The 112,943-nt window shown below is 73.4% G+C and carries 105 protein-coding genes, 1 tRNA gene and 1 pseudogene (2 of these 107 running past the window's edge); 64 read left to right on the top strand and 43 right to left on the bottom strand.

The window, feature by feature from the left end; genetic code table 11:
- On the bottom strand, positions 1-518 hold the beginning of the coding sequence (locus tag ITJ55_RS13600; RefSeq protein WP_194595875.1) for a SulP family inorganic anion transporter. The gene continues 1,129 nt to the left of window position 1, outside the view; 518 of the gene's 1,647 nt are visible here — the first part of the coding sequence; it begins with the start codon at positions 516-518; its stop codon lies beyond the left edge, outside the window.
- Between the two features lie 97 nt (positions 519-615).
- On the opposite strand from ITJ55_RS13600, the gene ITJ55_RS13595 reads away from it, so the two are divergent.
- On the top strand, positions 616-1,014 hold the full coding sequence (locus tag ITJ55_RS13595; RefSeq protein WP_194595874.1) for a MerR family transcriptional regulator: 399 nt from the start codon (positions 616-618) through the stop codon (positions 1,012-1,014).
- A 43-nt stretch (positions 1,015-1,057) separates the two neighbouring features.
- Here ITJ55_RS13595 and ITJ55_RS13590 read toward each other — a convergent pair whose 3' ends face one another.
- A complete protein-coding gene (locus ITJ55_RS13590) occupies positions 1,058-2,128 on the bottom strand; it encodes a glycoside hydrolase family 6 protein (RefSeq protein WP_194595873.1) in 1,071 nt (356 codons plus the stop codon).
- A 306-nt stretch (positions 2,129-2,434) separates the two neighbouring features.
- Between ITJ55_RS13590 and ITJ55_RS13585 the strand changes: the two genes are divergently transcribed.
- Positions 2,435-3,754: a M23 family metallopeptidase gene (locus ITJ55_RS13585; RefSeq protein ID WP_194595872.1), complete on the top strand. Its 1,320-nt coding sequence runs from the start codon at positions 2,435-2,437 to the stop codon at positions 3,752-3,754.
- A 10-nt stretch (positions 3,755-3,764) separates the two neighbouring features.
- On the opposite strand, the pseudogene ITJ55_RS13580 reads toward ITJ55_RS13585, so the two are convergent.
- Positions 3,765-4,010, bottom strand: a pseudogene (locus ITJ55_RS13580) (Txe/YoeB family addiction module toxin); the annotation flags it as partial.
- Between the two features lie 9 nt (positions 4,011-4,019).
- On the bottom strand, positions 4,020-4,922 hold the full coding sequence (locus tag ITJ55_RS13575) for a LysR family transcriptional regulator (RefSeq protein WP_194595871.1): 903 nt from the start codon (positions 4,920-4,922) through the stop codon (positions 4,020-4,022).
- 71 nt (positions 4,923-4,993) lie between these two features.
- Here ITJ55_RS13575 and ITJ55_RS13570 point away from each other — a divergent pair, with 71 nt between their 5' ends.
- Both ITJ55_RS13570 and ITJ55_RS13565 read left to right on the top strand, forming a co-directional pair.
- Positions 4,994-5,959 (top strand): EamA family transporter, encoded by a 966-nt coding sequence (locus ITJ55_RS13570; protein ID WP_194595870.1) that lies wholly within the window; start codon positions 4,994-4,996, stop codon positions 5,957-5,959.
- A 244-nt stretch (positions 5,960-6,203) separates the two neighbouring features.
- A complete protein-coding gene (locus ITJ55_RS13565; protein ID WP_194595869.1) occupies positions 6,204-6,881 on the top strand; it encodes a ScbR family autoregulator-binding transcription factor in 678 nt (225 codons plus the stop codon).
- 48 nt (positions 6,882-6,929) lie between these two features.
- Here the strand turns inward: ITJ55_RS13565 and ITJ55_RS13560 are convergent, their stop codons facing one another.
- The 4 genes from ITJ55_RS13560 to ITJ55_RS13545 all read right to left on the bottom strand — a co-directional run bounded on the left by ITJ55_RS13560 (position 6,930) and on the right by ITJ55_RS13545 (position 10,601).
- Complete coding sequence (locus ITJ55_RS13560; RefSeq protein WP_194595868.1) at positions 6,930-7,880, bottom strand: hypothetical protein; 951 nt, start codon at positions 7,878-7,880, stop codon at positions 6,930-6,932.
- Positions 7,877-8,614, bottom strand: a complete 738-nt coding sequence (locus tag ITJ55_RS13555; protein ID WP_228498526.1) for a response regulator transcription factor — start codon at positions 8,612-8,614, stop codon at positions 7,877-7,879. The genes ITJ55_RS13560 and ITJ55_RS13555 overlap by 4 nt, the downstream gene beginning before the upstream one ends.
- On the bottom strand, positions 8,611-9,870 hold the full coding sequence (locus ITJ55_RS13550) for a sensor histidine kinase (protein ID WP_194595867.1): 1,260 nt from the start codon (positions 9,868-9,870) through the stop codon (positions 8,611-8,613). Before ITJ55_RS13550 ends, ITJ55_RS13555 begins: the two co-directional genes overlap by 4 nt.
- A gap of 110 nt (positions 9,871-9,980) precedes the next feature.
- Positions 9,981-10,601, bottom strand: a complete 621-nt coding sequence (locus ITJ55_RS13545) for a superoxide dismutase (RefSeq protein WP_055976080.1) — start codon at positions 10,599-10,601, stop codon at positions 9,981-9,983.
- Positions 10,602-10,755: 154 nt separating this feature from the next.
- Here ITJ55_RS13545 and ITJ55_RS13540 point away from each other — a divergent pair, with 154 nt between their 5' ends.
- Positions 10,756-11,334, top strand: a complete 579-nt coding sequence (locus ITJ55_RS13540; RefSeq protein WP_056260369.1) for a molybdopterin-dependent oxidoreductase — start codon at positions 10,756-10,758, stop codon at positions 11,332-11,334.
- Positions 11,331-12,371 (top strand): oxidoreductase, encoded by a 1,041-nt coding sequence (locus tag ITJ55_RS13535; protein WP_370544172.1) that lies wholly within the window; start codon positions 11,331-11,333, stop codon positions 12,369-12,371. The genes ITJ55_RS13540 and ITJ55_RS13535 overlap by 4 nt, the downstream gene beginning before the upstream one ends.
- A gap of 155 nt (positions 12,372-12,526) precedes the next feature.
- Here ITJ55_RS13535 and ITJ55_RS13530 read toward each other — a convergent pair whose 3' ends face one another.
- Positions 12,527-13,204 (bottom strand): SDR family NAD(P)-dependent oxidoreductase, encoded by a 678-nt coding sequence (locus tag ITJ55_RS13530; RefSeq protein WP_194595866.1) that lies wholly within the window; start codon positions 13,202-13,204, stop codon positions 12,527-12,529.
- A 179-nt stretch (positions 13,205-13,383) separates the two neighbouring features.
- Between ITJ55_RS13530 and ITJ55_RS13525 the strand changes: the two genes are divergently transcribed.
- Together ITJ55_RS13525 and ITJ55_RS13520 are read left to right on the top strand one after the other, a co-directional pair.
- Entirely contained in the window at positions 13,384-13,845 is a 462-nt protein-coding gene (locus ITJ55_RS13525) for a DUF3817 domain-containing protein (RefSeq protein ID WP_194595865.1), read from the top strand.
- A gap of 143 nt (positions 13,846-13,988) precedes the next feature.
- A complete protein-coding gene (locus ITJ55_RS13520; RefSeq protein WP_194595864.1) occupies positions 13,989-14,834 on the top strand; it encodes a tryptophan-rich sensory protein in 846 nt (281 codons plus the stop codon).
- A gap of 525 nt (positions 14,835-15,359) precedes the next feature.
- Here ITJ55_RS13520 and ITJ55_RS13515 read toward each other — a convergent pair.
- A complete protein-coding gene (locus tag ITJ55_RS13515) occupies positions 15,360-16,397 on the bottom strand; it encodes an aldo/keto reductase (RefSeq protein WP_194595863.1) in 1,038 nt (345 codons plus the stop codon).
- A gap of 178 nt (positions 16,398-16,575) precedes the next feature.
- Here ITJ55_RS13515 and ITJ55_RS16550 point away from each other — a divergent pair, with 178 nt between their 5' ends.
- A complete protein-coding gene (locus ITJ55_RS16550) occupies positions 16,576-17,622 on the top strand; it encodes an AraC family transcriptional regulator (protein ID WP_194595862.1) in 1,047 nt (348 codons plus the stop codon).
- 320 nt (positions 17,623-17,942) lie between these two features.
- Here the strand turns inward: ITJ55_RS16550 and dcd are convergent, their stop codons facing one another.
- Entirely contained in the window at positions 17,943-18,530 is a 588-nt protein-coding gene (gene dcd / locus ITJ55_RS13505; RefSeq protein ID WP_194595861.1) for a dCTP deaminase, read from the bottom strand.
- A gap of 49 nt (positions 18,531-18,579) precedes the next feature.
- Here dcd and ITJ55_RS13500 point away from each other — a divergent pair, with 49 nt between their 5' ends.
- The 5 genes from ITJ55_RS13500 (at position 18,580) to ITJ55_RS13480 (ending at position 21,925) form a co-directional block, all read left to right on the top strand.
- On the top strand, positions 18,580-19,560 hold the full coding sequence (locus tag ITJ55_RS13500; RefSeq protein WP_194595860.1) for an NAD(P)H-quinone oxidoreductase: 981 nt from the start codon (positions 18,580-18,582) through the stop codon (positions 19,558-19,560).
- A 223-nt stretch (positions 19,561-19,783) separates the two neighbouring features.
- Entirely contained in the window at positions 19,784-20,338 is a 555-nt protein-coding gene (locus tag ITJ55_RS13495; RefSeq protein ID WP_194595859.1) for an RNA polymerase sigma factor, read from the top strand.
- Complete coding sequence (locus ITJ55_RS13490; protein WP_194595858.1) at positions 20,335-21,135, top strand: Asp23/Gls24 family envelope stress response protein; 801 nt, start codon at positions 20,335-20,337, stop codon at positions 21,133-21,135. The genes ITJ55_RS13495 and ITJ55_RS13490 overlap by 4 nt, the downstream gene beginning before the upstream one ends.
- Complete coding sequence (locus ITJ55_RS13485) at positions 21,132-21,677, top strand: hypothetical protein (protein WP_194595857.1); 546 nt, start codon at positions 21,132-21,134, stop codon at positions 21,675-21,677. Before ITJ55_RS13490 ends, ITJ55_RS13485 begins: the two co-directional genes overlap by 4 nt.
- A gap of 177 nt (positions 21,678-21,854) precedes the next feature.
- Positions 21,855-21,925 (top strand) — tRNA-Gly (locus ITJ55_RS13480).
- Here the strand turns inward: ITJ55_RS13480 and ITJ55_RS13475 are convergent.
- On the bottom strand, positions 21,917-22,648 hold the full coding sequence (locus tag ITJ55_RS13475; RefSeq protein ID WP_194595856.1) for a phosphatase PAP2 family protein: 732 nt from the start codon (positions 22,646-22,648) through the stop codon (positions 21,917-21,919). The two genes, ITJ55_RS13480 and ITJ55_RS13475, sit on opposite strands and share 9 nt — an antisense overlap.
- A 116-nt stretch (positions 22,649-22,764) precedes the next feature.
- Here ITJ55_RS13475 and ITJ55_RS13470 point away from each other — a divergent pair, with 116 nt between their 5' ends.
- From ITJ55_RS13470 to ITJ55_RS13410, 13 genes are all read left to right on the top strand, one after another.
- Complete coding sequence (locus tag ITJ55_RS13470) at positions 22,765-23,883, top strand: DUF6177 family protein (RefSeq protein ID WP_194595855.1); 1,119 nt, start codon at positions 22,765-22,767, stop codon at positions 23,881-23,883.
- Positions 23,873-24,274, top strand: a complete 402-nt coding sequence (locus ITJ55_RS13465) for a hypothetical protein (protein WP_194595854.1) — start codon at positions 23,873-23,875, stop codon at positions 24,272-24,274. Before ITJ55_RS13470 ends, ITJ55_RS13465 begins: the two co-directional genes overlap by 11 nt.
- Entirely contained in the window at positions 24,271-24,663 is a 393-nt protein-coding gene (locus tag ITJ55_RS13460; RefSeq protein ID WP_194595853.1) for a DUF6507 family protein, read from the top strand. Before ITJ55_RS13465 ends, ITJ55_RS13460 begins: the two co-directional genes overlap by 4 nt.
- Positions 24,660-26,825, top strand: a complete 2,166-nt coding sequence (locus ITJ55_RS13455; RefSeq protein WP_194595852.1) for a TNT domain-containing protein — start codon at positions 24,660-24,662, stop codon at positions 26,823-26,825. Before ITJ55_RS13460 ends, ITJ55_RS13455 begins: the two co-directional genes overlap by 4 nt.
- Complete coding sequence (locus ITJ55_RS13450) at positions 26,822-27,121, top strand: hypothetical protein (protein WP_194595851.1); 300 nt, start codon at positions 26,822-26,824, stop codon at positions 27,119-27,121. Before ITJ55_RS13455 ends, ITJ55_RS13450 begins: the two co-directional genes overlap by 4 nt.
- A gap of 12 nt (positions 27,122-27,133) precedes the next feature.
- Entirely contained in the window at positions 27,134-27,511 is a 378-nt protein-coding gene (locus tag ITJ55_RS13445; protein ID WP_194595850.1) for a hypothetical protein, read from the top strand.
- Between the two features lie 20 nt (positions 27,512-27,531).
- Positions 27,532-27,867, top strand: coding sequence for a hypothetical protein (locus ITJ55_RS13440; RefSeq protein WP_194595849.1), 336 nt, complete (start codon positions 27,532-27,534; stop codon positions 27,865-27,867).
- Position 27,868: 1 nt separating this feature from the next.
- On the top strand, positions 27,869-28,183 hold the full coding sequence (locus ITJ55_RS13435; RefSeq protein ID WP_194595848.1) for a hypothetical protein: 315 nt from the start codon (positions 27,869-27,871) through the stop codon (positions 28,181-28,183).
- 132 nt (positions 28,184-28,315) lie between these two features.
- On the top strand, positions 28,316-29,611 hold the full coding sequence (locus ITJ55_RS13430; protein ID WP_194595847.1) for an ABC transporter substrate-binding protein: 1,296 nt from the start codon (positions 28,316-28,318) through the stop codon (positions 29,609-29,611).
- A gap of 116 nt (positions 29,612-29,727) precedes the next feature.
- On the top strand, positions 29,728-30,567 hold the full coding sequence (locus ITJ55_RS13425; RefSeq protein ID WP_056260854.1) for a carbohydrate ABC transporter permease: 840 nt from the start codon (positions 29,728-29,730) through the stop codon (positions 30,565-30,567).
- 10 nt (positions 30,568-30,577) lie between these two features.
- Positions 30,578-31,486, top strand: a complete 909-nt coding sequence (locus ITJ55_RS13420; RefSeq protein WP_370544171.1) for a carbohydrate ABC transporter permease — start codon at positions 30,578-30,580, stop codon at positions 31,484-31,486.
- 210 nt (positions 31,487-31,696) lie between these two features.
- On the top strand, positions 31,697-32,152 hold the full coding sequence (locus ITJ55_RS13415; protein WP_056260395.1) for an SRPBCC family protein: 456 nt from the start codon (positions 31,697-31,699) through the stop codon (positions 32,150-32,152).
- A gap of 195 nt (positions 32,153-32,347) precedes the next feature.
- Entirely contained in the window at positions 32,348-32,632 is a 285-nt protein-coding gene (locus ITJ55_RS13410) for a hypothetical protein (RefSeq protein WP_194595846.1), read from the top strand.
- 153 nt (positions 32,633-32,785) lie between these two features.
- Here ITJ55_RS13410 and ITJ55_RS13405 read toward each other — a convergent pair whose 3' ends face one another.
- The 6 genes from ITJ55_RS13405 to bla all read right to left on the bottom strand — a co-directional run bounded on the left by ITJ55_RS13405 (position 32,786) and on the right by bla (position 38,516).
- Positions 32,786-33,103, bottom strand: coding sequence for a hypothetical protein (locus ITJ55_RS13405; RefSeq protein WP_194595845.1), 318 nt, complete (start codon positions 33,101-33,103; stop codon positions 32,786-32,788).
- 123 nt (positions 33,104-33,226) lie between these two features.
- Positions 33,227-34,312: an ABC transporter ATP-binding protein gene (locus ITJ55_RS13400; RefSeq protein WP_370544170.1), complete on the bottom strand. Its 1,086-nt coding sequence runs from the start codon at positions 34,310-34,312 to the stop codon at positions 33,227-33,229.
- Entirely contained in the window at positions 34,309-35,190 is an 882-nt protein-coding gene (locus ITJ55_RS13395; protein WP_194595844.1) for an ABC transporter permease subunit, read from the bottom strand. The genes ITJ55_RS13400 and ITJ55_RS13395 overlap by 4 nt, the downstream gene beginning before the upstream one ends.
- Entirely contained in the window at positions 35,187-36,161 is a 975-nt protein-coding gene (locus ITJ55_RS13390; protein ID WP_194595843.1) for an ABC transporter permease subunit, read from the bottom strand. Before ITJ55_RS13390 ends, ITJ55_RS13395 begins: the two co-directional genes overlap by 4 nt.
- Positions 36,161-37,291 (bottom strand): ABC transporter substrate-binding protein, encoded by a 1,131-nt coding sequence (locus tag ITJ55_RS13385; protein ID WP_194595842.1) that lies wholly within the window; start codon positions 37,289-37,291, stop codon positions 36,161-36,163. Before ITJ55_RS13385 ends, ITJ55_RS13390 begins: the two co-directional genes overlap by 1 nt.
- A gap of 265 nt (positions 37,292-37,556) precedes the next feature.
- Complete coding sequence (gene bla, locus ITJ55_RS13380) at positions 37,557-38,516, bottom strand: class A beta-lactamase (RefSeq protein WP_194595841.1); 960 nt, start codon at positions 38,514-38,516, stop codon at positions 37,557-37,559.
- 386 nt (positions 38,517-38,902) lie between these two features.
- Between bla and ITJ55_RS13375 the strand changes: the two genes are divergently transcribed.
- From ITJ55_RS13375 to ITJ55_RS13360, 4 genes are all read left to right on the top strand, one after another.
- Positions 38,903-39,862, top strand: a complete 960-nt coding sequence (locus ITJ55_RS13375; RefSeq protein ID WP_194595840.1) for an ABC transporter ATP-binding protein — start codon at positions 38,903-38,905, stop codon at positions 39,860-39,862.
- A gap of 119 nt (positions 39,863-39,981) precedes the next feature.
- Complete coding sequence (locus tag ITJ55_RS13370) at positions 39,982-40,956, top strand: iron-siderophore ABC transporter substrate-binding protein (RefSeq protein WP_228498630.1); 975 nt, start codon at positions 39,982-39,984, stop codon at positions 40,954-40,956.
- 8 nt (positions 40,957-40,964) lie between these two features.
- Positions 40,965-43,121 carry an iron ABC transporter permease gene (locus ITJ55_RS13365; RefSeq protein WP_194595838.1) on the top strand — a complete coding sequence of 719 codons (2,157 nt, stop codon included), beginning with the start codon at positions 40,965-40,967 and terminating at the stop codon, positions 43,119-43,121.
- A gap of 307 nt (positions 43,122-43,428) precedes the next feature.
- The gene (locus ITJ55_RS13360) at positions 43,429-44,244 is read left to right on the top strand and encodes a polysaccharide deacetylase family protein (protein WP_194595837.1); all 816 of its coding nucleotides are present in this window, start codon (positions 43,429-43,431) and stop codon (positions 44,242-44,244) included.
- Between the two features lie 109 nt (positions 44,245-44,353).
- On the opposite strand, the gene ITJ55_RS13355 is transcribed toward ITJ55_RS13360, so the two are convergent.
- The 3 genes from ITJ55_RS13355 to ITJ55_RS13345 form a co-directional block, all read right to left on the bottom strand.
- Positions 44,354-44,776 (bottom strand): DUF2809 domain-containing protein, encoded by a 423-nt coding sequence (locus ITJ55_RS13355; RefSeq protein WP_194595836.1) that lies wholly within the window; start codon positions 44,774-44,776, stop codon positions 44,354-44,356.
- 453 nt (positions 44,777-45,229) lie between these two features.
- Positions 45,230-46,843, bottom strand: coding sequence for a GMC family oxidoreductase (locus ITJ55_RS13350; protein WP_194595835.1), 1,614 nt, complete (start codon positions 46,841-46,843; stop codon positions 45,230-45,232).
- The gene (locus ITJ55_RS13345; protein ID WP_194595834.1) at positions 46,840-48,330 is read right to left on the bottom strand and encodes an alpha/beta hydrolase; all 1,491 of its coding nucleotides are present in this window, start codon (positions 48,328-48,330) and stop codon (positions 46,840-46,842) included. Before ITJ55_RS13345 ends, ITJ55_RS13350 begins: the two co-directional genes overlap by 4 nt.
- Positions 48,331-48,675: 345 nt before the next feature.
- Between ITJ55_RS13345 and ITJ55_RS13340 the strand changes: the two genes are divergently transcribed.
- Positions 48,676-48,828 (top strand): hypothetical protein, encoded by a 153-nt coding sequence (locus ITJ55_RS13340; protein ID WP_194595833.1) that lies wholly within the window; start codon positions 48,676-48,678, stop codon positions 48,826-48,828.
- An 18-nt stretch (positions 48,829-48,846) separates the two neighbouring features.
- Positions 48,847-49,977 (top strand): ribonuclease E inhibitor RraB, encoded by a 1,131-nt coding sequence (locus tag ITJ55_RS13335; RefSeq protein WP_194595832.1) that lies wholly within the window; start codon positions 48,847-48,849, stop codon positions 49,975-49,977.
- 168 nt (positions 49,978-50,145) lie between these two features.
- On the opposite strand, the gene ITJ55_RS13330 is transcribed toward ITJ55_RS13335, so the two are convergent.
- The 3 genes from ITJ55_RS13330 to ITJ55_RS13320 form a co-directional block, all read right to left on the bottom strand.
- A complete protein-coding gene (locus ITJ55_RS13330; RefSeq protein WP_228498622.1) occupies positions 50,146-50,913 on the bottom strand; it encodes an ABC transporter ATP-binding protein in 768 nt (255 codons plus the stop codon).
- Between the two features lie 140 nt (positions 50,914-51,053).
- The gene (locus ITJ55_RS13325) at positions 51,054-52,175 is read right to left on the bottom strand and encodes an iron chelate uptake ABC transporter family permease subunit (RefSeq protein WP_194595830.1); all 1,122 of its coding nucleotides are present in this window, start codon (positions 52,173-52,175) and stop codon (positions 51,054-51,056) included.
- Positions 52,172-53,233, bottom strand: a complete 1,062-nt coding sequence (locus ITJ55_RS13320) for an iron ABC transporter permease (RefSeq protein ID WP_194595829.1) — start codon at positions 53,231-53,233, stop codon at positions 52,172-52,174. Before ITJ55_RS13320 ends, ITJ55_RS13325 begins: the two co-directional genes overlap by 4 nt.
- A gap of 120 nt (positions 53,234-53,353) precedes the next feature.
- Between ITJ55_RS13320 and ITJ55_RS13315 the strand changes: the two genes are divergently transcribed.
- The 4 genes from ITJ55_RS13315 (at position 53,354) to ITJ55_RS13300 (ending at position 57,150) form a co-directional block, all read left to right on the top strand.
- A complete protein-coding gene (locus ITJ55_RS13315; RefSeq protein WP_056260417.1) occupies positions 53,354-54,355 on the top strand; it encodes an iron-siderophore ABC transporter substrate-binding protein in 1,002 nt (333 codons plus the stop codon).
- 64 nt (positions 54,356-54,419) lie between these two features.
- Positions 54,420-54,779, top strand: coding sequence for a hypothetical protein (locus tag ITJ55_RS13310; RefSeq protein ID WP_157490182.1), 360 nt, complete (start codon positions 54,420-54,422; stop codon positions 54,777-54,779).
- Positions 54,780-54,854: 75 nt separating this feature from the next.
- Entirely contained in the window at positions 54,855-56,207 is a 1,353-nt protein-coding gene (locus ITJ55_RS13305) for an alpha-amylase family glycosyl hydrolase (RefSeq protein WP_194595828.1), read from the top strand.
- 97 nt (positions 56,208-56,304) lie between these two features.
- The gene (locus ITJ55_RS13300) at positions 56,305-57,150 is read left to right on the top strand and encodes a hypothetical protein (RefSeq protein WP_194595827.1); all 846 of its coding nucleotides are present in this window, start codon (positions 56,305-56,307) and stop codon (positions 57,148-57,150) included.
- 125 nt (positions 57,151-57,275) lie between these two features.
- Here ITJ55_RS13300 and rlmC read toward each other — a convergent pair whose 3' ends face one another.
- Positions 57,276-58,484 carry a 23S rRNA (uracil(747)-C(5))-methyltransferase RlmC gene (gene rlmC, locus ITJ55_RS13295; protein ID WP_194595826.1) on the bottom strand — a complete coding sequence of 403 codons (1,209 nt, stop codon included), beginning with the start codon at positions 58,482-58,484 and terminating at the stop codon, positions 57,276-57,278.
- 148 nt (positions 58,485-58,632) lie between these two features.
- On the bottom strand, positions 58,633-59,358 hold the full coding sequence (locus ITJ55_RS13290; RefSeq protein WP_194595825.1) for a sulfite exporter TauE/SafE family protein: 726 nt from the start codon (positions 59,356-59,358) through the stop codon (positions 58,633-58,635).
- A gap of 529 nt (positions 59,359-59,887) precedes the next feature.
- On the opposite strand from ITJ55_RS13290, the gene ITJ55_RS13285 reads away from it, so the two are divergent.
- On the top strand, positions 59,888-60,199 hold the full coding sequence (locus tag ITJ55_RS13285) for a hypothetical protein (protein ID WP_056260423.1): 312 nt from the start codon (positions 59,888-59,890) through the stop codon (positions 60,197-60,199).
- Between the two features lie 587 nt (positions 60,200-60,786).
- On the opposite strand, the gene ITJ55_RS13280 is transcribed toward ITJ55_RS13285, so the two are convergent.
- From ITJ55_RS13280 to ITJ55_RS16070, 3 genes are all read right to left on the bottom strand, one after another.
- Positions 60,787-61,512 (bottom strand): response regulator transcription factor, encoded by a 726-nt coding sequence (locus tag ITJ55_RS13280; RefSeq protein WP_194595824.1) that lies wholly within the window; start codon positions 61,510-61,512, stop codon positions 60,787-60,789.
- Positions 61,509-62,843, bottom strand: coding sequence for a histidine kinase (locus ITJ55_RS13275; protein ID WP_194595823.1), 1,335 nt, complete (start codon positions 62,841-62,843; stop codon positions 61,509-61,511). The genes ITJ55_RS13280 and ITJ55_RS13275 overlap by 4 nt, the downstream gene beginning before the upstream one ends.
- A 263-nt stretch (positions 62,844-63,106) precedes the next feature.
- Complete coding sequence (locus ITJ55_RS16070; RefSeq protein WP_228498523.1) at positions 63,107-65,443, bottom strand: serine hydrolase; 2,337 nt, start codon at positions 65,441-65,443, stop codon at positions 63,107-63,109.
- A 153-nt stretch (positions 65,444-65,596) separates the two neighbouring features.
- Between ITJ55_RS16070 and ITJ55_RS13265 the strand changes: the two genes are divergently transcribed.
- Complete coding sequence (locus tag ITJ55_RS13265; RefSeq protein ID WP_194595822.1) at positions 65,597-65,968, top strand: hypothetical protein; 372 nt, start codon at positions 65,597-65,599, stop codon at positions 65,966-65,968.
- Positions 65,969-66,296: 328 nt separating this feature from the next.
- Here the strand turns inward: ITJ55_RS13265 and ITJ55_RS13260 are convergent, their stop codons facing one another.
- Both ITJ55_RS13260 and ITJ55_RS13255 read right to left on the bottom strand, forming a co-directional pair.
- A complete protein-coding gene (locus ITJ55_RS13260; protein ID WP_194595821.1) occupies positions 66,297-67,007 on the bottom strand; it encodes a hypothetical protein in 711 nt (236 codons plus the stop codon).
- 228 nt (positions 67,008-67,235) lie between these two features.
- Entirely contained in the window at positions 67,236-68,072 is an 837-nt protein-coding gene (locus ITJ55_RS13255; RefSeq protein WP_194595820.1) for an alpha/beta fold hydrolase, read from the bottom strand.
- A 174-nt stretch (positions 68,073-68,246) separates the two neighbouring features.
- Between ITJ55_RS13255 and ITJ55_RS13250 the strand changes: the two genes are divergently transcribed.
- The 3 genes from ITJ55_RS13250 (at position 68,247) to ITJ55_RS13240 (ending at position 71,437) form a co-directional block, all read left to right on the top strand.
- A complete protein-coding gene (locus ITJ55_RS13250; protein ID WP_194595819.1) occupies positions 68,247-68,474 on the top strand; it encodes a heavy-metal-associated domain-containing protein in 228 nt (75 codons plus the stop codon).
- Positions 68,475-68,614: 140 nt separating this feature from the next.
- Entirely contained in the window at positions 68,615-70,957 is a 2,343-nt protein-coding gene (locus ITJ55_RS13245; protein ID WP_370544190.1) for a heavy metal translocating P-type ATPase, read from the top strand.
- 204 nt (positions 70,958-71,161) lie between these two features.
- Positions 71,162-71,437 (top strand): zinc-ribbon domain-containing protein, encoded by a 276-nt coding sequence (locus tag ITJ55_RS13240; protein ID WP_194595817.1) that lies wholly within the window; start codon positions 71,162-71,164, stop codon positions 71,435-71,437.
- A gap of 167 nt (positions 71,438-71,604) precedes the next feature.
- Here the strand turns inward: ITJ55_RS13240 and ITJ55_RS13235 are convergent, their stop codons facing one another.
- Positions 71,605-71,847 (bottom strand): hypothetical protein, encoded by a 243-nt coding sequence (locus ITJ55_RS13235; RefSeq protein ID WP_194595816.1) that lies wholly within the window; start codon positions 71,845-71,847, stop codon positions 71,605-71,607.
- A gap of 145 nt (positions 71,848-71,992) precedes the next feature.
- Here ITJ55_RS13235 and ITJ55_RS13230 point away from each other — a divergent pair, with 145 nt between their 5' ends.
- Entirely contained in the window at positions 71,993-73,222 is a 1,230-nt protein-coding gene (locus ITJ55_RS13230; protein WP_194595815.1) for an ROK family transcriptional regulator, read from the top strand.
- Positions 73,223-73,453: 231 nt separating this feature from the next.
- Here ITJ55_RS13230 and ITJ55_RS13225 read toward each other — a convergent pair whose 3' ends face one another.
- The 4 genes from ITJ55_RS13225 to ITJ55_RS13210 all read right to left on the bottom strand — a co-directional run bounded on the left by ITJ55_RS13225 (position 73,454) and on the right by ITJ55_RS13210 (position 79,031).
- Positions 73,454-75,778, bottom strand: coding sequence for an alpha-galactosidase (locus ITJ55_RS13225; protein WP_370544169.1), 2,325 nt, complete (start codon positions 75,776-75,778; stop codon positions 73,454-73,456).
- Positions 75,779-75,856: 78 nt separating this feature from the next.
- Entirely contained in the window at positions 75,857-76,330 is a 474-nt protein-coding gene (locus tag ITJ55_RS13220) for a BLUF domain-containing protein (protein ID WP_194595814.1), read from the bottom strand.
- A gap of 120 nt (positions 76,331-76,450) precedes the next feature.
- A complete protein-coding gene (locus tag ITJ55_RS13215; protein ID WP_194595813.1) occupies positions 76,451-77,797 on the bottom strand; it encodes an MFS transporter in 1,347 nt (448 codons plus the stop codon).
- A 16-nt stretch (positions 77,798-77,813) separates the two neighbouring features.
- On the bottom strand, positions 77,814-79,031 hold the full coding sequence (locus ITJ55_RS13210) for an MFS transporter (protein ID WP_194595812.1): 1,218 nt from the start codon (positions 79,029-79,031) through the stop codon (positions 77,814-77,816).
- Between the two features lie 157 nt (positions 79,032-79,188).
- Between ITJ55_RS13210 and ITJ55_RS13205 the strand changes: the two genes are divergently transcribed.
- From ITJ55_RS13205 to ITJ55_RS13190, 4 genes are all read left to right on the top strand, one after another.
- Positions 79,189-79,722, top strand: coding sequence for a sugar O-acetyltransferase (locus ITJ55_RS13205; RefSeq protein ID WP_228498606.1), 534 nt, complete (start codon positions 79,189-79,191; stop codon positions 79,720-79,722).
- 2 nt (positions 79,723-79,724) lie between these two features.
- A complete protein-coding gene (locus ITJ55_RS13200; RefSeq protein ID WP_194595810.1) occupies positions 79,725-80,279 on the top strand; it encodes a TetR family transcriptional regulator in 555 nt (184 codons plus the stop codon).
- Positions 80,280-80,533: 254 nt separating this feature from the next.
- On the top strand, positions 80,534-80,986 hold the full coding sequence (locus ITJ55_RS13195) for a hypothetical protein (RefSeq protein ID WP_194595809.1): 453 nt from the start codon (positions 80,534-80,536) through the stop codon (positions 80,984-80,986).
- 85 nt (positions 80,987-81,071) lie between these two features.
- Positions 81,072-82,031, top strand: a complete 960-nt coding sequence (locus ITJ55_RS13190) for a helix-turn-helix transcriptional regulator (protein ID WP_194595808.1) — start codon at positions 81,072-81,074, stop codon at positions 82,029-82,031.
- A 657-nt stretch (positions 82,032-82,688) separates the two neighbouring features.
- Here the strand turns inward: ITJ55_RS13190 and ITJ55_RS13185 are convergent.
- The gene (locus ITJ55_RS13185; protein WP_194595807.1) at positions 82,689-84,035 is read right to left on the bottom strand and encodes a polysaccharide pyruvyl transferase family protein; all 1,347 of its coding nucleotides are present in this window, start codon (positions 84,033-84,035) and stop codon (positions 82,689-82,691) included.
- A 442-nt stretch (positions 84,036-84,477) separates the two neighbouring features.
- Here ITJ55_RS13185 and ITJ55_RS13180 point away from each other — a divergent pair, with 442 nt between their 5' ends.
- Both ITJ55_RS13180 and ITJ55_RS16065 read left to right on the top strand, forming a co-directional pair.
- Positions 84,478-86,895, top strand: coding sequence for a glycosyltransferase (locus tag ITJ55_RS13180; protein ID WP_194595806.1), 2,418 nt, complete (start codon positions 84,478-84,480; stop codon positions 86,893-86,895).
- Positions 86,892-88,550 (top strand): glycosyltransferase, encoded by a 1,659-nt coding sequence (locus ITJ55_RS16065; protein ID WP_228498521.1) that lies wholly within the window; start codon positions 86,892-86,894, stop codon positions 88,548-88,550. Before ITJ55_RS13180 ends, ITJ55_RS16065 begins: the two co-directional genes overlap by 4 nt.
- Before the next feature lie 181 nt (positions 88,551-88,731).
- On the opposite strand, the gene ITJ55_RS13165 is transcribed toward ITJ55_RS16065, so the two are convergent.
- Both ITJ55_RS13165 and ITJ55_RS13160 read right to left on the bottom strand, forming a co-directional pair.
- Positions 88,732-89,388 carry a hypothetical protein gene (locus ITJ55_RS13165; RefSeq protein WP_194595805.1) on the bottom strand — a complete coding sequence of 219 codons (657 nt, stop codon included), beginning with the start codon at positions 89,386-89,388 and terminating at the stop codon, positions 88,732-88,734.
- Between the two features lie 217 nt (positions 89,389-89,605).
- Positions 89,606-90,883: an ROK family protein gene (locus ITJ55_RS13160; protein ID WP_194595804.1), complete on the bottom strand. Its 1,278-nt coding sequence runs from the start codon at positions 90,881-90,883 to the stop codon at positions 89,606-89,608.
- A 163-nt stretch (positions 90,884-91,046) separates the two neighbouring features.
- Between ITJ55_RS13160 and ITJ55_RS13155 the strand changes: the two genes are divergently transcribed.
- From ITJ55_RS13155 to ITJ55_RS13140, 4 genes are all read left to right on the top strand, one after another.
- On the top strand, positions 91,047-92,333 hold the full coding sequence (locus ITJ55_RS13155) for an ABC transporter substrate-binding protein (RefSeq protein WP_235491465.1): 1,287 nt from the start codon (positions 91,047-91,049) through the stop codon (positions 92,331-92,333).
- A gap of 83 nt (positions 92,334-92,416) precedes the next feature.
- Positions 92,417-93,358: a carbohydrate ABC transporter permease gene (locus ITJ55_RS13150; RefSeq protein WP_194595802.1), complete on the top strand. Its 942-nt coding sequence runs from the start codon at positions 92,417-92,419 to the stop codon at positions 93,356-93,358.
- On the top strand, positions 93,358-94,284 hold the full coding sequence (locus tag ITJ55_RS13145) for a carbohydrate ABC transporter permease (protein ID WP_194595801.1): 927 nt from the start codon (positions 93,358-93,360) through the stop codon (positions 94,282-94,284). The genes ITJ55_RS13150 and ITJ55_RS13145 overlap by 1 nt, the downstream gene beginning before the upstream one ends.
- 76 nt (positions 94,285-94,360) lie before the next feature.
- A complete protein-coding gene (locus ITJ55_RS13140; RefSeq protein ID WP_194595800.1) occupies positions 94,361-96,112 on the top strand; it encodes a glycoside hydrolase family 13 protein in 1,752 nt (583 codons plus the stop codon).
- A gap of 170 nt (positions 96,113-96,282) precedes the next feature.
- On the opposite strand, the gene ITJ55_RS13135 is transcribed toward ITJ55_RS13140, so the two are convergent.
- On the bottom strand, positions 96,283-96,669 hold the full coding sequence (locus tag ITJ55_RS13135) for a PLD nuclease N-terminal domain-containing protein (protein WP_370544168.1): 387 nt from the start codon (positions 96,667-96,669) through the stop codon (positions 96,283-96,285).
- 733 nt (positions 96,670-97,402) lie between these two features.
- Between ITJ55_RS13135 and ITJ55_RS16545 the strand changes: the two genes are divergently transcribed.
- On the top strand, positions 97,403-98,131 hold the full coding sequence (locus ITJ55_RS16545; RefSeq protein ID WP_194595798.1) for a M23 family metallopeptidase: 729 nt from the start codon (positions 97,403-97,405) through the stop codon (positions 98,129-98,131).
- A gap of 268 nt (positions 98,132-98,399) precedes the next feature.
- Here the strand turns inward: ITJ55_RS16545 and ITJ55_RS13125 are convergent, their stop codons facing one another.
- Together ITJ55_RS13125 and ITJ55_RS13120 are read right to left on the bottom strand one after the other, a co-directional pair.
- Entirely contained in the window at positions 98,400-99,524 is a 1,125-nt protein-coding gene (locus tag ITJ55_RS13125; RefSeq protein WP_194595797.1) for an adenosine deaminase, read from the bottom strand.
- Between the two features lie 169 nt (positions 99,525-99,693).
- Positions 99,694-100,374, bottom strand: a complete 681-nt coding sequence (locus tag ITJ55_RS13120; protein ID WP_194595796.1) for a hypothetical protein — start codon at positions 100,372-100,374, stop codon at positions 99,694-99,696.
- A 199-nt stretch (positions 100,375-100,573) separates the two neighbouring features.
- Between ITJ55_RS13120 and ITJ55_RS13115 the strand changes: the two genes are divergently transcribed.
- The 10 genes from ITJ55_RS13115 (at position 100,574) to ITJ55_RS13070 (ending at position 112,757) form a co-directional block, all read left to right on the top strand.
- On the top strand, positions 100,574-101,617 hold the full coding sequence (locus ITJ55_RS13115; protein ID WP_194595795.1) for an NAD(P)-dependent alcohol dehydrogenase: 1,044 nt from the start codon (positions 100,574-100,576) through the stop codon (positions 101,615-101,617).
- A 109-nt stretch (positions 101,618-101,726) separates the two neighbouring features.
- On the top strand, positions 101,727-102,833 hold the full coding sequence (locus ITJ55_RS13110) for a VanZ family protein (RefSeq protein WP_194595794.1): 1,107 nt from the start codon (positions 101,727-101,729) through the stop codon (positions 102,831-102,833).
- A gap of 39 nt (positions 102,834-102,872) precedes the next feature.
- Positions 102,873-104,774 (top strand): ABC transporter ATP-binding protein, encoded by a 1,902-nt coding sequence (locus tag ITJ55_RS13105; protein WP_056260458.1) that lies wholly within the window; start codon positions 102,873-102,875, stop codon positions 104,772-104,774.
- Positions 104,775-104,897: 123 nt separating this feature from the next.
- The gene (iolC, locus tag ITJ55_RS13100) at positions 104,898-105,881 is read left to right on the top strand and encodes a 5-dehydro-2-deoxygluconokinase (protein ID WP_194595793.1); all 984 of its coding nucleotides are present in this window, start codon (positions 104,898-104,900) and stop codon (positions 105,879-105,881) included.
- Positions 105,868-106,782 carry a deoxyribose-phosphate aldolase gene (locus tag ITJ55_RS13095; RefSeq protein ID WP_370544167.1) on the top strand — a complete coding sequence of 305 codons (915 nt, stop codon included), beginning with the start codon at positions 105,868-105,870 and terminating at the stop codon, positions 106,780-106,782. Before iolC ends, ITJ55_RS13095 begins: the two co-directional genes overlap by 14 nt.
- A 25-nt stretch (positions 106,783-106,807) precedes the next feature.
- The gene (locus tag ITJ55_RS13090) at positions 106,808-108,331 is read left to right on the top strand and encodes a CoA-acylating methylmalonate-semialdehyde dehydrogenase (RefSeq protein WP_305038573.1); all 1,524 of its coding nucleotides are present in this window, start codon (positions 106,808-106,810) and stop codon (positions 108,329-108,331) included.
- A 41-nt stretch (positions 108,332-108,372) separates the two neighbouring features.
- The gene (gene iolB / locus ITJ55_RS13085) at positions 108,373-109,275 is read left to right on the top strand and encodes a 5-deoxy-glucuronate isomerase (RefSeq protein ID WP_194595792.1); all 903 of its coding nucleotides are present in this window, start codon (positions 108,373-108,375) and stop codon (positions 109,273-109,275) included.
- Positions 109,276-109,366: 91 nt separating this feature from the next.
- Positions 109,367-111,244 (top strand): 3D-(3,5/4)-trihydroxycyclohexane-1,2-dione acylhydrolase (decyclizing), encoded by a 1,878-nt coding sequence (iolD, locus tag ITJ55_RS13080; protein WP_194595791.1) that lies wholly within the window; start codon positions 109,367-109,369, stop codon positions 111,242-111,244.
- 120 nt (positions 111,245-111,364) lie between these two features.
- Positions 111,365-111,976 (top strand): TetR/AcrR family transcriptional regulator, encoded by a 612-nt coding sequence (locus tag ITJ55_RS13075; RefSeq protein WP_194595790.1) that lies wholly within the window; start codon positions 111,365-111,367, stop codon positions 111,974-111,976.
- Positions 111,969-112,757 (top strand): NADPH-dependent F420 reductase, encoded by a 789-nt coding sequence (locus ITJ55_RS13070; protein WP_370544166.1) that lies wholly within the window; start codon positions 111,969-111,971, stop codon positions 112,755-112,757. Before ITJ55_RS13075 ends, ITJ55_RS13070 begins: the two co-directional genes overlap by 8 nt.
- A gap of 60 nt (positions 112,758-112,817) precedes the next feature.
- Here ITJ55_RS13070 and ITJ55_RS13065 read toward each other — a convergent pair whose 3' ends face one another.
- Positions 112,818-112,943, bottom strand: the end of a protein-coding gene (locus ITJ55_RS13065) for a GntR family transcriptional regulator (RefSeq protein WP_194595788.1). It continues 636 nt past the right edge of the window; the window shows 126 of its 762 coding nt (coding positions 637-762); its start codon lies off the right edge, out of view — the gene reads right to left on this strand; it ends in the stop codon at positions 112,818-112,820.

The raw sequence follows: 112,943 nt of genomic DNA, 5'->3' as shown, positions 1-112,943 counted from the left end.
GCGAAGAGCGGGTAGACGACCCACGGCTGGTCGATGATGTGCGGCACCTGCGCCACGAAGATCAGCACGCCCAGGGCGTTGACGAAGCCGATCATGACCGACCGCGGGATGAACCGCATGAGGCGGGCGAGGCCCGCCAGCCCGAACGCGAGCTGCACGAGCCCGGCCAGGACGACCGTCGGCAGCACGTAGTCGGTGCCGTGCTCGCGCACCAGCGGCGCGATGACGAGGGCGACCGACCCGGCCGCGGCCGTGACCATCGCCGGCCGGCCTCCGAGCACCGACATGACGAGCGCCAGCACGATCGACGCGACGAGGCTGACCATCGGGTCGACCCCGGCGATCACCGAGAACGAGATGACCTCGGGCACGAGCGCCAGCGTCGTGACGACGCCGGCCAGGGCCTCGCGGGTCAGGAGGCGCGGGTCGCGCAACACGGACAGCACGGTGTCGGCGGGGCGGGCCGACCGCGCGGCGGGTTCAGGGCGCGCGCGGTCGGAGTCGGGGGCAGCGGTCACGGAGGACTCCAGGGGTGTGCGGAAGAATGGGGACCGGCGACACTGCCGTACGATGCGACCCTACCGTCACGTGAGGGTAGAGATGAAACGAGAGCCCATGCCCGATGAGATCGCCATGATGCAGATCGGCGAGCTCGCCGAGCGCACCGACATGTCTCTGCGCACGATCCGGCACTACGACGAGGTGGGGCTGCTCACTCCCTCCGGCCGCAGCGAGGGCGGGTTCCGGCTCTACACGCACGACGACTACCTGAGGCTCATGGTGATCCGGCGGATGAAGCCGCTGGGGTTCAGCCTCGACGAGATGGCCGAGCTGCTGCGGGTCGTCGGCGCGCTCGACGGTGGTGCCGACGACGAGGGTGACGGGCCCGCTCAGGCGACCCGCGCCTCCTTGGCCGCGTTCGTCGACGAGACCGTCGAGCGCCGCGCGAAGCTCGAGCGGCAGCTCGCGATGGCCGACGAGTTCCTCGAGCTGCTGCGCGCCCGCCTGCGCTGAGCGCCGCGGGTCTCGGCCCGTCGCCTGGCGGGCCGGCCGCGGGTCAGCTGCGGGCCCACTCCGGCCGTCGGTCGACGAGCATCTCGGCGTACGACGGGTACCACTCGCCCGCCGCCGGGCCGCCGTTGCAGGTGCCGTCGCTGATGCCGGGGGTCTTGACCCAGAGCAGGGCGTCGAGGCGTCCGTCGTCCTCGACGACGCGGGGGTCCTGGCCGAGGCCGACGTCGTCCGGGTTGCACCAGGTGCCCTTCCAGCCGCGCCCGTTGCGCGACACGTCGATCACGTAGCGGCTGCCGCCCGTCATCGCGGCGAGCTCCTCGGCGTAGGGCCGCTCGTCGCCCACAGGGTAGAACCCCGCCACGTTGGTGAAGAAGCCGCGTGCCCGGTCGACGCCCGCCGCCTCGAGTCGTTCGGCCATCACCTCAGGCGCCACCCAGTGCGAGTTGCCGCCGTCGAGGTACGCGGGCACGCCGACCGCCGCGAAGTCGGCGACCGCCTGCTTCAGCAGCGGGAGGCGCGTCTCGGCCAGCTGCGGGCACCGGCTCAGCATGCCGAGCGAGTCGGGTTCGACGATGACGACGGCCCGGTGCCCGGCGAGGGTGGCCGCGATGGTGGCGTTCCAGGCGGGGTAGCGCTCGGCCGACAGCCCGCCGGCCGAGTAGTTGCCGCAGTCCCGGTCGGGGATCGCGTAGGTGACGAAGACGGGCGTCGCGCCCTGGCGTTCGGCGGCGGCGAGGTAGTCGGTGATCACCGACACGAGTCGGGCGTCGTCGTACCCGTCGCCGATCCACATCGCGACCGGACGCTTGGCGATGAGGGCGGCGGCGCGGGCGGCGTCCGTCTCGCCGTCGGCACCCAGCGTCGCCTCGGCCCGCACGGCCAGCGAGTTCGGCTCGAGCGCGATGCCGCCGCGGAACACCGCCTCGGTCGGAGCCGTCCGGATCGTGTCGGGCGTCACCCGCGTCGCCTGCGAGGTCGGGGTCGGACTCGGTGTGGACGGCCCGTCGGTCGGCCTGGGGCGGGTGCTGTCGCCCGACGAGCACGCCGTCAGCGCGAGGACGACCGCCGCGGCCAGCAAGCCGAGGGTGGCCGGGGTGGGGCGGGACGATGCCATCGGCGCCTCTCTCGGCGCAGTCGGGGTGCTGCCCCGACGGTGGTGGAAGGGCCAGTCGACCACGGATGCCCCCTCGCCCACAGGGGCCGAAAGGGGGACACCGCCGTACCTCGCCGGGTTCCCGTCGACGTCTCGTCCCCAGCCCGACGCCACCCCCGAGGAGGCGCGGTGACCGTCGCCCGCGTCCGTCGCCTCCCGCCCCCCCTCGGTAGGGTGGAACATCCGCGAGCCCGAGCGCGGACCCCCTGCACCGCCGCCGACGCGCGTCCACATCGGACCGAGTCCGCACCAGACAGACAGAGAGCCATGCCCCCCTCGGACATCCCCTCCCGCCACACCTCCCCCCTGCCCCGCCGGGCGCGCGCCGCGTCCCTGCCCCGCCGGGCGTGGGCCGCGTCCGTCGTCCTGGCGCTGGCCCTGCTGGCGACGGTGTTCGTCCCCGACCCTGCCGTCGCGGCCGTCCCCACCTGGCAGGCCGTCGTCGCGGCGCGTGACGACGAGACCGCGAAGAAGAAGGCGCTCGCCGACATCCAGACCGCGCTCGACGACGCCTCGGCCCGCGCCGACGCCGCACGGGCGTCGGCCGACGAGGCCGGCCGCGTCCTGGGCGACGCGCAGGCGGCCGTCGACGAGGCCACGGCGCGGCACGAACAGCTCGAGACGCGCCGGGCCGAGGCCCGCGAGACCGCCGACTCGGCGCGCCGGGTCGTCGGCCAGGCCGCCGCCCTGATGGCCCGACCCGGCAGCGGGGGGATGGTGGGCGACCTGCTCTCGGCGGGCGACGGCGCCCGAGACGTCCTGCGGGGCCTCAGCCTGTCGAGCAAGCTCGGCGAGAACGTCGGCCGGTTGCGCGAGCGCGCCCAGGCCTCCGACAACCTGGCGACCTCGTTGGCCGAACAGGCCGCCGTCGCGCTCGCCGAGCGCGACAGGCTCGCGGGCGACGCGCAGGCCGCCCTCGACGAGGCGGCGGCTGCGAGCGTGTCCGCCGAGGCCGACCTCGCCGCCGTCGACGACGAGCGGGCCACCCTCGCGGCCCAGGCGGCCCTGCTCGAAGACGACCGTCTGACGCTCGAGCAGGCCTACGCCCAGGCGCAGGCGGCTGCCGCGGCCGCCGCTGCGGCGGCCGCCCGACCGGCACCGGTCGCCGGTGGGGGCACGGGCCCCGTGGCTCCCGGCACCGGCGGGCCCGGCCCCGGTGTCGTCGTGCCCGACCCGGGCACCGGCTGGGTCACGGCCATCCGGTCGTACGGCTCGTACCAGGCCTACGGCTACCGCACGCACCCGATCACGGGCGAGTACAAGCTGCACGCCGGTGCCGACTTCGGTGCGACCTGCGGCACCCCGATCTACGCCGTCTCGGCCGGCCGCGTCAGCTACGCCGGGCCGTCGAGCGGCTACGGCAACCTGATCGTGGTCGACCACGGCGGCGGCGTCAGCAGCGCCTACGCCCACATGGAGCGCAGCGGCGTGTACGTCTCGGTGGGCCAGCAGGTCGAGGCCGGTCAGAACATCGCGGGGGTCGGCACCTCGGGCGGCTCGACCGGCTGCCACCTGCACCTCGAGGTGCGCCTGGGCGGCGTCGCCACCGACCCCGTGGCCTTCCTCGCGACCAAGGGCGTGCGCTGAGCGGCCGGCCTCAGTCCGAGTGGTGGTACCGGCACTGAGCGATCAGGACGTCCGTCTCGGTCACCTCGTAGACGAGCCTGTGCTCGTCCGTGACGCGTCGAGACCAGAAGCCGTGGAATCCGTGCTCGAGTGCCTCTGGCTTCCCGATGCCTTCGTTCCCGTTGCGTTCGATGTCGCGGATCAGGCCGTCGATGCGCTTCAGGACCTTCCGGTCCTGCGTGTGCCAGTACAGGTAGTCGTCCCATGCGTCCTCGTCGGGCTCGTGTCACGAGATCGACGACGCCTCGGCCCGGATCTCGTCGACGACGGTGCGGACGGCCCGGCGGGCGGCGCGGTCGGGTCGCAGCAGGGCCTCGAGGTGGCGGCCGGCCCGGACGTTCTCGAGCGTCGCCAGGTGGAACCTGCCGGGAGCCCGCGACGCCGAGGTGTGGCGGGGGACGAGGGCGACCCCGTGGCCGGCGGCCACGAGGTCCTCGATGAGGGGCAGGTGCACGGTGCGGTGCACGACGTGCGGCGTGACGCCCGACTGCAGGGCCATCGACACCAGCACGCGGTCGATCGGGTAGCCCTCGGGCACGCCGATCCAGGGTTCGCCGACGACGTCGTCGATCGCCACCCGCGAGCGGTCCGCCAGCGGATGGTCGAGCGGCAGGGCCACCTCGAGCGGTTCGCGCAGCAGCGATACGACCGTGAGGGCCTCGCGGCCCGGGGGTAGCACGCCGTCGGAGCGGTGGGCGAGGACGACGTCGAAGTCGGCCGTCAGGGGTGCGAATTCGTCCTCGGACACGTCGCGGTCGGCGACCTCGAGCTCGATGCCGGCGTGGGCCCGCATGCGGTGCAGGAGCCCCGGCAGCAGCAGCTCGGCCGCCGACGCGAACATCGACACCCGCACGACGCCCCCGGTGCCGCCGCGAACCGCCTCGAACGCGGCCTCGGCCTCGGCGACCGCCGTCGCGACGCCCACCGAGGCTCGGGCCAGGGCCCGGCCGGCCTCGGTCAACTCGACGCCGCGTCCGACCCGACGCACGAGTTCGACGCCCAGCTGACGCTGCAGCGTCTTGAGCTGCTGCGACACGGCACTGGGCGACCGGTGGGTCGCCTCGGCGACCGCGGTGACGCTGCTTCGGTCGGCCAGCTCGCGCAGCAGGTCGAGGTGGGTGAGGTCCATGAAGGCAGCCTACAAAGACGACGCGGTGATCTGGTCTGGTCCTGAACGGTGCGGTGCACGACGATGGTCAGGTGACCGTCCGCGACCGCCTCCTCGCCCTCGTCGTCGCCGTCTGCTGGGGCCTGAACTTCCCCGTGACGGCGATCGCCCTCGAGCACTTCCCGCCGTTCTTGCTCGTGGCCCTCCGCTTCACGTTGCTCGCGGTGCCGACCGTGCTGCTCGTGCCGCGTCCGGCGATCCCGTGGTCGCGCCTCCTGCTGGTGGGGGCCACCCTGGGCATGCTGCAGTTCGCCTTCCTGTACCTGGGCATCGCGGCGGGCATGCCCTCGGGGCTCGCCTCGCTCGTGCTGCAGGCGTCCGCGCCCTTCACGGTCGTGATCGCCGGCGTCTGGCTGCGCGAGCGCATCACGCGCCGGCAGGCCGTCGGCATCGGCATCGCCGTCGTGGGGCTCGTCGTCATCGCCGGCCACCGATCGCAGGTCGCCGCGTTGCTGCCCGTCGTGCTGACGCTCTGCGGGGCCCTCGGGTGGGCGATCGGCAACGTCGCGGTGCGACGGGCCGCGCCGCCGAACCCGCTGCACCTGACGCTCTGGATGTCGATCGTCGCGCCCGTCCCGATGCTCGCCCTGTCGTTCGTCGTCGAAGGGCCGACGCGCATCGGCGAGAGCCTCGGCACCGTCTTCACGCTCGAGGCCCTGCCGTCGGTGCTCTGCCTGCTCTACCTCGTGCTGATCGCGTCGCTCGTCGGCTACGGCATCTGGACCCGCCTGCTCTCGGTCTACCCGTCGGCCACCGTCGCACCGTTCTCGATGCTGGTGCCGGTCGTCGGCGTGCTGGCGTCGTGGCTGGCGTTCGGCGAGGTGCCCGACACGGTCGAGCTCGTCGCCGGGGTCGCGGTGGTCGGCGGCGTGCTCTACGCCAGCCGCGTGCCCCGCGCGGTGGTCGACGACCCCGAGGAGGCGCGGGTCGACCCGCCCGGGTCGGTGGCCGTCGCCGAGACCGGCACCGCGCCTCCCGGGCCGGCCGTCAGGCGCTGACGGGCTTCTTCATCTGCACCGCGGTGGTCTCGTGGCCGAGCGGACGGCCGCACGCCAGCGCGGGGCGGGGCTGGACGTCCGCCCGGGTGGACCGGTCGGTCGTACCCCGAAACGCTTCGCCACGCGTACCCCGGCCGCGTCCGGAGGGCGCAGGTCGCCCCGGTAACGTGAGCAGCGGCCGACGGGGGGAGGCCGTGCGGTGCCCCGCAGGGCATCGTGTCGACCCGCAGGAGAAACCCACCCGATGCCCCAGCAGAAACGCGCCCTGGCCACCCGTGCCGCCATCATCCGCGGGGCCGCCGTGGTCTTCGACGAGCACGGCTACAGCGAGGCCTCGCTCGACCTCGTCGCCGAGACCGCCGCCGTGACCAAGGGCGCGCTGTACTTCCACTTCCGGTCGAAGGCCGACCTGGCGAACGCGGTGATCACCGAGCAGCACACCCTCTCTCGGGCGTACGCCGACCAGGTGTCCGCCACCGCCGGCAGCGGTGCCGAGGCGCTCATGCTCTCGTGCGCGTCGCTCGCGACGCAGCTGACCACCGAGGTGCTCGTCACGGCGGGCATCCGCCTGACCACCCAGTCGCCCAGTCGCGACCTGCAGGTCGAGCACCCCTACCTCGACTGGCAGGCCCAGATCTCGGATCTCGTCGACCGGGCCGTCGCCGAGGGGGACTTCCGCGCCGACACCGACGTCGAGAGCGTCGCCCGCTTCGTCGTCGGGTCGTACGCCGGCGTGCACATCGTGTCGCAGGCCCTCACCGGCCGCGCCGACCTCTTCGACCGGCTGCGCGACATGTGGGCGTTCGTGCTGCCGACCGTGGTGTCCCCCGGTCGCGAGGGCCTGACCAGCTCGTTGCCCCCGCTGATCAGGCCGTCGGACGTTCCCCCGTCCCCCGACGTGTCCTCTGCGGACCCAGAATAGATACTGGGCGTCCGGTTTTCCAGTCCCCCGAGAGGGGTGCGCCCCCGGTCACGACGTCGGTCGGGCCGGCGTGAGCTCGGCGAGCACGCGTCGCACCTCGGCGTCGTCCGCGGCCAGGGCGGCGGTGTCGATCTGCGCCAGCAGTTCGCCGTCGTCGTGCGGCACCGTGAGCTGACGCTGCCACTCGGCCTCGTAGAGGGCGTCACGGTAGCCCGAGGACTCGCGGCACCGGGCGTCGGCCGTCGCGATCTCGAGCTCGTCGTCGGAGGGGGGCGTGCTCGAGTCGAGCGTCTCGAAGCGGTCGACCATATCGAGGGTCGGCATGCCCGAGGGGTCGTCCGCGACGTCGCCGACCCGGGCGGCCTGCATGCACGAGCGCCAGTCGGCCCAGGTGGCGGTCACCGACGGGTCGTGGCGCGCGCCCTCGAACGCCGCGTTGTTGAGGCGGACGAGCGACTGGGTCCGGTTGTAGTAGTCGTCCAACGACGGCACCGTCTTGTGAGCACGCTGCACGCAGGTGTCGAGCTGGTCGGACTTCTCGGCGGTCCAGGACTGCATCGCGAACTCGTACCAGTCGGCGGCCCCGGGGTCGACCACCGAGGCGGCGTGGTAGCCGCGGGTCTCGGCCGTCGCGAGGTCGAAGGCCCGGAGGCGCAGCGAACCGTTCATCGACAGTTCGTCCGCCCGGTCGGCTGCCGCCACGTCACGCCACGGCAGCACGTACTCGTCGTAGCCCGCATCGAGCATGCACGGCTGCACGACGAGCAGCTCGGCGTAGTTCGACGAGCTCTGACCGATCGGCACGTACCGGTCGAGCGGCATCGTCCACGCCTCGACGTCCTTCTCGGGCAGGTCGGGCAGGGCGTACGCCGCGTTCGCGGGGATGCCGTACGCGACGACGCCCACGACGACCGCCACCACGGCGCCGAGGGTCACGCGCTTCGCGCGGCGTTGCCGCGTCGAGACGGCGTGGTCCGCCACGCGTTGCCGGTCGCTCATCGGGTGCCCCCTTCGTCGGTGGGCGCCGGGCCCACCAGGTCGTTCTCGTAGGCGAAGACGACGATCTGCACCCGGTTGCGCATGCCCAGCTTCTGCAGCACCGCACGCACGTGGCTCTTGACGGTCGCCTCGCTCAGCCACGCGCTCTCGGCGATCTCGGCGTTGCTCAGGCCCCGCGCCACGAGCAGGAAGATCTCGCGTTCGCGCGGCGACAACACCTCGAGGGGCGCGGTGCGCCTCGTCGGCGAGGGGGTCGGCACGGCGAACGCGTGCACCACGTCGAGCGCCGCGGCCGCCGTCGGCACCGGCTCGCCGGCCGCCGCGGCCCGGATGGTCGTCAGCACCTCGTCGGGCGTGGCGTCCTTGGTCAAGAACGCGTAGGCGCCGGCCTTCAGCGCGCTGAACACGGCCTCGTCGCGCTGGATCGTCGTCAGGGCGACGACGCGCGGGGTCGCGTCGGGGTCGCTGTCCGCCGCGGCCACGATGCGGGTCGTCGCCTCGAGGCCGTTCATCACGGGCATGCGCAGGTCCATCAGCACGACGTCGGGCCGTTCGCGCTCGACCAGGGCCACGCCGGCGGCCCCGTCGACGGCGGTGCCCACGCAGACCAGGTCGGGCTGCGCCTCGATCAGCATCTGCAGCCCGGAGGCGAACAGCGGCTGGTCGTCGACGACGACCACCCGCACCAGGGCAGGAGGCGCGGTGCGCGTCACCGAACTCGTCACGTCGGTCATGCGGGTTGCTCCGTCCAGGACTGCAGAACGCCGATCGGTTCGGGCGTGGGCACGAACGCGGTGACGACGAACACGCCGTCGTCGCCGAGCTCGGCGGTCAACCAGCCGCCCGCCAACCGGGCGCGCTCGCTCATGCCGGCGATGCCGGTGCCCCGGTCGGTGCCCCGACGGGCGGCCACGAGCGGAGCGTCGCCGGACGAGGTCACGAGCAGGGCGAGGCCGGGGCCGCGCCAGTCGAGCGCGACGTCGACCGTGCTCGACGAGCCGGAGTGCTTGAGGGCGTTGGTCAGGCTCTCTTGAACGATGCGGAAGACCGCGAGCTCTTGCGACGGCAGCAGCTCGGCGGCGTCGCCGAGGTGCCGCAGTGTCACCGTCATGCCCACGTCGCGCATGGTCGTCGCCAACCGTTCGAGGTCGGCGATCGTCTCGCGGGGCGAGGTGTCGTCGGCGTCCTGCTGGATGCGCTCGACCAGGTGGCGCACATCGACCAGCGACGTGCGGCCGACGTCGGCGATGGTGCGCAGCGCCTGGTCGACGACCTCGGGGCGCGTGGCCGAGAGGGCGAGCGCGCCCTGCGCCTGGGACACGACGACGGCGAGCGAGTGGGCGAGCGCGTCGTGCACGTCGCGTGAGATGCGGGCCCGGTCGTGGGCGAGCCGCAGTTCGACGTCGGTCTCGTGGAACCGCGTCTCGGTGCGCTCGAGCACCTGCCCGATGCGGCGCACCCGCAGCACGCTCGACAGGAAGATGCCGACGGCCCAGGCCGCGGCGGCGGCGCCGAACAGCGAGGCCGCCAGGGTGATGACGTCGGTGCGCGTGCCCTGCCCGCCGCCGACCCACGACGACCAGACGTACGGTCGGGCGAGGGTGGGCACGGCCATCGCGATGGCGGCGAGCCCCGAGGCGAGGCCGGCGGCGGCGAGGGCGACGAGGCGGACGGCGACCGACCGGGCGAAGGCCGCGAAGAAGGCCACGAACGCGATGGCGAGGTAGGTGGGCCAGGTCGTCGACTCGGGCGGCTCGACCCACCCGGCCAGTTGCAGGACCGGCACGACCGTCAGCACCCCGATCGCCGTCCAGGGCATCCACACGGCGAGGCCGATCGCGATGCCGAAGAGCGCGAACACGACGACGTTCTCGGCGAGGTCGCCCCGGCCGGCCTCGGCGATCGTCCACAGCAGCACGAAGACCGCGGCGGCGACGGGGGCCGCGAGACGCGGCACCCAGGTGCGCAGGTCGTCGGGGATGGTGTCCATGTCGACGACCGTAAGGCGTCGTCGGCGGGCCGCGCGCGCCTCCTCGGGGTTTTCATCCTTGAGGACGAACGTGCCGGGGGTGGGGACGAGACGTGGTGCGGAGGGTGGGACTAGAGCGTGATCAGACCGTCGGTCTTGGTCGTCGCGGCGGCGAGGCGGGCCTCGACGTTGCTCCAGTTCACGATGTTCCAGAAGGCCTTGACGTAGTCGGCGCGCACGTTCTGGTAGTCGAGGTAGTAGGCGTGCTCCCAGACGTCGAGCATCAGCAGCGGGACCAGGCCGAACGGCACGTTGCCCTGCTGGTCGAAGAGCTGGAAGACGCTGAGGCGCTGGCCGAGCACGTCATAGGCGAGCACCGACCAGCCCGAGCCCTGCACGCCGAGCGCGGTGGCGGTGAAGTGGGCCTTGAACTTCTCGAGGTCGCCGAAGTCGCGGCCGATGGCCTCGAGCAGGTCGCCGGTGGGCTCGCTGGTCTCGGGGGTGAGGTTCGTCCAGAAGATCGAGTGGTTGACGTGGCCGCCGAGGTTGAAGGCCAGGTCTTTCTCGAGCTTGTTGACGTTCGCCAGGTCACCCGTCGAGCGGGCCTCGGCGAGGGCGGCGTTGGCCGTGTTCGCACCGGTGACGTAGGTGTTGTGGTGCTTGGAGTGGTGCAGCTCCATGATCTTCGCGCTGATGTGCGGCGCCAGAGCGGAGTAGTCGTAAGGCAGATCGGGCAGGGTGTACTCAGCCATGTGGGGTCCTTTCGAATTGACCTGCATCCACCGTACGACCTCCACCCATGCCGGTGTCGAGGTTCTCCCAGCGCGGACGCAGCCTCACGGCCCCGCGACGTCGGTGCCCGTGCGTAGGCTGACGGGCGCACGACCCACCCCGAGGAGGCGCACCATGGCAGGATTCACCGGCTTCGGCAAGCGGCGCGCGGCCGACCCGCGACTTCCCCCGGGGCAGTACCTCGAGAGCGGGTTCCCGGTGCTGTCGGCCGGCCCGACGCCGAACATCAAGCGGTGGGAGCTCCAGGTCGCGACCGAGACCGGGCAGCGGTCGCTCAGCTGGGCCGACTTCCAGGCCCTGCCGCACGAGGCGATCGAGACCGACATCCACTGCGTCACGAGCTGGACGAAGCTCGGCACGCACTGGCGCGGTGTCTCGCTCGACACCCTCTTCGACGGTCTCGAGACGACGCACCGGTTCGCCATGGCCACGAGCCACGGCGGCTACACGACCAACCTGCCGCTCGACGAGCTGCTCGGCGGCAAGGCGTGGGTCGTCGACACCTACGAGGGCCAGCCGCTGCACGCCGAGCACGGCGGACCCGCCCGTCTCTTCGTGCCCGGGCTCTACTTCTGGAAGAGCGCGAAGTGGCTGCAGGGCATCCAGACCATGGCCACCGACCGTCGCGGCTTCTGGGAGAGCATGGGCTACCACCCCCACGGTGACCCGTGGAAAGAAGAACGGTACGCGTGAACGGGTCCGACGCCGGGGCCGGAGCTGACGCCGGGGCTGACGCCGGGGCTGACGCCGGGGGTCGTGCCGAGGCGGAGGGCGGTGCCGAGGCAGACCTCGCCGGTGACGCGTTCGCCTGGTTGCCCGCCACGATCGTGTCGTCGGTCGCGCAGTCCCCGCGTGCCCGGTCGCTGACGCTGGCCGTGCCGGGGCTGCGGCCCGCCCGTGCCGGTCAGCACGTCGACCTGCGCCTGACCGCCGACGACGGTTACACGGCGGTGCGGTCGTACTCGCTGAGCGACGTCCGGGCCTCGGGGGCCGCGGTGGACGTGGCCGATGCGGCGCACGCAGGAGGCGCGGCGGACGCGGGAGGCGCGGCGCTCGCAGGAGGCGCGGCGCACGCAGGAGGCGCGGGCCGGGTCCCCCAGGTCGAGGTCACCGTCGAGCGGCTCGACGACGGCGAGGTGTCTCCGTACCTCGTCGACGCGGCCGAGCCGGGCGACCCGGTCGAAGTGCGCGGCCCGATCGGCGGCTGGTTCGTCTGGCCGCCGACCGAGTTCGAGCCCGACTCGGCCGTGCACGCCGTGCTGCCCGAGCCCGAGGGGGCGACCCCGCCGACGTCGGCCCCCGTGCAGTTGATCGGCGGTGGGTCAGGAGTCGCACCCCTCATGGCGATGGTGCGGGCGCGAGGCCGCGGCGCACCCACGATGCGGCTGCTCGCCTCGGTGCGCGACCCGGGTTCGCGGTGGTTCGTGGCGGAGCTCGACGAGGCCGCGCGCGCCTCCTCGGCCGACGTCGCACGCAGGGCAGGAGGCGGTGAGCAGCCCGCCGGCCTCGCGGTCGACTGGGTCTACAGCCGCGTCGCTCCCGAGGGGCACGGTCGGGCGGCGGGCCGACTCACGCGCAACGAGCTCGAGCGGCTCGTGCTGCCCGCGTCCGAGCACCCGTTGGTCTACGTCTGCGGGGCGAACTCGTTCGTGGCCGTCGTCGCGGCCTGGCTGGTCGAGCTCGGGCACGCGCCGACCCGAGTCCGCACCGAGCGCTTCGGCGGCGTCTGATCCGGTCCGTACCGGATCAGCGGAGAACCCGGCTTCGAACGATGAACCCGAAAGCTATCGGGTTCCTCGTTCGAAACCGGGTTCTTGGCCGAGGTGCCGAGCCGGGGCCGGCTACAACGCGCAGCCGGGCTGGGTCAGGCGACACGCATCAGGCGTCAGGCGGGCGAGCCCTTCTCGGGCGCGGTGGTGCGGAACTCGCCCCGGGTGACGTGCTGCTGCCAGAGCAGCTCGGCCAGCGCCTCCGGGCTCTTGTCGCCGCTCTCGGGCTCGATGCCGCCGGGGATGATCAGTTGTCCGACGTGGATGCCCTCGTCGGCGAGTTCGTCGTGCAGCAGCTGCGCGTAGGCGGTCAGTCCCGCGAAGGCGATCGACGTGCCGGTGACCTTCGCCCCCGGGGTGACGGCCGAGCCGCCGTTGACGAAGAGGATGGTGCCTCCGCCGTCGGGCAGGAAGCGCATGCCGGGCAGCACCTGGTGGACGGCCGCGACGGGTCCGTAGATCGAGAACTCGACCGGTCCGACCAGGTCGGCGGGCATGGTCTCGAGCACGGGGCGCATGAAGTCCTTCTGCGGCAGCGGGCTGTACTGCATGACCTGGATCGGCCCGAGCTGTTCGGTCGCCTGCTCGAGCGCGGAGGCGATGCTCGCCGGGTCGCGCACGTCCGCCGTGAAGCCCTGGGCGGTGATGCCGTCGGCGCCGAGTTCTGCGGCCAGGGCGTCGAGCCGGCCCTGGTGCCGCGAGATCAAGGCGACGCTGAAGCCCTCCGCGCCGAACCGTCGGGCCACGGCAGCGCCGAGCCCCTTGCCTGCACCGATGATCGCGAGTGTCGTCATGCGTCCCATCAAAACGAGGAGGCGCGAGTCGACACCCAGCAAGAGGGGTACGCGACGTGCGCGGTCGCGTCGCCCCGCGCCTCCTCGATCTCGTCGGCCGCGGCCCGGACGGCCACCGTCCAGGCGCGGGCTGCGACCATGGGGTCGTACCCCGTCGGCCCCCTCACCAGGAGCAGCTCGTGTCGCCTCGCACCCTCTTCCGTTCGTTCGCCGTCGCCGAGGTGGTGACCTGGTCGCTGCTGATCGTGGGCATGGTCCTCAAGTACGTGGTGCGGGTCGGTGACTGGCCGGTGAGCGTGGCGGGGCCGATCCACGGGTTCGTCTTCTTGGCCTACCTGGTCGCGGGCGTGGTCGTCGCGGTCAACCAGCGGTGGTCGGCCGGCGTGACGGTGGCCGCCCTCGCGAGCGCCGTCGTGCCCTTCGCCTCGCTGCCCGTCGAGCGGTGGATCGACCGCCGCGGCCTGCTCGTCGGCGACTGGCGCCGCACGGCCACCGACGACCCGCGCGACCGTCGCCCGCTCGACCGGCTGTTGCGCTGGATGCTCGGGCACCTCGGGCTGGCCCTCGTGCTGCTCGTCGTGGCCGTCGTCGTCGTGTTCGCCGTGCTGCTCGCTGCGGGGCCGCCGGTGCAGGTGGGCTGACCGGCCGCACCGCGCCTCCGCACGCCGCCGCACCCGGCTGCACCGCGCCTCCGCACGCCGCCGCACCAGCTGGCACCGCGCCTCCCTGGCAATCCTCTTAGCAACTAAGAGATCGGGCCGGAGGCGCGACTAGCGTCCACAGCATGACCACGAACGCGAGCACCCACGCCCCCGCCGAAGCAGCGACGTCACGTGACGTCGTGCGCCAGATCGTGGTGGTCGTCACCGCGGTGCTCGCCATCGTGCTGGCCGCCGTCGGTTCGGGCGCGTTCGGGGGAGTCTCGGTGGCGGACGCCGCGGGCGGAGCACTGAGCGCGACGGCCACGACCGTCGCCCCCGCGACCACCGCGTTCGGCATCTGGAGCGTGATCTACCTCGGCCTCGTCGCCTACGCGATCTACCAGGCACTGCCCGGTCAGCGGGCCGTCACCCGGCACCGCCGCCTGGGCTACTGGGTCGCGGCGTCGCTGCTGCTCAACGCGGCCTGGCTGTTCGCCGCCGTGCAGCTCGGCAGCGTGTGGCTCGGGGCCGTCGTGATCGTCGCCCTGCTGCTCGTGCTCGCGCGCATCTTCGTCATCCTGTTCCACACCGCGTCGTCGGGCTGGGTCGACGCCGTCGTCACCGACGGGACGCTCGGCCTCTACCTCGGCTGGGTCAGCGTCGCGACCGTCGCCAACGTCGCCGCCGGCCTGGTCGACGCCGGGTTCGACGGGTTCGGCTTCGCCGCCGGGTTCTGGTCGTCGGTGGTGCTCGGCGTGGCCGCCCTCGTCGGGGTGGTGCTGGCCTTCGCCGGTCGGGGCCGCATCGCTCCGGCCCTGTCGCTGTCGTGGGGGCTCGCCTGGATCGCCGTCGGCCGCCTGACGGGCGAACCCGAGAACGTGGTCGCGGGGGTGGCGGCGATCGTCGCGGCCGTCTTCGTCCTGGTCGTGACGATCGGCGTGCGGGTGGCGCGTGGTCGCGTCGGCGCCACCGCCTCGCTGCAGCGCTGACCCGCCCCGCGCCGCCCCGCGCCGCACCGCCCCGCGCCGTGCCGCCCCGCCACGAAGTAAACGGTCCGCCACGCAAGGTCGTGGCGGACCGTTTACTTCGTGGCGTGGTGCCCGGTCGGCGGTTTCGCCGAAGGCCACACATCGCACCACGCCACGAGATGGGCACGACACCAGGTAAAAACCTGGCGCGGTGCCCATCTCGTGGCGTCGTGCGGGAGGCGCGGTGCGGGCCCTCACCAGAAGAGTGTGTGGACGATGGCGATCACGGCGACGATCACGACCACGAACTCCGCGAGTTGTCGGCATCTGCGGTTCACGCCGCCACGAAGTAAACGGCCCGCCACGCAATCTCGTGGCGGACCGTTTACCTCGTGGCGGGATACCCGGTCGGCGCTGTCGCCGCACCCTCGCGCCGCACAGCACCACGAGATGGGCACGACGCCAGGCAAAAAGCTGGCGCGGTGCCCATCTCGTGGCGTCGTGCGAGAGGCGCGGTGCGTGCAGGAGGCGCGCCGCGCCTCCTCGTCAGCGGCCGCCGGTGATCTTGCGGTCGCGCTGGGCGACGCCGGCGGTGCCGTAGGGGTAGTCGTCGACGCGGGGTGCGCTCGCCGCGGTGAGGCGGGCGACCTCGTCGTCGGTGAGGGCCGCGGCCAGGTCGGACGAGCCCAGGTTGTCGTCGAGCTGCTCGACCGAGCGGGCGCCGAGGATCACCGAGGTGACCGCGGGCTGGCGCAGCAGCCAGGCGAGGGCGACCTGCGAGGCCGACGCGTCGTGGGCGGAGGCGATCGAGGTGACCGCGTCGAGGACGGTCCAGGTGCGCTCGTCCGCGTTGCGCGCCTCCCAGGCCTCCATGCCGCGCTTCGGGTCCTCGCCGAGGCGGGTCGCGCCGGTGGGGGCCTGGTCGCGGACGTACTTGCCGCTCAGCCAGCCGCCGGCGAGCGGCGACCAGGGCAGCAGGCCGATGCCCGCGTCGAGCGAGGCCGGCACGACCTCGTGCTCGATGTCGCGGACGAGCAGGTTGTATTGGGGCTGCAGCGTGACCGGCGGGGCGAAGCCCAGGGCCTCGGCACGGCCGACGGCCTTCGTCACCTGCCAGCCGAGGTAGTTCGAGAAGCCGTAGTAGCCGATCTTGCCCGCGCTGATCGCGTCGTCGAGGAAGCGGAGGGTCTCGTCGATCGGGGTGAGGTGGTCCCAGGCGTGCATCTGGTAGAGGTCGACGTGCTCGACGCCGAGCCGCGTGAGGGAGGCGTCGAGGGCCTTGGCGAGGTGGCGGCGCGACAGGCCGACGTCGTTGGGGCCGTCTCCCATCGGGAAGCGCCCCTTCGTCGCGAGGACGACCTGGTCGGCGTCGGTGGGGTGGCTCGCCAGCCAGCGGCCGATGATGGTCTCGCTCGTGCCCGCGCTATAGACGTCGGCGGTGTCGACGAGCGTGCCGCCGCCTGCCACGAAGGCGTCGAGGATCGCGTGCGAGGTCGGTTCGTCGGCTTCGGCGCCGAACGTCATGGTGCCGAGGGTCAGCTCCGACACCGAGGCACCGCTGTTTCCGAGGGTTCTGTAGTCCATGACCCGACGCTACGCGTGTGGAACCACAGCCGTGGGTCCTTGACAACCCCCGTGGATGCTGCGTGCCCGCGGTTCGTCAGGTGGATAATCTCCACATGGTCGTCCGACGCCGACGTCGGGCCCGACCGAACCCGGGACCAACCACCCCGGGTCACCGTCCCACCCGAGGGGAACGACCGTGTCATCACCACCCAGGGCGGCCGCACCGGCCGCCGGATCAGCAACCGACCGACCCACCCGCTCCACGACGACGCCGCTGGCGGCGCAGGTCGACCCGCGCGTCCGCAGCGTGTCGACGAGCGACCGCGAGGTCGCGCACGCCCTGATCCGCAAGAACTACCGCATCACCCGACTCGAGGGCGAGGGGCCAGCCCCCTTCACTTACAGCCGTGCCGTGTCGGGAGAGACCCGGTTCGCCCTGTGCCGCTTCGAGTACCGGAGGGGCCGGCTGCTGACCGAGAGCGACCCGGCGGGCTTCCTCGTCGCGGGCGGCGTGATGGCGGGCCGCCTGTCGCTCACGACGCGGGGCCACGAACTGCGGTTCGCCCCGGGCACCCCCTTCGCGTTCCCCTCGCACGACGCGAAGACGATGGAGTCGTTCGACCTCGTCCTCGGGCAGGTGCTGCTCGATCGGGCCGCGGTCGAACGCGAGCTCGGTGCGATGCGGCTCGCCGCGCCCGGAGGCCTGCGCTCGACGGCGACCGAGGCGGTCTCGACCGCGTTGGGCCGCTACTGGTCGGACCTCGTCCTGCACGTCCACCAGAACGTCGTCGGCAACGACGCGGCGATGGCGAGCCCGCTCGTCCGAGGCTCCGCGTTCCGGTCGCTGGTGGCCGCCTACCTCGAGACCTTCGAGACGAACGTCGTCGCCCTGGGGGGTGCCGACGGGCAGGCACCCCTGCCGTCGACGGTGCGCCGGGCACGCGAGTTCATCGAGCAGCACGCCCACGACGACATCGGCGTCGTCGAGATCGCCGAGGCGGCCCGGGTCACGCCCCGTGCGCTCCAGCTGGCCTTCCGGCGCCACCTCGACTCGACGCCGATGGCCGAACTTCGACGGGCCCGACTGCGCGGGGCGCACGGCGACCTCGTCATGGCCGACCCGACCCTCGGTCACACGGTCGCCGGCATCGCGCTGAGTTGGGGCTTCGCGCACCCCGGACGTTTCGCGGCCCAGTACACCGTCGAGTTCGGACGCTCACCCCGGGACACCCTCGAAGCCTGACGGGTGAGTTTCGGTCGAGGCTTCGCACCCAGGGCCTTCGTTTCGTTTTCCGGACAGAGCGGGGTTTGCCTGATGGGCACGTCATCGCAGAATGAGAAAGCCTCGCGGTGAAAGGTTCAGGACCGCGAGTCACAGCGCACGAGATCGACGTCGGGTTTCTCTCGTGTCGCCGGGGTGCGGAGGGAGTCGGGTTCCTTCCGCACCCCCTTCTCGTTCAAGCGGCCGGCGCCCGGCGGCCGGCGCCCGGCGCCCGGCGGCCGGCGCCCGTCGCCCGGCGGCCGGCGCCCGTCGCCCGGCGGCCGGCGCGCGGCGCCCGGCACTCAGTCGCGGGCGGAGACGTCCGTGTGCACGAAGCCCCGCGACGACCGGCTGGCGGTCGGGCCGCGCTGGCCCTGGTACCGCGAGCCGTACTCGGCCGAGCCGTAGGGGTGGTCGGCCGGCGAGCTGAGGCGGAAGAAGCAGAGCTGGCCGATCTTCATGCCGGGCCAGAGCTTGATCGGCAGGGTGGCCACGTTCGACAGTTCGAGCGTGACGTGCCCGCCGAAGCCCGGGTCGATGAAGCCGGCCGTCGAGTGCGTGAGCAGGCCGAGGCGGCCGAGCGAGCTCTTGCCCTCGAGGCGGGCCGCGACGTCGTCGGGCAGTCGGACGAACTCGTAGGTGCTGCCCAGCACGAACTCGCCCGGGTGCAGGATGAACGGCTCGTCGGCCCCGGTCTCGACCAGTCGGGTCAGCTCGGGCTGGTCTTCCGCCGGGTCGATGAACGGGTACTTGTGGTTGTCAAAAAGGCGGAAGAGCCGGTCGAGTCGCACGTCGATGCTCGACGGCTGGATCAGCGTCGGGTCGTAGGGGTCGAGGCCGATTCGTCCGGCGTCGAGTTCGAGCTTGATGTCGCGGTCGGAGAGCAGCACGGGCCAAGCCTAGTCAGCGGGTGTCGGCCCCGAGGGGGAGGATGGTCGCATGCGTGCCATCACCGTCCCCGTGCCCGGAGGGCCCTCGGCCCTCGTCGTCTCCGAGGTGGCCGAGCCGGTGCCCGGCCCGCGTGAGGTGGTCATCGACGTGGCGGCCGCGGGCGTCAACCGCGCCGACGTGAACCAGCGCGAGGGGCACTACCCGTCACCCGCCGGGGCCCCCGCCTGGCCCGGGCTCGAGGTCAGCGGCACCGTCGTCCGGGTCGGCGAGCAGGTCACCGCGGTGTCCGTCGGCGACTACGTGGTCGCCCTGCTCTCGGGCGGCGGCTACGCCGACCGGGTGCAGGTCGACGAGGGGCTCGTGCTGCCCCTGCCCCGCGGCGTCGACCTCGTCGAGGCGGCGGGCCTGCCCGAGGCCGTCGCCACCGTCTGGTCGAACGTGTTCATGAGCGCCGGGCTGAAGCCGGGCGAGACCCTGCTCGTGCACGGCGGGTCGAGCGGCGTCGGGTCGATCGCGATCCAGATGGCGGTGGCCCTGGGCTCGACGGTCTACGCCACGGCCGGCACGCACGACAAGACCTCGTTCTGCGAGCAGCTCGGCGCCGCCCGCGGCATCGACTACAAGTCCGAGGACTTCGTCGCGGTCGTCGACGAGCTGACCGAGGGGCGCGGCGTCGACGTCGTGCTCGACCTGGTCGGCGGCGACTACGTCGCGCGTGACGTCGAGGCACTCGCCCCGAACGGACGGATCATGGTGATCGCGGTGCCGGGCGGCGCGTCGGCCACGGTCGACCTGTCGCGCCTGATGGCCAAGCGCGGCCGGGTCTGGGGCACCACCCTGCGGGCGCGTCCCCTCGACGAGCGTCGCGCGATCATGGCCGAGGTGGGCGAGCACGTCTGGCCGCTGGTCGAGGCGGGGTCGGTCCGCCCCGTGCTCGACAGCGTCTACCCGCTCGAGTTCGTCGCCACGGCCCACAAGCGCATGGAGTCCGGCGGCCACAGCGGCAAGATCCTGCTCGCGGTGCGCTGACCGCACCCAGAGGGCGCGGCGCACCCGAGGGCAGAGGAGGCGCGGGTACCGCGAGGCGCGGAGGCCTCCGCCCCGGCGGGGCCGGTTCTGGTGTATCCAAGAGGGTGACGGGTCCGGCGATGCGGACGTCGCGGAATCCGTCGGCACTTTTCCACGGGTCCCGACCCGCGCCTCCTCGTCTCGAGGGTGGCGGGCGAGGGACGCACCACCAGAGGGGGCGGGCATGTCGGCAGACCTGACCGACGCCACCGACGCGGTGCTCGCGTCGCGCGCCGCCGAGGGCGACGAGCGGGCGTTCGAGGTGCTGCTGCGGCGCCACCTGGGCTTGATGACCGCGTACGCGACCCGGTTGACGGGGTCGCGGGCCGACGCGACGGACGCGGTGCAAGAGGCGTCGATCACGATCTGGCGCGAGCTGCCCACGCTGCAGACTCCCGCGGCGGTCAAGGGCTGGATGATGCGCATCGTGTCGCGCAAGGCCTTCGACCTGATCCGGTCGCGACGGCTGACCGACGACGTCGACGACCTCGAGCTGCCCTCGGCGACGCCGACGACCGATCCGGAACGCCGGGCCGCGTCGAACGACGCGATGGAGGCGTTGCGCGCGGCTCTCGCCCGACTGCCCGCGAGCCAACGACAGGTGTGGACGCTGCGCGAGGTCGGAGGCGAGTCGTACACCGAGATCGCCGACCGCACGGGCAGCACCGCGACGGCGGTCCGGGGGCAGCTCGCCCGAGCCCGAGAGACATTGACCCGTGAGATGGAGGCCTGGCGATGAGTGACCGACCACACGGCACCGACCACGCCCACGAAGACCCGACGCCCCCCGACGTGGCCGTCGACCTGAGCGAGGCCACCGACGCCGACCGGCTGCCCGAGGACGCCTTCGAGGAGGCCGTCGGGGACGCGACCGGGCCCGTCGCGGCCGACGAGGCAGGCGACGACGCAGCCGACGACGACGACGACGCAGGCGACGACGACGCAGGCGACGACGAGGCAGGCGACGACGCAGACGACGGCGCCGTCTCGCCCGAGCGCCTCGTCGACTACCTCGACGCCGGGCGGCAGCCCTACGACCCCGAGATCGAGGAGTCGCCCGAGGCGACCGCGCAGCTCGCCGCCCTCGAACGGCTGCGGTCGATGGGTGCCCGGCTGTTCGAGGCCGACGCCGCGGCGACCCCCGCCCCCGATCCGAGCTGGATCGCCGGCGTCATGGACCGCGTGCGCCTCGAGTCCCGGGCCGGGCGGCAGATCCCGCTCAGCTCGATCGACGACCGGTCGACGCTGCACATCACCGAGGGCGCCGTGCGGGCGCTCATCCGCGAGGCCGGCGACGGGGTCGAGGGGGCGATGGTCATCTCGTGCACGATCCGTGGCGACGTCAGCGTGCCCGGGGCCCTCGTCCGCGTCGAGGTCGTGGTCAGCGGCCTGTTCGGTCGGTCGCTGCCGACGCTCGCCGACGCCGTCCGCGAGGCCGTCTCGTCACGACTGTCGCGACAGACCGAGTTGACGATCGAGGGCGTGGACGTCACCGTGGACGACGTGCACCTGCACGGCGAAGGAGGCGCGGCATGAGCGACCACGACCCGGCCGCCGGGATCAGCCCGGCCGACCTCTCACTGCTCGCGGCCGAGCTCGGCGAGATCGCGGCCTCGGTCGACGGCGTCGTGCACGTGCGCGCCCGGCCCGGCTTCGGCAGCGTCGTGCGCTCGGCGCTGCAGGGGCTGAGCGCCGTCGTCGGCGGTGGCGGCGTCGTGGGCTCGGCCGTGCGGAGCGACGGCGCGGCGCTGCAGAGTGACGGCTCGGCCGTGCGGAGCGACGGCTCGGCCGCAGGAGGCGCGGTGCCGGCACCCGAGGTCTCCGACGCCGAGCGCGCCGACCCGTCGTCCGCCGAAGCCGCCGCCGCGGCGGCCCCCGGGCGTCCCGTCCCCCTCGTCGGCATCGCCGTGGCCGACCTCGAGACCCGCATCACGCTCGACATCGCGGTCGACGAGAGCGGCTCCGGGCCGCTCGTGGCCCGTGCGGTCGCCCAGGCGCTGCTCGACCGCGTGAGCGGGGAGCCCGTGCCGCCGGCATCCGTCGACCTGCGCATCGTCTCGGTCGCGACCGGAGCCTGAGCGCGCCTCCTCAAGGCTCCCCGAGGTGTCGCGCCGCCGAGTGGACACGGCACCGCCCCATTCGGCGGTGCGACGTCCACTCCGCGGTGCCGTACGCGTAGCAGCCGCGAACCAGGCTCGACAGAGCGCGGGAGGCGCGGGCCGCTATAGTGGTCTGACGCGCCCTCGAGGCGCCGCGCGAGTGTAGTTCAATGGTAGAACTTCAGCTTCCCAAGCTGATAGCGCGGGTTCGATTCCCGTCACTCGCTCTCTCTCGTCTGATGGGGCCGGCCGAGGCGCAGCCAGACGCGGTGGGCGATCACCAGCACGGCGAGCCACGCGAGCGCCAGCAACCAGGCGCCCACCACGTCGGTCAGCCAGTGGTGCCCGAGGTAGACGCGGCTGAGGCCGATCGTCAGGGCGAACACCGCGGCCGCCGTGATCGTCAGCGCACGCATCGACCGCCGGGTCTGGCGCAACACCAGCAGGTACGCGACGATGCCGACGACGACCGTGGCGTTCAGGGTGTGCCCCGACGGGAACGACGCGCTCGTCTCGTACGGTGGCACCGCGTCCGACATCGGCGGGCGGTCGCGGCCGAAGAGCTCCTTGCCGGCCTGGGTCATCAGCAGCGAGCCGGCCCCCGCCGAGAGGCCGAGGACGACCGGCACCCACTCCCGGCGGCGGACCGCGAGCACGACGACCACCAGCAGTCCGAGGATCGGCAGCGCGATCACCCCGGCGACGTTCGTGTAGACGGTCAGGGCGGTGTTCAGCCAGGGGGAGCGCGCCTCCATCGCCAAGTGCAGGGTCGGCTGGTCGAGCAGCGCGATGCTCTCGTCGTCGGTGACGGCGGCGTACACGTCCGAGAAGAGGTATGCCGCCCCGGCCATCACGACCAGCCCGACGACGAGCACCGCGGCGAACGTGCCGTGCCTCCGAGCCCGTCGCCGTCGGTCGAGGCGCTGCGGGGCGGTGGCTGGCGAGGGCATCGTCCGAGCCTAGGCGGGCCGAGGCGCTCGGGGGACGCGCCGGTGGGCCGATCGAGGGACCGCGGTCGGGGGCGTCGTCCCCGTACGATGGGTGTCGCCGCTACCGGGGGGAAGCCATGACCGACGATGCCACGACGTCCGTAAAGCTGCTCCACCCCCTGCTCGACACTCACGGGCCCGGGTGGGTCGAGTCGAGGTCGAGCAAGCCCGTCGTCGGGGTCTCGAGCGGCCTGTCGGCCCTCTTCGTGGACTGTGCCGAGTTCGGCACCCGCGTCGCGCTCGTCACCGGCCCGGAGTCGCGGCTCACGTACTCGCTGTTCCACCTGCTCGACCTGCTCGGCGGTGTCTGGCTGACCCGCGCCTCCGACGGTTCGCTTCGCCGCGCGATCACGCTCGAGCCGGTGCGGTCGCCGGCGCACGGCCTCGGGGTGACCGAGGACGGCTACCCCCTGCCGCGGGACGAGGCGCCGTCGTCGGTCCGGCTCGACGAGGGGCGCGCGGCCGACCCCGATGCCGTCCCCTGGACGCAGCTCGCCGTCGTCACGCATCACCGGGCGCGGGCCGAGGCCCGACTCGGCGGCACGCTCGAGCGACTCGTCGAGGCCCTCGCACCCGGCACACGGACCCTGTGGGGGACGACCGAGCCGGCCACCGCGGTCTGGGACCGCGACTTCTTCACGGCCGCGGCGCGCAGCCGCATGCCGTCCGAGACACGGTTCCACGTGGCCGGCGGCGACGCCTCGGGGCCGAGGTACCGCGGGTGGGTGCGCGTCTCGCGCAGCGACGACGGGGTCGTCGAGGAGACCCGGATCGTCGTGACCGGTGCCGTCGCGCCGGGCGTCGTCGCGGACGCCCTCGCCGACGTGGCCGGTCGACAGCAGGTCCTGCTGGCCACGGCGTGGTCGACGTCCGGCCGGGCCGACGCGACGGTGTCCGCCCACGACCGGGTGGCGCCTCAGCCGGTGGCCGCCGTCATCGGGGCCCGGGGCGTGCGGGGCACGCACCTCGACGTCGAGGGTCTCGTCCGTCGGGTGGGCGGGCGCGTGCTCGGACCGTCGCGGACGCCGTCGGTGCTCGTGACGTTCGACGCGGGGCCGGCCGGTGATGCCGGTGCGGGTGCTGACGACGGTGCCGCCGCCGCCCGCTGGCACCGTTTCGCCGACGCGGTCGAGGTCGTCGGGGCCGACGAGATCCTCGCTGCCCTGACCCCGCCGGGGGTGCACCGTGCCTCGTGAGTACACCGTGGTGACGCCGGGGCCCGTGACCGCCGTCGACGGTGCCCGCGCGGCCGCCGAGGTCGACCCGTACCTCGGCCTGGGCAAGCTCTGGAAGGGCGGCGGGCTGCAGATCGCGACCGACGACGGACTCGTGCTGGCCATCGTGCGCAGCACGTACGTCGAGGACCCGGCCGACGCGTCCGTCCTGCTCGGGGTGGACGTCGAGGCGGGCAGCTGGCTGACCGAGGCGTACGCGCCGGGCACCGACCCGGTGTCCGACGCGGTCGTCCAGGCGCTCGTCCGTGGCACCGGGGGCCGGGTCGTCGTCGAGGCGGTGCCGGGCGGGCCGAGGCCTGCGACCGCGGCGCCGTCGACCGCGACGACGACGAACGAGGGAGCCGGCGCATGAGTTCGTGGTCGATCTCGCCCAGCGGGGTGCAGGCGGTCCTGGCCGACGTCCAGGTCTCGGCCGGCGACCTCGGCACGGCGGCCGAGGGCCTCGCGACCGCTCACGACGAGTTGAGCGGCGGCGTCGGCGACCTGCTGATCGGCGTCTCCAACGCCGTGTTCGGGTTGATCGAGTCCCAGACGACGACCCTCACGTCGGTCGTGAACCGCATCGACTCCTGCGGCGCCGGTGCCGCCGAGGCGACGATCGCCTACGTGGCCGGCGACGAGGAGATGGCGGCGAACGCGCAGTCGGCCGCCGTGACGGCCGCGTCCCAGGCACCCGCCCTGGCGAACGAGCAGAGCGCCGCCGGCATCCCGTCCGCGTCGACCCCGGGGGTACCGCGATGAGCCCCTCGCTGATCGTCCCCGGAGCGATCCCCGGCGTCACCATCGACGCGGCCGCGATCTCGGGGTCCGCCGCGACCTTCCGCAGCACGGCGACCGCGATCGCCGACCAGGGTGCGGGAGTCGTCACGTCGTGGTCCGGCTTGTCGGGTGTCTACGCGGCGCCCGAGGCCGAGCAGTTGTTCGTCGCCATGGACCCGGTCGGCACGAGCACGCAGACCCTCGGCGACACGTTCGGCAAGGTCGCGACGCTGCTCGACGACCTGGCAAGCGCCGTCGCCGCGCCGGTCGCGCGGCTGAAGGAGCTCGTCACCGAGGCCGAGGCCTTCACCGCCGAGGTGTCCGGCGGCGTCACCTACAGCACCGAGAGCTACAACTCGTACATCTCGAGCGGGCCCGACGAGGTCACCGTCGAGTGGTACGACCACATCCCTTCTCGCAACCGCAACGACGAGCTGCTCGGCGAGGTGAACGCCGAGGTCGCCAAGATCGACGCCGCCCGCGCCGAGTGCGAGAACGGCATCAACGCGTTGCGCACCGACCCGATGTGCTTCCCCGAGCAGGTCGCGTACACGGCCGAGCAGCTCGACTCGATGAAGGACCTGCCCTACGGTGCTCCGGGCGACCCTCACAAGACCTGTTCCGAGTCGATGGGGACGGGCCTCGGCATGTTCATCGCCGAGGCGGCCTACGGTGCCGGTGCCCTGGTCGGCTGGGACATCCAGGGCGGAACGGGCGTCACCAAGGAGTTCGGCCTTCAGGCCTGGGGTGGCCTGCTGCAGGGGCTCGGGGCCATCGCGATCACGAGTCCGGCGACGATCGCGCTGGTGTACGCACCCCCCGGCACGGTGCCGACGGCCGCCCGACCGGCCGTCGACTGGTACCGCACCATGATCGAGGGCGTCACGCAGGGCATCGTGGGCACGCCCGAGATGTACGACGAGGACCCGGTCGCGGCCGGCACCTACGCCACCCTCGGCGTGGCCTCGTTCTTCGTCCCGGTCGGAGGCGCGGCCGTCGGTGCGACGAAGGCGACGTCGGGCCTCGCGCGGCTCGGCGGCGCGGTCGAACGAGCCGGCCTCCGCGCCCCCGAGGGGTCGGCGTTGCGCAACGGCCTGACACACGTGGGACACGCCTTCACCGGCCTGTCGGAGCGCCTGAGGGTGCCGACCGACGGCCCCCGCTCGGCGGCGGGGGGATCGGACGCCCCGTCGCGTCTCGGCGAGCAGCTCGACCGTCTCGACGACGTCGTCGACGTCCGCTCCGACGGCCTTGCGCCCCCGCCCACCCGCGTCGACCGCCCCGACACGACGCTCGGGCCGGTCCGCGGTGACGACGCGTCCGCCCCGCCCGTCCGCGAGGATGCATCGGCCCCGCAGGTCCGTGACGACGACGCGTCCGCCCCGCTCGTCCGCGAGGACGCAGGAGGCGCGGGTCGCGTCGACGACGCCCCCGCGGCCGACCAGCCCGGTCGCGCCGACGGCGATGCCGGAACGGATGGCTCGGGCGGCGACGCCCCTGGCTCGAGTGGCACAACCACACCGAGCGCAGTGGATCGAAGCGGAATGACCCGGGAGCAACTCGCGAACTACCTGGACGTGATCAACCGAGAGGCCGCCAGAGAGTTCCGAGAGGGCGGTGCATGGCCCGCCGACCAGCGTGTCCCCGCCGACGTCCAATTCCTCGGCACAGACGGCAAGGTCGACTGGACGGACATCCCTTGGAAAGGATTTGCGGTCGACGAGAACAAGGTCCTCATCGTCGAGGTCGATCCGCACATCCCTGACGGCACCTTGCTCGACAGGGCGGGCTCGGCCGATGGCGTCTTCGTCTCACCTGTCCCCGACAGTGGCGTTCCGTTCACGCATGAGCAGCGGGCGACGCCTTGGGTGCCCGATCCAGCCATCGAGCACGTCTACAGGACGAAAGGTGACCTTGGAGACATCCGCGGTGCCTACGATCGGAGCGATGCTCCGACCCGCGAACAGTTCGACCTGTCGATGTCGAACCATAGGAAGACCTGGGACGACATGCATCTCATGCGTGGGCCCATTGCCCCCGGGTTCGGGCAGAGTGGTGGCGGGGTCCAGCTCCTGCTCCCCATGAGCGTCCAGGACTTGATGGACCTTGGACTAATCGAAGAAGTGAAGGTGCCGTCTGCATGAGCAGCATGGAATCCCTGGAGTCGCAGGTGCAGGCCCTCGGGCTCGGTCACCTCAATTACGTGATCGGTGATCCTGAGGCGAGCAAACCTTATGCCCTCGTCATCGCCGAGAAGGCTCAGATCTGGACCACGTTCTTCGTCGATGAGCGAGGACTCATCGAGGAGCAGAGCGTTCGGACTTACGGTGATCAGGAGGCAGCGAGCGCGGATTTCATTCGCCTCTTGCGGAACATGGCACGAATCGCAGAAATCCGTGAAGAGCGGGCAGTCCGCCGCCGGGCCGCTGGGCAGAGTTGACGAGTTGGTCCAGTGGCCGAAGCTCCGTACGTCATGCGTGCGCTGGACGGAAAACACCGGACGTCGACGAGATGGGACGACGCCGGAGCCCCCGGAGCGCGCGACGTGAACGGACTCCGAGCAGAAGTGGAAGCGGCCGGTTTCAGTCATCTGAATTTTCTGATCGGTGACACGTCGCGACACGTCCCGGGTGCGCAGGTGATCGGGCAGATCGACGGGGTGTGGGTGACGTTCTTGCGCGACGAACGAGGTCTCGTCGAAGAGCTGACACTCGTCGAGCATCCGGATGAGCGTTCTGCCGTGACCGAGTTCATGTCCCAGTTGCAGAACGCCGCCCGGTTGGAGGAGCTGCGGGCCGTCCTTGACGCAGGCTCGGAGCCCGGTGACTGATCGCCGACCGCGAGGGCGCCGTGACGACGCTTGACGAGACCCTGGCCACGATCGAGGCCGAGGGGCTCGACAGGTTCGCCTACGTGATCGGAGACGATCACGGTAGTTCGGCGGACGCCCTGGTCCTGACCCGACGAGACGGCGTCTGGACCTCGTTCTCGACCAACGAGCGGGCCGGTGTCGAGGAGACCAGCGTTCGCACATACGAGGAACTCTCCGACGCTCTGGACGACTTTCTGCGTCTCATGAGGCTGAGGGCCGACGAAGACGCGCTCATGTCGCGCATCAGGGAGAAGAACAGGCTCGCCCACGAGACGTGGCGGGCGTCACGAGACGACCGACCGGGGAAGGCCTGACATGGCGACGATCGAATCGGTGCGCGTCGTCATGGCGGCCGAGGGACTCGACGACCTGGCGCACGTCATCGACGGTGACCACGCGAACAGCACGGACTGCCTCGTCGTCACCCGACGCGACGATGCCTGGGTGACCTTCTCCACCGACGAGCGCGCGGCGGTCGTCGACGAGAGCGTGCGGACCTACCCGAGCGAGTCAGAGGCCTTGGAGGACTTCCTCGTCCTGCTCCGGCTCAAGGGGCTCCTCCGCGACCTGCAACGGGAGCGCGACCTCGAGCGCGCCGAACGCCGGGAGATCCATCCGGACGCCCACTAGAACTACGAGATCCGACCGGCGCATCGCGCACGACAAGAGTTGAGTGTCACTCCAGGTCGCGTACCCCGATGCACGCTCGAGTGGGGTACAAGGCTGATCCGGCACCCTCGTCGTCCCGAAAGAGAACACGCCATGACCCTCACCCGACGCACCTTCCTCGCCGCGAGCGGCGCCGTCTCGTTGACCGCCGTCCTCGCGAGCTGCGCCGGCTTCAGCAAGCCGGCCACCAGCTCGGCCGAGGGCACCCTGACCTTCACCACGTGGGGCACCGACGCCGAGCTGAAGGGCTTCCGCGACCAGATCTCGCGCTTCGAGAAGGCGAACGCCGGCGCGACCATCGACCTCAACGCCGTCCCGTACGAGCAGATGTTCACCAACATCGACGCCCAGCTGCAGGCGGGCAACCCGCCCGACGTCTTCCGCGTGCCGTACTACACGTTCGGCAGCTACGCCGGGCGTGGCCAGCTGCTCGACCTGAGCGACCAGCTGCCCGGCGACTTCGGCGACCGCTTCACGCGCGGCGCCTGGGCCGCGGTGCAGAACGAGGGCAAGCCGTTCGGTGTGCCCCACCACACCGACACCACGGCGATCCTCTACAACAAGACGATGCTCGAGGCCGCGGGCATCACCGACGTGCCGACCAGCGTCGAGGACGCCTGGACGTGGGACCAGTTCGACGAGGTCGCCGCCACCCTGCGGGCGAACCTGCCCGCCGACCGGTATCCGTTCGCCTACAACTGGCAGGGCAACGGCGTCACGCGCTGGCTGACCTGGCTGTTCGAGGCCGACGGGCGCTTCCTCGACGAGAACCTCACCGACCCGGCCATCGACTCCGACGCGGGTCGCAAGGCCGTCGACTTCACCCGCTCGTTCTTCGAGAAGCAGTACGTGCCGCAGAACGACTCGATCAAGTCGGCCACCTACGCGCAGGACTCCTGGTACTCGCAGACCACCGCGATGGTGTTCTCGGGCGCCTTCTCGATCCCCGACGCGACCGACACGCTCGATTTCGAGTGGGGCGCCACCTTCGCGCCCCGTGACGAGCGGTCGGCCAGCGACTTCGGCGGCAACGCCCTCGTCGTGACGAAGGACGCCGCGGACCCCGCCCTCGCCGCGGCCTTCCTCGACTTCGTCACGCAAGAGGACGCCATGCGCGCCTTCTGCGAGGGCGCCTCGCTGCTGCCTACCCGTCAGGACCTCATCGACGGCGGCATCGAGTTCGACGTCCGCCCCGAGCTCTCGCCGGTGTTCATCGGCCAGGCCGGCACGGTGCAGGCGAGCGACTCGAGCCAGGTCGCCTCGCCCGACATGGCGGCGATCATCACCGTGTTGCAGGACGAGCTCGAGCAGGCCTTCGTCGGCGGCCAGAGCACCGACGACACCCTGTCGCGCATCTCGGACGGCATCGCCGCCGCCACGGGGGCCTGACGGTGACGACCGCGACGCGGCCGCGGACCCGAGGAGGCGCGGTGCCCGTGACCGGGGCCCGCCCGCCCCATCCGCGGCGCAGGTCGCGCTCGCGGGGCGAGGCCGCGGTGGCGTGGATGCTGCTCACCCCCAACCTGTTCATGCTCACCCTGTTCGTGCTGATCCCGCTGGTCTGGGCCGTGGTGGTCAGCCTGCAGCGCACGGACGGCTTCGGCGGCGGCACGTTCACCGGGCTCGACAACTACCAGCGCCTCGTCTCGGACCCGGTGTTCTGGCGGTCCGCGGCCAACACGGTGCTGTTCACGCTGATCGTCACGCCGCTGTCGATGGCGCTCGGGCTCGGGGCCGCCGTGCTGCTGAACTCGGTGCTGCCGGCGCGCGGGCTGTTCCGGTCGATCCTCATCCTGCCGATGGCGATCTCGGGCGTCGCGACCGCGCTGATGGGCGTGCTGCTGTTCGACGAGAACAGCGGGCTGATCGACAAGCTCGTCCGGGCGGTCGGCCTGCCGGGCGTGCCGTGGCAGTCGGGCGGCACGGCCGCCTTCGTCTCGATCGTGCTGATCACCCTGTGGTGGCGGGTCGGCTTCAACATGCTGATCTACCTGGCCGGCCTGCAGTCGGTCGACGCCGGCGTGTACGAGGCCGGACGCCTCGATGGCGCGGGCGGCTGGCAGCGCTTCCGGTACCTGACCGTGCCGCTGGTCGGGCCGTCGTCGTTCTTCTTGTTGATCCTCAACGTCATCTACTCGTTCCAGGTGTTCGACCTGGTCTTCGTGATGACCGGCGGCGGCCCCGGCAACGCCACGTCGGTCATCGTGACCTACGCCTACGACCAGGGCTTCGTCACGCGTGACCAGGGCTACGCCGCCGCCATCGGCGTCGTGCTGCTGCTCGTCATGCTCGCGTTCACCGTCGTCCGCTGGTACACCGGTCGCTCGCGCGACCTGGTCGATTGAGAGGCACCCCGTGACCACCGTCGCCGCCACCGTCGCCCCCGACGCCCCCGGGCCGGCCGACCGGGCCCCCGCTCGCCCCTCGCGACCGGGCGGGCGTCGCGTCCGCGAGCAGCGCCTCCTCGTCCTGAGGCTCGGCGCCGCGATCGTCGTGTCGCTCGTCGTGCTGTTCCCGCTGTACTGGATGGTCGTCGTCGCGTTCTCGACGCGCGCCGACCTGCTCGGCGGTGCCCTGCGCATCTGGCCGAGCACGTTCACGACGGCGAACTTCGAGCGCGTCTTCGAGGCGTTCCCGGTCGTGACCTGGTTCGGCAACTCGACGGCGATCGCGATCGTCGTGGCGCTGATCACGGTGACGATCAACGTCCTGGGCGGGTACGCCTTCGCCCGGCTGAGGTTCCGCGGGTCGAACGCGGTCTTCCTCGTCGCGCTCGCCACGCTGATGATCCCCGTGCAGGTGATCATGGTGCCGCTGTTCACCCTCGTGACGCGGCTCGACCTCTACGGCACCTACTGGGCGGTCATCCTGCCGACGGCGGCGTCCGCGTTCGGGTTGTTCCTCGCGCGGCAGTTCATCCTGGGCATCCCGACCGAGCTGATCGAGGCGGCCCGCATCGACGGCGCCAGCCACCTGCGGGTGCTGCGCAGCATCGTGCTGCCCCTGTCGAAGCCGCTGATCGCCGTGCTGTTCTTCATGAGCCTGCTGTCGACCTGGAACGACTTCTCGTGGCCGCTCATCGCCCTGAAGCAGAACGAGCTCTTCACGCTGCCGATCGGCCTGCTCTACCTGCAGGGGCAGTTCGGCTCGGACTACGGCGGCACCATGGCGTTCGCCCTCGTCAACGTCGCGCCGATGGTCGTGCTGTTCCTGGTGTTCCAGCGGTACTTCGTGCAGGGCTTCGCACGCAGCGGCATCCGCTGAGCCGGGGTGCGGATGCGGGGTGCGGATGCGGGGGTGGTCGCGATCACGCGAGTAGGGTGCGCGCCCCCGGTCGGCGGGCGTCACCCGTCACCTGACCGTTGCCTCCGCACGTGGGCGGAGGCGACCCGCGCCTCCTACCGTTCACGACAGGTCAGGCACCGATCCGGTGCCGACCGAGAGATCACGAACACCGTCAACAAGGAGTGCACCATGGCACAGGCCATCGAGACCATCGACGTGAACGTCCCCGTCAGCGTCGCCTACAACCAGTGGACCCAGTTCGAGGAGTTCCCGAAGTTCCTCGACGAGGTCGAGTCGATCACCCAGACCACCCCCACCCTCACGGTGTGGAAGGTCAAGGTCGGGCCGGTCGAGAAGACCTTCGAGGCCGAGATCACCGAGCAGCACCCCGACGAGCGCGTCGCCTGGAACAGCACCGGCGGCGAGGTCGACCACGCCGGCGTCATCACGTTCCACAAGCTGAGCGACGACGAGACCCGCCTCACGGTGCAGATCGACTGGACGCCCGAGGGCTTCCTCGAGAAGCTCGGCGGCAGCCTCGGCGCCGACAACCACGCCATCAAGAAGGACCTCAAGAACTTCAAGGAGTTCATCGAGCGCGAGGGCAACGTCGACGGCGGCTGGCGCGGAGACGTCCAGGCCTGAGACCGGACCCACTCACCGAGGCCCACGGCGGCTCCTGACCACAGGGAGCCCGCCGTGGGCCTCGGTCGTCTCGACGACGCGTCGGGGTACGTGGAGCACGCGGGACCCCCGGCGTCAACCCCGCCCGTTGTCAGGTCGCGTGGCTACCGTGCACCTCGTCGGACCGCGCAGGGGCGGGCCGCGAGGGAGGCGACGATGCTGATCGACGGTGGGAGCGGCCGGTCGGGCACGGCCTGGCCCGGACACGGCCCGGTCGCGAGTGCGCTCGACCTGAGGCTCGACGTCGTCGGTCGGGGCCGTTGGCGCGTCGTCGACGTCCGACGCTCCGAACGCGGTGCCCTGGTCGTCGTCGGTTCGGTCGCCCGGACCGAGGCGGGTTACGAACTCACCCTTGCCGCCGCACCCGAACGCCGCTGGTGGTGCACGGACCTCTCGAGCGCCCTCGACACCGTCGTCCGCGCCTCCTGGAACCGTCGCTAGCCGCCGGAGGTCGTGCCCGGCCCGGGTCGAGTGGTCCCGGACCGTCGTTCGGGGGCGCGTGGAGGACGATTCGCGACCTTTCGACCGGTCGACCGCGGGACCCGAGGAGGCGCGGGTCGCGTCGGTCAGGACGCCCGGCGCACCAGATGGGGGTCAGACGAGCTTCCACTCGGCTCGGTACTCGTCGCAGGTGAGCCGGTCGAGGTCCACTTCAATGTCGACCTTCGACTCGTCGGCGCCGGTGAGGCCCTGAGGAGCCAGTCGGTGGATCTCGCGACCGGTCGAACCCTCGCGCACCACGACGTCGAAGCCCGGCCACTCGCCGTCGAACGAGCCGAAGAAGAACGCGGCGAGGACCGAGACGAGCCACCGTCCGGCGACGAGCAGTCGCGGTCGCCGCGTGGTGACGATCTCGGCCTGCCACACCGAGGAGGCGCGGGGCACGTCGTCGGGGTCGGTCACGGAGGGCATCCCCCGAGGCTAACGGCGCGCTCGGGCGTGCCGCCTCCGTCGCCCGGCTGACCGCACGGCACCGTCGAGTGGACAAGACACCGGCGCACGCCGCGGTGTCTCGTCCACTCGACGGTGCCCGAGTCAGGAGGCGCGGGTCGTCACCGCGACGCGGGCGGGCGTGAACGAGACGCGCACCGGCGACCCCGGCTCGCGTCGCTCGTCGGCCCGGTGGTCGACCACGAGCAGCGTCTCGGGGTCGACGCGGACGCGGGTGCGGCAGACGGCCCCCAAGAACGACACCGACTCGACGACCCCGGCGAGCCCGCCCTGCTCGACGAACGACACGTCCTCGGGTCGGACGTAGGCCCAGACGGGCCCCTCGGCGGGTGTTCCGACGACCGGCACCTCGGGGCAGCCGGCCAGTCGCACGAGCGTGCCGACGACCTCGCCCGACACCCGGTTGCTCGTGCCGACGAACTCGGCGACGAAGGCGGTCGCGGGGGCCGAGTAGAGCTCTTCGGGCGTGCCGACCTGCTCGATCGAACCGGCCCGCATGACGGCGACGCGGTCGGCGACGGCGAGGGCCTCCTCCTGGTCGTGCGTGACGAAGAGGGTCGTGATCGACAGCTCGCGCTGGATGCGCCGGATCTCGTCGCGCAGCTGCACCCGGACCTTGGCGTCGAGGGCGCTGAGCGGCTCGTCGAGCAGCAGCACGCGGGGGCGCGTGACCAGCGCCCGGGCCAGGGCGACGCGCTGCTGCTGGCCGCCCGACAGCTGGTGCGCGTAGCGCTCGCCGAGGTCGCCGAGCCCGACCAGGTCGAGCATCTCGCCCGCCCGGGTGGCCCGGGCCGCCCTGTCGACGCGTCGCATGCGCAGCCCGAACTCGACGTTCTGCCGCACGGTCAGGTGCGGGAAGAGCGAGTACGCCTGGAACACCATGCCGACGTCGCGGCGGTGCGTCGGAACGCCGACCACGTCGTGCCCGTCGATCGTGATGCGTCCGGTCGTGACGTCCTCGAGCCCGGCGAGGCTGCGCAGCGCGGTCGTCTTGCCGCAGCCCGACGGGCCCAGCACGGCGACGAGCTCGCCGGGCTGCAGCTCGAGGTCGAGCCCGGTCAGGGCCTGGTGCCCGGCGAACTGCTTCGTCACGTCGCGGAAGGTCACGGTCGCACCCGCCACGGCGCCGGTCGGGCTCGCGACGGAGGGGCGGGGCAGCGTGGCGGTCACGAGAGGGCCTTTCGAGAGGGGATCGGGCGGGCGGCGCCGAGGGCGCCCACGCGGCCGATCACGAGCAGCAGCACGAACGCGAAGCCCAGGGCGAGCAGCGCGAAGATCACGGCGGCGTAGGGGTCCGAGCGCGAGACCTGCACCAGGGCGGTCTGCAGGTTCACGCGGTTGAGCAGCGACGCGATGGTGAACTCGCCGAGCACCACGGCCACGGTGATGAAGGCCGCCGCGAGCAGGCCGCGGCGCAGGCTCGGCACGACGACGAGGGCCATCGTCCGCAGCCAGCCCGAGCCGAGCGTGCGGGCGGCCTCGGTCAGCGTGCGCAGGTCGGTCGCCGCGAGGTCGGACTGCACCGCGCGGTACGCGTAGGGCAGCACCGTCACGCCGTAGGCGAGCGCGAGCGTCCAGGCGCCCGACCCGGCGACCCGCGAGACGACCGAGTAGACCGGCGCGAGCCCCACCACGAGCACGATCGCCGGCACCGTGATCGGCACGAGGCAGACGAACTCGAGCGGGCGCACGAGACGCGGGTGGCGCAGGTGCACGAGCACCATGGCCGGCACCAGCAGCACGAGCACGAGCAGCGCCGAGACGACGGCGAGCAGCAGCGAGTTCGTGACTCCCTCGACCAGGTTGCGGTACATCCGCTCGTTCTCGGGGTCGACGATCGCCAGCCAGTGGTTCAGGTCGTGGCCCGTGCCGTCGGCGCTGCGCAGCGAGAACGCGACCATCGCCGCGATCGGCACCGCGAAGAGGGCTCCCACGACGACCAGGGCGGTGCGGCGCGCGACCGTGCCCGCGCCTCCTGCGCTCGTGGCCCGAGGCGCCCGAGGCGACCGCGACGCGCTCGTGGCCTGAGGCGACCGCGGGGCGTTCATCGCTGCCACCGCTCGGTGCGGCGCTGCAGCAGCGAGTAGCCGGTCATCAGCACGGCCATCACGACGACCATGCCGAGGGCGAGGGCCCCGGCGACGTTCTCGCGGCCGAGCACGGTCTCGCTGATCAGCGCGGCGCGGATCTGCAGCGGCACGATCTGGGCCCCCTGGCTGATCAGGGCGGCGGCGGTCGCGTACGACGAGAACGCGTTGGCGAACAGCAGCAGCAGGCTGCCGACGAACGCGGGGGCGAGCACCGGGACGACCACGCGGACGAGGTGCTGCCACCGGGTGCCGCCGAGGGTGGCGACGGCCTCGCTCCACTGCGGGCGCAGGCCGCTGACGGCGGGCATGAACGTGATCACCATGAGCGGCACCTGGAAGTACAGGTACGGCAGCAGCAGGCCGGGCACCTGGTAGAACCAGACACCGTCCGCGTAGAGGTCGACGCCGGCGACGTCGACCAGCAGCCGGGTCACGACGCCCTGGATGCCGATGGTCGCGACGAACGCGAAGGCGAGCATCACCCCGCCGAACTGGGCGAGGACGCTCGAGGCGGCGTCGATCGCGCTGCGGACGGCTCCGTCGGGTCGCAGTGACGTGAGCCCCCAGCAGACGACGGCACCGATGACGGCACCGGCCACCGCGGTGACGGCCGAGACCGCGGCCGAACTGGCGAAGGCCCGCACGATCAGGGGGTCGCCGAGTGCGACCAGGTTGTCGAGGGTGGGGGCGCCGTCGCCGTCGACGAAGCCCGTGCCGAGCGCGAGCAGACACGGCACGATCAAGAAGGCGAGCACCCAGACGGCGAACGGGGTCAGCCCCCACCACGCCGCCGGACGGCGCCGACCCCGCGAGGGGCCGACGCCGTCGGGGGACGAGGAGGCGCGGTCCGGCAGGTCGCCGCGGTCGCCTCCGTGTGCCGACCGCGCGTCGGCGGTCGTGTCCGCCGCACGGGTCGACGTCGTCACCATCAGCCGATCGCCGTGGCCCAGGTGTCGGCCAGCACCTTCGAGGCGGCCTCGGTCTGCTCGGCCGTGAACTGCACGGTGTCGGCGGGCTGCTCGCCGACCTTCTCGAGGGCGTCCTGGTCGACGGTGCCGGCCTCGGTCATCGCCGCGAGGCGCACGGGGTAGGCGCCGGCGGCGAGGTAGAGGTTCTGCGCGTCGTCACCCATGACGTACTCCTGCCAGAGGCGGGCCGCGGCGGGGTGCGGTGCGTCGACGTTGATCGCCTGGTTGTAGTAACTGCCGAGGGCGGTGCCGGGCAGCACGGCGGTCTTCCAGTCGCGCCCGCCGGCGTCGGCCGCGGCGGCGAGGTTGTTGTAGCTCCAGTCGAAGACGACCGGCGTCTCGCCCGAGGCGATCGTCGCCGGGGTGGGGTCGGTGGGCAGGAAGTTGCCCGCGTCGGCGAGCTTGGAGAAGTAGTCGACGCCCGTACTGACGTCGTCGGCGCTGCCGCCGTTCTGCAGGGCGGCCCACTCGACGGCCGCCGCGGCGGCACCGGCCTGGGTCGGGTCGCCGTTGATCGCGACCTTGCCCTTGTAGTCGCTGCCGAGCAGGTCGTCGAGGCTCTCGGGGGCGGGCACCGCGTCGGCGTCGTAGCCGATCGACATGAGGCCGGTGTAGTCGTAGACCCACTTGCCGTCGGCGTCCTTGTGGTCGTCGGCGATGTCGCCCCAGGTCGCGACCTTGTAGGGCGCGAACTGGTCGAGGTTGGCGAGCGTCACGGCCGAGCCGAGGTCGAACACGTCGGGGGCGGTGTCCTGCCCCTTCAGGTTCTGGGCCGCCGTGATCTCTTCGGCGCTCGAGACGTCGGGGCTGTCGGAGTTGACGGTGATGTCGTACTCCTTCTCGAAGCCGTCGATGATCTCGCCGTAGTTGGCCCAGGTGTCGGGCAGGGCGATCACGTTGAGCTCGCCCTCGGCCTGCGCGGCCGCGACCAGGGCATCCATGCCGCCGAAGTCCTCGGCGCTGGTGGCGGTGGCGGCGTCGTTCGCCGCGCCTCCTGAGGCGTCGGCGTCGGCGCTCGCCGAGCAACCGGTCAGGGCGAGGGCGGCGATGCTGAGGGTCGCTGCCGAGACGAGCAGGCGCTTGTCGATCATGCGGTGGGGGTCCTTCGGGTGCGGGGCCGGGGTTCGCCGGGAGCGGCGACGGGGGACCGGACGGCCCGGTGGGCACGCTAAGGAGGCGCGACGACGTCCCGGGGGAGGTCGCGTGAACGCGCGGCGAACAGGTGGTGGCGGGGTGTGCGGGGCGCCGTGCGGATGCGGCACGGGGCAGGGCACCGCCGAGTGGACACGACACCGCGGTACGACTCGGCGTGGTGTCCACTCGACGGCGCGTCGGCCGGGAGAGGTGCGGCGTGCGTCAGCGGGCGGCGGCCGCGGCGGTGAGGGCGATGCGGGCGGCTTCGGCGACGAGGGCGTCGTCGTACTTCGCGGCGGGGTCGTTGCGCGTGGTGAGCACCGAGATCACCACGGGGTCGCCCGCGGGGGGCGTGACGATCGCGACGTCGTCGCGGATGCCGCCCGCGCCTCCGGACTTGTCGGCGACCTGCCAGCCGTCGGGGGCACCGGCGCGGATCAAGGTGTCTCCGGTCGCGTTGCCCGACATCCAGTCGAGCAGGGTCGCGCGGTCGTCGGCGGCGAGCCAGTCGCCGGCCGTGATGCGGGCCAGGGTCGCCGTGAAGGCCGCGGGCGTGGTCGTGTCGGCCGTGCTGCCCGGGGTGAGCGTGTTGAGGTCGGGCTCGGTGTGCACGACGTCGGTCACGTCGTCCCCCTGCGCGGCGAGGGCGGCGTCGAGCCCGGCCGGGCCCCCGAGCTCGGCGAGCACGAGGTTCAGCGCCGTGTTGTCGCTCTGCCGCACGGCGGCCTCGACCAGCTGCCGCAACGGGAGCCCGTCGGCGACGTGCTGGCTCGTGAACGGCGAGTAGCCGGCGGCGTCGACGTCGGCCTGGGTCCAGGTGACGACCCGGTCGAGGTCGGCGTCGTCGGTCGCGTCGAGGAGGGCCGCCGCGGCGAACGCCTTGAGGCTCGACGCGTAGCCGAAGCGCTCGTCGGCGCGGTGGTCGAGGGTCGCGCCCGAGCCGGTGTCGAGCACGCTCAGGCCGACGCGGGCGTCGTACCGGGACTCGAGGTCGGCCAGCGCGGCCTCGACCTCGGGGGTGGAGAGGTCGGGTGCGGCGATCGGGCTGGGCAGCGGGACCGGGGTGTCGCTCGCGCTCGGTGTGACGGTCGGGGCCGTTGCTGCGGGGGAGGCGCAGGCGGCCAGGCCGAGGCCCAGGGTGGCGGCGATCGCGAGGGAGGTCGAGAGGGCTCGGCGTGACATGCGGCTCGTTTCGTCGTCGGGCGGAGGAGCGGTCACCACGATAGGCGAGTCGGTCGAGCCGGAGTTCGGGGGCGGGGATGGGGCCGGGGGGCGAGCGGGAGGCGGTGACGGTGGTGGCGCACCCCGTCGAGCGGCGGCGGACGATTTGCCTAGGCAGGGGTTCTGCGCCGGCTCGGGGGGTGGCTTCGGTGGGTGGTGGCGGGCACCCCGTCGGGCGGCGCCGAGCGATTTGCCTAGGCGGGGGGTTCGCGCCGGTTCGGGGGGTGGCGACGGCGGGGTGGCGTCGGCAGGAGGGGGGGCGGCAGGAGGGACGAGGAGGCGCGCGTCGGCTCGACGTCGAGAGGTCGGGTTGCGGCCCCGGGGTGAGGTTAGGCTAACCTAAGCGCGTGACCACCGACCTGCCCCTCGCGGCCACCGCCTCCGCCTCGGCCGCCCTGCTCGCCGACGACGTCTCGGTCGCCTACGACGGCGTCGACGTGGTCCACGGCGCCCGCGTCGAGCTGCGCCCCGGCTGCGTCACGGCCCTCGTCGGCCCGAACGGCAGCGGCAAGTCGACCCTGCTTCGCACCCTGGCCCGTCTGCAGAAGCCGCGCTCGGGCTCGCTGGCCCTCGCCGCGCCTCCTGCGGGCGTCGAGTGGTCCGAGAACGTCGTTCGCCCGCACGGGAAGGACGATTCGCGACCACTCGACCGCACGGGCACGAGCTCGGGCTCGGGCCCGGGCGAGACCGTCGACGGGTTCGAGCTGTCGCTGCGCGAGTTCGCCCGGCGGGTCGCGCTGCTGACGCAGGGGCGTCCGACTCCGGGCGGGCTGAGCGTGCGCGACGTCGTCGAGTTCGGCCGCTACCCGCACCGCGGCCGCTGGGGACGCTCCGACCCCGACGGCCCTGCCGCCGTCGACCGGGCGCTCGAGCTGACCGGGGTGGCCGACCTCGCCGGCCGCGGCGTCGACCAGCTCTCGGGCGGCCAGCTGCAGCGCGTCTGGCTGGCCAGCTGCCTCGCACAAGACACCGGGGTGCTGCTGCTCGACGAGCCCACGACGTACCTCGACCTCCGCTACCAGGTCGAGCTGCTCGACCTCGTGCGCGACCTCGCCGACTCGGGCCGCATCGCGGTCGGCGTCGTGCTGCACGACCTCGACCAGGCGGCCGCGCTCGCCGACCGCATCGTCGTGCTGAGCGAGGGCCGCATCGTCGCCGAGGGCGACCCCGGGGACGTGCTGACGCCGCGCCTCCTGACCGACGTCTGGGGCATCCGCATCGACGTCGACACCGACCCCACCACCGGCCACCTGCGCACCCGCGCGATCGGCCGACACCACACCCGGGCCGAGACGCCCGTCCGATGAGAGAGACACCACCCGTGACCCAGCGCCCTTCCACGACGCCCCGCCACACCCCGACCCCCGGCACCCCGACCTCCGGCGGCTCCGCCCGCCGCCCCACCCGCCGCCCCGCGGCCCGCCGACTGCTGACGGTGACCGCCGTCGCGGCCGCCGCGGCCCTGACCCTCGCCGGCTGCGGCACGACCGAGTCCGCCGACGCCGGCGCGACCTCGGGCAGCGGCGAGCAGATCACCCTGACCGACGGCACGGGGGCCGAGATCACCCTCGACGGCCCCGCGACGAAGGTCGTCGGCACCGAGTGGAACGTCGTCGAAGACCTCGTGGCGCTGGGCGTCGAGCCCGTGGGCGTCGCCGACGTGAAGGGTTACAACGAGTGGGACTCGGCCGTGCCCCTGACCAACGAGCCGGCCGACATCGGCACCCGCGGCGAGCCGAGCCTCGACACCGTCGCCTCGCTCGCACCCGACCTGATCGTCGCGACCGACGGCCTGAGCGCCGACGCCGTGACGCAGCTCAAGGAGATCGCGCCCGTGCTGGTGGTCACCTCGGCCGACGCCTCGCGCCAGATCGAGCAGAGCATGGACAACCTCGACCTGATCGCGAAGGCGACCGGCACCGAGGACGAGGCGACCGAGGTGAAGAAGGAGTTCACCGACGCGCTCGCCGAGGGCAAGCAGGCCCTCGCCGACGCCGGCCTCGCGGGCCAGCCCTTCGCCTTCGCCGACGGCTACGTCGACGCCGGCCAGGTCAGCATCCGCCCCTACGCGAAGGGCTCGCTCGTCTCCGACGTCACCGAAGAGCTCGGCCTCACCAACGCGTGGACCGTCGAGGGCGACGAGGCGTACGGCCTCGCCACGACCGACGTCGAGGGCCTCACGCAGCTGCCGGCCGACGTGCAGTTCATGTACATCGACAACACCGCTGCGGGTGCCGACGACCCGTTCGCCGTCTCGCTCGCCTCGAACGCCGTGTGGCAGTCGCTGCCCTTCGTGCAGTCCGGTGACGTGCACCGCCTCGACGACGGCATCTGGATGTTCGGCGGACCCGCCGCGATGACCGCCTACGTCGACTCGCTGGTGTCGACCCTGACGAACTGACCCGCACCGTGAGCACGACCGTCACCCCCACCGACCCCGCGCCGCCCCGGTTCGACGAGCCCGCCGCACCGGGCCGCGACGAGCGCGCGCGTCGCGCGGCACGAGCCCAGGAGGCGCGGCTCGCCGCCCCCCGACGGCTCACGCCCGGGTCGGTGGGCGTGACGGTCGCGCTGGTCGCCGTCGTCGTGGTGCTCGCCCTCGTGGACGTCACGCAGGGCACCGCCGACGTCGGCGCCCGGCAGGTCTGGCAGGCGCTCACCGGCACCGCGACGGCCGGTGACTCGTCCGTGGTGGTCGCCTCGCGCCTCCCGCGGATGGTCGCCGGCCTGCTGGTCGGCGTCGCCCTCGGAGCCGCCGGCGCCGCCCTGCAGCACATGAGCCGCAACGTGCTCGCCTCGCCCGACACCCTCGCCGTCAACGCCGGCGCCTACGTCGCCCTCGCGATCGCCGCCGTCACCGGGCTCAGCCTGCCGTTGCTGGCCTCGTCCGGCGTCGCGTTCGTCGGCGGGCTGCTCGCCGCCGGGCTCGTGCTCGCCCTGTCGGGGCTCGGCGCCGGCACCGTGCGGCTCGTGCTCGCCGGCAGCGCCCTGGCCCTCGGCCTCGCCTCGGTGACGAGCGCCCTGCTGCTGCTCTTCCCGCAGCAGACCGCCGGCCTCTACGCCTGGGGCCAGGGCAGCATCTCGCAGAACGGCTTCGACGGCGTCGTGCAGCTCGGCCCGGTGATCGTCGTCGGGCTGCTCGTGCTGGTCGCCGTGAACGTCCGCGTCGACGCCCTCGCCCTCGGTGACGACGCCGCCCGCAGCGTCGGGGTCGACGTCCGCACCACCCGCGTGGTGACCGTGCTGGCCGCCGTGCTGCTCTCGGCCGCCGCCGTCACCCTCGCCGGGCCGATCGGCTTCGTCGGCCTCTGCGCCCCCGCACTCGTGCGGCTGCTGCGGCGGACCGTGCCCGCCGTCCGCCGGTTCGTCGTCTCGATGCCGCTCGCCGGTCTCGCCGGGGCCGCCCTCGTGCTGGGCGCTGACGTGCTGCTGCGCGCGCTCGTCGGCGCCGAGACGTCGGTGCAGGTGCCCACGGGCGTCGTGACCTCGCTGCTCGGCGCGGTGTTCTTGGTCGTGCTGGCGTTCCGTGCCCGCGACCACGGCGGCGTCAGCCCGACCGACCGGCACCCCGTGGTCTCGCGACTGCGCTTCGTGGTCGTCGTCGTGGTCGTGGTCGCCGTGCTCGTCGCCGTCGTGCTCGGCTCGGTGCTGCTCGGCGACGCCAAGCTGCTGCTCGGCGACGTCGCCAACTGGGTGACCGGCCGGTCGGGACGGGTCGTCAGCTACGTGCTCGACACCCGGGTGCCCCGGGTCGTGGCGGCCCTCGTCGCCGGAGCCGCCCTGGCCCTCGCCGGCACCCTCGTGCAGGCCGTGACCCGCAACCCGCTCGCCGAACCGGGCATCCTCGGCGTGACCGGCGGTGCCGGCCTCGGCGCCGTGCTGCTCGTCACCACCGTGCCGCTCGCCACCGGCTGGGGCATCGCCGGCGCCGCGTTCGTCGGGGCAGTCGCGGCGGCCGTGGTCGTGTTCGGCCTCGCCTCTCGAGGGGGGTTCCCGCAGAACCGGCTGGTGCTGATCGGCATCGGCGTCTCGACCGCGACGGCGGCGGCGATCAGCCTGCTGATCGTGCTGACCGACCCGTTCAACGGCGCGAAGGCACTCACCTGGCTGTCGGGGTCGACCTACGGTCGCACCCTGGACGACGCGGTGCCGGTGTCGCTGGCACTCGCGGCGGCGCTCGTCGTGGTCGTGCTGCAGCGTCGCCGCCTCGACCTGGTGGGGGTGGACGACGACACGCCGCGCCTCCTCGGGGTCTCGCTCTCGCGGTCGCGCCTGGTCTTCCTGTCGCTCGCGGTGCTGCTCACGGCGACGGCCGTGGCCGCCGTCGGGGTGGTCGGGTTCGTCGGGCTCGTCGCCCCGCACGCGGCCCGGTCGCTGGTCGGGCGGCGGCACGCCCGCGTGCTGCCCGTGGCCGTGCTGCTCGGCGCCGTGCTGGTCTGCTCCGCCGACGTGCTCGGCCGCACCGTGATCGCCCCGGCGCAGCTCGGCGCCGGCCTGCTGACGGCCGTCATCGGGACGCCGTACTTCGTCTGGCTGCTCTGGCGCGGGCGGGCCTCCGCGAGCTGACGCCCGCCCGCCGCCCGCCCGCCGCCCGCCCGCCCGCCGCCCGCCGCCCGCCCGCCGCCCGCCGCCCGCCGGTCGAGTGGTCCGAGATCGTCCTTCCCCCGTCCACGAAGGACGATCTCGGACCACTCGACCCGCGCCTCCTCGGCTCGAGAGGGCGGGAGGCGCGGGTCGGGTCCGTCGGACGGCGGACCCGGATCGGCGGCGAGGATGAGATCGGGGTGCCGCGGCCGCGACCGGCCCGCCGCGCATGCCAGGCTGATCGATCGGCGCCCGGTGCGGGCGGATCGGTTCGTCGAAAGGGGCGCGCGTGGATCGTCGGTCGTTCCTGTCGGTCTCGGGGGCGTCGCTCGCCCTCGCCCTCGCGGGGTGTGCGTCGGCACCCTACGAGCTGGTGCCGTCGGCCCGGGCGAGTGCCTCCGCGAGCCCGACCCGGGTGGCCAGGCCCACGCCGACCCCCACGCCGACCCCCACCCCGACGCCGACGGCTCCCTCGGTGGCGCGCGTGCCCGTCCCGGCCGGCACGTTGACCGGGTTGCCCGGCGACGGGAACCTGCTCGCCTGGACGGTCGACGACGGCGCCGACAGCGAGGTCGTGCGGCTCTACGCCGAGTTCGCGGCGGCGACGGGGACGAGGCTGACGTTCTTCGTGAACGGCTCGCAGCCCGCGTGGACCGACCACGCCGACCTGCTGCGCCCGCTCGTGGCGTCGGGCCAGGTGCAGCTGGCGAACCACACCTGGAGCCACCCCGCCCTCACGAAGTGCAGCGACGCCGAGATCGTCTCGCAGCTGCAGCGCGACCACGACTTCGTGCTGCAGACCTACGGGGTCGACATGCGCCCCTACTTCCGGCCCCCCTTCGGCTACCACGACGCCCGGGTCGACGCGGCGGCCGCGAGCATCGGCTACACGTCGCCCGTGCTCTGGTACGGCTCGCTGTCGGACTCGGGCCTGATCACACCCGAGCAGGTCGTGCAGTTCGCGACCGAGTGGTTCCTGCCGCAGCACATCGTCATCGGTCACGCGAACCATCTGCCGGTGACCACGGTCTTCGACCAGCTGACCACGCTGCTCGCCGAGCGGGGCCTGCAGACGGTCACCCTCGACGACGTCTTCACGACCTGACGGCGCAGCTGGTGCTCGTCGTGCCGGTCGAGTGGGCGGCAAGCGTCCTTCCCACCTCGACGAGGGGCCGTTCTTGCCCAGTCGACCCGCGCCTCCCGGGGTGGCGAGGTCAGGAGGCGCGGCGCAGCACTCGGAGCAGCACCAGCCCCGTGACGCCCCCGGCCAGGTACCCGAGCAGGTCGGTCGCGGCGAACGTCGTGCCGAGCATCCACGCCGCGGGCGGGAACGCCGCCGTCGCGGTGGCGGGCAGCCCGGTCAGCTGCAGCAGCTCGACGCCGACCGAGACCGCGGCCGCCGTCGTCGCGAGGGCGACCCCGGGCAGCCGCGGCGCGACGAGCGCCAGCAACAGGGCGAGCAACACGGTGTAGAGCGTCGAGCCGAGCAGGTCGCCCGCGAGACCGGGCACCAGCAGCTTCGCGGCGATGCCGAGCCCGACCGTCGCGAGGGCGGCCACGACGAGTCGAGCGGGCCGGCGCGGGTGCTCGCGCTGGGTTCGATCCGCGTCACCGCGGCCCCCCGAGCAGCCTGACATGTCGCAGAGGCTAGCGGGCGGGGTCGGGCACCGCCGGGTCACGGCCCCGGGCAAGAGCGAAGCCCACGACCGCAGCAACGGTCGTGGGCTTCGGTTGTCCTCCGAGTGGAAGACCAGGGATGCAAACCCATCCCCGAGTCGAGAACTCGGTTCAATGTTAGTTCAGCCCCGGCCGGACTCCATCCCTGGCACCTTCCGCTCCTCGTGTCCGCCGGCGCGCACACCAGGAGGTGATCCTCATGTCGAAAGACATCGAGGGCCAGCCCAGGAAGACCGTGCCGTGGCTGCAGATCGCGACGTCGTTCGTGACTTTGACGCGGCTCGCGCTCGACCTGTGGCGCAAGGGCTAGGAAAGGGCACCCCCGTGACCCTGCGTCACGGGGGCGTTCCCGGCCGACGCGACCCGCGCCTCCTGGGTTCGGGTCTCAGGAGGTGCGGGTCGCGTCGAGCGGGTCAGGCCGCGTCGACGACGCGCGAGACGTTGGCCCCGACTCGCTCGCCGGCGACGGCACCCGACAGCCCGGCGCTCGCCAGGAAGCGGTCGGCGGTGCGGAGGCCGAGGGCCATGATCGTGAGGGCCGGGTTGGCCACGACGGCGCTCGGGAAGACCGAGTTGTCTGCGATCCAGAGGTTCGGCACGTCGAAGCTGCGCCCGTCGGGGTCGACCACGGCCGTCGCGGGGTCGGTGCCCATGCGGCAGGTGCCGATCGTGTGGGCGGTGCGGGCCAGGACGCGGATGTCGCGTCCGCCGGCCGCCTCGACGATGGCCGTCATGGTCTCGACGGCGTGGTCGTCGATCGCCTTCTCGTTCTCGCCGGGCGTGAACGTGACGACGACCTTGGGCATGCCGTTCTCGTCGAGCTCGTCGGACAGCGTGAGCCGGTTCTCTTCGCTCGGCAGGCATTCGGCGTTGATGCCGACGCCGGCCATGAAGCGGTAGTCGTCGAGGGCCTTCACCAGTTCGGGGCCCCAGAGGCCGGCACCGCGGGCGAGGGTCGTCGCCAGCGTCAGCGGCATCGCGCCGAGGCTCTGGATGAGGTAGCCGCCGACGAAGTCGACGCCGTCGGGGCGCATGGTGTCTTCGGTGATGATCGACGACGGGTAGCCGCGGTAGCCGCGCATCTCGGTGTCGAAGGTGCCCCAGACCTGGGTGGCGCCGTGGGCCATGAAGTTGCGGCCGACCTGGTCGCTGCTGTTGGCGATGCCGGCGTGCAGCAGCAGGCGCGGCGTCTCGACGCCGCCCGCGCAGAGGAACAGCGCGGCCGTGCGCTGACGGTGCTCGACGCCGTCGCGGACGTAGACGACGGCCGAGACCTCGCCGGCCTCGTCGAGCTCGATGCCCGTGACCATCGACTCGGGGCGGATCTCGGCCCCGTTCGCGACGGCCATCGGCAGGTAGCTGGTGTCCATGCTGACCTTGGCGCCACTGCGGCAGCCCTGGTGGCAGCTGCCGCAACCGACGCAGGCGGGGCGGGTGCCGACGTGCTCTTGACGCCAGTCTCGGCTGACGAGCGCGGCCGGGGCGTCGGTCGCCCGGATGCCGACGGCCTCGCAGCCGCGGATCATCATGTCGCTCGACGCGTTGCGTGCGGGCGGCGGCATCAGGTACGAGCGCTGAGGGTCCCACGGGTAGTCGGCCGGGCCCGAGACGCCGACGAAGTGCTCGACCTCTTCGATGTACCCGATCAGCTCGGCGTGGGCGACGGGCCAGTCCTCGCCCTTGCCGGTGAGGGTCTTGAGCTTCAGGTCGCGCTCGTCGGGGCGCGGGGTGAACGCACCCCAGTGCAGGGTCGAACCGCCGACGCCCTTGCCGCTGTTGTTCTGGCCGAACGCGGTCGGGGTCTCACCGCCGCTCAGGCGTTCGTCCATCCAGTTGATCTTGACGGCCTCGATCTCGTCTTGCGTGTACTCGTCGGGCTCGAAGTTCGGGCCGGCCTCGAGGGCGACGACCTTGAGCCCCTGCAGGGCGAGCTTCGCGAGGATCGGGGCGCCACCGGCACCGGTGCCGATCACGACCGCGTCGACGACCTCGGACTCGTCGTAGGTGCGTTGCGCGTCGAGCTTCATCGGGTGACCTCCATGGCTGGTTCCCAGCCCTCTCGTTGGCCGGCACCGAGCCGGCTGAAACCTTGCAGGGCGCGACCGGCACGGCCGTTCGCGAAACCGTCGAAGCCGATGCGCTCCATGGTCGCCGGGTGGGCGAGCCAGGCCTTGACCAGATCGACGCGGCAGTCCTCGAACCAGGCGGTGAGCTGCTCGACCGAGAACGGGTGGGCCTCGGCGTCGCTGGGGCGGTCGGTGTCGCCGGACGTGCCACCGGTGAGGCCCGCGTCGCCCTGGTCGCCCCCGTGGTGCGAGTCGCCGCCACCGCTGTCGCCGACCGTCTCGAGGGTGTCGTCGGGGTCGCCCGCGACGATCGCGGCGAGACGCTCGTCTTGCTGCTCGGGCGCGAGGCCGGTGAAGTCGGCGAGGGCGTCGAGGCCGAGCGCGTAGGCCTCGGGGTCGCTCGGCAGGTCGGCGTTACGCCAGCCGTCGCCTTGGCCGGCGGCGAGCTGGGCGTCCACGCGGGCGGCGAGGTCGACGGCGTGGTCGGGGTCGTCTTGCGGCACCACGCGGGCGGCGACCGCCCGCAGGGTGGTCAGTTGCGCCTCGGTCAGCACCTGCGGCACGTAGCGCGGGTCGTCGGCCACCGCTCGCTTCGCGAGGATGCCGCGCGTGTTCGAGGCCGTCCGGCTCGACGCGATGACCCGCGCGAAGTCGTCCGACATCACGGGTGCCCGGCCGGCGTCGTCACGCCAGAACGTGGTGATCGCCTCGGCGACCTCGGTCGGGCGCTCGAGCGGCAGCAGGTGGCCGGCCCCGTCGAGGGTCAGGTGCGTGGCGCGCGGGTACACGGCCCCGTTGAGGCGGCGTTGGGCGTCTTCGCCGAGGGGTCCGTCGGCACCGCCGGCGACGATCAGGGCGGGCAGGTCGAGCGTGCCGACCTCGGCCGACCAGTCCTCTCGGCTGCCGCGGTCGAACCAGGCCGTCCACGCCTCGGGGGAGGTTCGGTGCAGGTCGGCGAGGGCCCGGTCGTCGAGCGGCGTCGGCAGCGGGGCGCCGACGTTGTCGTCGACGAACCCGCGGGCCGTGTCGGCGTCGAGCGGGCCGTCGGCGGCCGCCGCGATCATCTGCTGGCGGTTCTCGTCGTCCATCGGCTCGGGCGACGGAGGCGACGCCGCGAGCAGCACGACGCCGGCCAGGCCGAAGAGGCCGCCCTGCCCCGCGAGCGTGCGGGCCGCGACGATCGAGGCGATCTTGCCGCCCATGCTGTGGCCGACGAGCAGCCAGCGGGTGGCACCGTGCCGTCGGATCTGACGGGTGACCTGACGCACCATGTCGTCGACGGTCACGCCGTCGACGGTCGTGGCGTCGCCGAAGCCCGGCATGTCGAGCGCGACGACCTCGAAGTCGTCGCCGAGCGCGTCCGTCACGGGGCCGTACTCGAGGCGGCTCATGCCGAGCGCGTGCAGGCAGAAGAGGGTGGGGCGTGTGGTGGTCGTGTCGCTGGTCACTCGGACTCCTCGGAGAAGACGGGGGCCGGGCGACGTCCCCCGTCGCACCGGCGACCTCGACGCTACGTCCGGCCACCGACATCGGGCCAGATGAGGGCGGGCGGACCGTGCCGGTGGTACGACTGACTGCCCGTCGCCGGGGCCCGGACGCTGGGAGGCGTACCCCGCCGACCCGCGCCTCCTCGCGTCGGCGTCGGTCGAGTGGTCGCAGATCGTGGTCCGGGCGCCTCGGGAGGACGATCCGCGACCACTCGACGGCACCGAGCGGGGACCGGGGAGGCGCGGGCAGGGGATGCTCAGCGGTCGCGCCTTGTGCGCACCCCGCCCGCCCGGGAGGATGGGCGGATGGAAACCGTCATCATCGCCCTCATGGTCATCGGGTCGATCGTCGTCATCTTCGGCATCGTCTTCTTCTTGGTCGCGGCGGTGCTCCCCTCGCGCCCGCCGCGTGCCGACCGTCGCGGTCGCGGCGGACGCCCCGCCGCCCGCACCCGCTAGGGGCTCCGGGTCGCGCGCATGCACGATCGCGTCGAGTTGCCCCTGACCGACCGAGAGCGGTTCGTCTTCTCGTACGGCATCGGGCAGTGGGGCGGCCCGACCCGGCCGGACGATCGGCTGGCCCGTTACTTCGGATTCGTCGTCGTCGCAGAATTCGACGAGGCCTGCGAGCGGCTCTGGGCCGAGGTCGGTCACGGCGGACCGATGACGCTCGCGGACTGGCACCTCGCTCTCGACCTCTTCGCCGTCGTCTTCGCCAGCGACTCGGTCGGGGCCTCCTCCGACTGGGACGCCGTGGCGCCGTACACGCGAATCGAGACGGTCGAGACCCTCCGGGCGATCCGCGTGAAGCTCGTCGCGCTGCAGCCGTCACGGCCGCTGGTCGGTGACGTCGGCCGTCGGCCGGTCGTCACCACGCAGCCACACGACGTCGACGACCCGCGAGCCCAGGACGAGCTCCTCCGCGCTGGTGTGGCGTTCTGGGCGACGACGCCCACGGCACGACGTTCCGACGCGATCTTCTTCGGCTTCGACGACGTGGAGGCGCTGCGGGACGAGGCCAGGCGCGTCACCGCCCTGCCCAGCCTCGTCCCACGCGGCCGGCCGGTCTCGCCCGAGGACGAATGGGCGCTCGTCGCCACGGAGTTCGCCGTCATCCGCGACCGGCTCGACTCGTCGGCCCACGGTGCGGCCTCGTCGACGGAGACCGACGAGGCCACCGTCCGTGCCCTTCTGCGGGTTCGGGCTGCACATGCCGCGGCCCGTCCTGCTCGAACGGCCGGGGTCCGTCCACCCGAGGCGAAGGCACACACGGCGCTCGCGGTCCACCTGCAGCGCTGCGCCGCGCAGCTCGTGACCCGCAACCAGCTCCGCGACCGGTTCGACCTGGCGCGGACGGTCACGCACACGGCCGACTTCCCGCGCCGGGCGGCCGCCGAACGGGCGGCCGACGAGCTGCGCACGTCAGGCTACGCCGTGACGGTCACCCGTCGCGGCCTGCTCGGCGCCTCACTCGAGGCCGGTCGTGAGGACGCGCTCGACGACGATCGCGCCGTCACCTTCACCCGCGAGGTCTTCGACGTCGTGCAGCGGGCCGGCGGCCGGTACGACGGCTGGAGCGCCGAGGTCATCGCCGAAGCGCAGGCCTGAGCTGCGCGCTCGGCGCCGCCGCGGGAAGGTCGCACCACGGTGGTGTCGTCGAACCACCCCGGAGCGTGGTTCGACGACGCGACGGTGGTGCGACCTCGCGCCGGGCGTCGGGCGTAGGGCACGACCACCCCGGGCCTGAGCGGCGGCGCGGCACGACCACCCCCGGCCTCAGCGGCGGCGCGGCACGACCATCGGCGACCCCGTCACCGGGTCGGGCACGACGACGCAGGGCAGGTCGAACACGTCGGTGACGAGCTGCTCGGTCAGCACCTCGGCCGGGGTGCCCGTCGCCACGACGTCACCGTCGGCCATGACGATCAGGTCGGTCGCGTACCGCGCGGCCTGGTTGAGGTCGTGCAGCACCGCCACGACCGTCGTGCCCTGGCCGTGCAACCGCGCGAACAGGTCGAGCAGGTCGTACTGGTGCGCGACGTCGAGGTAGGTCGTCGGCTCGTCGAGCAGCAGCACCGGCGTCTGCTGTGCGAGCGCCATCGCCACCCAGACGCGCTGCCGCTGCCCGCCCGACAGCTCGTCGACCGGCACGTCGACCAGCTCGGTCAGGTCGGTCTCGACCAGGGCGGCGTCCACGGCCTCGCGGTCGTTCGCGGTCCACTGCCGGAACAGCCCCTGGTGCGGGTAGCGGCCGCGCGCCACGAGCTCGGCGACCGTGATGCCGTCGGGAGCGGTCGAGGTCTGGGGCAGCAGGCCCACGATGCGCGCCGCCTCCTTCGCCGGCACGCCCGCGAGCTCGCGACCGTCGAGCAGCACCGACCCCGACCGGGGCTTCAGGAGGCGCGCGAAGGCCCTCAGCAGCGTCGACTTGCCACAGGCGTTCGGCCCGACGATCACCGTGAACGACCCGTCGCGGACGTCGGCGTCGACGGCCTCGCTGACCGTGCGACGGTCGTAGGCGAGGTGCGCCTGCCGCGCCACCAGGCGGGAGGCGCGGGCCCCGTCGGAGGCGCGGGTCGCGTCGGAGGCGCGCGCCCCGTCGGAGGCGCGGGCCCCCTCGGACGCGCGGGCAGCGACGCCCACAGGGGCCGCCTCCGGCGCGGGCGGGCGGGTGGCGTCGGCGTTCACGCGGACCTCCGGGATTCCGAGACGAGCAGCGTGATCAGGTAGACCCCGCCGATCACGAGCGTGACGAGGCCGACCGGCACGGGGTTGGCGGCCACGTGCTGGGCGATCAGGTCGGCGACGAGCAGCAGCACCGCGCCGACGAGCCCGCCGCCGACGAGCGGCACCCCGGCCGAGCGCACGAGGCGCCGGGCGAGCTGCGGCGCGGCGAGGGCGACGAAGGCGATCGGCCCGGTGCTGGCGGTCACCACGGCGGTCAGCGCGACGCCGACCACGACGAGCGCCAGCCGCGACCCCTCGGTGCGCAGCCCGTGCGACCGGGCGGTGTCGTCGCCGAGCTCGAGCTGTCGCAGCGGTCGTGACAGCGCCATGACGAGCGGGGTCAGCACGACGAGCAGCACGAGGGCGGGCACGAGCTGCTGCCAGCCGACGAGGGCCAGCGAGCCCGCACCCCAGAACGACGCGGTCAGGGCGACCTCGGTCTGGGCGCGCAGCAGCAGCCAGCTGTTGACCGAGTGCAGCAGGGCCGTGACGCCGATGCCCACGATGATCAGCCGCAGCCCCTGCACGCCACGGCGGTAGGCCAGCAGGTAGACGACCAGCGCGGTCGCCAGCCCGCCGACCAGGGCTCCGGCCGCGGTGCCGACCGTCGACGCGGCACCCGACACGATGACCACGATCGCCCCCGTGTAGGCCCCGGTCGAGAAGCCGATCACGTCGGGAGAACCCAGCGGGTTGCGGGTCAACGACTGGAAGATCGCCCCCGAGACTCCGAGGGCGGCGCCGAAGACGAGGGCCGCGAGCACGCGCGGCAGCCGCCAGTTCAGCACGATGGTCGAGGCGAACCCGTCGCCGCCGAACAGGGCCCGCACGACCTGGGGCGGGCTGAGCGGGTAGTCGCCGATGCCGAGGGCGACGATCGCGACGACGACGGCCACGACGACCAGCACGAGCGTCGCGGTGCGGCGCCGACCGCCGGTCGAGCGCCACGAGCGCAGGAGGCGCGGGCCGACACCCGGCGCCGCGGCCGTCGAGCGCGTGCCCGGCCCGGTCCGCGTGCCCGGCCCCGGGGGCGTGCCCGGCCCGCCCGTCCGTGTGCCCGGCCCCGTCGCCCGCGTCATGCGCCGCCCACCCGTCGGCGGCGGGCGATCGCGATGAGCACGGGTGCCCCGATCGCGGCCGTCACGAGCCCCGCGGCCAGCTCGCCCGGGGGAGCCACGACCCGGCCCAGCACGTCCGCGAGCAGCAGCAGCACCGGCCCGAGCACGGCCGACAGGCCGGTGATCCACGGCTGGCTGGGGCCGACCACGCCGCGGGCGGCGTGCGCGACCATGAGCCCCACGAACGCGACGGGCCCGACCACCGCGGTCGCGCCTCCGGCCAGCAGGGTGACGACGACCAGCGAGACGACCCGCACGGCGGGCACCGAGACGCCGACCGACGCGGCGTGCTCGTCGCCGAGGGCGACGGCGTCGAGGGGCCGCGAGGCGATCAGCGCGACGACGACGCCGGCCGCGACGAAGGGCAGCACGGTCAGCACGGGCTCCCAGCCGCGGTCGGCGAGAGAGCCGACCTCCCACGCGCGCACCGCGTCGAAGCGGCGGGGGTCGGCCAGCACGATCGACGACGTGATGCCCGCGAGCACCGACCCGAGCGCGAGGCCGGCGAGGGTCAGGCGGGCGGGACCACCGCCTCCTCGTCCGGCGCCGCCGATCAGGGCGACCGCCACGGTCGCGAGGCCCGCGCCGACGAACGAGAACCAGACCCAGCCGCTCGCCGAGGTGACCCCGGCGAAGCCGACCGCGAGGGCGACGGCGAAGGCACTGCCCGAGGTCACGCCGAGGATGCCCGGGTCGGCGAGCGGGTTGCGGGTCACGGCCTGCACGACGGCGCCGGCGACCCCGAGCCCGGCACCGGCCACGATCGCGGCGACGGTGCGCGGCAGGCGCAGGTCGAGCACGGCGGTGGCGTCGGCCGTGTCGCGGCTCGCGGCACCGGTGAGGATGCGCAGCACGTCGTCGAAGGCGACCGGCCGTGCGCCGACGGCGAGGCCCAACACGACGGCGAGGGCCAGCAGGGCCAGGGCGGCCACGAGGGCGAGGAGGCGCGTGCGGGTGCGCCGGGAGCCTCGCGTCGGTCGCGGGGCACGGCCGACCGTGAGCGCTCGGGGCATCGCCATGATGATTAGCTTAGGCTACCCTCACTTGGAGTCGTGCCGGTGGTCACCGGCATCGCCTCCAGCACATCACCTTCCGCCCGACACACGTCACAGCACCGACGTCACAGCCCTGAGGAACACATGCGCAAGACACTCTCGATCGCCGCCACCGTCGCGGTCGCCACCCTCGCCCTGGCCGGCTGCTCGGCCGGCTCCGACTCCGGCTCCGACGACGCCTCGGGGGGTGCCTCGGGCGGGTCGGGCGCCTTCCCGGTGTCGATCGACACGAAGTTCGGCGAGGTGACCATCGACCAGAAGCCCACGCGCGTCGTCGCGCTCGGCTGGGGCGACGCCGAGGCGGCGCTGGCCCTGGGCGTCCAGCCCGTCGGGGCCTCGGACTGGCTGGCGTTCGGCGACGCGGCCGACGGCGTCGGCCCGTGGGCGCAGGGCCTCTACGACCAGGCCCCCGAGATCATCGGCACCCTCGAGCCCTCGTACGAGGCGATCGCCGCCCTCGAGCCCGACGTGATCCTCGACACGAAGAGCTCTGGCGACCAGGACCGCTACGACCGCCTGTCGAGCATCGCCCCGACCGTGGGCGTGCCCGAGGGCGGCGACAGCTACCTGACCGACTTCGACGACCAGATGGAGCTCGTGTCGAAGGCGCTCGGCGAAGAGGCGAAGGGCGAGCAACTCGTCGACGAGAACGAGGAGGCCGTCGAGGCCGTCGCCGCCGCCCACCCCGAGTGGGAGGGCAAGACGATCACCGCCGCGACGAAGACCAGCGAGGGCTGGGGCGCCTACGTCGAGGACAGCGAGCGCGTCGAGCAGCTCGAGGCGCTCGGCTTCGAGCAGAACCCCGCCATCGCGGCGCTGGCCCCGAACGCCGGCGGCTTCTCGGTCTCGATCTCGAGCGAGCAGCTCGACGAGATCGACGCCGACGTCATCGTGGCGTTCCCGATCTACATCGACACGACCGAGATCACCGACGACGCGCAGTGGAAGGCCCTGCCGGCCGTCCAGGAGGGCCACGCCGTCGTCATCGACGGCGACGTCGCCGCGGCGTATTCGCTCGGTTCGGCGCTGTCGCGGCAGTACGCGCTCGAGAAGCTGGTGCCGCTGCTCGAGGGCGCCACGAAGTAGTCGCGGCGCTCGCGGTCCGCACCCGGTGTGCGCCGGATCGCTGCAGAGGGTGAAAGATGTTCTGGTGACCCACGAGCTGCACGACCTGATGACCCCCGAGAAGAACGTCCAACGCATCATGTGGACCGGCACGATCTGGTTCGTCGCCGCGGTCGGCAGCGTGGCGGTGGCCCTGGGGTTGCTGCTGTCGACGGGCTGGCGCCCGGCCCTGTTGTCGGCCGGGCTCGCGACGCTGTTCTGGGTCGGTGCCGCGCTGGTCGCCCTGAGCGTCGGGCTGATCGGCTGGTCGGGCTGCCCCATCCTCGAGGTCGACGTGCCGACGGCCGACCGCAACAAGACCCGCACGATGCAGGCCGGCACGATGCTCTTCATCGTCGGCGGCGCGGCCGCGCTGCTCGCCGTGCTGCTCGGCCCCGCGAGCTGAGCGGGGGACGTGCTGCACGGCCCCGCGAGCTGAGCGGGGGACGCCTCCCCGCCGCCCGTCGCTAGGGTGGCGCGAATGAGCGAACAGCAGCACCCCGCCGCGGCCCCCGCGTGGGCGGGCCCCTCCTGGACCGAGCACGTCGTGTGGTGGCACGTGTACCCCCTCGGCTTCGTCGGGGCGGACACGACCGGCGCGGACCGCTCGCCGGCACCGCGCCTCCTCGACCTCGTCCCGTGGCTCGACCACCTGCTGGCGCTCGGCGCCAACGGCCTCGAACTCGGGCCGGTGTTCGCGTCGTCGACGCACGGCTACGACACGATCGACTGGTTCACGGTCGACCCGCGGCTCGGCACCGAGGCCGACCTCGTCACCCTGATCGAGGCCGCCCATGCCAAGGGCGTCAAGGTCATGCTCGACGGCGTCTTCAACCACGTCGGGCCCGAGTTCCCGGCGCTCGTCGAGGCCCGTCGCGACCCGTCGTCGGCGGCCGCGGGCCTGTTCCGACGCGAGGCCGACGGCAGCCTCGGCACCTTCGAAGGGCACGGCGGGCTCATCGCCCTCGACCACTCGTCGCCCGAGGTCGCCCGCACGGTGACCGACGTCCTGACGCACTGGGCGGACCGCGGCGCCGACGCCTGGCGCCTCGACGCCGCCTACTCGGTGCCGTCGGAGTTCTGGGCGACCGTGCTGCCGCCGCTCCGCGAACGGCACCCCGACGTCTACGTCGTCGGCGAGGTGCTGCACGGCGACTACGCGGCGGCCGTCCGTGACGGTGGCCTCGACTCCGTCACCCAGTACGAGCTCTGGCAGGGTGTCTGGCACGGCATCGCCGAGGTCAACCTGTTCGAGCTCGAGTGGGCGTTGCGCCGTCACGACGAGTTCTTGGACGAGTTCGTCCCGCTCACCTTCGTCGGCAACCACGACGTCACGCGCATCGCCACCCAGATCGACGACGAGCGCCACCACGACCACGCGATCGCCCTGCTCTTCGTGCTCGGCGGCACGCCCTCGGTCTACTACGGCGACGAGTTCGGACTGCGGGCCGTCAAGGAGGCGCGGGTCGGTGGCGACGACGCCGTGCGCCCCGCGTTCCCCTCGACGCCTGCCGAGGCCCCGGGTGCCGGCGTGCCCGGCGCCCTCCCCGACGTCCTCGCCCTGCACCAGCGCCTGATCGGCGTGCGGCGTAGGCACCCGTGGCTGCACACGGCCCGCAGCCGCACCGTGTCGGTCGCGAACGAGTCGCTCGTGCTCGAGCTGACCGGCGCGGGGCCCGGCGAGTCGCTGGTCGTCGCGCTCAACCTCGGCGACGACGAACTGCGCGTGGCCGACCCGGCCCCGGGCGAGTGGCTGGCGGGGCGCGACGCCGGTCTCGACGGCGACGTGCTGTCGGTCGGGCCGCACGGCTGGGCGGTGGTCGCGCGCGCCTGAGGCGGCCCGCGCCTCCCGGCCCGCGCCTCCCGGGCCTGCGTGGGCATCCCCTGAGAGTCGCGACGAGCCCGCCGCGGCCCTCGCTACCGTGCCACGCATGGTTAAGACACGAGAGCTTCTCATGACCTCGACCCTCGCCGTCGGTGCGCTGGTCGCCGCCACCGGGTGCACGTCCGACCCCGACGTCGCGGCCCCGACCGCCGTCGCGACGGGGACGCCGAGCGCGTCGATGGCGACCCCGACCGAGGCCTCCTCGGCCGACGCGTCTCCGGCCGACGCCGAACCGGCCTCGGCCGAGCAGGCCGTCGTCGCCCGCTACCTCGACGCGATCGCCGACGGCGACACGGCCGCCGCCTGGGCACTGCTCAGCCCCGAAGCGCAGCAGTTCTACGGCGCCGAACAGACCTACGCCTCGGTCTCGCCGACCGACGGCACGGTCACGGCCGACGAGGCGGACGTGCTGCGCGACGCCGAGCTCGTCTCGGCCGAGGGACCCGAGGGTGCCTTCACCCTGGTCGGCGCCACGACCGACGACCTCGCCGACGCCTGGGTCGTCCGCGAGACCGCCGACGGCCTCCGCGTCGACGACGCCGGCGTCCCGCCGACCGGCGACTCCCTCTACGAGTGGACGAACCCCGCCGCCGGTGCCGAGGACCAGACCGCAGGAGGCGCGGCGTACGACACCACGACCCCCGCGTCGATCTCGTTCGCCAGCCCGCTCAGCCAGGACCAGGCCGAGCCAAGCGTCGTCGGCTACCCCGACACGCTCTGGGCGTTCGTCGACGGGCGACAGCTCGGGTCGATCGACGCCGTGTCGGCCGGGTCGGGCAAGCGCTTCACGACCGAGGTCGGCGAGTCGAGCGGGGCCGGCCGGGGCCTCACGGTCGTCTGGCAGACCGGCGACGACTCGCTCGGCTGGCGCAGCAGCACCGTCGTGCTCTGACATCACCGAGGCTCGTGGTCGAGTGGTCCCGGATCGTCCTTCCGTCGCCGGTGGAAGACGATTCGGGACCACTCGACCGTCGGGGCTGGGGTTGAGGCTTGGGCCGGGGCTCGGGCTCGGGCAGGTCAGCGGCGGCGCAACAGGGCCATGGCCTCGAGGTGCGGCGTCTGCGGGAACATGTCGAACACCCGGGCGGCCACGACCTCGAACGAGGGCATGGCGTCGAGGTCGCTCGCCAGCGTCACGGGGTTGCAGCTCGAGTAGACGACGTGCTCGACGTCCGACGCCTCGAGCCACCCGGCCAGCGTCGCGCCGATGCCGCGCCGCGGCGGGTTGACGATCACCAGCTCCGGAGGCGCGGCGTCGGCAACCGAGGACGCGCTCGCCGACGACGCGCCCACCGAAGCACCCGACCCCGACGAGGTCGCGAACCGGGTCGCGTCGTCCGCCGCGAAGCGCACGTGCTCGAGCCCTGCGCGACGGGCGCTGCCCCGGGCGCTGGCCACCGCCTCCTCGCTGGTCTCGATGCCGACGACCTCGCGGTGCGCGTGTCGGCTCGTGCGCCCGGCGCCCGGGCGGGCGACGTGCAGGGCGAAGCCGCCGACGCCGCAGTAGAGGTCCCAGACGCGGGCGGGGTCGAGGTCGTCGACCCACCGGGCGGCCTGCTCGTAGAGGCCGGCGGCGATCTGGGTGTTGGTCTGGAAGAAGCTCTGCGGTCGCAGCTCGAGGTCGACCCCGCCGAGTCGCATGGTCAGCGTCTCGCGTTCGGTCAGCACGATCTCGTCGGCGCCCTCGAGGACGGCCTTGTGCTCGGGCAGCAGGTTGACCGAGACGACGGCGACCTGTGGCAGCTCGTCGAGCAGCCAGGGCAGCTCGGCGCGGAGCCGCGGCAGGGCCTGCTCGCTCCGCAGCACGAAGCGCACCATCAGCTCGCCCGACGGCGACTCGGTGACGTGGACGTACTTCGCCTCGCCGCGCCGCTTCGGCACGTCGTAGGGCAGGAGGCGCGCGCGAGTCACGAACGCCGCCAGCGTCGGCAGCACCGCCTGGATGCCCTCGGTGTGCAGGCCGCACCCGCGCAGGTCCACGCCCTGCCCGCGCCCGTCGAGGATGCCGAGCGTGGGCTCGTCGATCGTGCCGCCGACGACCATCTTCGCCTTGTTGCGGAACCCCGACTCGGGGCTGGTCAACGTCGGCAGCCAGGTCGCGGGGGCGTGGCGTGCGCCCAGCAGGTCGCGGACGCGCTCCTCCTTCTCGGCGACCTGCACCGGGTAGGGGCGGTCGAGGAGCGTGCACGACCGGCACAGCCCCGCGTCGAAGTAGTCGCACTGCATGGCGGGCCGAGTCTAGGCGAGGTGCGCCGGGTGGCGACCCGCGCCTCCTCGGTTCGATGGTCGACGGTGGGCCGGCGGCGGGCCGGCGGCGGGCCGGCGGCGGGCGGCGGCGGACGGTCGGCGGGCCGACGGCGGGCGGTGGGCCGGGTCAGAGCTGGGTGATGCCGCGGACCAGGGCGAGGGCGCTGCCGAGGGCGGCGAGCGTCAGCACGAGGATGCGCCCGACCCGCGCCGGGACCACCTTGCTGAGGTGGTGCCCGACGAAGGCTCCGACGAAGAGCAGGCCGAGTGCGCCCGCCCAGACGGGCAACGGCTCGGTCGGGATGCCCTTCGTCAGCACCGAGGTCAGGTTGATCGCCAGCAGGAAGACCTGGCCCGTGCCCACGAAGACCTCGCGCGGCCAGCGGTCGCTCGTCGCGTGCACGGTGAGGGCCGGGCCGCCGACCCCGGCGGTGACGTTCATGAACCCGCCGAGGGCGCCGGCGGCGACGGCTCCGACCCGGCCGGGCAGGAGGCGCGCGCGGCTCGAGAACGCCATCACCAGCACTCCGACCAGGGCCAGGGCGCCCACCGCGACGGTCAGCGGGCCGGTCGGGGCGGTCTGCACGACCCACGCGCCGATCGGGATCGTCACGAGCGCGGGCAGGACGAGGAGGGCCGCCGTCCGCCACCGCACCGTCCGCCAGGTGCTCGCCAGCACGACCAGCGCCAGGACGGCGGCGAGGGCGTTGCCGACCGAGACCCCGGCCTCGGGCCCGAGCACCACGACGAGCAGGGGGGCCGCGGTCAACGCGAAGCCGATGCCGGCCATGCGCTGCGTCAGGGCGCCGACCACGATGGCCGCGGCGGCGAGGGCGAGCGTCAGCGGGGTCACGCGGCCACGCTACCGGGGAGGCGTGGACGGCCGGCGCCGCGCCTCCTGCGGTGCGGGCTTGCGGCATGGGGTGTGCGGCGGGCGGCGGGCGGTGTGCGGCGTGGGGTGTGCGGCCTGCGACGTGCGAGTACGACGCCAGGCGATGGGCACAGCGCCAGGACTAGTCGTGGTGCGGTGCCCATCTCGTGGTGCGGTGGGGGTGGGCCGCGCATCCCGCCACGATGTCGACATCCCGCCACGCGATGTCGTGGCGGGATGTCGAGATCGTGGCGGGATGGCTGGCCGGGCAGGTGGCTGGTCGGCTGCGCCTCCGTGCGGCGTGCGGCATGCGGTGTGCGGGGTGCGGGTTGCAGCGTGCGGTGTGGCGGCGTGCGACCTGCGGCGTGCGAGTACGACGCCAGGTGATGGGCACAGCGCCCGGACTAGTCGTGGTGCGGTGCCCATCCCGTGGTGCGGTGGGGGTGCGGTGCCCATCTCGTGGTGCGGTGAGCGTCTCGTGGCGGCGTGCGGGCGTCAGTAGGGTGGCGGCATGAACGACTCGTCGAAGACCGTCCAGCTGCGCCGCTACGAACTCGTCGAGGGGGTGCTCGACGACTTCGTCGCGTGGTTCACGTCGACGCTGATCCCCGCACGCCTCTCGGAGGGGTTCGAGATCGAGTTCGCCTACGCCGACCGCGACGCGAACCAGTTCGTCTGGGCCGTCAGCACGCCGGGCGATGCCGCGCGGTTCGCCGAGGTCGAGGCCGCCTACCTCCAGTCGGAGGCGCGCGCGGCTGCCTTCGCCGGCCAGCCCGTGCGGGTCGCGACGCAGCACGTCACGCTCGTCGAACCCGTCGCCTAGCCAGCTCCGCCTGCACGACACCGCCGAGTGGACTGGACGCCGCCGAACGCCGCGGTGTCTTGTCCACTCGCCGGTGCCCCGTCGGCACGGGAAACTCGGCACGGGCGACGTCGGTGCGGCGACGGCCCCTGGTCGGCCCGACTCGAGGGCGTCGACGAACATCTACGCCGCGAGCGGTTCGTTCCCGGCGTTCGACGACGGGACCGACCCCATGATCGCGACGGCGTCGCCGCCGACCCGGGCCGCCGACCCGGGCTGGCGGGCTGGCGGGCATCGCACCGCGGACTGAACGTCGCACCGCCGAATTCGGCGGTGCGACGTTCACATGGCGGTGCGACGTCCACCGTCCACATGGCGGTGTGACGTCCCCATGGCGGTGCGACGTCCCCATGAGGGTGTGACGTCCCCATGGCGGTGCGACGTCCCCTTGACGGTGCGACGTCCCTTTGACGGTGTGACGTCCACATGGCGGTGTGACGTCCCCACGACGGTGCGACGTCCAGCTGGCGGTGCGACGTCCCTCTGGCGGTGCGACGGGGGCCGATGACGGGACGCCCGACCCGGGCCCGGGCGTCGGGCCGCCCGGCTCAGGGCAGCAGGCCGGAGCGGTAGGCCCAGACGACGGTCTGCAGCCGGTCGCGGGTGCCGAGCTTGGTCGTGATGCGGGTGAGGTGTGACTTGACCGTGCTCGTCTCGACGACCAGGCGCTCGCCGATCTCGTCGTTCGACAGGCCCTCGCCGAGCAGGCGGACGAGCTCGCGCTCGCGCTCCGTCAGGACGTCGGGCGACGGCTCGACCGCCGACGTCCGCCGCCGCCGCGTGAACTCGGCGATGACCCGCCGCGTGGTGGCACCGTCGATCGCGGCCCGCCCCGACGCCAGAGCCCGGACGGCACCGACGAACTCGTCGGGCTCGACGTCCTTCAGCACGAACCCGCTCGCACCGGCCTCGAGGGCTCCGAAGACGTACTCGTCGAGGTCGAAGGTCGTGGCGACGAGGACCGCGGGGGCGCTCGCCGACCCGACCCGCGCCTCCTGCCCGTCGACCGCACCGGCACCACCGGCACCACCGGGCCCGGCACCACCGGGCCCGCCGCGGGCGTCGACGATCGCGCGCGTCGCCTCGATGCCGTCGCCCCCGGGCATGCGGACGTCCATCACGACGACGTCGGGTCGGGTGCGTCGCACGACCTCGACCGCCTCGCGCCCGCCGGACGCCTCGCCGACGACCTCGATGCCTCCCGCCGTCTCGAGGACGACCCGGAACCCGGTGCGCACGATCGACTGGTCGTCGACCAGCACGACCCGGATCACTCCGCACCCCCGCCGACGGGCCCCGCGACGGGCCCCGCGTCGGGCCCGGGCGACGCAGCGGACCGCGAGACGAGCACGTCGGTCTCGGCCTCGACCGGCAGCTCGAGCCGGACGCGCCACCGCCCCTCGGCCGTCACCCCGGTGTCGAGCCGCCCGCCGACCAGGTCGGCCCGCTCGCGCATGCCGACCAGCCCGAAGCCGCCGCCCCGCGACGTGTCGCGAGCCACGGGCAGGTCGTTCTCGACGACGACCACGAGGGCCGAGGCCGTGGCGAGCAGGCGCAGCTCGACGGTCGCCCCCGGCGCGTGTCGACGGGCGTTGACGAGTGCCTCTTGCACCGTGCGGTAGGCCGTCACGTCGGCGAGCGGTGCGAGCGACGGCAGCGTCCCGTCGACGTGTGACTCGACGACGGTTCCGGAGGCGCGGGCCTGGTCCACGAGGTCGCCCACGTCACCGAGGCCGGGCACCGGCACGGTGCCGCTCGGCTCGTCGCCGGTCTCGCGCAGGATGCCGACGATCGACCTCAGCGCGTCGAGGGTCTCGCGGCCCTGGGCGCGGACGCTGCGCAGGCTCTCTTTCGCGCGCTCGGGGTCGCCGTCGACGAGGCGTTCGGCCGCGCCGGCCTGCACGACGAGCCCCGTCAGGTGGTGGGCGGCGACGTCGTGCAGTTCACGGGCCATGCGGGTGCGCTCGGCGGCGACCGCGGCCCGGGTGAGCGTCGCCTGGTGCTCGACGGTCTCGGCGGCGCGGGCCCGGGCGTCACGGTCGTGGGCGCGGCGCAGGGCCACCCACGAGCCGACGGCGGCACTCACTCCGTTGATCAGCAGGGCACTCGCGACGAGGGCGAGCGCCTCGACGACCGCGCCCACCTCGCCCAGCCCGGTGGGGGCGCCGAGCTGGTCTTTCACGAGGGCCGAGGCGCCGACGGCGGCCCCCACGGCCTCGATGCCGACCGCGGCGAGCACCGCCGCGACGACGGCCCGGGTCGGCCGCAGGGTGGCGACCGTGTAGGCGGTGACGACGGGGGCGGCCGTCCACAGGGCGAGGCCGGTCGGCAGCACCGCGAGCAGGGCGGCCTGCAGGACGGCGACCGCGAGCAGGGCGGCGACCGGTCGGACCCGCCGGAGGGCCAGGGGCACGTGCTGCACGAGCGCCAGCACGATCACGACGACGACCTGGGCGGTCGGGATGCTGCGGCTCGCACCGTAGAACTCGCCTGCCGCGAGCAGCGTCACGAGGAAGGCGATCGTGACGAGCGCCCAGACGGCGGCGAGGACGACGTCGCGACCGAGCGTCGTGTGCACGCCCAGCCGGTCGAGGACGCGGCGCACCGTCGCGACGCCGGGCCCGGTCGAGCCGGTCGAGCCACGGTCGGCGCTCGCAGCACCCCCAGCGCCCCCAGCACCCCCAGCGCCCCCAGCACCCCCAGCGCCCCCAGCGCTCGCAGCGCTGGCGGCGCCTGCGGCGCCTGCGGCGGGCGAGGTCTCTGGGCTCGTGGTCACCGTCCGAGCATGCCAGGTGCCGCCGGCCTCCCGGGCCCGGGCCGACGACGGCTGTGCACCGTCGGCCCGGGGGCCGCGCTGGGGGCGAGCCATCAGAAGCTCACGCTCGGTGCGATGAGCCGGAAGCCGAAGGCGAACCCGGCGAGGGCCACCAGCGACACGACGACGAGCACCCGCCCGGTCACGACGGCCCAGCCGCGACGGTCGCGCACGGCCTGCCAGGCGACCAGCACCGCCGGCACGATCGCGACGACGCCGAGCAACTGCAGCCCCTGCAGCACGCGCAGGGTGACGGCCGACACCTCGGCGAACGACAGGGCCTGCACGGCGACGACCGCCCAGCCGACGAGGGCCAGCAGCGTCGACGCCTGCCCGAGGCGCGACAGCAGAAGGGTGTGATCACGACGACGCGGGGCAGTGGCGGACGACGAACTCGACGCGCCCGCCCGGAGGTCGCGGCGCCGACGTCCGGCTCCGGCGAGGGCGGTCGCCGGCCAGACGACCATCGAGGCGAGCAGCACGACGACGGCCAGGGCCACGCTCGGCAGCACGGCCGACGCCGCCTGCCAGGGCTGCGCCCTCAGCATGGTGAAGGAGGCGCCCCACGAGATCGCCTCGACGGTCGCGTCCCCGTCGGTGCCGGCCTCGGCACCGGCCGTCCGCGTCGCGAGCACGGCGTCGCCGCCGACCTCGCGCCACAGGTCCGTGCCGACCTTCTCGTAGACGCCGGTGGTCACGCCGAGGGGCTTCGGGGTCACGGCGACCGTGCCGTCCGACCGGGCCGCGACCGTGGTCTGGCCGGTCAGGGCGAGGAGGGCGCCGGGATTGGTGACGGGGGAGCGCGACGAGAGGTACGTGCCGGCCAGGTCGGCGGCCACGGGGCCGTCCGACGAACCGGCGGCGCCGGTGCCCGAGGCGACCGCGTCGGAGGCGGTCGAGGCGTCGTCGACCGTGCCCGCGCCTCCTCGGTCGTCGCCGTCGGCCGCGGCCGACCCGGCGCTTGACCCGGCAGCCGACCCGGCGGCCGACCCGGCAGCCGACCCAGCGCCAGACTCGGCAGCAGACCCGGCGCTTGACCCGGCAGCCGACCCGGCGGCCGACCCAGCGCCAGACTCGGCAGCAGACCCGGCGCTCGACCCGTCGCGCAGGTAGCGGTCCGCGAAGCCGTCCAGCACCGTGGTGCGCAGGTCGAGCGAGGCCGTGGCCGAGCGTCCGCTGCCGTTCAGTCCGACGAAGATGCCGGTGTCGTGGCCCGGGAACATCCGCATGGCCGAGTGGAACACCTGCGTGTCGCCGTCGTGGCCGAAGGCGGCCAGGCCGGGGGTGCTGTCGTCGAAGAAGCCGAGGTCCATGCGCTGGCCGGCGACGAGCGTGCCGAGGTCGTCGGCGTCGAGCGCGGGTCGGTGCATCTCGGCGAGGGTCGCGGGCTGCAGCAGGGATTGTTCGTCGGGCAGGTCGCCGAGGTGGGCGAGCATGAAGCGCGCCATGTCGGTCGCGGTCGCCGACATCGCACCGGCCGGGGCCGCGTTGACGACCTCGGTCGGCACGGCGGGCTTCGAGTCGTCGGGGTAGCCGTGGGCGAGGCGCGCGTCGAGCTCGGCGGGCAGCGGCTGCGCGAACGACGACGAGGTCATGCCGGCCGGGTCGAACACCTGCTGCTGCACGAGCTCGTCGAAGGGGACGCCGCTGACGCGCTGGGCGACGTAACCGGCCAGGGTGGCTCCGTAGTTGGAGTACGCGGGGGTCGTGCCGGGTGCGTAGACCTGGGCGGGAGGGGCGTCCGACACGGCCTCGCGCAGCGTCTTCTCGCTGCCGGGCGTGCCGATCAAGCCCGAGATGACCTCTTCGAAGCCGGCCGTGTGCGTCAGCAGGTGCCGCAGGGTCACTGCGCCCTTCGGGGTGTCGAGGTCGAAGTCGACGTACTGCTGCACGTCGGCGTCGAGGTCGAGGTCGCCCTTCTCGACGAGCTGCATGATCGCGGTGGCCGAGACCACCTTCGACACCGAGCCGACGCGGAACAGCGTGCGCTCGGGGTCGACGGCCACGGCAGGCGTGTCGCCCGTGCCGGTGTCGGCCATGCCGTAGCCGCGGGCGGTCAGCAGCTCGCCGTCGGCGACGACCGACACGGTCGCCCCCGGGATGCCCGTGGTCTGCAGCGCCGATCCGACGGCACCGTCGAGCCACGTGTCGACGTCGTCCTGCGTGAGCGAGTGCCCGCCGGGCTGGTGCCGCGGAGGGGCAGGAGGCGCGGCCTCGGCGGTCGCGCCCGTCGCCCCGGACGCGCACCCGGCGAGCGTCACGCCCAGGGCGACGACGGCGGCGGCGGCGGCGGCCAGCCGCGTCGTGCGCGTCGTGCGAGTCGTGCGGACGAGGAGGCGCGGGCGGTGCCGGCGGGACGGAGGGGCTTCTCGAGTCGGTGTCGTGGTCATGCCTCTACGCTCGCGGCTGCGCCGCCGCGACACCGGGTGCAGGAGTCGGGACCTGCCCTACGACTTTCGTCGTACGCGCCCGTGCCACCCGGGGACCCCGGGGCGAGGCGGGAGGTGCGGCCGACGTCGGTGGTCGCGCCTACGGTCACCGACATGGGCGTGCAGACGAAGTTCGACAACGCGCGGGCGGCACTGCGCAAGCCTCCGGCCGAGCACCCGTGTGCGATCCCGCCGATCCCGGGCGGGCAGGGGCTGTGGTTGATCCGGCAGGGCGAGGCGGCGCCGCTCGGCTACGTGCGCCAGCGGCCGGTCACGGGCGGCTTCGCGTTCGACGTCTACGCGCACTGCCGCGACGAGGGAGGGCGTCGACCGTGGTTGCACACCGCGGCGTCGCTGAACTCGGCCGTCGCGTGGACGCTGCAGCACGACGCCGACGTCCGTGCGCTCATCGCCCGCAGCACGGCCGAGCCCGACCCGTGGCCGCCGCCCGCGCCGCCCGAGCCTGCTGCCCGGCGCGGGGCGTGATCCGGTACGTACCGGATCAGCTGCCGGTCGGGCGTGGTGCTCGCCCCGAGCCCCGTTCGCGAAGATGAACCCCGTTTTATCGGGGTTCGTCTTCGTGAACGGGGTTCGTGGCGATGTGTCGTCCCCGGGGACGGGAAAACCCCGCCTCGTGCGGGGGCACGAGGCGGGGTCCACCGGGATCGCCGACCCCGTCGAGCAGGGCGGGGCCGGTGCGTCGTCACGGAGACGACCCGGATTCCGGGTCACACCCCGAAGGGGTGCAGCCCTGGGGCCGGGCCGGCAAGTAGCCGGCCAGGCGGGCCAAGCCGGCGGAGCCGGCCAGACGGCACTACTCCGTGGCGGCGGTGATCTTCGCGACGCCGACGAGCATCTCGTCCTGGACGGCGTCGGTGTTGAAGGTCTGGTTCAGCAGGGCTGCGGCGTCGGGGCTGATGTGGACGGTGGTGCCCTCGAGGACGGCGTTGGTGCCTTCCATCTGGATGGGCTTGAGGGTGCCGCCCCAGAGGTTGAACAGGTAGGCGTCTTCGGCGGCGACCTGGCCGTTGGCGGTGACGGTGCCGTAGAGCTTCGACTCACCCGGGTCGATGCGGAAGTCGGTCAGTTCGACGACGGTGTCACCGGCGGTCAGCGACAGGCCGGAGCCGTCGTGGTCGATCTCGCCCTGGACGTAGGGGCGGACGTCGCCGTCGGGGTCGTAGTAGTCGACGTTGCCGCCGGTGATCGGGAACGCGAACGTGCCCGTGGCCGAGTCGAACGTGGCCGAACCGACGACACCGGGGGTGAGGCCGAGGCTGGTGAGGGCTTCGACGAAGGACGCGTCGACGGTGACCTGGGTGTCGACACCGTTGCTGAGGTCGGCGATCGAGGCCAGGGGGGTGGCCTCGGCGCTGGGCTCGGCCGACGCGGAGGTCGAGGTCGAGGAGGTGTCGGTCGCGGTGCCCGAGTTGGACGAGCAGGCGGCGAGGGAGAAGATCAGGGCGCCCGAGGCGGCGATGCCGAAGGCGGCTTTCGTGATGCGCTTGCGAGTGAAGGCGTTCATGGTGAAGCTCCTTGTCTGTTGGTCCCGGTGGGGATGTACAGGGTTCGCCACCACGACCCGAACCGATGGGTCGAGTCCACGTTCGTTACCCGCTCGTGATCTTCACCCCCGAACGAGGGGCACCCCACGGGCCCACGCGGAAGAGGCACACAGGCCGTACGCGCAGGAGGCGCGGTGCCGGTCTCGAGGACCCGCACCGCGCCTCCTGGGGGCACGTCGTGACGTGGGTTACTTCTTCAGGAACTCCAGCACCACGCGGTTGAACTCGTCCGCGTCGCTGACGTTGGCGCCGTGCGGGGCGCCCTCGATGACGTGCAGCTCCGAGCCCGCGATGGCGGCGTGCGTGCGGGCGCCCGACCCCTCGTAGGGAACCGTCGCGTCGCCGTCGCCGTGGATGACCAGCGTCGGCACGGTGACCTTGGTCAGGTCGTCACGGAAGTCGGTGTTCGCGAACGAGGCCATGGCCTCGAGGGCGGCGGGCTTCGAGGCCTGCTTGGCGAGGCGCAGGGCGTCCTGGCGGTCGGCCTCGGACACCTTGAGCACGCCGTCGACCGAGAAGAAGCCGGTCGTGAAGTCGTCGTAGAACGCGTCCTCGTCCTTGGTCAGGCCGGCCGTCATGTCGGCGGCGGCCTCCTTGGTGAGGGGGCCGTCGGGGTTGTCGTCGGTCTTCATCAGGTACGGCGGCACGGCCGAGGCGAAGACGACGCTGTGCAGGCGCTCGGTGCCGTACTTGCTGAAGTAGCGGGCGACCTCGCCGCCGCCCATCGAGAAGCCGACGAGCGTGACGTCCTGCAGGTCGAGTTCGGTGAGGACGGTGTGCAGGTCCTCGGTCAGGTGGTCGTAGTCGTAGCCGGTCTTGGGCTTGTCGCTGCGTCCGAAGCCGCGGCGGTCGTAGGTCACGACGCGGTAGCCGGCCTCGACGAACGCGGGGACCTGCTTGCTCCAGGACTCACCCGACAGGGGCCAGCCGTGGATGAGGACGACGGTGCGGCCCGAGCCGCCGGTGTCGTCGACGTGGAGGTTCGTGTCCTTGAAGAGGCCGTGGTGTGCGGTGATCTCGGTCATGGTCGGGTGCCTTCTCTCTCCCGCCGGGTGGGCGGGCTCCCCTCCGTTCGTAGTCCGCGTCACCTGGCGCCGCCTCGACGCGGAGGCTTCTCGGAGGTGGGGGACAACCGGCCGAGCCCCTGGCCGTGATACCCCTAGGGGGTATAACCTGAGGGCCGATCGAGAGGACCGCGCATGACCGACTCCACCATCACCACCCTGCAGGTCGACGGCATGACCTGCGAGCACTGCGTCGCCAGCGTCACCGAAGAGCTCTCCGAGGTCGACGGCGTCGACTCGGTCGAGGTCGATCTGAACCCGGGAGGCGCGTCGACCGTCTCGGTCACGGCCGACGCCACCGTCGAGCACGACCAGCTGCGGGCCGCCGTCGAAGAGGCCGGCTACCAGCTGTCCGCACGATGACCACCGCAGGAGGCGCGGGTCGGCCGGGCGAGAGCGTCCCGCGGGCCACCGCGCCGCTCGACACCACGAAGCGCGACGCCGTGCCGTCGGGCACCGTGCCGTCGGGCACCGTGCCGTCGGGCACCGTGCAGCCGGGCGCCGTGCAGCCGGACGCCGTGCAGCTCGACATCAGCGGCATGACCTGTGCCTCCTGCGCGAACCGCATCGAGCGCAAGCTCAACAAGCTGCCCGGCGTCGAGGCGTCGGTGAACTACGCGACCGAGAAGGCGCACGTGCGGGTCGTGGCCGGTGCGGCCGACGAGGCACGCGACGGCGGCCCCGGGGTGCCCGACGTCGAGGCGCTCATCGCCACGGTGGCCGCGGCGGGCTACGGGGCCACCGTGCCCGCGCCTCCTGCGTCCTCGCCCGGCGCGTCCGACGGCGCGTCCGACGGCACGTCCGGCGCGGACGGCGACGCCCCCGACGCCCGGTCCGCAGAGGTCGACGCGCTGCGGCACCGCACCCTGGTCAGCGCCGCCCTGGCGCTGCCGGTCGTCGTGCTCTCGATGGTGCCGGCGCTGCAGTTCACGAACTGGCAGTGGCTCGCGCTGACCCTGGCCGCGCCGGTCGCCGTCTGGGGGGCCTGGCCGTTCCACCGCGCCGCCGCCGTGAACGCGCGGCACGGAGCCGCCACCATGGACACCCTCGTCAGCGTGGGCGTGATCGCCGCATTCGCCTGGTCTCTCTGGGCGCTCTTCTTCGGCGACGCCGGTCGACCCGGCATGCACATGTCGTTCAGCCTGGTCGCGACGCACGGCGGCCCGACCGAGATCTACCTCGAGGTCGCCTCGGCGGTGACGGTGTTCATCTTGCTCGGGCGCTGGCTCGAGGCCCGCGCCAAGCGCCGCTCGGGCGAGGCCCTGCGCGCCCTCCTCGAGCTCGGCGCGAAGGAGGCCACCGTGCTGCGCGACGGTCAGGAGGCGCGGGTCGCCACCGCGAGCCTGGTGCCCGGCGACCTCGTGGTCGTCCGTCCCGGAGAGTCGATCGCCAGCGACGCCCTCGTGCGCGAGGGCACCTCGGCCGTCGACCTGAGCATGCTCACCGGCGAGTCCGTGCCCGTCGAGGTCGGCCCGGGCGACCGCGTCGTCGGGGCCACGCTCAACGTCGGCGGGCGCCTGCTCGTCGAGATCACCCGCGTCGGCGCCGACACCGAGCTCGCCCGCCTGGGCCGCCTCGTCGAAGAGGCCCAGAGCGGCAAGGCCGAGGTGCAACGGCTCGCCGACCGGGTGTCGGCCGTCTTCGTGCCGGTCGTCATCGGGCTGGCCGTGCTGACCTTCGTGGGCTGGCTGGCGTTCGGCGGGCTGGTCGGCGGGGCCGGCGGGTTCTTCACGGGGTCGCTGCAGACCGCGTTCACCGCCGCCGTCGCCACGCTGATCATCGCCTGCCCGTGCGCGCTGGGGCTCGCGACGCCGACCGCCCTGCTGGTCGGCACGGGCCGCGGCTCACAGCTCGGCATCGTGATCCGCGGGCCGCAGGTGCTCGAGCGCACCCGGACGGCCGACACGATCGTCCTCGACAAGACCGGCACGGTCACGACCGGGCGCATGGGCGTGCGCGAGGTGGTCGTGGGCGAGGCCGGTGTCGACGACGTCCTGGCCCGGGCCGCCGCCGTCGAGTCCGGATCGGAGCACCCCGTCGCCCGCGCCGTCGAGGCCGAGGCAGCCCGCCGTGGCCTCCGCGTCCCACCCGCCGAGCAGTTCGCCGCGCACGCCGGGGCCGGCGTGCAGGCCCTGGTCGACGGCACGCTCGTGCTGGTGGGCCGCCCCGGGTGGCTGGCCGACGAGTGGTCGGTCACCGCGCCTCCTGAGCTCGAGGCGGCGTTCGCCGCGGCCGAGGCGACCGGGGCGACCCCCGTCGCCGTCGCCTGGGACGGCGTCGTGCGCGGAGTCGTCACGGTCGCCGACACCGTCAAGCCGGGTGCGCGCGACGCCGTCGAGCGCTTCCGCCGCCTCGGCCTGACGCCGGTGCTGCTGACCGGCGACAACGAGGGCGCGGCCCGACACGTCGCGCGGCAGGTCGGCATCGACGCCGCCGACGTCGTCGCCCGAGCCACCCCGCAGCAGAAGGTGGAGGCGGTGGCCCGGTTGCAGGCGGACGGTCACGTCGTCGCGATGGTCGGCGACGGCGTCAACGACGCGGCCGCACTCGCCACGGCCGACCTCGGCATCGCCCTGGGCACCGGCACGGACGCGGCGATCGCGGCGGGCGACCTCACCGTCGTCAGCGGCGAGCTGGCCGGCGTGGCCGATGCGATCCGGCTGTCGCGGGCGACCCTCGGCACCATCAAGGGCAACCTGTTCTGGGCCTTCGCGTACAACGTCGCGGCGATCCCGGTGGCGATGCTCGGGCTGCTCAACCCCGTGCTGGCCGGCGCGGCGATGGCGGCGTCGTCTGTGTTCGTCGTGACGAACAGCCTGCGCCTGCGGAGGTTCCGCGCCGGCTGAGCGGCCGCGTGCTGCGTGTGTGGCGGCGTGTGGCGGCGTGTGGCGCAAGCGGGCTCGTGTCGCACCGCCGGCTGGACGTCGCACCGCCTCATTCGGCGGTGCGTTGCTCACCTCGCGGTGCGACGCCCACGGGCCGCCCGGCGCTCTCACGGACAGCAGGAGGCGGATGCCCGACGACGTCCGGGCCCGCCTAGGGTGAGGCGCATGATCATCTTCGGCACCAAGGGCACGAGTGCCCTGCTCGGCGTCCTCTTCTTCGTCTGCCGGGTCTGCGGCAACGAGGCCGCGCAGCGCCTGGTCAAGCACCGTCGGTGGTTCACGCTGTTCTTCATCCCGGTGATCCCGTACTCGACGAAGCACGTCTACACCTGCGCCTACTGCGGGTCGGGCACCGAGCTCGACGCCGAGGCCGCGGGCCGGTTCCAGGCCGACGCCGAGCACGCGGCGGCGACCCGCGGCGGCCCGCAGCAGCAGGGCTGAGGCCGCACGCCGGATCGACCGGGCGCCTCCTGATCCCCGCCGCCGCGACCGGTCACCACGCCACGAAGTGGACACCGCGCCATGACATGTCGTGGTGCGGTGTCCACTTCGTGGCGTGGTGCGGTCGGGGTGGGGGCGCAGCGGGCACGGGAGGCGCCACGACGCCGTCAGGGCAGCGCGCGGTACCAGCCGGCCACGCGGGCACGCAGGCCGATGCGGTGGGTCCGGCGCCGCGCCTCCTCGGGGGTGTCGTCGTCCGGAGCCGGAGCGAAGCCGACGGTCGCACACGCCGTGCAGACGAGCACGTGACGGTGCACCGAGAGGGCCGTGCCGTAGAACGGGTTCGGCTCGCGGCGGGTCGGTGCCGAGCAGAGGGTGCACGGGGGCAGCGCCTCGTCGTCCGTCCGCATCGCCACACCTGATGTTCGGCCATCGGGTGGCGGTTCGTTGTCCCCCACTTCGGGTGCCGGGGTACGTCGCGGGGCGGCGACGGCCCGCCGCCCGCGCCGCGGGGCCGGGATCAGGAGGCGCGGGTCGGCTGCATAGGATCGTCGCGTGACGGACTCCCGCGACACCGGCGCCGCCCGGCCCTTCGCCGTCGGAGCGGCCGACTCGCACCCCCGCCCCGGAGCCGACGGCTGGGCCCCGCTGGCCGGCAGCGCGCAGGCCGTGGTGCTCGAGATCCTCGTGCACGGCCCCCGCCCCCGGACGCAGCTCGCCGAGCGCCTCGGCCTCTCGGGCCCGAGCCTCACGCGCATCACCAAGCCTCTGCTCGAGAGCGGCCTGCTCGTCGAGCGTGCCGCCCAGGCCGCCTCGGGTTCGGGGAGGCCGGCGATCCCGCTCGACCTCGACCCCGACGCGCACCACTTCGTGGGCGTCAAGCTGACCCACGATCGCCTCTTCGTCGTCGTCACCGACCAACGGGGCGAGGTGCTGTCCGAACGCGACGAGCGCCTCCCTGACCCGTCACCCGACGCCGTCGTCGCCCAGATCGCCCGGGTCGTGAGCAGTGCCCGCGACCGGGACGACCGCATCCGTGCGCTGGGGGTCACCGTGGGCGGGCAGGTCGTCGACCGGGCGGTGGTCCGGCACGCGCCCTTCCTCGGCTGGGACGACGTGCCGCTCGCCGAGCGGGTGACCGCCGCGACCGGCCTGCCGACCTGGGTCGAGAACGACGTGCGCGCGCTCACCCAGGCCGAGCTCTGGTTCGGCGAGGGCCGCGGTCGGCGCTCGTTCGCGCTCGTCACCATCGGCGCCGGAGTCGGCCTCGGCCTCGTCGCCGCGGGCGAGGTGCTGGGCGGGGCGCACTCGTCGGCGGGCAGCATCGGCCACCAGCGCGTCGTCGTGCCGGCGGTCGCCCCGTCCGTCGCGCCGCTTCCCACCTGCGACCTCGGCCACCACGACTGCGCCGGAGCCTTCGTCACCGTGTCAGCCGTCGAAGCTGCCGCCGCCCGGGCCCTCGGCCGCCCGGTCGGCTACGACGACCTGCTCGACCTCGCCGCCGACGGGCACGAGGAGGCGCGGGTCGTCGTCGACGCCGCCGCCGACGTCCTGGGCCAGCTGATCGCCGGCGTGCTCAACGTGCTCGACCCCGAGGCGGTCCTGCTGTCGGGTGAGGGCGTGCGGCTCGCGACGATCGCCGCCGCCGCGGTCGACCGCGCGATCGCGAGCAGCACCCACCGGTCGACGCCCGCGCCCCGACTCGTCGTCCAGCGGTTCCGCTTCGACGAGTGGGCCCGGGGCGCTGCCGCCGTCGCGATCCAGATGCACGCGCTCGGTCGCTGAGAGCGTCCGCCGCGCTCGCCGCGCCGGCCGTCCTCGGAGCGCGACCCGCGCCTCCTGCGGGCCCCGCGCCTCACGTCCGCCGCGCTCGCCGCGCTCGCCGCGCGGAGAACCCCGAACACGAAGGCGAACCCCGATTGATCAGGGTTCGTCTTCGCGTTCGGGGTTCATCGCCCCGCGCCCCGCGCCCCGCGCCCCGCGCCCCGCGCCCCGCGCCCCGCGCCCCGCGCCCCCTCACCCCTCGGCGGTGACCCGCAGCAGCACTACCCGGTCGGGGAACGACGCCGACGCCTGCAGTCCGACCACGGCGAGGGCGCGCCCGTCGAGCACGACGCCCGGGTACGAGCCGTCCGCGTCCGCCGTGCCCCACCACGGCGGCGGCGTCAGGCCGTGGTCGGGCGACCCGACGAGCACGGGCGCGACCCGGTAGCGCCGTGACGGGTCGAGGCCGGGCAGGGGGACGCGGCCGAGCGGCGCGACGTCCGAGCGTCCGACGTACGCGAGGAAGAACAGCGCCTCGCTCGCGTCGGCCGCGACCGTGCCGTAGGTGAGCAACGACGGGTCGGCCTCGTCGACCCGCACGACGTCGCCCGTGTGCATCAGGTGGCGGTGCCGCTTGTAGAGGCCGATCCACTCGGCGAGGTCGCGGTTCTCGGCGTCGGTGGCCCGGGCGAGGTCCCACTCGATGCCGAGGTGGCCGAACAGGGCCGTGCCCGCCCGGAACGACAGTTCGTGCCAGCGGCCGGTCATGTGGCTGACGCCCGAGGCGACGTGCGAGCCCAGCAGCTCGGGCGGCAGCAGCTGCATCGTCCACCGGTTCATCTGCTGCCGCTCGAGCGGGTCGATGCAGTCGCTGACCCAGACCCGGTCGGCCCGTTCGAGCACGCCCAGGTCGACGCGGGCGCCGCCGGACGAGCACGCCTCGATCTCGAGGCCGGCGAACCGCGCCTTGAGCTCGTCCATCAGCCGGTAGGCCGCCAGGGTCTGCTCGTGGACGCCCGCGGCGCCGGTCGGCCAGGTGCCGGCGTCGACCAGGTCGCGGTTGTGGTCCCACTTGAGGTAGGCGATGTCGTATTCGGAGAGGATCGCCGTCATCTGCCCGAGCACGTGCGCGAACGCCTCGGGGTTGCCGAGGTCGAGCACCTGCTGGTCTCGCGACCGCGGGGGCAGGCGGTCGCCGGTCTGCAAGATCCACTCGGGGTGGGCGCGGGCCAGGTCGCTGTCCTCGTTCACCATCTCGGGCTCGAACCAGAGGCCGAACTCCATGCCGAGGCCGGTGACGTGGTCGATCAGCGGCGCCAGGCCGTCGGGCCAGACCTCGGCGTCGACCACCCAGTCGCCGAGGCCGGCGTGGTCGTCGCGCCGGCCATGGAACCACCCGTCGTCGAGCACGTACCGCTCGACGCCGAGGGCGGCGGCCCGGTCGGCGAGGTCGCGCAGGCGGGCGAGGTCGTGGTCGAAGTACACGGCCTCCCACACGTTGATCGTCATCGGGCGCGGGCGGGTCGGGTGCTGCTCGCGCGACCTCAGCCAGCGGTGGAACCGTCGGGCCTGGTCGTCGAGGCCGTCGCCGTACGAGGCGTACACCCACGGGCTGCGGTACGACCCGCCGACCTCGAGCCGCACCTCACCCGGCAGCAACAGTTCGCCGCCGCCGAGCACCTGCGTGCCGGTCGAGAGCCGCTCGGCGTAGTGACGGTGGCCGCCGCTGAAGCCGACGTGCAGGCCCCAGACCTCGCCAGAGCCCGCCCCGAAGCCGAAGCCCGGCACGCCGACGCTCAGCACGGTCGCGGCGTCGGGGCCGGTGCGGCCCTTGCGCCCCTCGCGCTCGTGCACGCCGACGACGAGCTCGCGGCGTTGCGGTGTGCGCTCCTTGCCCCAGCGGCCGGCGAAGTCGAGGACCTCACGCGCCCGCGGCGGCACCGGCAGCGCCAGGTGCAAGTCGGTCACCGTGTAGACGTCGGCCGCCGCGCTCGCGGCGTGGGCCGCCGCGCTGGCGGTGTGGGCCGACGCGTTGCCCGCCCGGCCGGCCACGTTCGTCAGCTCGGCCCGCATCCGGACGAGCCCGCTCTCGGTGAGCTCGACCTCGAGCACGAGGGCGAGCCCGGCGACCTCGTCGCGCGCGCCGACCGTGACGAGGGCGGCGCCCGCGTCGATCAGCGCGGGGCCCGAGGAGGCGCAGGTCGTCTCGGCCCCGCCCGTCACGTCGAGCGCGTCCACCGTGAACCGCGGCGACCAGTCGGCTCCGTCGGACCGGTGGCCGCCGACCCCCGGCTTGCCCGACCAGCCCGCGTGGTGCTCGGGCAGGATCGCCAGGCGCACGGGTTCGTCCATCAGGTTGTTGACGTACGGCGGCACGGCCGCGGCCGCGAGCGACCGCACGTCGTCGACGTCCGGCCGGCCGAGGGCGGTACCCCAGTGCATGACCGAGGGCAGTCGCCCGGCGGTCACGTCGAGCAGCAGGCTGACGCCCGCGCTGCTCAGGTGGACGAACGCGTCCGGTGGGCCTGAGGGTGCGCCCGAGGGCGCGACGGAGGACGACGGGGTGGGGTGCGACACGGTGGCTCCAGACGGCGAGACATACTTTCGTCCTGGAAGTATCCCCGACGCCGAGCCGACGTCACAACCCCGCCGGGGTCAGGAGGCGCGGGGTGCGAAGAGCTCGTCGGTCACCGTCGTCGGCTGCTCGCGGAACCACCGCAGCAGCGTGCGGACCTTGTAGGCGGACGACGGCGACAGTCCGCCTGTGCCGTCGACCATCTCCGCCGTGGCGGCGTCGAAGACGTCGGCGTAGCCGGGGATCGACGAGGCGAGGTCGTCGGTGACGGCCCGGTAGCCCATCGTCCACGCGGGGAACAGCCGATCCGGGACGTGCTCGTCGACGATCGTGTTGACACCCGTGTGCCGGGGGTCGCGCGCGATGACCGCGAGGCGCGCTCGCACCGCCTCCTCTGGCCCCTCGAGCACCTGGATGAAGCGGCCCTCGCGGTGCAGCAGCATGCCGGTGATGCCCAGGCGGGCGTTGTTGGCGCGACTGGTCATCAGCAGGTTCGCGAGATCGTCGTCGGTGAACGGGTACGACGATCGGCTGACGTACACGGTGGACAGCACGGACGGGCCTCCTCGGGCTCTGGGCTCGACCGAGTCTGCCCGTGGGGCCGCCGCCCCGCACTCCCCAGTTCTGGGTGCCCGGGTCGTGGGTGGTGCGACCTCGCTCCGACCCGTGCCGGGTCAGCTGCCGCGCGGCGCCGACCCCCGCGCCCGGCGCCCCTCGAGCACCCCGGCGAGCAGCACGACGGCCACCCCGACCACGGGCACCAGCAGCAGTCCGAACCGCAGCCCGACCGAGTCGGCGACGAACCCGACGATCGGCGGCGACGCCAAGAAGCCGAGCCGCAGCAACCAGCTGACCAGCGTCAGCCCCGTCCCGGCGCGGAACCCGGGCAGGTTGTCCGCCGCGTGCATCGCCGCCGGGATCAACGTCGCGACGCCGAACCCCGCCGCCGCGAACCCGACGATCGTGCCGACCACCGACGGGAACGCCAGGGCGACGCCCATGCCCACGGCGACGAACACGCCTCCGGCCCGGGCGACGGCCTTCTGCCCGAAGCGGTCGACCATGCTGTCGCCGAGCAGCCGCCCGACGAACTGGGCTCCCTGCAGCGACACGAACCCGAGGGCGGCGACGGTCACGCCGGCCCCGAGCGAGCCGAGGTAGAGAGCGGTCCAGGTGCTGCCCGCGTCCTCGACGACCGCGCCCGACGACGCGATGACGACGAGGGCGAGCAGCACTCCCCACTTGGCGACGAACCCGACCGAGACCGGGCGACCGCCACGAGCCGAGGAGGCGCGGGTCGCGTCCCCGGGGCCGCTCGCCACGGGTGCCGCGCCCGGCCCGACGCCCGCCGTCACGTCGGCACTCGGTGCGACGGTCCCGTCGACGGACGCGGACGCAGCCGAGCCCTCGACCGGCTCGGGCCCGGCCAGCAGCAGCGGGTACGACACGATGGCGACGACCGCGAAGATGACCGCCGACGCCCCGAGGTGCCACGCGACCGGGATGCCGAGGCCCGCCGCCGCGCCGCCCATGAGGCCGCCGAGGACGGCGCCGATGCTCCAGACCGCGTGGAACGAGTTGAGGATCGACCGGCGGTAGCGGTACTGCACCCGCAGCCCGTGCGAGTTCTGCGAGACGTCGACGATGGCGTCCATCGCCCCCGCGAGCAGGAACCCCGCGGCGAGCAGTCCGCCGACGGGGGCGATGCCGGCCAGCAGCACGGCGACGCCGGTGATCACGGTGCCGATCACGGCGACGCGCGACGACCGGAACCGTCGGATGAGCCACCCGGCCCCGAGGCCGGCGACGAGGGCGCCGACGGGGAACGCGGCGACCGCGAGGCCGAAGTCGGCGTTCGAGAGGTCGAGGCCGTCCTTGATGGCGGGGTAGCGCGGCAGGATGTTCGCGAACAGGGCGCCGTTGGTGAAGAAGAGCAGGGCGACGCCGAGGCGGGCTCGGCGGTCCTCGCGCGTCGGCACGGTGCGGGCCGGGGCGGCGGGAGAGGTCGTCGGTGACGTCATGGTGTACGAACGTACACTAAGGCCGGGCGGCCGAGGACCGCGTGCGGGGCCGCGCCGCCGACGTGATGAGCGAGGCGCCCACCACGACCACCAGGACGACGATCATCGCGCTCCGCAGTCCCACCTGCTCGCCGACGAAGCCGAGCAACGGCGGCCCGACCAAGAACGCCACGTAGGCCATCGTCGCGACCGCTCCGACCGCCGACGTCGGGTCGTCGCCGTCGGCCGCGGCCGAGACGGTCACCGGGAACCCCAGGGCGGCGCCCAGCCCCCAGAGCACGACCGCGACGCCCGCGACGACCACCGAGTCGGCGAACACCACCAGGGCGATGCCGACCGCCGAGACCAGGGCGCTCGCCCGCAGCACGGTCGCGTGGCCGAACCGGGCGAGCAGGGGCTCGCCGGCGAACCGCCCGACCGTCATCGCCGCCGCGAACGCCGTGAAGACGACCGTGCCGGCCGTCGGCGAGACGCCGTGCCCGTCGACGAAGAGCAGCGGCAGCCAGTCGTTGGCCGAGCCCTCGGCCAGGGCGAGCGCCAGCACGATCAGGCCGAGCAGCACGAGCCGGCGGTCGCGCCAGGCCGCGAGCGACCCGGCGAGGCGGTCCCTCACCCCGGAGGCGCGCTCGGCCGGTGCGTCGGAGCGTCCCGTCGAGCGCGGCACGACCGGCACCGCCCAGGCCAGGGCGGCTCCGCCCGCGAGGGCGACCCCGAGCAGGTGCCACTGGACGGGCACGTGCGTCGCCGTGAGCAGGATGCCGAGGCCGGCGCCCGCGACCGTGCCGAGGCTGAAGCAGCCGTGCAGCACGGGCAGCACCGACCGCCCGGACGCGGTCTCGATGGCGGCGCCCTCGATGTTGATGGCGATCTCGGCGAGCCCGACGCCGGCCCCGACCAACGCCAGGCCGACGAAGACTCCGGGCGTGAGCGAGAGCGACGCCGCGAGGCCGACGAGCGCGACCCCGACGATCAGCGACGTGCCGCCGATCGCGACCGCGCGGTGGGCGCCGTGGCGGCGGACGATCGGCGCCGACGACAGGATGCCGCCCATCGAGCCGACCGACAGGCCGAAGATGACCAGGCCCATCTCGCCGGTCGACGCCTGCAGCAGGTCGCGGATGGCGGGGGTCCGCACGACCCACGAGGCCAGCGAGACGCCGACGACGGCCATGAAGACGAACACCGCCGCCCGCCGTCGGGCGAGCTCGGGGCTGAACGGCGGGCGGGTGCTCATGGGTCCAGTGTGTACGTTCGTACGCCCGTCGTCTAGGGTGTCGTGCATGACCGCAGCCGACCAGACCGACGTGACCCGCGCCTCCTCGTCCGCCTCACCGGAGGTCGAGGCCACCCCCGACCACTTCGCCGGCGACCCGCGCACCAACCACGAGCGCATGCTCGCCGGTGACCTCTACGTCTCGGACGATCCCGACATCGCCGTGCAGCAGCAACGGGCGATCACGCTGCAGGCCCGCTTCGCCGCGGCGTACGCCGACGACGTCGACGCCGCCCAGGCCGTCGCCCGCGAGCTGTTCGGCAGCCTGCACGAGACGGCGCACGTCCGGGCGCCCGTGTTCGTCGACTACGGCAGCTTCGTCACGATCGGGGCCGGCACCTTCGTCAACTACGGGCTGACCGCGCTCGACGTCGCGCCGATCACCATCGGGGCCGACTGCCAGATCGGCCCGAACGTGCAGCTGCTGACGCCGACCCACCCGGTCGAGCCGCAGCCCCGCCGCGACAAGCTCGAGGCGGCGAAGCCCATCACCATCGGCGACAACGTCTGGCTCGGCGGCGGCGTCATCGTGCTGCCCGGCGTGACCATCGGCGACAACAGCGTCGTCGGTGCGGGGGCGGTGGTGACGAAGGACGTCCCGGCGAACGTCGTCGCCGTCGGCAACCCGGCGCGAGTGGTGAGGAGCCTCTAGCCGTGGGCACCACCCGACGCACCGAGCCCGACCGTCGCGACCGCCTGATCGACGTGACCCTCGACGTCGTGGCCGAGGTCGGCGTGGCCGGCGCCTCGCACCGCAAGATCGCGGCGCGCGCCGACGTGCCGCTCGGCTCGATGACCTACCACTTCGACGGCATGGACGAGCTGCTGCACGAGGCCTTCTCGCGCTTCGCCGAGACGATCATCGTGCGGTTCGAGGCGCGGCTCGGCACCGCCACCAACCGCGACGAGGCCAAGGAGGCGGTGGTCGCGTTGGTCCACGACGACCTCACCGGCCCTGCCGCGGTCCGCGACCAGGTGCTCAGCTACGAGCTCTACACGTTGGCCGCCCGCGAGCCCTGGTTCCGCGAGATCACCCGCGAGTGGATGCGCCGCAGCCGGGTCGAGCTCGAGCGCCATTTCGACCCCGACACCGCCCGACAGGTCGACGCACTGATCGAGGGGCTGTCGATCCACCGCGCCCTCGACCCCTCGCCGCCGAGTCGGACGCTGACCCGCGAGGCCGTCGAGCGCATCACGCGCGTCCCGTGACGGACGCGACCCGCGCCTCCTGGTGACGGGCGCCGTGGCGTGACCCGCGCCTCCTCGGGACGGGCGCCGGTATCGCGACCTGCGCCTCCTGCGTGCCTCGCGGCCGCATGGCCACAAACCGAACTGAGGGGCCCTCGAGGTGCACCGGCCGGTAGCTAGGCGGTCTAATGGAACAGGTGCAGCAGCTGCACGGCGGTCTTGATCACACCGCACGGTTCTGATCACACCGCACCAGGACGAGAGTCGAGTACCCCGTGGACGCAGAGAGCGACGAGTCGCGCCGCGTACCCGGGCGGCCGGAGCAACTCGACGCCGCGTTCGGCGACTTCAACGACGCCAGCGACTTCGGCCAGATCGGTGACGCGGCCCGCACCCCTGCGGCCGACCTGTTCTTCGGCGACTTCGCGCCCCCTCTCGACCCCGACCTGATCTTCGAGTGCTCGGCCTCGATCAACGGTGAGCACGGTGCCGTCGCCCTCTACGAGGACCGCGTCATCGTCGAGAGCCCCGACGAGCCCGACGGCGAGGCGGTCTTCCCGTCCGACACCGTGCGGTCGTGGTGGCTGGTCGAGGGCGAAGCCTTCTTCGCGCTGGTGGTCGAAGCCGACGTGCTGCATCGCACGCGCCTGCCCTCGGGCTTCAAGGCCGTGCTGCGGGCCGCGTTCGTGAAGGCGTTCGGCCCGGCGACGACCCCGCCGGTCGCGTGAGTCCCCAGCCCCACCGCCCCCGCTTCGGGGGTCCGGCCCGGTCAGGGCGTTCTTTCACCGTCCCCGGCATGGCAGGATCACTCTGATGGAACCCGAACAGACCCTGCCCCCGGTGCGCTCCGAGATGGGCGGCCGTGACCTGGACCAGGCGCGCGCTCTGTTCGAGGACACCTACAACGGCGCCGGGTTCCGCACCGACGCCCGGCAAGAGACCTTCGCCTACCGGTACACGACGGCCGGCGACTCCGAGATGACGTTGCGCTCGTCGATGTTCCTCGGCGACATCCGCGGGGCGATCCAGCCCGAGCGCGAGTACGTCGTGGCGTGGATCACCGCAGGCGAGGGCCGGCTCGACGTCGGGGCCGAAGAGGCCGCGTTCGAGATCGGCCGCCCGCTGATGTTCCCGACCGGCAAGGCGTTCGAGTTCGAGGTGCGCGAGTACCGCCAGAACCTCGTCCACTTCGACGCCGCCTACCTCGAGCGCATCGCCGCCGAGCACGAGGGCGCGCTCGCCGGGCCCCTGCAGTTCGACCACACCGCCGTGCCCGACCTGGGCGACCTGCGCCGCTGGCAGGCGACGATCACCAACGCCGCGAAGACCATCCTCGGCGGCGAGTCGACCGAGCTGCTGCGCTCCGAGCTCAACCGCCAGTCGGCGGTCGCCCTGCTCAACACGTTCACGCACCGCTCGATCGACCTGCCGCCCGCACTGCTCGTGCCCCGCAACGCCCGCCTGCGCGAGGCCGTCGAGTACCTGCACACCCACGCACACCTGCCGGTCAACATGACGCAGGTCGCCGAGATCGTGCACCTCACGCCCCGCGGCCTGCAGCAGGCGTTCAGCCGTCAGCTCGGCGTCACGCCCACCGAGTACCTGCGCACGGTCCGACTCGACCACGTGCGGGCCGAACTGCTCGAGCTGGCCCCGGGCGAGGCCACCATCGCCGCGGTCGCCCAGCGCTGGGGCTTCACGCACCTGAGCCGCTTCACGGCCTCGTACGTCCAGCGCTTCGGCGAGTACCCCAGCGCGACCCTGCAGCACTGAGCCGGTGCCGTGTGGGCCGGGCGCGGGGCCGGGCCGGTGCGGGCGGGCTTCGCCGCGCCTCCTCTGCTCCGGCGCCTCGCTAGCCTCCCCGCCACGAGATAAACACGCCGCCACGACATCGCGTGGCGGCCTGTTTATCTCGTGGCGTGATGTGGCGTGGCGGCAGGGGGCGGTGCGTGGCCAGCCCGTCGCCCGCCGCCCACCACACCACGACATGGGCACAGCACCACGACGAGGCCTGGCGCTGTGACCACGTCCTGGCGCGGTGCCGTGCCCCCCGTGCTGGCGCGGTGCACTCGTTGTGGCGGCTGCCCACGCCGCAGCTCGGGGCGGGGACTTGCGAGGGCGGGCTTCGCCGCGCCTCCTCTGCTCCGTCGCCTCGCAGGCCGCCCCGCCACGAGGTACACACGCCGCCACGACATCGCGTGGCGGCGTGTTTACTTCGTGGCGGGCGCGGCCAGCCCGCCGCCCACCACACCACGACATGGGCACAGCACCACGACAAGGCCTGGCGCTGTGACCACGTCCTAGTGCTGTGTCGTCACCAGCGGGCGCGTGCCGACACCCGCGGTCGTTCGTACGGCGCGGAGCCGTGCCCGCGAGGCGCGGAGCCGTGCCCGCGAGGTGCGGGGCCGTGCCCGGGAGGCGCGGGTCGCGTCAGGGGCGCAGGGCGGCGGCGACGCGGTCCCACCACGCGGAGGACGCGGCCCGGGTCTCGGCGAGGCTCCCGGCCCAGGCCGTCCGCACGGCGTCGCGTCCGGCCCACGTGGCCAGGCCGACCTCCTCGGCCTCGCCCGAGAGCAGCTGCGCGGCCGAGACGACGCTGGACTGGCCGAAGTTGCCGAGCGCACCGGTCAGCTTGATCGTCGTGTACTCGTCGACCGCGAGCCCGACGGTCGGCACGCCGCCTGCGACGGCGAAGACGGCCGGGTGATAGCGGCTGGTCAGGTGCAGGGCCGCGCCCCGGGCGAAGCGCGCCGCGGCGGGGGAGTCGGTCGTCGGCTCGACCCGCGCCGGCACGCTCAGCCGGTCGAGGACGGCCCGGTGCAGCAGCGAGTCGCCGCGCTCCTCGGTCGGGTCGAGCGACGCCCAGTGCGCGAGGAACACCACCTCGAGCCCTGCCTCGCCCGCGACCCGGTCGAGCAGCCGGGCCACGGCCGCCGCGAACTCGCCGCGGTCGGCATCACCCACGTGCGCCGACAGGCTGACCGCGAGGTACGGCGCGACCGGCCCCGCCGCAGTCGCCGGCCCGCCCGAGCCGTCCGGCCCCGCCGAACCGACCGGTACAGCCGAGCCGTGCGGCCGCGCCGAACCGTCCGGCCGCGCCGAACCGTGCGGCCCCGCCGAACCGACCGATACCGCCGAACCCACCGCAGGAGGCGCGGCGTCGGCCCCGAGGAAGCTCGCGTCGTCCACCGTCCCCACGGTCTTGGCGGCGTCGACCCCGAGCGAGCGCACCAGCTCGAGCGACGCGCCCTCGCGCAGCCCGACGAGGGCGGCGGCGTCGAGCAGCTCGGTGACGAGCTCGCGGTCCTCGCCGTCGAGGACGGGGCCGATGGTCTGCCCGCTGACCACGAGCGGCCTGCCGAAGCGGCGGGCGATCAGGCCGAGGGTGTTGCGCTCGTAGACGTGCATCGGCCAGAGCGAGGCCATGTTGCCGCCCCCTGCGACGAGCACGCCGTCGGCCTCCCGGACGGCCTCGATCAGCTGCCAGGCCGGGTCGTCCTGCGGGAGGTGACCCGCGCCTCCGTCGATCGCCGACAGCACGCGGGCCCGGCGCTCGCGCTGGCCGAGCCGGCCGCCGGTCGTCGCGGGGTGGAACCCGATCGCGGGCACGGCGTCGATGCCGTAGCGTTCGGCGGTCTCGGCCGGGTTCGACGAGACGCCGGTGATCGTGGCACCGCGGGCGCGCAGCTGCACGGTCGCCTCGTGGAACATCGCCTCGTCGCCGACGTGGACCATGCCGTCGAGCACGCCGACGTCTCCGATGGTGACGATTCGCACGGGTGGGGCCTCTCGCTGCGGGACTCGGCAGCGGGATCGATGCCGCCCACGACGGTACCGGACGCCCGCGGCGCCGAGCGCACCGGCGAGGACGCCGCCGAGCGCACCGGCGAGCGCACCGGCGAGGACGCCGCCGAGTGGACACCGCACCGCGCACTGCCGTGGTGCCGTGTCCACTCGGCGGTGTCCTCGCGCGGACCCCGCACCGCCCTCGCACCAGGCCCGTGCCGATCCCGCACCGGCCGGTCACCGGGCGGCGATAGGCTCCACCAGGCCCGGGGCACGCGGGCCGCCCCGCGCCCCGCGCCCCGTGCGCCGTGCGCCGCACGCCGCACCCGCCGCCACCGTCACACCCGCCACCCCGCATCACACCGCACCACCCCGCACCACCCCGCAGCACCACCCCGCACCGCACCGCACCGCACCACCGAGAGGCACCGCCATGGGCATCCAGACCTCGCTCGATGCGATCCACGAGGCCGACCGCCTGGTCGACTCGATGCGCCTCGCCGACGACCTCGCCCTCGACGCGGCCCGCACCGGGGGCGCCCGCACGATCCGGGTGCTGCGCGGCGCCCTCGAGAGCGAAGACCAGCTCGTCGCCATCGCCGCGACGAACGCCCTCGCGCAGGTCTTCGACGAGCAGGCCGACGTGGTGCTGAGCGACCTGCTGTCGAGCGACCGCACCTTCTTGCGCGAGCACGCCGCGTCGGCGCTCAGCCAACGCCTGCCGCGCTACGACACGGTGGGCCGGCTGATCGGCCTCGTCGTCGCGGGCGGGTTCACGGGCATGGTCGCGCAGCGCACGCTCGAGCAGTGGTCGTCGTCCGCCCCGGCCGTGGTCGGCGTCGCCCTCGAGGGCACCCTGATCGGCGTGCACGAGCCCGGCGCGCGGTACCGCCTGGTCGAGACCCTCGGCCTCGTGCGGGCCCGCATCGCCTCGCGCCCCCTGCTGACGATCGCGCTCGACGCCGGCGAGGACGAGCACGTCCGGGTCGCCGCCGTCTCCGCCCTGGGGCAACGTCGCGGAGACCACGGGGTCGCGGCCGCCGTCCGCGAGCTCGCTCGCCACTACGGCTACCTCGGCGACGTCGCCCGCCTCTCGACGATCGACCTGTCGGCCCCCGACGAGGTGCCCGACGGCGACCGCCGGCGCGACCGCGGACTCGACCCCGAGCTCGACGGCACCGACCCGGCCGGGCGCGAGGGCCTCACCATCGCCCAGCTCTTCCTGCACGCCGACATCGACGCCGGGCTCACGCACGCCGGCAGCGGGGACAACGGCGGCATCGCGACGCTGCTCGTGCGACTCGGCGACGCCCTGGCCGCGGCGCCCTCCGCGTCCGACGGGCGGGGCGCCTCCTCGGGCCAGGCGGCCTCCGGCGCCGACGCCCATGCCGCGCGCGACGCCCTCGCCGCGCTCGCGGACCTCACCCCGGGAGGCGCGGTGGACGCCCCCGGCGCCCGGGGCGTCGACCGCGTCGTCACCCTGTCGCGCGGCTCGGCCGACGCGGCGGTGGCGAGCGTGCACGACCTGGCGACCCGCGCCTCCGGGCACGTCTACGGGCGGGTGCCGCTGCTCAGCGACCCCGTCTCGTCGGCGACCGCGTGGCCGTTGCGGGTCGCCGCGCGCCGGGGCATCCGGCGGGTGCTGCGGGCCGCGGGCGGGGTCGACCTGCTGCACCTGCGGATGGCCGACGTGGGCAGCCTGGCGGCCGCCGACGTGGCGCGCGAACTCGACATCCCCGTCGTGTTCACGGTCGCGCCCGACCCGCACGCCGTCATCCAGTCGCTCGACCTGTCGGGCGCCCTGACCCGAGAGACCTTCGGCGACGTCGACGAGGTCGAGCACTTCTGGTTCCGCACGCGACTCGTGCAGCAGCTCGCCTCGAACGCGTCGCACACCGTGCTCTTCCCCCGGCCGGAGCTCGAGCGCGACATGCGCGAGCTGGTCGGCATCGACGTCACCTCGCACCCCGAGCGGCACACGATCGTGCCAGAGGGCATCGACCTCGACGTCGTCGACCGCTCGGTCGCCGAGGCCGCCGAGCACGCCGCCGGGGGCCCCGCGACCCCGCCGCTCGCCGAGCTGTGCGCCCTGCTCGAGTCGCTGCCGCCCGAGCGCCGCGGCATGCCGCTGCTCGTCAGCGTGGGCCGCCTGCACCGGGTGAAGGGCATGGCGACGATCGTCGAGGCCTGGGCCGGCGGTGCGGCCGGCGCGCCCGGCGCCGCGGAGGCCGGCGCCGCGGAGGCCGGCGCCGGTGTCGACGGGGCCGACGCGCACGGCATCCCGCTCCGCGACCGCGCGAACCTGCTGCTGATCGGCGGCGACCTCGAGCACCCGAGCGCCGACGAGCGAGAGCAGCTCGACCTGATCGACGCGATCGTCCCTGCGGGCCGGCACCGCGCCTCCGGACTGTTGCTGCCCGGGCACCGCCCCAACGACACCGTCGCCCGCTGGGTCGCCGCGGCCCGGTTCGGGCTGCCCGGGCTGGCGGCTCCGCGCGGCGTCTACGTCTGCGGCAGCCTCAAGGAGGAGTTCGGCATCGCCCTGCTCGAGGCCATGGGCTCCGGGCTGCTCGTCGTCGCGCCGCAGGGCGGCGGCCCGTCGACCTACGTGCGTCAGGGCGACACCGGCTGGCTCACCCGCACCTGGGACGTCGACGCCCTGCGCCAGGCCATGGGCGAGGCCCTGACCGCGGCCGCGGCCGAGACCACGGAGGCGCGCGCGGCCCGGTCACGCGACACCGTCGAGCGGTCCTTCACGATCCAGGCCATGGCGCGGTCGCTGTCCGGCGTCTACGACACGGTGCACCACGACGAACTCGAGCAGCGCGAGTGGAGCGTGAGCGCACGATGACCCTGCTCGTCATCAGCCCCGACTACGCCTCGCACCTGCTGCCGCTCGCGACCCTGGCCACCGAGTGGCGCGACCGCGGCGAGCGCGTCGTCGTCGCGACCGGGCCGGCCACCGCCGCGATCGTCGAGTCGTTCGGCTTCGAGCGCGTGCACCTGCAGCTCGGGCGCGGCTCGAACCCTGGGGTGATCCGCGCCGAGGAGCAGGTCGCCGACGAGGACGCGTCGCTGCGCGGCTTCTTCGACGCCACCCGCCTCGGCATGGTCGAGACGCTGTCGTACCAGGCTCGCGAACGCCTCACCGACCTCATGTGGCAGCCGGTCGCGACGGCCCGCGCCGTGCTCGACGTGGTCGCCGCCGTCCGGCCCGACCAGATCGTGGTGGACCACCTCGCCTTCAGCGCCCGGCTCGCCCTCGTGGCCGGCGGCGTGCCGTTCGCCGACGTCGTGCTCGGCCACCCGACGGCGCTGCCCGTGGGCGACGAGGTCTACGGCTGCCCGCCCGAGTGGCCTGCCGCGTTCGGCGGGGTCGGTGCGGGTGCGGGTGCAGGTGCCGGTGCCGGTGCCGGTGCGGGTGCGGGTGCGGCGGGCGCCGCCGGACCCGCCGACGACTCGAGTCGCACCGCCGAATCGACGTCGCACCGCCACATTCGGCGGTTCGATGTTCAGTCGGCGGTGCCATCCGCGACCGATGCCCGGTTCGATGCCGGGTCTGCTCCGGCGGGCATCGCGGGCCTGCGCGAGCTCTGCGAACGGGTCGACGCCTCGTTCACCGCCGAGTGGAACGCCGCCCTGGCCGAACTCGCGCCACACCTGCCGCCGTCGACGAGCGCGTTCGGCGAGCACGGCGACCTGCTGCTCTACAACTACCCCGGCGAGCTCGCCGACCCCGCCCGCGACGCCCTGCTGCCGCCGCACGTCTGGCTCGGGTCGGCCGTCCGCGCCGAGCCCGTCGACGCCGAGGTCGCCGCCTGGCTGGCCGACACCGACGCCCACGCCCACACAGACACCGACACCGACGCCCACGCCCACGCCCACACAGACACCGCTGCTGACGCCCACGTCGACGCCGATGCCCACGCCGACGCCCACGCCGACGCCCACGCCGACGCCCAAACCGACGCCGCCCCCGTACCCGCACCCCGCCCCGCCCCGTTCGTCTACGTCAGCTTCGGCAGCTTCCTGTCGGTGCGGTCCGACGTGCTCGGGCGCGTGGCGGAGGCCCTGCGGCGGGTCGGGGTGCGGGCCGCGATCGCGCTCGGTTCCGGGGCCCGGGCCGACCTCGGCGAGGTGCCGGCCGACTGGCTCGTCCGCGAGTTCCTGCCGCAGGTGACCCTGCTCGACGCGGCGGCGGCGGCCGTCACGCACGGGGGCAACAACAGCGTGACCGAGGCGATGACCGCGGGAGTGCCCGTGGTCGTCCTGCCGTTCTCGACCGACCAGTTCGCCGGAGCCGCGGCCCTCGAGCGCACCGGCGTCGGCGTCGCGCTCGCCCCGAACACGGCGACGGTCGACGAGCTAGCGGAGGCGCTGCGGCACGTGCTCGACCTGCAGACCCGCGACCCCGGTGCGGCCGGGCGCCTGGCCGGGCTGGCGTCGTCGCTGCGCGAGACGCCCGGGCGGGCACGAGCCCACGCGGCGCTCACCGCGACCGGCTGACCGCCCCGGCCCGCGCCTCCTCGGCGGCGGCGCCGTCGCCTGCGACCGGATCGGTCTGCTCGAGCCGTCGAGCGGGCAGAAGATGCCCGTCGGAAGCTGTTCGGGAGCACCTTCCGCCCACTCGAGTGCGACGGCGACCCGACCGCGTCGGTGACATGGCCGCGACGGCGGCCCGGCCGCCCTACCCCCCGAAGACGACCGCGCGCATGGCGTCGACGCCGACCGACGCGTCGCGGTACCGCTGCATCAGCGCGGCGTTGGCGTCGTACTGCGGCCCCTCGCGCACCTCGGCCTGGTGGTGCAGCGCGAAGACCATGCCCTCGTGGCGCTGAGGCGGTTCGCCGAGCAGCGTCGTGTGGGCGAGGTACCAGGCGGCGTCCTCGAAACCCCAGCCGCGGAACCGTTCGTCCTGCCCGCCGTGTGCCCGCCACGAGGAGGCGCGGGTCACGTAGACCCCCGAGCAGGCCCCGCGGACGAGCTCGAAGTCGCACCGCTCGAGGGGTGTGCCCGCGGCCGCCTGCGCGGTGCCGTCGCGTCCCAGCCAGTGGTACTCGGTGTACGGCAGGTGCACCCGGCCGCTGGTGCGGGCGGCTTCGATCGCCGCGAGCAGGGGCTCGCGCTGCGGCAGGGTGTCGGCGTCGCCGATCACGGCGATCTCGTCGTCGGCCAGGGACGCGACGCCGAGGTTGCGGCACTGCGCCAGGTTGAACACCGGGTCGGGCGAGTCGATCGTGCGGATCTCGGCCTCGGGCAGCGCCTCGGCGTACCAGTCGCGGACGACCTCGAACGCGGCGATCCGACTCGGCTGCGGACGCCAGGGGAGCACGACGGTGACCATCCCGCGAGCCTAGCGGCGCGTGCCCGGCCGCCCCGCGCCTCCTGCCCCCGCGCCTCCTGTGCCCGCGCCTCTTGTGCCCGCGCCTCCTGCCCCGACGCTCGATGAACCCGGTTTCGAGCCATGAACCCGATCGCTCGTGGGTTCATGGCTCGGAACCGGGTTCACGGCCGCCTGCCCGCGTGCCGGCCGCTCGCGTGCCGGCCGGTCGCCCGAGCCCCTAGGAGGCGCGGCTCGGGTCCGCCGCCCCCCGCAACGTCAGCTCGAGTGCGTGGCCGCGCACGTGGGCCAGGGCCCGCTCGACGGCGCCCGTGGTCACGACCGCGTCGCCGAGCGTCGAGGCGACGACCTCGGGCGCGGCCCGGTGCGTGAACCGGCTGAGCCACGGGGTGGTCCGTTCGAGCAGCAGGCCGATCGAGGGGGCGACGGCCCCGGCGACGACGATGCGGTCGACGTCGAGCATGCCGCTGAGCATCGCGCAGACGCGCCCGAACCGTTCGGCGGCGCGTTCGACGAGGCGCAGTGCTGTGGCGTCGCCGGCGTCGGCGGCGGCGAGCACGGCGGGGGCGTCGAGCTCGTCGAGCGGGATGTCGCGCAGCGGCGACGACGCGGGCACGGTGCCCAGCTCGCGAGCCGCCCGGGCCGCGTCGCGCAGCACGGCCCCGAGGCCGTCGGCCGAGCCCACGCCCTCGACCAGGTCGAGGAGGCGCATCTCGCCCGCGGCACCGCGGCTGCCCCGCACGAGGGCTCCGTCGAGCACGAAGCCCGCGCCGAACCGCTCGCCGGCCAGCAGGGTCACGAACGAGGCCGGGGCGGCCTCGCCGGCACCGGCGCCCGCTCCGGCACCCGCACCGGCACCGGCGGCTGCGGCAGCCGCCTCGGCCACGGCGGCGAGGTTCGCGTCGTTCTCGACGACGACCGCCCAGCCGCGGTCGGCGAACAGGCCCGTGTAGTCGGGGTTCATCAGCACCCAGAAGTCGGCGCCGACCTCGACCGGAGAGCGTCCCTCGGCGTCGGTCGGCGCGGGCACCCCGAGGGTGACGGCCAGCACGTCCGCGTCGTCGAGTCCGGCCTCGGCGAGGACGTCGTCGACGAGCCGCGAGACGATGCGGCGGCGGTCGTCGGCCGTGCCGCCGGGGTCGATCCGTCGCGCGACGCGCGCCACCACACGGCCACGGAGGTCGGCCACGACCGCCGTGAGGTGGTGCTGGCCCGCATCGACCCCGACGACGTGACCGGCCGAGCGGGCGAGGGCGTACCGGCGGGCCGGGCGGCCCTTGCGGTACTCGCCGGTCGAGCGGGCATCGGCGAGCGAGACCATCCAGCCGCGCTCGATCAGGTCGTCGCAGACGCCCAAGACGGTCGAGCGGGTCAGCCCGGTCAGGGCGATCAGGTCACTGGCCGTGACGGCGTCGACCGACCAGGCGTGCCTCAGCACCTCGGCCGCGTTGATGCGTCGCAGCAGGCTCGGCGACGACACCCCGGTGCTCAACGCCACCCGCGCCTCCTCGTGCCGTGGCCGTCGTCTCGCGACACGGCAGATCTTTTCGTGGACGACCCATGGTGCCACGCCCCGAATTGATCTAGGGTCTAAATCTACACACCAGATCAACTCGACCACGGCGCTGCCGCCGGGGTCGCGACCCCCGGGAGACGACGACGTGCCCACACCCCCACTGCCCTCCGGTGCCGGCCTCAGCCGACGCACCCTGCTCGGCGGCATCGGTGCCGCCGGTGCCGCCCTGCTGCTCGCCGGCTGTGCCCCCTCGGGTTCGGGTGGCGGCCGCACCGAGATCACCTTCTACGCCACCAAGCCCGAGGCGATCCCCTACTTCTCCGACCTGGTCTCGCGGTTCAACGAGTCGCAGTCGGCCGTCCGCGTGATCCACGACTCGACCTCGGGCATCTCGGCCGGCTTCGTCCGGGGCAACCCGCCCGACGTCGCGGCCTTCACCTACAACCTCGAGATGGCGCGCTTCATGGAGCGCGGAGCGCTCAGCGACCTCGGCGACCTGCCCGAGGCGGCGACGATCCGGCCCGAGGTGCAAGAGCTGGTCGACCAGTACGCGACCTACCCCGGGCGCACGAGCGTGCTGCCGTACTCGATCACGGCGGCGTCGGTGATCTACAACCAGCAGATCTTCGCCGACCTCGGGGTCGAGGTGCCCACCACGTGGGACGAGTTCCTGGCCGCGTGCGACACCTTCACGGCGGCCGGCGTCACCCCGATCTACAGCACCTTCCGCGAGCCGTGGACGGTCGCGCAGGGCCTGTTCGACTACACGACCGGCGGCATGCTCGACGTCGCCGCCTTCTACGAGAAGATGAACGCCGAGGGCACGAGCGTCGGCGAGGGCGGCTCGGTCTCGTTCGAGAAGGACTTCCGCGAGCCGGTCGAGCGCATGGTGCAGCTCGCCGGGCTGTCGAACGCGAACCGCAACAGCCGCGGCTACGGCGACGGCAACCTCGCGATGGCGCAGGGCGAGGCCGCGATGCTCATGCAGGGCCCGTGGGCGCTCGGCGAGATCACCAAGGCCAACCCCGAGGCGAAGATCGGCACGTTCCCGCTGCCGATGACCGACGACCCCGACGACCGCAAGGTGCGGGTCAACCTCGACCTGGCCCTCTGGGTGCCCCAGCAGTCGCGCAAGCAAGAGGCCGCCCGCGAGTTCTTGACCTACCTCATGCAGCCCGAGATCCACGACGCCTACAACCGCGACTTCCTGGCGTTCGGCACCACGACCTCGGCCCCCGCGGTGACCGACGAGCGCATCGTCGGCATGCAGAGCTACTACGACGAGGCGCGCTTCTACCAGGGCGCCTCGAAGGCGATCCCGTTGACGATCCCCGCCGAGAACTACGTGCAGGGCATCGTCACGGGCGCGAGCGCCGAGGGCACCCTGCGCACCATGGACGCCGACTGGCGCCGTCTGGCGCTCCGCGCATGAGCGCGATCGACGGCACGGGCCGCACCGCCCGCCGCACCGCGGGCGCCGCCACCCCGATCACCGGCCGAGTCGAAGGAGACCCGATGGCCACGACCACCACCCCCGCGGTCGCGCGAGGCGCCCGCACCTCGCTCACCGGCAGCACGGCCGGCAACCCCCGACGGCGCGGCCGGCGCGTCGACCCGGTCTTCTACCTCTTCCTGCTGCCGACCCTCGTCCTGTTCTCGCTGGCGATCACCCTGCCGGCCGTGATGGGCGTGTTCTACAGCTTCACGAACTCGATCGGCTTCGGCGAGTTCGACCTGGTCGGCGTCACGAACTACCTCGCGATGGCGACCGACCCGGCGATCCTCGGCTCGTACGGCTTCACGATGGGCTTCGCGCTCGTCACGGTGGTCGCGGTCAACGTCGTCGCGCTGCTGCTGGCGATCGGCCTGACCTCGCAGATCAAGGCCAAGACGGCGCTGCGGGCGGTGTTCGTGATCCCGATGGTGATCTCGGGCATCATCATCGCGTTCGTCTTCCAGTTCTTGTTCTCGAACTCGCTGCCGGCCCTCGGCGCCTCGCTGGGCATCCCGGGCCTGCAGGACAGCATCCTCGCGAACGCCGACACCGCCTGGATCGGCATCGTCGTCGTGACCGCGTGGCAGGCGATCCCGAGCACGCTGCTGATCTACATCGCGGGCCTGCTGGCCATCCCGGGCGAGGTGTACGAGGCCAGCAGCCTCGACGGCGCCTCGGGCTGGAAGCAACTGCGCTCGATCAGGCTGCCGCTCGTCGCGGGCTACGTCGTGATCAACACGATCATCGGCTTCAAGAACTTCTTGAACTCGTACGACATCATCGTCGGCCTGACGAACGGCGGCCCCGGCACGTCGACGCGCAGCATCGCGATGACGATCTTCACCGGCTTCACCGGCGGCGACTACGCCTACCAGATGGCCAACGCGACCATCTTCTTCGTGATCGCCGTCGCGATCGCGTTCGTCCAACTCCGGATCACGCGCGGAAAGGCGGCCGTCTGATGGCGAACACCGCACTCGTCACCCCGGCCGCCTCGTCGGCCCCCACCCCCGGAGGCGCGGGTCGCGACGCCGACGCCGCGCCCCGTCGTCGACGTGGTCGCGTCGGCCAGGAGCGACCGAACCGGCTCGTCACCGCGCTGCTCGTGCTCGGCACGATCACCGTGCTGATCCCGATCTACGTCACGGTCACGATGTCGCTCAAGACGACGGCGCAGGCCGTCGACGGCAACGCGTTCAGCCTGCCGGCGCCGGTCGACTTCTCGAACTTCGCGGCCGCGTGGCAGCTGACCGACTTCCCCCGGGCGTTCGGCATCTCGACCCTCGTCACGGCCGCGACCGTGGTCGGCACGGTCGTGCTCGCCTCGATGGCGTCGTACGCGATCTCGCGCAACTGGGACCGCAAGCTGTTCCGCTTCTCGTTCTTCTACCTGCTCGCCGCGATGTTCCTGCCGTTCCCGGTGGTGGCGCTGTCGCAGATCAAGCTGACCGGCATCGTCGGCCTCGACAACCCCGTCGGCGTCGCGCTGCTGCACGTCATGTTCCAGCTGTCGTTCTCGATCCTGCTGTTCACGGCGTTCCTCCGGTCGCTGCCCGAAGAGCTCGAAGAGAGCGCGCGGCTCGACGGCGCCACCACCTGGCAGGTCTTCTGGCGCCTGGTCTTCCCGCTGCTCGCACCGATGAGCGCCACGGTCGGCATCTTCGCCTTCCTCGCGTCGTGGAACGACTTCGCGATGCCCTCGCTGATCACCGCCGACCCGTCGCTGCAGACCCTGCCCGTGCTGCAGCAGATCTTCCAGACGCAGTTCAGCAACAACTACAACGTCGCCTTCGCCTCGTACCTGATGGCGATGGCCCCGGCGATCGTCGTCTACCTGTTCACCCAGCGCTGGGTGATGGCGGGCGTGACGCAGGGCGCCATCAAGTAGGCGTCCGTCGGGGGCGCGACCCGCGCCTCCTGACCCTCGAGACAACCCACCACCCCCGAGAGGACCTCGCTCCACGATGACCGACACGCTCCACACCGCACCCTCGACCGAGCTGCTGACCGACGACCCGACCTGGTGGCGCCAGGCGGCGGTCTACCAGATCTACCCCCGCAGCTTCGCCGACTCGAACGGCGACGGCATCGGCGACCTGCCGGGCATCACCGCCAAGGTGCCCTACCTGACGCAGCTCGGCGTGGACGCGGTCTGGCTCAGCCCCTTCTACCCGTCGGCCCTCGCCGACGGCGGCTACGACGTCGACGACTACCGCGACGTCGACCCCAAGATCGGCACGCTCGCCCAGTTCGACGAGATGATCGACGCGCTGCACGCGGCCGGCATCCGCGTGATCGCCGACCTCGTGCCGAACCACTCGTCCGACCGGCACGTCTGGTTCCAGGAGGCGCTGGCCGCCCCGGCCGGATCGCCCGCCCGCGCGCGCTACATCTTCCGTGACGGCCTCGGCGACGGCGGCGAGCTGCCGCCCTCGGACTGGACGTCGATCTTCGGCGGCCCGGCCTGGACGCGCGTCGCCGACGGCCAGTGGTACCTGCACTCGTTCGCGAGCGAGCAGCCCGACTGGGACTGGGACAACCCCGAGGTGCGCGAGGACTTCTTGACCACGCTGCGCTTCTGGTCGGACCGTGGCGTCGACGGGTTCCGCGTCGACGTGGCCCACGGGCTGGCGAAGAGCCTGCCCGAGGTGCTGCCCTCGAAGGCCGAGCTCGACGCGCTGCCCAAGGCCGACGGCGACCACCCCCTGTGGGACCGCGACGAGGTCCACGAGATCTACGCGTCGTGGCGCGAGGTGTTCGACGAGTACGACCCGCCGCGCATCGCCGTGGCCGAGGCCTGGGTCGAGCCGTCGCGCCGCGCCCGCTACGCCAGCGCCTCGGGGCTGGGGCAGGCGTTCAACTTCGACCTGCTCGAGGCCGACTTCGACGCCACGCAGTTCCACGACATCATCACCTACAACCTCGACGCGGCCGAGGCGTCGGGCTCGTCGACGACGTGGGTGTTCTCGAACCACGACGTCGTGCGCCACGCGACCCGCTACGGCCTGCCCGCGCTCGACGGACGCGACGTCAAGCAGGGGGCCGAGTGGCTGCTGTCGGGCGGCACCTCGCCCGAGGTCGACGTCGAGACGGGCCTGCGACGGGCCCGCGCGGCCTCGCTGTTCATGCTCGGCCTGCCCGGCTCGGCCTACGTCTACCAGGGCGAGGAGCTCGGCCTGCCCGAGGTCGCCGACATCCCCGCCGACGAGCGCCAGGACCCCTCGTTCTTCCGCAACCCCGGCGTCGACATCGGCCGTGACGGCTGCCGCGTGCCGCTGCCCTGGGCTCGCGAGGGCTCGTCGTTCGGCTTCGGCCCGGGCGACGCCCACCTGCCGCAGCCGAGCTGGTTCGGCGAGTACTCGGTCGAGGCGGAAGACGCCGACCCGACGTCGACCCTGGCGCTCTACCGTGCGGCCCTCGCCGCCCGTCGCGACCTGCAGACCGACGAGACGCTCGAGTGGCTGCCGGTCGACGGCCGCGACGACGTGCTGCACTTCGTCCGCCCCGGCGGCTGGCACGTGGTGTGCGTGTTCGGCACCGAGCCGGTCGACCTGGCCGCGCTCGGGCTGGGCGGTGCCGCGTCGGGTGGTGCTGCGTCGGGTGGTGCTGCGTCTGGTGGTGCTGCGTCTGGTGGGGCCGAGGTGCTCGTCGCGAGCGGGCCGCTCTCGGACGCCGGGCAGCTGCCCGGCGAGACGGCTGCCTGGCTGCGCGCCTGACGCCAGCACCCGCACCCGCCTCCGTACCCGCACCCGCACCCGAGAACACCGTTGAGTGGACGGCACACCGTGTTCTGCCGCGGTGTCTCGTCCATCCGGCGGTGTCCTCGCGCTCGCGAGGCGCGGTGCCGGTCAGGAGGCGCGCCGCCGGTCAGGCGGGGACGTGCCGGTCAGGCGGGGACGTCCCCGCCGGTCGTCGCCCGACGCTGCTCGACCTCGGCCTCGAGCTTCGCGAGGCGGGCGAGTCGTTCGTAGTGCTCGGCCTCGCGGTCGAGGTCGGCGAGCTGCTGTTCGGTCGTGCGCACGCGGCGGTCGAGCGTGCGGGCCGCGTCCTCGTGGTAGCGGCTCTGGTCGCGGGGGCCGATCTGCTCGTCGCGCCGACCGTACTCGCGGCCGGCGGCGAACCAGACGATGCTGCCGATCAGCGGCAGGAACAGCACGATCATGATCCAGAGGGCCTTGGGCAGGTGGCGGACGTCACCCTCGGGCCGGGTGACGATGTCGACCAGCGCCCCCACGATCACGAGCAGGGGCAGGGCGGCAAGCACGAAGGTCACGGCCCGAGGGTAGGGGTGCCCGGCGGCCGGCGGAACCCCCGCGAGGTGGGGTCGTGACCCTCCTGCCTGTGCCGCGTTCTGGGTGTGACCGCCCCGCCGATCGGTGCGTAACGTCGCCCGCATCTCGGCGAGCGGCCCCGGTCAGGAGGCGCGGTGCCGGACGACCACGAAGGGTGCAGTCCGTGAAAGATCACCTCCACCCCTGGTCAGCGGGCGGCTCGGATCGTAGACTCGATCGGTCCGCCCCGCCGAGGAGAACCGTGAGTCGAAGCGCCACCCGTCGCAGGAAGCGCTCATGACCGACCCTTCGAACTCGCCCGACGGCGTGACGTCTGCAGTCGCCACCGCGCCTCCTCTCACGCGCCGTGAGGCCCTGGCCCGCGAGCGCGCCGCCGCCACTGCCTCCGCAGCAGTTGCTGCCGCACCCGCACCAGTCGCCGATGTCACGAGAAACCCCGTTTCGAACGATGAACCCGAAAGCAACCGGGTTGATGGTTCGAAAGCGGGTTCGACGGCACCTGCCTCGGCGCCGTCGGCATCCGCGACTCCCGGCACTGAGTCGGCCGTCACCCGACGCCCGCGGACGTCCGCACCGGCCCTGCTGAATCGGGCCCGCGTCGACGGCGACCGGCACCCGAGCCCCGGCGCGAAGCCGCGCGGAGGGCCCCAGGGCACGTCACGGCGTCCGGGTCTGCGTGCTGCGGCGTCCCGCGTCCGGGCGGCGACCCTGCCCGTGCTCGGAGTCTTCGCCGTGATGCTCTTCTTCACGTCGAACCTCACTCCCGCCTCGGCGAGCGACCTGGGCGGGTCGAACATCCCGACCGCGGGTGCCGCGCCGATGCCGACCCAGACGCTCGCGGCGTCGCTCGTCGTGCTGACCGTGTCCGAGCGGGACGCCTTCGGGGTGACCGACGCGCCTCCGCCACCTCCGCCCCCCGAGCCCGAACCGGTCGTCACGTCGCAGGCTCTCTCGGGTGGATCGAGCGCGCCCCGCGCCTCCTCGGGTGCCGGCACCATCGTGAACTCGGGCACCGGCGACATCCGGTGGCCCTTCGCCGGCACCGTCGTGCTGAGTTCGGGCTTCGGTCCGCGGACGGCACCGTGCGCGGCCTGCTCGAGCATGCACAAGGGCCTCGACATGACTCCGGGCGGGGGCACCCCGATCGGAGCCGTCGCCGCCGGCGTCGTGCGCACCTCGGGCATGCACGGCCAGTTCGGTCAGTACGCGGTCATCGACCACGTGATCGACGGGCAACGCGTCAGCACCCTGTACGCACACATGCAGGTCGGCTCGAGCCCCCTCGTCGCAGGCCAGACGGTCGCGGTGGGCGAGTTGGTCGGCAAGGTCGGCCGCAGTGGGGTCGCGACCGGTGAACACCTGCACTTCGAGGTGCTGCTCGGCGGCTCGACGCAGGTCGACCCCAAGGCCTGGCTCGACGCGAACGCCGGCCGAACGCTCTAGCCGTCCGGCGAGCACCCTCGCCTTCGGCGCTGGGCGATTTGCCGAGGCAGGGGTTGGGTGCCGCTTGGTGGGGTGGTGGGTGCTGTGCGGGTGGGGGTCGGGCCGGGACCCTCGTGTTCGGCGCTGGGCGATTTGCCTAGGCAGGGGGTGAGCGCCGCTCGGCGGGGTGGCCCGGGACGGCGCCCGCACGCGAGCCCGAGCCCACGCCCGCAGGTGAGCCCGCACGCGAGCCCGAGCCCGAGCTCGCACCCGAGCCCGCGCCCGTACGTCAGGCCGCGCGCCGCGCCTCGCGCCAGGCCCGCACCTCGGCGACGAGTTCGGCCTTGCGGCCCTCGTCGGCGAACGACGCCTCGACCGAGTTCTCGGCGAGCAGGGCGAGCGAGTCGTCGTCGAGCCCGAGCACGTCGCGCAGCGCCTGGTAGTTGTCGCCGACGTAGCCGCCGAAGTAGGCGGGGTCGTCGCTGTTGACCGTGACGAGCAGCCCGGCCGCGAGCATGCGGGGCAGCGGGTGCTCGGCGAGGTCGGGCACCACCGCGAGGCGCAGGTTCGACAGCGGGCACACGGTCAGCGGCACCCGGTCGGCGGCAAGGCGGGCGACGAGGGTGTCGTCTTCGAGGCTGCGCACGCCGTGGTCGACGCGTTCGACGTGCAGCAGGTCGAGGGCGTCGGTCACGTACGACGGCGGCCCCTCTTCGCCGGCGTGGGCGACGACGTGCAGGCCGAGCCCGCGGGCGCGCTCGAAGACGCGGGCGAACGCCGCCGGCGGGAACCCCACCTCGGACGAGTCGAGCCCGACCCCGACCAGGTCGGAGGCGCGGTGCGCGACGGACTCGAGGGTCGCGGCCGCGTCGTCCACCGGCAGGTGCCGCAAGAAGCACAAGATGAGCCCGCCCGTGATGCCGAACCGCTCGCGGGCCTCAGCCAGCGCCCGGGTGAGGCCGTCGATCACCTCGTCGACGTCGACGTCGCGCGAGGTGTGCGCCTGGGGGTCGAAGAACATCTCGACGTGTCGCAGCCCCTGGGCGTGGGCGCGTTCGAGGTAGGCCCAGGCGAGGTCGTGGAAGTCTCGCTCGGTCTGCAGCACGGCCGTGCAGGCGTAGTACAGGTCGAGGAACTCTTGCAGCGAGCCGAACGAGTAAGCGGCACGCAGCTCGTCAACCGAGGCGAAGGGCAGGTCGACGTCGTTGCGCTCGGCGAGGGCGAAGACCAGCTCGGGCTCGAGCGTGCCCTCGACGTGCAGGTGCAGCTCGGCCGTCGGCGGCGTCGCGGGCACCGTGCCCGTCGCGGTCGCCCCCGGCGTCCGGACGGCCGGGGAGGCCGCGCCCGAGAAGGGCGTGCCGGGCGCGGTGGTCGCAGTGGACCCGGTCGTCAGGGTGGTGTCGGTCGCCGTCATCGGGCCACCGTAGCGGCAGCGGGCCACCGGGCGAAGCCCCGTGCACGATCGTTCACCGTCCCGACACCCGGCGACCGTCTGGGGACGAGACGAGGAGGCGCGGGTCGCGACCCGGCGGCCCTCGCGACCCGGCCCTCCCGCGCACCGGCACCGCGCCTCCTGCGGGTGGTCAGGCCGTGAGCACGACCGCGAGGGTCTCGGGCTGGTCGTGGCCCGTCCAGGTGCCGGTGAGCACCTCGACGCCGTGGTCGCCCGTGTGGCCGCCGGTCGAGGCAAGGGCGCCGGCGTCGTGCCGACCGAGGACGCGGGCGACGACGATGCGGACGGCCGCGCCGGTGACGACCGTGCGACCCTCGACCTGGTCGACCGTGACGCGGTCGACGTCGGGCACGGGCACGCCCGGGCTGCCGCTGCCGACGACGGTCGAGTTCGGCTCGCGCACCTCGCGGACGCCGTCGACCTCGAACCAGGCCTCGGCCTGGGTGCCGCCGGTCAGCACGGCCGTCGCGAGCGCGGCGGCCCAGACCGGGTCTGCCGTGCCGTCGTACACCCAGCGCTCGCCGAGCACCGCGTGCTGCGTCGTGCCGACCAGGTGGGCGTCCGCACCGGCGAGGGGAGCGGCGCGGTAGGTCAGGGGCACCTGCAGCTGCACGCCGTCGGCGGTGGCCACGATGATCGTCTCGACGCCGACCTCGCCCGCCGGGTCGTCGAAGCGGAAGGCGGCGACGTTCCGCAGCCCGTCGTCACCCGACGACGGGGCCGGGCCCTCGAACCACGGCTGGGTGGGGACCCAGGCGTCGAGCAGTGCGATCTTGCTGGGGTCCATGCCGGCCCGGTGCAGGTGTGCCATGCCGACGATCGTAGGGCCGACCACCGTCGTCGACTACGCGGTCGCACCGTCCGAGCGACGCCGTCGCACCGTCCGAGCGACGCCGCCGCACCGTCCGACCGGCTCCTCCGCCTCGTCCGACCGGCTCCGCCGCCCCGCCCGCCCGAGTAATGCGACACCTGTCGATCGCCTTCCAGCCGTCCGGCGTAGCCTGCGCCGCATGAAGGCACTCCAGTACACCACCGTCGGTCAGCACCCCGAAGTCGTCGAGATCGAGAAGCCGTCACCCGGCCCGGGGCAGGTGCTGCTGAAGGTCACGGCCGCCGGCGTCTGCCACAGCGACGAGTACGTCATGAGCCTCAGCGCCCAGGACTACGCGGCGCAGGGCTACCCGCTGCCGCTGACGCTCGGGCACGAGGGCGCCGGCGTCGTCGCCGAGCTCGGCGAGGGCGTCGAGCACCTGCAGGTCGGTGACGCCGTCGCCGTCTACGGCCCGTGGGGCTGCGGTCGCTGCCACCAGTGCGCCCAGGGCAAGGAGAACTACTGCGTCAACGCCGCCGCCGAGGGCATCAAGCCCCCCGGGCTCGGCGCGCCCGGCTCGATGGCCGAGTACATGATCGTCGACGACCCCCGACACCTCGTGCCCCTCGGCGACCTCGACCCGGTCGAGAACGTCTCGCTCACCGACGCTGGCCTGACGCCGTACCACGCGATCAAGACGTCACTGCCGAAGCTCGGGGCCGGCACCTACGCCGTGGTCATCGGCACCGGAGGCCTCGGGCACGTGGGCATCCAGATCTTGCGGGCGCTCTCGGGGGCGCAGATCATCGCGCTCGACGTGACCGACGAGAAGCTCGAGCTCGCCAAGCACGTCGGCGCGCACCACACCGTGATCAGCGACGAGCACGCCGCCGACGCGATCCGCGAGATCACCGGAGGCCTCGGCGTCCAGGCCGTCTTCGACTTCGTCGGTGCGGGGCCGACGATGGCCACGGCCGTCGCGGTCGCCGCACCGGACGCCGACGTGACGATCGTCGGCATCGGCGGCGGCACCGTCGAGGTCGGGTTCGGCACGGTCGCCTTCGACGTCGCCGTCCGCATCCCCTACTGGGGCAGCCGCAGCGAGCTGATCGAGGTCCTCGACCTCGCGCGGGCCGGCCAGGTCGAGGTCGCGACGCAGCGGTACTCGCTCGACGACGGCCCGAAGGCCCACGAGGCGCTCGCCGCCGGCACGGTCCGCGGCCGGGCCGTCATCGTCCCCTAGCCGACCACCCCGAGGAGGCGCGGTGTCGGACGTCCCGGCACCGCGCCTCCTGCGGTCCCCGTCCCGTGCACGGGCGGCCGTCCGGCCCCGACCCGGGTAGCGTCGCGGCATGGGAAGCGTCGTGCCGGGGGTCCTGGCGTTCGTGCTCGGGTCGGCGGTGGCCGTCGCGGCCCTCGTGCCGTGGACGGCGCTCGAGTACCGCCGACACGGCCGGCTCGGCCTCCGCCGCAGCCTCGTGGCGTTCGGCACGGTGGTCTACGCCCTGGCCCTGGTCACCTACACGTTGCTGCCGTTGCCCGACGTCTCGACGATGTGCGCGACGCCGGCGTCGGTGCAGCTCACGCCGCTCGCGTTCGTCCGGGACGTCGTGCGCGAGGGCGGCATCGGTGGTCCGCGATCGTTGCTCACGAACCCCGCGGCGGCCCAGGTGCTCTTGAACGTCGTGCTCTTCGTGCCGCTCGGCGCCCTCGCCCGTCACGCCGTCGCCCGGCGGCGGCCCGTCGTGGGCCTCGTCGTCGGTCTCGGGGCCGGGTTCGTCGTCTCGCTGCTCGTCGAGCTCACGCAGCTGACCGGCGACTGGTTCCTCTACCCGTGCGCCTACCGCCTCTTCGACGTCGACGACCTCCTCGCCAACACGGCCGGGGCGGTCGTCGGCACGGTGCTCGCGCCCCTCGTGGGCCTCCTGGCGGGATCGCGGGACCCGGTCGACGCCGACGAGCCCCGGCCGGTGACGTCGTCGCGGCGGTTCGTCGGCATGTTCTCGGACGTGCTGGCCATCTGGCTGCTGTCGAGCGCGCTGACGGTCGGCACCTCGCTCGCCTGGGCGCTGGCCGACCGCGACGACCAGGACCCGACGCTGGCGGCCCTCGTCACGATCGGTGGTCTCGTGGCGCCGGCGCTGCAGCTCGTCGTCGTCCTGGCCTCGGGCCGCACGCTGGGCGAACACGTCGTCCGCCTCCGGCCGACGCCGTCGCCGGGCGCCCTGGCGCGGGTGGTGCGCTGGGCCCTCGGCTCGGGCGGCTGGGCCACCCTGATCGCACTCGACGGGCCGTTCCTGCCCGTCGTGGCCTTCGCACTGGCCGTCACGTCGGTCGTCGCGGTCCGGGCGACCCGTGGTCGGCGGGGCCTGGCCCTGGCCGTGCTGCGACTCGACGTCGAGGACGACCGCATGTCGGCCGGAGGCGACCGGGCCCCGTGGCTCGAGAGGCAGCCGTGACGACGTAGGTTGGGCCTGCCCCCCACGGAAGGAACCACCATGAGCATGGAAGGCGCGGCCTGGAGCTCGCTCTACAAGATCTCGTCCGCCAGGGACGGCAAGCACGGCATCTCGCGCGAGTCGGTGCGGCGGATCATGACGTTCGCCGTGCCCTACCGGGCGAAGCTGGTGGTCTTCATCGGCCTCTCGATCGTGGGGGCCTTCCTCGCCGTGGCGACGCCCGTGCTGGCCGGCCGGGTGGTCGACGTCATCGTCGCGCGGGGCGAGGTCGGGGCGATCGTCCGGCTCGCCCTCCTCATCGCCGTCGTGGCCGTGGCCGACGCCGGCGTCTCACTCGCGACGCGCTGGTACTCGGCCCGGATCGGCGAGGGCGTGATCCTCGACCTCCGCACCGCCGTGTTCGACCACGTGCAGAAGATGCCCATAGCGTTCTTCACCCGCACCCGGACGGGCGCCCTCGTGAGCCGCCTCAACAACGACGTGATCGGTGCGCAGCAGGCCTTCAGCGGCACGCTGTCGGGCGTGGTCACGAACGTCGTGGCCCTCGTCCTCACCCTGATCGTGATGCTCAGCACGTCCTGGCTCGTGACCGTGCTCGCCGTGGTCATGCTGCCCGTCTTCCTCGTGCCGGCGCGGCGCATGGGCAGCCGTCTCGCCGCGCTGCGCCGTGAGGCCGCCGACCACAACTCGGCGATGAGCACGCAGATGACCGAGCGCTTCTCGGCACCCGGCGCCACCCTCGTCAAGCTCTTCGGCCGCCCGGACGAGGAGGCCGAGGAGTTCCGCGTCCGCGCCGCCCGCGTCCGCGACATCGGCGTCCGCAGCGCGCTGCTGCAGTTCGTCTTCGTCACCGCGCTGACGCTCGTCTCGGCCCTCGCCCTGGCGCTCGTCTACGGGCTCGGCGGCGCCCTCGCGCTCGCCGGTCAGCTCGACACCGGGGAAGTCGTCACCCTGGCGCTGCTGCTCACCCGCCTCTACGTGCCGCTGACCGGCCTCGCGAGCGCCCGGGTCGAGATCATGAGCGCGGTGGTCAGCTTCGAGCGCGTCTTCGAGGTGCTCGACCTCGAGCCGCTCATCCAGGAGAAGCCGGCCGCCTCGTCCGTCCCCGAGGGCCCGGTGAGCGTCGAGTTCGACGACGTCCGCTTCGCCTACCCGTCCGCCGACAAGGTCTCGCTCGCCTCCCTGGAAGAGGTCTCGACCCTCGACACCCGCGGCGGCGACGAGGTGCTGCACGGCGTGTCGTTCCGCATCGAGCCCGGGCAGACCGTCGCCCTCGTGGGCACGTCCGGTGCCGGCAAGTCCACCATCGCGCAGCTGCTCTCGCGCCTGTACGACGTCGACAGCGGTGCGGTGCGCCTCGCCGGCGCGGACGTCCGCGACGTCACCTTCGCCTCGATGCGCCACACCCTGGGCATGGTCACGCAGGACGGCCACCTGTTCCACGAGACCATCCTCAGCAACCTCCGCCTCGCCAGGCCCGAGGCGTCCGAGGACGAGGTGTGGGACGCCGTCCGCCGGGCGCGGCTCGAGCCGCTGATCCGCTCGTTGCCGGACCAGCTCGACACGATGGTGGGGGAGCGCGGCTACCGGCTCTCGGGAGGCGAGCGTCAGCGCATGACCATCGCGCGCCTCCTGCTCGCGCAGCCGCGCGTCGTCATCCTCGACGAGGCGACGGCGGCGCTGGACTCGACGTCCGAGGCCGCCGTGCAGGCGGCGCTCAGCGAGGCGCTCGACGGGCGGACGGCGATGGTGATCGCCCACCGCCTCTCGACCATCCGCAGCGCGGACATGATCCTGGTGGTCGAGGACGGGTCGATCGTGGAGCGCGGCACGCACGACGAGCTGCTGGCCGCGGCCGGACGGTACGAAGAGCTGCACCGGACCCAGTTCGCCGTGCAGAAGGACGTCGCGGCCGACGAGGAGGCGCCGATCGCGCCCTGACCCGGCCAGCCGGTCGGTCGGCCGTGACTTCTCGCCACCCGTGCGCTATGTTCATATGTAAGCACATGGGCGTCGCGACAGGGCGGGCCCGATCGACACGACCAGAGAGTTGTACAGCGACGTATGACCGACACCACTGCCTCCGCGACGGCGGCTCCCCTCGACCTCGTCACCATCGGACGTTCGGGAGTCGACCTCTACCCGTTGCAGGACGGCGTCGGCCTCGAGGCCGTCGAGACGTTCGGCAAGTACCTCGGCGGCAGCGCGGCCAACGTGACCGTCGCCGCCGCGCGCCACGGCCTCCGCACCGCGATCGTCACCCGCACCGGGGACGACCCCTTCGGCCGGTTCGTGTCGGGCGAGCTCGAGCGCCTGGGGGTCTCGACCCGGTTCGTCCGCACGGTGCCCGACCTCAACACCCCGGTCACGTTCTGCGAGATCTTCCCGCCCGACGACTTCCCCCTCTACTTCTACCGGGCGCCCAAGGCCCCCGACATGGTCGTCCACGCCGACGAGCTCGACCTCGACGCGATCGCCGACGCCCGCATCTTCTGGGCCACCGTCACGGGCTTGTCCGAGGACCCGAGCCGGACGGCCCACCACGCGGCCTGGGAGGCGCGCGGACGGAAGCCGCTCACCGTCCTCGACCTCGACTACCGTCCGATGTTCTGGTCGTCGCCCGACGACGCCCGGCGCGAGGTGGCGCTCGCCCTCGAGCACGTCAGCGTGGCCGTCGGCAACCGTGAGGAGTGCGAGATCGCCGTCGGCGAGACCGACCCCCACCGCGCCGCCGACGCGTTGCTCGACCGAGGTCTCGACCTGGCCGTCGTGAAGCAGGGCCCGCGCGGGGTGCTCGCCAAGACCCGCGACGAGACGGTCGAGGTGCCCCCTCACGTCGTCGAGGTCGTCAACGGACTCGGCGCGGGCGACGGCTTCGGCGGTGCCCTGTGCCACGGCCTGCTGCAGGACCGGTCGCTCCGGGACGTCCTCCGCTTCGCCAACGTCGCCGGGGCGATCGTGGCCAGTCGCCGCGAGTGCTCGACCGCCATGCCCTCGACCGCCGAGGTCGACGAGATCGTGAGGAGCATCGCCCGTGTCGACGCCTGACCTCCCCGTGGTCGCCCCCACCGCCCTCCCGCTCGACTTCGAGACGCTGCGCCACGTGCGCACCTTCGCCCCGCAGACGGTGCTGCCGCGGGTGCGCGACCGTGCGCGCCGGCCGCTGCTCGCCGACGACGGCCGCCTCTTCATCGTCGCCGCCGACCACCCCGCCCGCGGGGCGCTCGGCGTCCGCGACGATCCCTCGGCGATGGCCGACCGCTACGAGATGCTGACCCGCCTCGTCACCGCCCTCTCGCGACCCGGGGTGGACGGCGTGCTCGGCACGCCCGACGTCATCGAGGACCTCGCCCTGCTGGGGGCCCTCGAGGGCAAGGTCGTGGTGGGGTCGATGAACCGCGGCGGCCTCAAGGGCGCCTCGTTCGAGATGGACGACCGGTTCACCGGCTACGACGTGCCGGGCATCGTCGCGTCGGGCATCGACTTCGCGAAGCTGCTGATCAGGGTCAACCTCGGCGACGCCGCGACCGCGGCCACCCTCGAGTCGACCGCCCGGGCGGTCGACGCCGCCGCGGCGGCCCGGGTGCCCATCATGCTCGAGCCGTTCCTCAGCCGCTGGGTCGACGGAGTCGTCCAGAACGACCTGACCGCGGAGGCGGTGGTCACCTCGGTCGCGATCGCCGCGGGCCTCGGCTCCACGTCCGCCTGGTCGTGGCTCAAGCTCCCCGTCGTGCCCGAGATGGAGCGGGTGATGGCGTCGACCACGCTGCCGACCCTGCTGCTCGGCGGCGACCCGTCGGGCCGCCCCGACGAGACCTACGGGTCGTGGGAGGCAGCACTCGCGCTCCCGGGCGTCCGCGGCCTCGTCGTCGGCCGCACGCTGCTGTACCCGGCCGACGGCGACGTGGTCGCCGCCGTCGACACCGCCGCCGCGCTCGTGCACGGCTGATCCCTCGAAGAAGAGAAGCAGGACCATGTCTGACACCTCGACGAAACCCCACGCCGCCGACCTGCCCGTCGTGCCGCACTGGATCGACGGTCGCGAGTCGCCGTCGAGCTCCGGCCGCACGGCCCCCGTCTACGACCCCGCGCTAGGCGTCGTGACGAAGCACGTCGCCCTCGCCGACGACGCCGAGATCGAGGCGGCGATCGCCTCGGCGCAGGCCGCCTTCCCCGCCTGGCGCGACCTCTCGCTCGCGAAGCGTCAGCAGATCCTCTTCCGGTTCCGCGAGCTGCTCGAGGCCAAGAAGGGCGAGCTCGCCGAGATCATCACCTCCGAGCACGGCAAGGTCGTCTCCGACGCGCTCGGCGAGATCACCCGCGGTCAAGAGGTCGTCGAGTTCGCGACCGGCCTCGCGCACCACCTCAAGGGCGAGTACTCCGAGCAGGTGTCGACCGGCGTCGACGTCTACTCGACGAAGCAGCCGCTGGGGGTCGTCGGCGTCATCTCGCCCTTCAACTTCCCCGCGATGGTGCCGATGTGGTTCTTCCCCATCGCCATCGCCGCCGGCAACGTGGTCGTCCTCAAGCCGTCCGAGAAGGACCCCTCCGCAGCCCTCTGGCTCGCCGCCCTCTGGGCCGAGGCCGGGCTGCCCGACGGCGTCTTCACGGTGCTCAACGGTGACAAGCAGGCCGTCGACGGCCTGCTCACGCACCCGGCCGTCCGCGCCGTCTCGTTCGTCGGTTCCACCCCGATCGCCCGGTACGTCTCCGAGACGGGCACCGCGAACCACAAGCGCGTGCAGGCCCTCGGCGGCGCCAAGAACCACATGCTGGTGCTGCCCGACGCCGACCTCGACCTCGTCGCCGACTCCGCGATCAACGCCGGGTTCGGCTCGGCCGGCGAGCGCTGCATGGCGATCTCCGTCGTCGTCGCGGTGGAGCCCGTGGCGGACGAGCTGATCGACAAGATCAAAGACCGCGCGGCGAAGCTGCGCATCGGCGACGGCCGCCGCGGCTGCGACATGGGCCCGCTCGTCACCGAGCAGCACCGCGACAAGGTCGCCTCGTACATCGCGATCGCCGAAGAGGACGGTGCCGAGGTCGTCATCGACGGCCGCGGCATCGAGGTCGACGGCGACGCCGCGGGCTTCTGGCTCGGACCGACCCTGCTCGACAAGGTGCCGACCAGCTCGCGGGCCTACACCGAAGAGATCTTCGGGCCCGTCCTCTCGATCGTCCGCGTCGCCTCGTACGACGAGGGCGTCGCCCTGATCAACGACGGCGCGTTCGGCAACGGCACGGCGATCTTCACGAACGACGGAGGCGCGGCGCGGCGGTTCCAGAACGAGGTGCAGGTCGGGATGATCGGCATCAACGTGCCGATCCCGGTGCCCGTCGCGACGTTCTCGTTCGGCGGCTGGAAGGACTCGCTCTTCGGCGACACCAAGGCCCACGGAGCCGAGGGCGTCCGGTTCTTCACCCAGCAGAAGGCGATCACCTCGCGGTGGCTCGACCCGTCGCACGGCGGCGTCGACCTCGGGTTCCCGCAGAACTGAGGCGCACGGAGCCCACCGGCCCCACGACGAGCAGGAGAGACATGACCACGCAGAACGAGTGGGTGTTCCCGAAGGGCACCCTGAGGCGCGGCGACTGGGAGTCCGTCGTCGACGACGAGCTCGAGGGTTGGCAGCACACCGGGCTGCGGGTCGCCGAACTCGTGGCCGGGGGCGAGCTCTCGCTGCCCGCGGCCGGCGTCGAGCGCCTCGTCGTGCCGCTGTCGGGGTCGTTCACGGTCGAGCACCGGGTCTCGGGTGCGCTCGAGACCACGCACCTGACGGGCCGGGCCTCGGTCTTCGACGGCCCGAGCGACGTCCTGTACCTCTCGACCGGCGCCTCCGCGACGATCGAGGGGGAGGGGCGGGTGGCGGTGGCCGAGGCGCCCACCGACGAGGTGCACCCCAGCCGGCACGTCCGGCGCGACGAGGTGCCCGTCGAACTGCGCGGGGCGGGTCGCTCCAGCCGCCAGGTGCACAACTTCGGCACGCCCCAGGCGCTCGACGCCGGCCGGTTCATCGTCTGCGAGGTCGTCACGCCCGCCGAGAACTGGTCGAGCTGGCCGCCGCACAAGCACGACGAGCTGCAGGCCGGGCAGGAGTCCCGGCTCGAGGAGATCTACTACTTCGAGACGGCGGTCGAGAGGGGCCTCGACGCCCCGCCGCAGGCCGACCCGTTCGGGTTCGTGCGCGCCTACTCGTCGCCGGCCGGCGAGATCGAAGTGCTCGCCGAGGTGCGCACCGGCGACGTCGCCCTGCTGCCCCACGGCTGGCACGGCCCGTGCGTCGCGGCCCCCGGCTACGACCTCTACTACCTCAACGTCATGGCCGGGCCCGACCCCGAGCGGGTGTGGCACATCTCGGACGACCCGGCCCACGGGTGGATACGCGCGACGTGGGAGGGGCAGGGCGTCGATCCGCGCCTCCCGTACGAGCGCCGGCCCTGACGAGCACCCACACGACGAGCACGCGCACGACGACCTCCCCGTGACGACCACCCGCGGCGACGACGCCGCACCGACGACAGGACACGATGACATGGGCACCACCAGGCGGATGACGGTCGCGCAGGCGCTGATCGAGTTCCTCGCGAACCAGTGGACGGTCGACGGCGACCACCGCGAGCGCACCGTCGCCGGCACGTTCGGCATCTTCGGCCACGGCAACGTGGCCGGCATCGGCCAGGCGCTGCAGCAGCTCGAGGTCGAGCAGCCGGGCCTCATGCCGTACCACCAGGCCCGGAACGAGCAGGCGATGGTGCACCAGGCCGTCGGCTACGCGCGCACGAGGCGACGCCGCGGCACCTTCGCGAGCACCGCCTCCGTGGGGCCGGGCGCGGCCAACATGCTCACCGGTGCCGCGCTGGCGACCGCGAACCGGCTGCCCGCCCTGCTGCTGCCCAGCGACACCTTCGCGACCCGCGTCGCCGACCCGGTGCTGCAGCAGCTCGAGCTGCCGCACGACACGAGCGTGCAGGTCACCGACGCGTTCCGGCCCCTGTCGCGGTTCTTCGACCGGGTCGACCGCCCCGAGAAGCTCTTCTCGATCGCACTCGCCGCGATGCGCGTGCTGACCGACCCCGCCGAGACGGGAGCGGTCACGATCGCCCTGCCCGAGGACGTGCAGGCCGAAGCCCTCGACGTGCCCGTCGAGTTCCTCGCGCCGCGGGAGTGGCACGTGCGCCGGCCCGTGCCCGAGCGCGGTCCGCTCGAGCGCGCCGTCGCCGCGATCCGTGCCGCGAAGGCGCCCATCGTCGTGGCCGGCGGCGGGGTGTTGTACTCGGGCGCCGAGGAGTCGTTGCGCGCCCTCGTCGAGCTGACCGGCATCCCGGTCGGCACCACCCAGGCGGGTGGCGGCTCGCTGGTGTGGGACCAGCCCGGCTACCTCGGTGCCGTCGGCGCGACCGGCAGCACCGCGGCGAACCGCCTCGCCGCCGAGGCCGACGTGGTCATCGGCGTCGGCACGCGCTACTCGGACTTCACCACGGCGAGTCGGACCGCCTTCCAGGCCGAGGGCGTGCGCTTCGTGAACGTCAACGTCGCCGCCTTCGACGCGTACAAGCACGGCACGCAGCTGCCCGTCGTCGCGGACGCCCGCGAGGCTCTCGACGCCCTGTGTGCCGAGCTCTCCGACTGGCGTGCGCCGGCCGGGTGGGTCGAGCGGGCGGCCGCCGAGAAGGCCGGGTGGGACGCGGTCGTCGACCGCGCCTTCGAGCCCTCGGGGCTCGCGCGGCCGGGTCAGGCCGAGATCATCGGCGCCGTGCAGGCCGCCACCGATCCCCGCGACGTCGTCGTGCAGGCGGCGGGCTCGCTGCCGGGCGACCTGCACAAGCTCTGGCGGGTGCGCGACGCCCTGGGCTACCACGTCGAGTACGCCTTCTCGTGCATGGGGTACGAGATCGCCGGCGGCCTCGGCGTCCGCCGTGCAGCGCCCGACCGCGACGTGATCGTCATGGTCGGCGACGGCTCGTACCTGATGCTGCACACCGAACTCGTGACCGCGGTCGCCGAGGGAATCAAGATCATCGTCGTGCTGATCCAGAACCACGGCTACGCGTCGATCGGGCACCTCTCCGAGACGGTCGGCTCGGAGCGCTTCGGCACGCGGTACCGCGACGGCAGCGGGTCGATCCTGCCCGTCGACCTGGCGGCGAACGCCCGCAGCTACGGGGTCGAGACCGTCGAGATCGCCGCGGGTCCGGAGGCGGTGGCCGACCTGGGCAGGGCCGTGGCGGCCGCGAAGGCGTCCGATACCGCGACGCTGATCCACGTCGAGAGCGACCCGCTGCTCTACGCGCCCGGCGGCGAGGGCTGGTGGGACGTGCCGGTCGCCGAGGTGTCGACCATGGCCAGCACGCAGCGCGCGCACGACGAGTACGTCACCCAGTCGGCGGCCCGCCGCCCGCTGCTGGGCTGACGCCGCGGGCCGGGCCACGGACCGCAGGCCGCGGAAGATGTCTCCATTTGTGCACGCCGCACAAACGGAGATAGTCTCCTCCTATAGACGGAGAATGTCTCCGTTGTGGAGGGGGGCCCCGTGGCGATCGACGTGAGTGCACCAGGGCGCACACCCAGGGCTGATGCCCAGCGCAACCGAGACCTCATCCTCGGAACTGCGGAGGAGCACTTCGTCGAGCACGGCGTCGGTGGCTCGCTGGACGCGATCGCGAAACGTGCGGGCGTCGGTGCGGGCACGCTCTACCGCCACTTCCCGACTCGCGAGGCCCTGCTGGCCGCCCTGCTCGCAGGACGTGACGAGGAGCTGGTCGCCAGGCGTGAGAGCCTCCGCGAGGACTCGGTCGACGCCGGTCAGGCACTCGACGGCTGGCTCAGAGCAGTCGTCACGTGGGCTGCGGCGTACGAGGGCCTTCCTGAGCCCTTGCGGGCCGCGACGACGACGAGTTCGTCGCCTCTGGCCACGACCTGCGAGGGATTCGTGACCACGACGGCCGAGTTCCTGGCAGCTGCCCAGCGCGCCGGGCTGGCACGCGGCGACGTCCGCGCTCGGGACCTCTTCCTGTCGGCGCTGGCGACGAGCTGGGCGAGCGGTGCCGCACTGGCGGACGACGAGACCGCGACAGCGCTGTCGGCGCTGACCCGGACGGGATGGGCGGAGTCCACACCGCAACCCGCAGGCCCGCGTGACTGACAGGACGGTCCCCCGGGTCCTCACGAGCACGAACCACCGCACCACGACGGAGACAGAGATGAACGACACGGACACGAAGCGAATCGGCATCATCGGCAGCGGAGACATCGGAAGTGGCATCGCCCGCCTGGCAGTCGCCGCCGGCTACGACGTCCTGATCGCGAACTCGCGTGGGCCGGAGTCGCTCCGAGGCCTCGTCGAGGAGCTAGGACCCCGGGCTCGCGCCGGCGAGAGCCGCGAGGCCGTCGAGTTCGGGGACGTGCCGGTCCTGGCCGTTCCGCTCGGCGCGTATCAGGCGCTTCCCGGGGACGCGTTCTCGGGCAGGACCGTCCTGTCGACGGGCAACTACTACCCGCATCGGGACGACCGGATCGCCCGCCTGGACGCCCTCGAGCTCACGACCGCTGAGCTCGAGCAGGACATGCTGCCCGGAGCAGTCGTGATCAAGGCCTTCAACAACATCTTGTTCCACCACATCCCCACGCTGGCCCACTCCTCGCCCCGCACCGCCCTCGCGGTGTCCGGCGATGAGGCCAAGGCCAAGGGCAAGGTCTCGGCCATCGTCGACGATCTCGGCTTCGAGCCCGTCGATGCAGGCACGCTGGCCGAGTCGTGGCGGGCAGAGCCCGAGTCGGGGGCCTACACGTCGATCTACGCCGCCGACCTCGAAGCCTTCACCGCGGACTACCTGTCCGCCCCTGCCGCCCCCGTCACGGCTGACCGTCTGCGTGAACTGCTGGCTGCGTCGACTCGTGCAGACGTCGCAGCCCGTCAGTTCTGACGATCCCGCCGCAGGACCGGGCGCACGCGAACGTGCGCGCCCGGCCTGCGTCGTCGCAGGTCAGCGCTCGACGAGCGTGATCTCGAACGAGTAGAGGTCGGGCCGGTAGCAGTGCTGGCCGTGCTCGACGGCCCGCCCGGAGTTGTCGAAGGCGGTACGCCCCATGGTCAGGACGGCCGCGCTCTT

Origin of the sequence: Frigoribacterium sp. VKM Ac-1396, from assembly GCF_015350895.1 — a bacterium.
GTDB lineage: Bacteria > Actinomycetota > Actinomycetes > Actinomycetales > Microbacteriaceae > Frigoribacterium.
Note: the sequence above shows the minus strand (reverse complement) of the source record. Positions and strands in the feature narration are given on the sequence as shown.

Excerpts from the sequence above, each read along its gene's own strand:
- ITJ55_RS13595 (WP_194595874.1), top strand. The coding sequence starts at position 616 with ATGCCCGATGAGATCGCCATGATGCAGATCGGCGAGCTCGCCGAGCGC.
- ITJ55_RS13590 (WP_194595873.1), bottom strand. The coding sequence starts at position 2,128 with ATGGCATCGTCCCGCCCCACCCCGGCCACCCTCGGCTTGCTGGCCGCG.
- ITJ55_RS13585 (WP_194595872.1), top strand. The coding sequence starts at position 2,435 with ATGCCCCCCTCGGACATCCCCTCCCGCCACACCTCCCCCCTGCCCCGC.
- ITJ55_RS13575 (WP_194595871.1), bottom strand. The coding sequence starts at position 4,922 with ATGGACCTCACCCACCTCGACCTGCTGCGCGAGCTGGCCGACCGAAGC.
- ITJ55_RS13565 (WP_194595869.1), top strand. The coding sequence starts at position 6,204 with ATGCCCCAGCAGAAACGCGCCCTGGCCACCCGTGCCGCCATCATCCGC.
- ITJ55_RS13560 (WP_194595868.1), bottom strand. The coding sequence starts at position 7,880 with ATGAGCGACCGGCAACGCGTGGCGGACCACGCCGTCTCGACGCGGCAA.
- ITJ55_RS13555 (WP_228498526.1), bottom strand. The coding sequence starts at position 8,614 with ATGACCGACGTGACGAGTTCGGTGACGCGCACCGCGCCTCCTGCCCTG.
- ITJ55_RS13550 (WP_194595867.1), bottom strand. The coding sequence starts at position 9,870 with ATGGACACCATCCCCGACGACCTGCGCACCTGGGTGCCGCGTCTCGCG.
- ITJ55_RS13545 (WP_055976080.1), bottom strand. The coding sequence starts at position 10,601 with ATGGCTGAGTACACCCTGCCCGATCTGCCTTACGACTACTCCGCTCTG.
- ITJ55_RS13540 (WP_056260369.1), top strand. The coding sequence starts at position 10,756 with ATGGCAGGATTCACCGGCTTCGGCAAGCGGCGCGCGGCCGACCCGCGA.
- ITJ55_RS13530 (WP_194595866.1), bottom strand. The coding sequence starts at position 13,204 with ATGACGACACTCGCGATCATCGGTGCAGGCAAGGGGCTCGGCGCTGCC.
- ITJ55_RS13520 (WP_194595864.1), top strand. The coding sequence starts at position 13,989 with ATGACCACGAACGCGAGCACCCACGCCCCCGCCGAAGCAGCGACGTCA.
- ITJ55_RS13515 (WP_194595863.1), bottom strand. The coding sequence starts at position 16,397 with ATGGACTACAGAACCCTCGGAAACAGCGGTGCCTCGGTGTCGGAGCTG.
- ITJ55_RS13500 (WP_194595860.1), top strand. The coding sequence starts at position 18,580 with ATGCGTGCCATCACCGTCCCCGTGCCCGGAGGGCCCTCGGCCCTCGTC.
- ITJ55_RS13495 (WP_194595859.1), top strand. The coding sequence starts at position 19,784 with ATGTCGGCAGACCTGACCGACGCCACCGACGCGGTGCTCGCGTCGCGC.
- ITJ55_RS13490 (WP_194595858.1), top strand. The coding sequence starts at position 20,335 with ATGAGTGACCGACCACACGGCACCGACCACGCCCACGAAGACCCGACG.
- ITJ55_RS13485 (WP_194595857.1), top strand. The coding sequence starts at position 21,132 with ATGAGCGACCACGACCCGGCCGCCGGGATCAGCCCGGCCGACCTCTCA.
- ITJ55_RS13475 (WP_194595856.1), bottom strand. The coding sequence starts at position 22,648 with ATGCCCTCGCCAGCCACCGCCCCGCAGCGCCTCGACCGACGGCGACGG.
- ITJ55_RS13470 (WP_194595855.1), top strand. The coding sequence starts at position 22,765 with ATGACCGACGATGCCACGACGTCCGTAAAGCTGCTCCACCCCCTGCTC.
- ITJ55_RS13460 (WP_194595853.1), top strand. The coding sequence starts at position 24,271 with ATGAGTTCGTGGTCGATCTCGCCCAGCGGGGTGCAGGCGGTCCTGGCC.
- ITJ55_RS13455 (WP_194595852.1), top strand. The coding sequence starts at position 24,660 with ATGAGCCCCTCGCTGATCGTCCCCGGAGCGATCCCCGGCGTCACCATC.
- ITJ55_RS13450 (WP_194595851.1), top strand. The coding sequence starts at position 26,822 with ATGAGCAGCATGGAATCCCTGGAGTCGCAGGTGCAGGCCCTCGGGCTC.
- ITJ55_RS13435 (WP_194595848.1), top strand. The coding sequence starts at position 27,869 with ATGGCGACGATCGAATCGGTGCGCGTCGTCATGGCGGCCGAGGGACTC.
- ITJ55_RS13430 (WP_194595847.1), top strand. The coding sequence starts at position 28,316 with ATGACCCTCACCCGACGCACCTTCCTCGCCGCGAGCGGCGCCGTCTCG.
- ITJ55_RS13425 (WP_056260854.1), top strand. The coding sequence starts at position 29,728 with ATGCTGCTCACCCCCAACCTGTTCATGCTCACCCTGTTCGTGCTGATC.
- ITJ55_RS13415 (WP_056260395.1), top strand. The coding sequence starts at position 31,697 with ATGGCACAGGCCATCGAGACCATCGACGTGAACGTCCCCGTCAGCGTC.
- ITJ55_RS13410 (WP_194595846.1), top strand. The coding sequence starts at position 32,348 with ATGCTGATCGACGGTGGGAGCGGCCGGTCGGGCACGGCCTGGCCCGGA.
- ITJ55_RS13405 (WP_194595845.1), bottom strand. The coding sequence starts at position 33,103 with ATGCCCTCCGTGACCGACCCCGACGACGTGCCCCGCGCCTCCTCGGTG.
- ITJ55_RS13395 (WP_194595844.1), bottom strand. The coding sequence starts at position 35,190 with ATGAACGCCCCGCGGTCGCCTCAGGCCACGAGCGCGTCGCGGTCGCCT.
- ITJ55_RS13390 (WP_194595843.1), bottom strand. The coding sequence starts at position 36,161 with ATGGTGACGACGTCGACCCGTGCGGCGGACACGACCGCCGACGCGCGG.
- ITJ55_RS13385 (WP_194595842.1), bottom strand. The coding sequence starts at position 37,291 with ATGATCGACAAGCGCCTGCTCGTCTCGGCAGCGACCCTCAGCATCGCC.
- bla (WP_194595841.1), bottom strand. The coding sequence starts at position 38,516 with ATGTCACGCCGAGCCCTCTCGACCTCCCTCGCGATCGCCGCCACCCTG.
- ITJ55_RS13355 (WP_194595836.1), bottom strand. The coding sequence starts at position 44,776 with ATGTCAGGCTGCTCGGGGGGCCGCGGTGACGCGGATCGAACCCAGCGC.
- ITJ55_RS13350 (WP_194595835.1), bottom strand. The coding sequence starts at position 46,843 with ATGAAGCTCGACGCGCAACGCACCTACGACGAGTCCGAGGTCGTCGAC.
- ITJ55_RS13340 (WP_194595833.1), top strand. The coding sequence starts at position 48,676 with ATGGAAACCGTCATCATCGCCCTCATGGTCATCGGGTCGATCGTCGTC.
- ITJ55_RS13335 (WP_194595832.1), top strand. The coding sequence starts at position 48,847 with ATGCACGATCGCGTCGAGTTGCCCCTGACCGACCGAGAGCGGTTCGTC.
- ITJ55_RS13325 (WP_194595830.1), bottom strand. The coding sequence starts at position 52,175 with ATGACGCGGGCGACGGGGCCGGGCACACGGACGGGCGGGCCGGGCACG.
- ITJ55_RS13320 (WP_194595829.1), bottom strand. The coding sequence starts at position 53,233 with ATGGCGATGCCCCGAGCGCTCACGGTCGGCCGTGCCCCGCGACCGACG.
- ITJ55_RS13315 (WP_056260417.1), top strand. The coding sequence starts at position 53,354 with ATGCGCAAGACACTCTCGATCGCCGCCACCGTCGCGGTCGCCACCCTC.
- ITJ55_RS13305 (WP_194595828.1), top strand. The coding sequence starts at position 54,855 with ATGAGCGAACAGCAGCACCCCGCCGCGGCCCCCGCGTGGGCGGGCCCC.
- ITJ55_RS13300 (WP_194595827.1), top strand. The coding sequence starts at position 56,305 with ATGGTTAAGACACGAGAGCTTCTCATGACCTCGACCCTCGCCGTCGGT.
- rlmC (WP_194595826.1), bottom strand. The coding sequence starts at position 58,484 with ATGCAGTGCGACTACTTCGACGCGGGGCTGTGCCGGTCGTGCACGCTC.
- ITJ55_RS13285 (WP_056260423.1), top strand. The coding sequence starts at position 59,888 with ATGAACGACTCGTCGAAGACCGTCCAGCTGCGCCGCTACGAACTCGTC.
- ITJ55_RS16070 (WP_228498523.1), bottom strand. The coding sequence starts at position 65,443 with ATGACCACGACACCGACTCGAGAAGCCCCTCCGTCCCGCCGGCACCGC.
- ITJ55_RS13265 (WP_194595822.1), top strand. The coding sequence starts at position 65,597 with ATGGGCGTGCAGACGAAGTTCGACAACGCGCGGGCGGCACTGCGCAAG.
- ITJ55_RS13260 (WP_194595821.1), bottom strand. The coding sequence starts at position 67,007 with ATGAACGCCTTCACTCGCAAGCGCATCACGAAAGCCGCCTTCGGCATC.
- ITJ55_RS13255 (WP_194595820.1), bottom strand. The coding sequence starts at position 68,072 with ATGACCGAGATCACCGCACACCACGGCCTCTTCAAGGACACGAACCTC.
- ITJ55_RS13250 (WP_194595819.1), top strand. The coding sequence starts at position 68,247 with ATGACCGACTCCACCATCACCACCCTGCAGGTCGACGGCATGACCTGC.
- ITJ55_RS13240 (WP_194595817.1), top strand. The coding sequence starts at position 71,162 with ATGATCATCTTCGGCACCAAGGGCACGAGTGCCCTGCTCGGCGTCCTC.
- ITJ55_RS13235 (WP_194595816.1), bottom strand. The coding sequence starts at position 71,847 with ATGCGGACGGACGACGAGGCGCTGCCCCCGTGCACCCTCTGCTCGGCA.
- ITJ55_RS13215 (WP_194595813.1), bottom strand. The coding sequence starts at position 77,797 with ATGACGTCACCGACGACCTCTCCCGCCGCCCCGGCCCGCACCGTGCCG.
- ITJ55_RS13210 (WP_194595812.1), bottom strand. The coding sequence starts at position 79,031 with ATGAGCACCCGCCCGCCGTTCAGCCCCGAGCTCGCCCGACGGCGGGCG.
- ITJ55_RS13205 (WP_228498606.1), top strand. The coding sequence starts at position 79,189 with ATGCTCGCCGGTGACCTCTACGTCTCGGACGATCCCGACATCGCCGTG.
- ITJ55_RS13190 (WP_194595808.1), top strand. The coding sequence starts at position 81,072 with ATGGAACCCGAACAGACCCTGCCCCCGGTGCGCTCCGAGATGGGCGGC.
- ITJ55_RS13180 (WP_194595806.1), top strand. The coding sequence starts at position 84,478 with ATGGGCATCCAGACCTCGCTCGATGCGATCCACGAGGCCGACCGCCTG.
- ITJ55_RS16065 (WP_228498521.1), top strand. The coding sequence starts at position 86,892 with ATGACCCTGCTCGTCATCAGCCCCGACTACGCCTCGCACCTGCTGCCG.
- ITJ55_RS13165 (WP_194595805.1), bottom strand. The coding sequence starts at position 89,388 with ATGGTCACCGTCGTGCTCCCCTGGCGTCCGCAGCCGAGTCGGATCGCC.
- ITJ55_RS13150 (WP_194595802.1), top strand. The coding sequence starts at position 92,417 with ATGGCCACGACCACCACCCCCGCGGTCGCGCGAGGCGCCCGCACCTCG.
- ITJ55_RS13145 (WP_194595801.1), top strand. The coding sequence starts at position 93,358 with ATGGCGAACACCGCACTCGTCACCCCGGCCGCCTCGTCGGCCCCCACC.
- ITJ55_RS13140 (WP_194595800.1), top strand. The coding sequence starts at position 94,361 with ATGACCGACACGCTCCACACCGCACCCTCGACCGAGCTGCTGACCGAC.
- ITJ55_RS13125 (WP_194595797.1), bottom strand. The coding sequence starts at position 99,524 with ATGACGGCGACCGACACCACCCTGACGACCGGGTCCACTGCGACCACC.
- ITJ55_RS13120 (WP_194595796.1), bottom strand. The coding sequence starts at position 100,374 with ATGGCACACCTGCACCGGGCCGGCATGGACCCCAGCAAGATCGCACTG.
- ITJ55_RS13115 (WP_194595795.1), top strand. The coding sequence starts at position 100,574 with ATGAAGGCACTCCAGTACACCACCGTCGGTCAGCACCCCGAAGTCGTC.
- ITJ55_RS13110 (WP_194595794.1), top strand. The coding sequence starts at position 101,727 with ATGGGAAGCGTCGTGCCGGGGGTCCTGGCGTTCGTGCTCGGGTCGGCG.
- ITJ55_RS13105 (WP_056260458.1), top strand. The coding sequence starts at position 102,873 with ATGAGCATGGAAGGCGCGGCCTGGAGCTCGCTCTACAAGATCTCGTCC.
- iolC (WP_194595793.1), top strand. The coding sequence starts at position 104,898 with ATGACCGACACCACTGCCTCCGCGACGGCGGCTCCCCTCGACCTCGTC.
- ITJ55_RS13090 (WP_305038573.1), top strand. The coding sequence starts at position 106,808 with ATGTCTGACACCTCGACGAAACCCCACGCCGCCGACCTGCCCGTCGTG.
- iolB (WP_194595792.1), top strand. The coding sequence starts at position 108,373 with ATGACCACGCAGAACGAGTGGGTGTTCCCGAAGGGCACCCTGAGGCGC.
- iolD (WP_194595791.1), top strand. The coding sequence starts at position 109,367 with ATGGGCACCACCAGGCGGATGACGGTCGCGCAGGCGCTGATCGAGTTC.